General features: G+C 60.2%; 114 protein-coding genes and 2 pseudogenes (1 of these 116 only partly in view). 70 read left to right on the plus strand and 46 right to left on the minus strand.

What is annotated here, in order from left to right:
* Positions 1-374 carry the 3' portion of a tryptophan synthase subunit beta gene (gene trpB, locus J3A71_RS29085; RefSeq protein WP_016484237.1) on the plus strand. 844 nt of this gene lie to the left of the window's left edge, so 374 of the gene's 1,218 nt are visible here — the last part of the coding sequence; its start codon lies beyond the left edge, outside the window; the stop codon is at positions 372-374.
* Positions 371-1,180: a tryptophan synthase subunit alpha gene (trpA, locus tag J3A71_RS29090; protein ID WP_016484236.1), complete on the plus strand. Its 810-nt coding sequence runs from the start codon at positions 371-373 to the stop codon at positions 1,178-1,180. The genes trpB and trpA overlap by 4 nt, the downstream gene beginning before the upstream one ends.
* A gap of 111 nt (positions 1,181-1,291) precedes the next feature.
* Here the strand turns inward: trpA and J3A71_RS29095 are convergent, their stop codons facing one another.
* Complete coding sequence (locus J3A71_RS29095; protein WP_016484235.1) at positions 1,292-1,624, minus strand: DOPA 4,5-dioxygenase family protein; 333 nt, start codon at positions 1,622-1,624, stop codon at positions 1,292-1,294.
* A 52-nt stretch (positions 1,625-1,676) separates the two neighbouring features.
* Here J3A71_RS29095 and J3A71_RS29100 point away from each other — a divergent pair, with 52 nt between their 5' ends.
* A complete protein-coding gene (locus J3A71_RS29100; RefSeq protein WP_060519827.1) occupies positions 1,677-2,231 on the plus strand; it encodes an NAD(P)H-binding protein in 555 nt (184 codons plus the stop codon).
* A 31-nt stretch (positions 2,232-2,262) separates the two neighbouring features.
* On the opposite strand, the gene J3A71_RS29105 is transcribed toward J3A71_RS29100, so the two are convergent.
* Entirely contained in the window at positions 2,263-3,162 is a 900-nt protein-coding gene (locus tag J3A71_RS29105; RefSeq protein WP_023047112.1) for a LysR family transcriptional regulator, read from the minus strand.
* Positions 3,163-3,270: 108 nt separating this feature from the next.
* On the opposite strand from J3A71_RS29105, the gene betC reads away from it, so the two are divergent.
* From betC to J3A71_RS29120, 3 genes are all read left to right on the plus strand, one after another.
* Positions 3,271-4,788 carry a choline-sulfatase gene (betC, locus tag J3A71_RS29110; RefSeq protein ID WP_102667933.1) on the plus strand — a complete coding sequence of 506 codons (1,518 nt, stop codon included), beginning with the start codon at positions 3,271-3,273 and terminating at the stop codon, positions 4,786-4,788.
* A gap of 14 nt (positions 4,789-4,802) precedes the next feature.
* A complete protein-coding gene (gene choX / locus J3A71_RS29115) occupies positions 4,803-5,726 on the plus strand; it encodes a choline ABC transporter substrate-binding protein (RefSeq protein WP_060519823.1) in 924 nt (307 codons plus the stop codon).
* 126 nt (positions 5,727-5,852) lie between these two features.
* Positions 5,853-7,418, plus strand: a complete 1,566-nt coding sequence (locus J3A71_RS29120; RefSeq protein ID WP_096425426.1) for a SulP family inorganic anion transporter — start codon at positions 5,853-5,855, stop codon at positions 7,416-7,418.
* A 130-nt stretch (positions 7,419-7,548) separates the two neighbouring features.
* Here J3A71_RS29120 and aroE read toward each other — a convergent pair whose 3' ends face one another.
* Positions 7,549-8,373 (minus strand): shikimate dehydrogenase, encoded by an 825-nt coding sequence (aroE, locus tag J3A71_RS29125; protein ID WP_096425425.1) that lies wholly within the window; start codon positions 8,371-8,373, stop codon positions 7,549-7,551.
* Between the two features lie 25 nt (positions 8,374-8,398).
* A complete protein-coding gene (gene hemF, locus J3A71_RS29130) occupies positions 8,399-9,310 on the minus strand; it encodes an oxygen-dependent coproporphyrinogen oxidase (protein ID WP_016484228.1) in 912 nt (303 codons plus the stop codon).
* Between the two features lie 134 nt (positions 9,311-9,444).
* On the opposite strand from hemF, the gene J3A71_RS29135 reads away from it, so the two are divergent.
* A complete protein-coding gene (locus J3A71_RS29135; RefSeq protein WP_023047734.1) occupies positions 9,445-10,422 on the plus strand; it encodes an NADPH:quinone reductase in 978 nt (325 codons plus the stop codon).
* A 354-nt stretch (positions 10,423-10,776) separates the two neighbouring features.
* On the opposite strand, the gene J3A71_RS29140 is transcribed toward J3A71_RS29135, so the two are convergent.
* From J3A71_RS29140 to dprA, 4 genes are all read right to left on the minus strand, one after another.
* Positions 10,777-11,085, minus strand: coding sequence for a hypothetical protein (locus tag J3A71_RS29140; RefSeq protein ID WP_023047733.1), 309 nt, complete (start codon positions 11,083-11,085; stop codon positions 10,777-10,779).
* 484 nt (positions 11,086-11,569) lie between these two features.
* A complete protein-coding gene (locus J3A71_RS29145; RefSeq protein WP_096425424.1) occupies positions 11,570-12,013 on the minus strand; it encodes a hypothetical protein in 444 nt (147 codons plus the stop codon).
* Between the two features lie 317 nt (positions 12,014-12,330).
* Positions 12,331-12,888 (minus strand): L-threonylcarbamoyladenylate synthase, encoded by a 558-nt coding sequence (locus J3A71_RS29150; RefSeq protein ID WP_011953122.1) that lies wholly within the window; start codon positions 12,886-12,888, stop codon positions 12,331-12,333.
* A 42-nt stretch (positions 12,889-12,930) separates the two neighbouring features.
* Positions 12,931-14,028 carry a DNA-processing protein DprA gene (dprA, locus tag J3A71_RS29155; RefSeq protein ID WP_023047731.1) on the minus strand — a complete coding sequence of 366 codons (1,098 nt, stop codon included), beginning with the start codon at positions 14,026-14,028 and terminating at the stop codon, positions 12,931-12,933.
* A gap of 206 nt (positions 14,029-14,234) precedes the next feature.
* Here dprA and def point away from each other — a divergent pair, with 206 nt between their 5' ends.
* The 5 genes from def to J3A71_RS29180 are packed head-to-tail and all read left to right on the plus strand — an operon-like array spanning position 14,235 to position 18,758.
* Positions 14,235-14,741 carry a peptide deformylase gene (def, locus tag J3A71_RS29160; protein ID WP_012269876.1) on the plus strand — a complete coding sequence of 169 codons (507 nt, stop codon included), beginning with the start codon at positions 14,235-14,237 and terminating at the stop codon, positions 14,739-14,741.
* Positions 14,742-14,801: 60 nt separating this feature from the next.
* Positions 14,802-15,734 (plus strand): methionyl-tRNA formyltransferase, encoded by a 933-nt coding sequence (fmt, locus tag J3A71_RS29165; protein WP_060519815.1) that lies wholly within the window; start codon positions 14,802-14,804, stop codon positions 15,732-15,734.
* On the plus strand, positions 15,731-17,041 hold the full coding sequence (gene rsmB / locus J3A71_RS29170; RefSeq protein ID WP_096425423.1) for a 16S rRNA (cytosine(967)-C(5))-methyltransferase RsmB: 1,311 nt from the start codon (positions 15,731-15,733) through the stop codon (positions 17,039-17,041). The genes fmt and rsmB overlap by 4 nt, the downstream gene beginning before the upstream one ends.
* Before the next feature lie 23 nt (positions 17,042-17,064).
* On the plus strand, positions 17,065-18,438 hold the full coding sequence (gene trkA, locus J3A71_RS29175; RefSeq protein WP_016489939.1) for a Trk system potassium transporter TrkA: 1,374 nt from the start codon (positions 17,065-17,067) through the stop codon (positions 18,436-18,438).
* A gap of 11 nt (positions 18,439-18,449) precedes the next feature.
* Complete coding sequence (locus J3A71_RS29180) at positions 18,450-18,758, plus strand: tetratricopeptide repeat protein (RefSeq protein ID WP_023048056.1); 309 nt, start codon at positions 18,450-18,452, stop codon at positions 18,756-18,758.
* Positions 18,759-19,832: 1,074 nt separating this feature from the next.
* On the opposite strand, the gene J3A71_RS29185 is transcribed toward J3A71_RS29180, so the two are convergent.
* Both J3A71_RS29185 and J3A71_RS29190 read right to left on the minus strand, forming a co-directional pair.
* Positions 19,833-20,720 carry a lysophospholipid acyltransferase gene (locus tag J3A71_RS29185; RefSeq protein ID WP_096425422.1) on the minus strand — a complete coding sequence of 296 codons (888 nt, stop codon included), beginning with the start codon at positions 20,718-20,720 and terminating at the stop codon, positions 19,833-19,835.
* A 41-nt stretch (positions 20,721-20,761) separates the two neighbouring features.
* Positions 20,762-21,313 (minus strand): DNA-3-methyladenine glycosylase I, encoded by a 552-nt coding sequence (locus J3A71_RS29190; protein WP_096425421.1) that lies wholly within the window; start codon positions 21,311-21,313, stop codon positions 20,762-20,764.
* Between the two features lie 83 nt (positions 21,314-21,396).
* Between J3A71_RS29190 and glyQ the strand changes: the two genes are divergently transcribed.
* Genes glyQ through J3A71_RS29210 form a run of 4 tightly spaced genes read left to right on the plus strand, consistent with a single transcriptional unit; the run spans position 21,397 to position 25,754 of the window.
* Positions 21,397-22,344 carry a glycine--tRNA ligase subunit alpha gene (gene glyQ, locus J3A71_RS29195; protein ID WP_012269869.1) on the plus strand — a complete coding sequence of 316 codons (948 nt, stop codon included), beginning with the start codon at positions 21,397-21,399 and terminating at the stop codon, positions 22,342-22,344.
* The gene (gene glyS / locus J3A71_RS29200) at positions 22,341-24,392 is read left to right on the plus strand and encodes a glycine--tRNA ligase subunit beta (RefSeq protein ID WP_023048058.1); all 2,052 of its coding nucleotides are present in this window, start codon (positions 22,341-22,343) and stop codon (positions 24,390-24,392) included. Before glyQ ends, glyS begins: the two co-directional genes overlap by 4 nt.
* Positions 24,393-24,395: 3 nt before the next feature.
* The gene (gene gmhB, locus J3A71_RS29205) at positions 24,396-24,923 is read left to right on the plus strand and encodes a D-glycero-beta-D-manno-heptose 1,7-bisphosphate 7-phosphatase (protein WP_023048059.1); all 528 of its coding nucleotides are present in this window, start codon (positions 24,396-24,398) and stop codon (positions 24,921-24,923) included.
* A 45-nt stretch (positions 24,924-24,968) separates the two neighbouring features.
* A complete protein-coding gene (locus J3A71_RS29210; RefSeq protein WP_016489932.1) occupies positions 24,969-25,754 on the plus strand; it encodes a lysophospholipid acyltransferase family protein in 786 nt (261 codons plus the stop codon).
* A 177-nt stretch (positions 25,755-25,931) separates the two neighbouring features.
* Here the strand turns inward: J3A71_RS29210 and J3A71_RS29215 are convergent, their stop codons facing one another.
* Together J3A71_RS29215 and J3A71_RS29220 are read right to left on the minus strand one after the other, a co-directional pair.
* Positions 25,932-27,551 (minus strand): MFS transporter, encoded by a 1,620-nt coding sequence (locus J3A71_RS29215; protein ID WP_016489931.1) that lies wholly within the window; start codon positions 27,549-27,551, stop codon positions 25,932-25,934.
* Between the two features lie 97 nt (positions 27,552-27,648).
* Positions 27,649-29,295 (minus strand): GMC family oxidoreductase N-terminal domain-containing protein, encoded by a 1,647-nt coding sequence (locus J3A71_RS29220; protein ID WP_096425420.1) that lies wholly within the window; start codon positions 29,293-29,295, stop codon positions 27,649-27,651.
* Positions 29,296-29,532: 237 nt separating this feature from the next.
* On the opposite strand from J3A71_RS29220, the gene J3A71_RS29225 reads away from it, so the two are divergent.
* On the plus strand, positions 29,533-30,420 hold the full coding sequence (locus J3A71_RS29225) for a LysR family transcriptional regulator (protein WP_060519805.1): 888 nt from the start codon (positions 29,533-29,535) through the stop codon (positions 30,418-30,420).
* On the opposite strand, the gene J3A71_RS29230 is transcribed toward J3A71_RS29225, so the two are convergent.
* From J3A71_RS29230 to J3A71_RS29240, 3 genes are read right to left on the minus strand one after another with little or no spacing between them, the layout of a single operon-like run.
* Positions 30,409-31,227, minus strand: coding sequence for a sulfite exporter TauE/SafE family protein (locus J3A71_RS29230; RefSeq protein WP_016489928.1), 819 nt, complete (start codon positions 31,225-31,227; stop codon positions 30,409-30,411). The genes J3A71_RS29225 and J3A71_RS29230 overlap by 12 nt on opposite strands.
* Positions 31,224-32,492 carry an FAD/NAD(P)-binding oxidoreductase gene (locus J3A71_RS29235; protein ID WP_096425419.1) on the minus strand — a complete coding sequence of 423 codons (1,269 nt, stop codon included), beginning with the start codon at positions 32,490-32,492 and terminating at the stop codon, positions 31,224-31,226. The genes J3A71_RS29230 and J3A71_RS29235 overlap by 4 nt, the downstream gene beginning before the upstream one ends.
* A gap of 39 nt (positions 32,493-32,531) precedes the next feature.
* Positions 32,532-33,416: an MBL fold metallo-hydrolase gene (locus J3A71_RS29240; protein WP_016489926.1), complete on the minus strand. Its 885-nt coding sequence runs from the start codon at positions 33,414-33,416 to the stop codon at positions 32,532-32,534.
* A gap of 221 nt (positions 33,417-33,637) precedes the next feature.
* Here J3A71_RS29240 and J3A71_RS29245 point away from each other — a divergent pair, with 221 nt between their 5' ends.
* The gene (locus J3A71_RS29245; protein ID WP_024717852.1) at positions 33,638-34,936 is read left to right on the plus strand and encodes a sigma-54-dependent Fis family transcriptional regulator; all 1,299 of its coding nucleotides are present in this window, start codon (positions 33,638-33,640) and stop codon (positions 34,934-34,936) included.
* Positions 34,937-35,065: 129 nt separating this feature from the next.
* Positions 35,066-35,473, plus strand: a complete 408-nt coding sequence (locus J3A71_RS29250) for an RcnB family protein (RefSeq protein ID WP_016489924.1) — start codon at positions 35,066-35,068, stop codon at positions 35,471-35,473.
* Positions 35,474-35,537: 64 nt separating this feature from the next.
* Here J3A71_RS29250 and gyrB read toward each other — a convergent pair whose 3' ends face one another.
* The 4 genes from gyrB to dnaA are packed head-to-tail and all read right to left on the minus strand — an operon-like array spanning position 35,538 to position 41,770.
* Entirely contained in the window at positions 35,538-37,958 is a 2,421-nt protein-coding gene (gene gyrB, locus J3A71_RS29255; RefSeq protein WP_016489923.1) for a DNA topoisomerase (ATP-hydrolyzing) subunit B, read from the minus strand.
* A 4-nt stretch (positions 37,959-37,962) separates the two neighbouring features.
* On the minus strand, positions 37,963-39,066 hold the full coding sequence (recF, locus tag J3A71_RS29260; protein ID WP_209953597.1) for a DNA replication/repair protein RecF: 1,104 nt from the start codon (positions 39,064-39,066) through the stop codon (positions 37,963-37,965).
* Between the two features lie 15 nt (positions 39,067-39,081).
* Positions 39,082-40,185 carry a DNA polymerase III subunit beta gene (gene dnaN / locus J3A71_RS29265; RefSeq protein ID WP_016489921.1) on the minus strand — a complete coding sequence of 368 codons (1,104 nt, stop codon included), beginning with the start codon at positions 40,183-40,185 and terminating at the stop codon, positions 39,082-39,084.
* 40 nt (positions 40,186-40,225) lie between these two features.
* Positions 40,226-41,770: a chromosomal replication initiator protein DnaA gene (dnaA, locus tag J3A71_RS29270; protein ID WP_016489920.1), complete on the minus strand. Its 1,545-nt coding sequence runs from the start codon at positions 41,768-41,770 to the stop codon at positions 40,226-40,228.
* Positions 41,771-42,366: 596 nt separating this feature from the next.
* Here dnaA and rpmH point away from each other — a divergent pair.
* The 26 genes from rpmH (at position 42,367) to J3A71_RS29400 (ending at position 70,484) form a co-directional block, all read left to right on the plus strand.
* On the plus strand, positions 42,367-42,501 hold the full coding sequence (gene rpmH / locus J3A71_RS29275; protein WP_003253163.1) for a 50S ribosomal protein L34: 135 nt from the start codon (positions 42,367-42,369) through the stop codon (positions 42,499-42,501).
* Positions 42,502-42,514: 13 nt separating this feature from the next.
* Complete coding sequence (gene rnpA, locus J3A71_RS29280) at positions 42,515-42,919, plus strand: ribonuclease P protein component (protein ID WP_016489919.1); 405 nt, start codon at positions 42,515-42,517, stop codon at positions 42,917-42,919.
* Complete coding sequence (gene yidD, locus J3A71_RS29285) at positions 42,912-43,157, plus strand: membrane protein insertion efficiency factor YidD (RefSeq protein ID WP_015268406.1); 246 nt, start codon at positions 42,912-42,914, stop codon at positions 43,155-43,157. Before rnpA ends, yidD begins: the two co-directional genes overlap by 8 nt.
* A 2-nt stretch (positions 43,158-43,159) precedes the next feature.
* Complete coding sequence (gene yidC / locus J3A71_RS29290) at positions 43,160-44,842, plus strand: membrane protein insertase YidC (RefSeq protein ID WP_016502301.1); 1,683 nt, start codon at positions 43,160-43,162, stop codon at positions 44,840-44,842.
* Positions 44,843-44,930: 88 nt separating this feature from the next.
* Positions 44,931-46,301, plus strand: a complete 1,371-nt coding sequence (gene mnmE / locus J3A71_RS29295; protein ID WP_016489917.1) for a tRNA uridine-5-carboxymethylaminomethyl(34) synthesis GTPase MnmE — start codon at positions 44,931-44,933, stop codon at positions 46,299-46,301.
* A 633-nt stretch (positions 46,302-46,934) separates the two neighbouring features.
* Positions 46,935-48,827: a tRNA uridine-5-carboxymethylaminomethyl(34) synthesis enzyme MnmG gene (gene mnmG, locus J3A71_RS29300; protein ID WP_024717851.1), complete on the plus strand. Its 1,893-nt coding sequence runs from the start codon at positions 46,935-46,937 to the stop codon at positions 48,825-48,827.
* A complete protein-coding gene (gene rsmG, locus J3A71_RS29305; RefSeq protein WP_016489915.1) occupies positions 48,824-49,474 on the plus strand; it encodes a 16S rRNA (guanine(527)-N(7))-methyltransferase RsmG in 651 nt (216 codons plus the stop codon). The genes mnmG and rsmG overlap by 4 nt, the downstream gene beginning before the upstream one ends.
* 18 nt (positions 49,475-49,492) lie before the next feature.
* Positions 49,493-50,284 (plus strand): ParA family protein, encoded by a 792-nt coding sequence (locus tag J3A71_RS29310; protein ID WP_016489914.1) that lies wholly within the window; start codon positions 49,493-49,495, stop codon positions 50,282-50,284.
* Positions 50,285-50,293: 9 nt separating this feature from the next.
* Complete coding sequence (locus J3A71_RS29315; RefSeq protein ID WP_016489913.1) at positions 50,294-51,166, plus strand: ParB/RepB/Spo0J family partition protein; 873 nt, start codon at positions 50,294-50,296, stop codon at positions 51,164-51,166.
* A gap of 148 nt (positions 51,167-51,314) precedes the next feature.
* Positions 51,315-51,722 (plus strand): F0F1 ATP synthase subunit I, encoded by a 408-nt coding sequence (locus J3A71_RS29320; protein ID WP_008092225.1) that lies wholly within the window; start codon positions 51,315-51,317, stop codon positions 51,720-51,722.
* Positions 51,723-51,738: 16 nt separating this feature from the next.
* A complete protein-coding gene (atpB, locus tag J3A71_RS29325; RefSeq protein WP_016489912.1) occupies positions 51,739-52,608 on the plus strand; it encodes a F0F1 ATP synthase subunit A in 870 nt (289 codons plus the stop codon).
* Between the two features lie 144 nt (positions 52,609-52,752).
* The gene (gene atpE, locus J3A71_RS29330) at positions 52,753-53,010 is read left to right on the plus strand and encodes a F0F1 ATP synthase subunit C (RefSeq protein ID WP_003097235.1); all 258 of its coding nucleotides are present in this window, start codon (positions 52,753-52,755) and stop codon (positions 53,008-53,010) included.
* Between the two features lie 56 nt (positions 53,011-53,066).
* Positions 53,067-53,537 (plus strand): F0F1 ATP synthase subunit B, encoded by a 471-nt coding sequence (locus J3A71_RS29335; RefSeq protein WP_096426923.1) that lies wholly within the window; start codon positions 53,067-53,069, stop codon positions 53,535-53,537.
* Positions 53,538-53,549: 12 nt separating this feature from the next.
* Positions 53,550-54,086 (plus strand): F0F1 ATP synthase subunit delta, encoded by a 537-nt coding sequence (locus J3A71_RS29340; RefSeq protein ID WP_003253191.1) that lies wholly within the window; start codon positions 53,550-53,552, stop codon positions 54,084-54,086.
* A 21-nt stretch (positions 54,087-54,107) separates the two neighbouring features.
* A complete protein-coding gene (gene atpA, locus J3A71_RS29345; RefSeq protein WP_096426922.1) occupies positions 54,108-55,652 on the plus strand; it encodes a F0F1 ATP synthase subunit alpha in 1,545 nt (514 codons plus the stop codon).
* 48 nt (positions 55,653-55,700) lie between these two features.
* Positions 55,701-56,561 carry a F0F1 ATP synthase subunit gamma gene (gene atpG / locus J3A71_RS29350; RefSeq protein ID WP_016489911.1) on the plus strand — a complete coding sequence of 287 codons (861 nt, stop codon included), beginning with the start codon at positions 55,701-55,703 and terminating at the stop codon, positions 56,559-56,561.
* Positions 56,562-56,588: 27 nt separating this feature from the next.
* Entirely contained in the window at positions 56,589-57,965 is a 1,377-nt protein-coding gene (gene atpD, locus J3A71_RS29355; protein ID WP_016489910.1) for a F0F1 ATP synthase subunit beta, read from the plus strand.
* A gap of 43 nt (positions 57,966-58,008) precedes the next feature.
* Positions 58,009-58,428: a F0F1 ATP synthase subunit epsilon gene (locus J3A71_RS29360; protein WP_016489909.1), complete on the plus strand. Its 420-nt coding sequence runs from the start codon at positions 58,009-58,011 to the stop codon at positions 58,426-58,428.
* A 116-nt stretch (positions 58,429-58,544) separates the two neighbouring features.
* Positions 58,545-59,912: a bifunctional UDP-N-acetylglucosamine diphosphorylase/glucosamine-1-phosphate N-acetyltransferase GlmU gene (gene glmU, locus J3A71_RS29365; protein WP_096426921.1), complete on the plus strand. Its 1,368-nt coding sequence runs from the start codon at positions 58,545-58,547 to the stop codon at positions 59,910-59,912.
* A 187-nt stretch (positions 59,913-60,099) separates the two neighbouring features.
* Complete coding sequence (locus J3A71_RS29370) at positions 60,100-60,876, plus strand: DeoR family transcriptional regulator (RefSeq protein WP_016489907.1); 777 nt, start codon at positions 60,100-60,102, stop codon at positions 60,874-60,876.
* 3 nt (positions 60,877-60,879) lie between these two features.
* Positions 60,880-62,715 carry a glutamine--fructose-6-phosphate transaminase (isomerizing) gene (glmS, locus tag J3A71_RS29375; protein ID WP_023048578.1) on the plus strand — a complete coding sequence of 612 codons (1,836 nt, stop codon included), beginning with the start codon at positions 60,880-60,882 and terminating at the stop codon, positions 62,713-62,715.
* A gap of 145 nt (positions 62,716-62,860) precedes the next feature.
* Complete coding sequence (locus J3A71_RS29380) at positions 62,861-63,688, plus strand: heteromeric transposase endonuclease subunit TnsA (RefSeq protein WP_023102031.1); 828 nt, start codon at positions 62,861-62,863, stop codon at positions 63,686-63,688.
* Between the two features lie 13 nt (positions 63,689-63,701).
* Positions 63,702-65,762 carry a Mu transposase C-terminal domain-containing protein gene (locus J3A71_RS29385; protein WP_182337211.1) on the plus strand — a complete coding sequence of 687 codons (2,061 nt, stop codon included), beginning with the start codon at positions 63,702-63,704 and terminating at the stop codon, positions 65,760-65,762.
* Positions 65,755-67,365, plus strand: coding sequence for an ATP-binding protein (locus tag J3A71_RS29390; RefSeq protein WP_013984537.1), 1,611 nt, complete (start codon positions 65,755-65,757; stop codon positions 67,363-67,365). The genes J3A71_RS29385 and J3A71_RS29390 overlap by 8 nt, the downstream gene beginning before the upstream one ends.
* 1 nt (position 67,366) lies before the next feature.
* Positions 67,367-68,869: a TnsD family Tn7-like transposition protein gene (locus J3A71_RS29395; protein ID WP_182337210.1), complete on the plus strand. Its 1,503-nt coding sequence runs from the start codon at positions 67,367-67,369 to the stop codon at positions 68,867-68,869.
* A complete protein-coding gene (locus tag J3A71_RS29400; RefSeq protein WP_094988472.1) occupies positions 68,862-70,484 on the plus strand; it encodes a Tn7-like element transposition protein TnsE in 1,623 nt (540 codons plus the stop codon). Before J3A71_RS29395 ends, J3A71_RS29400 begins: the two co-directional genes overlap by 8 nt.
* A 366-nt stretch (positions 70,485-70,850) precedes the next feature.
* Here J3A71_RS29400 and istB read toward each other — a convergent pair whose 3' ends face one another.
* Both istB and istA read right to left on the minus strand, forming a co-directional pair.
* The gene (gene istB, locus J3A71_RS29405; protein WP_011911830.1) at positions 70,851-71,654 is read right to left on the minus strand and encodes an IS21-like element ISPst3 family helper ATPase IstB; all 804 of its coding nucleotides are present in this window, start codon (positions 71,652-71,654) and stop codon (positions 70,851-70,853) included.
* Entirely contained in the window at positions 71,647-73,146 is a 1,500-nt protein-coding gene (istA, locus tag J3A71_RS29410; RefSeq protein WP_209953662.1) for an IS21-like element ISPst3 family transposase, read from the minus strand. The genes istB and istA overlap by 8 nt, the downstream gene beginning before the upstream one ends.
* A gap of 409 nt (positions 73,147-73,555) precedes the next feature.
* Here istA and J3A71_RS29415 point away from each other — a divergent pair, with 409 nt between their 5' ends.
* Positions 73,556-75,109 carry an amidase gene (locus J3A71_RS29415; RefSeq protein ID WP_209953599.1) on the plus strand — a complete coding sequence of 518 codons (1,554 nt, stop codon included), beginning with the start codon at positions 73,556-73,558 and terminating at the stop codon, positions 75,107-75,109.
* Between the two features lie 848 nt (positions 75,110-75,957).
* Here J3A71_RS29415 and merR (J3A71_RS29420) read toward each other — a convergent pair.
* A complete protein-coding gene (gene merR / locus J3A71_RS29420) occupies positions 75,958-76,356 on the minus strand; it encodes an Hg(II)-responsive transcriptional regulator (RefSeq protein ID WP_003089120.1) in 399 nt (132 codons plus the stop codon).
* Positions 76,357-76,430: 74 nt separating this feature from the next.
* Between merR (J3A71_RS29420) and J3A71_RS29425 the strand changes: the two genes are divergently transcribed.
* Genes J3A71_RS29425 through J3A71_RS29435 form a run of 3 tightly spaced genes read left to right on the plus strand, consistent with a single transcriptional unit; the run spans position 76,431 to position 77,289 of the window.
* Positions 76,431-76,781, plus strand: coding sequence for a mercuric transporter MerT family protein (locus J3A71_RS29425; protein ID WP_003089115.1), 351 nt, complete (start codon positions 76,431-76,433; stop codon positions 76,779-76,781).
* A 12-nt stretch (positions 76,782-76,793) separates the two neighbouring features.
* A complete protein-coding gene (gene merP, locus J3A71_RS29430; RefSeq protein WP_209953601.1) occupies positions 76,794-77,069 on the plus strand; it encodes a mercury resistance system periplasmic binding protein MerP in 276 nt (91 codons plus the stop codon).
* Between the two features lie 7 nt (positions 77,070-77,076).
* On the plus strand, positions 77,077-77,289 hold the full coding sequence (locus tag J3A71_RS29435; RefSeq protein ID WP_003089113.1) for a GDCCVxC domain-containing (seleno)protein: 213 nt from the start codon (positions 77,077-77,079) through the stop codon (positions 77,287-77,289).
* Between the two features lie 12 nt (positions 77,290-77,301).
* Here the strand turns inward: J3A71_RS29435 and J3A71_RS29440 are convergent, their stop codons facing one another.
* From J3A71_RS29440 to J3A71_RS29450, 3 genes are read right to left on the minus strand one after another with little or no spacing between them, the layout of a single operon-like run.
* The gene (locus J3A71_RS29440) at positions 77,302-80,295 is read right to left on the minus strand and encodes a Tn3 family transposase (protein ID WP_003299771.1); all 2,994 of its coding nucleotides are present in this window, start codon (positions 80,293-80,295) and stop codon (positions 77,302-77,304) included.
* Positions 80,296-80,298: 3 nt separating this feature from the next.
* Positions 80,299-80,709 carry a putative toxin-antitoxin system toxin component, PIN family gene (locus J3A71_RS29445; RefSeq protein WP_003463562.1) on the minus strand — a complete coding sequence of 137 codons (411 nt, stop codon included), beginning with the start codon at positions 80,707-80,709 and terminating at the stop codon, positions 80,299-80,301.
* Positions 80,709-80,948, minus strand: a complete 240-nt coding sequence (locus J3A71_RS29450) for a ribbon-helix-helix domain-containing protein (protein WP_003089107.1) — start codon at positions 80,946-80,948, stop codon at positions 80,709-80,711. The genes J3A71_RS29445 and J3A71_RS29450 overlap by 1 nt, the downstream gene beginning before the upstream one ends.
* 97 nt (positions 80,949-81,045) lie before the next feature.
* Here J3A71_RS29450 and J3A71_RS29455 point away from each other — a divergent pair, with 97 nt between their 5' ends.
* Positions 81,046-81,660, plus strand: coding sequence for a recombinase family protein (locus J3A71_RS29455; protein WP_000904941.1), 615 nt, complete (start codon positions 81,046-81,048; stop codon positions 81,658-81,660).
* A gap of 52 nt (positions 81,661-81,712) precedes the next feature.
* On the opposite strand, the gene merE is transcribed toward J3A71_RS29455, so the two are convergent.
* The 6 genes from merE to merT are packed head-to-tail and all read right to left on the minus strand — an operon-like array spanning position 81,713 to position 84,860.
* Entirely contained in the window at positions 81,713-81,949 is a 237-nt protein-coding gene (gene merE, locus J3A71_RS29460) for a broad-spectrum mercury transporter MerE (RefSeq protein WP_001087809.1), read from the minus strand.
* Positions 81,946-82,311, minus strand: coding sequence for a mercury resistance co-regulator MerD (gene merD, locus J3A71_RS29465; protein ID WP_003465059.1), 366 nt, complete (start codon positions 82,309-82,311; stop codon positions 81,946-81,948). Before merD ends, merE begins: the two co-directional genes overlap by 4 nt.
* A 16-nt stretch (positions 82,312-82,327) precedes the next feature.
* Positions 82,328-83,974, minus strand: coding sequence for a mercury(II) reductase (gene merA, locus J3A71_RS29470; RefSeq protein ID WP_000136268.1), 1,647 nt, complete (start codon positions 83,972-83,974; stop codon positions 82,328-82,330).
* Positions 83,971-84,216, minus strand: coding sequence for a mercury resistance system transport protein MerF (gene merF, locus J3A71_RS29475; protein ID WP_000654684.1), 246 nt, complete (start codon positions 84,214-84,216; stop codon positions 83,971-83,973). Before merF ends, merA begins: the two co-directional genes overlap by 4 nt.
* 2 nt (positions 84,217-84,218) lie before the next feature.
* Positions 84,219-84,494 (minus strand): mercury resistance system periplasmic binding protein MerP, encoded by a 276-nt coding sequence (merP, locus tag J3A71_RS29480; protein WP_000735441.1) that lies wholly within the window; start codon positions 84,492-84,494, stop codon positions 84,219-84,221.
* Between the two features lie 15 nt (positions 84,495-84,509).
* Positions 84,510-84,860, minus strand: coding sequence for a mercuric ion transporter MerT (gene merT / locus J3A71_RS29485; RefSeq protein ID WP_054471485.1), 351 nt, complete (start codon positions 84,858-84,860; stop codon positions 84,510-84,512).
* Between the two features lie 71 nt (positions 84,861-84,931).
* On the opposite strand from merT, the gene merR (J3A71_RS29490) reads away from it, so the two are divergent.
* From merR (J3A71_RS29490) to J3A71_RS29560, 15 genes and pseudogenes are all read left to right on the plus strand, one after another.
* On the plus strand, positions 84,932-85,366 hold the full coding sequence (gene merR, locus J3A71_RS29490) for an Hg(II)-responsive transcriptional regulator (RefSeq protein ID WP_000429838.1): 435 nt from the start codon (positions 84,932-84,934) through the stop codon (positions 85,364-85,366).
* Between the two features lie 222 nt (positions 85,367-85,588).
* A complete protein-coding gene (locus J3A71_RS29495) occupies positions 85,589-85,879 on the plus strand; it encodes a nucleotidyltransferase (protein ID WP_001247892.1) in 291 nt (96 codons plus the stop codon).
* On the plus strand, positions 85,876-86,262 hold the full coding sequence (locus J3A71_RS29500) for a DUF86 domain-containing protein (RefSeq protein ID WP_003100872.1): 387 nt from the start codon (positions 85,876-85,878) through the stop codon (positions 86,260-86,262). The genes J3A71_RS29495 and J3A71_RS29500 overlap by 4 nt, the downstream gene beginning before the upstream one ends.
* Positions 86,263-86,498: 236 nt before the next feature.
* Complete coding sequence (locus tag J3A71_RS29505; protein WP_003465043.1) at positions 86,499-86,855, plus strand: cupin domain-containing protein; 357 nt, start codon at positions 86,499-86,501, stop codon at positions 86,853-86,855.
* A gap of 254 nt (positions 86,856-87,109) precedes the next feature.
* Positions 87,110-87,436 (plus strand): hypothetical protein, encoded by a 327-nt coding sequence (locus J3A71_RS29510; RefSeq protein WP_003100858.1) that lies wholly within the window; start codon positions 87,110-87,112, stop codon positions 87,434-87,436.
* Positions 87,433-87,933 (plus strand): hypothetical protein, encoded by a 501-nt coding sequence (locus J3A71_RS29515; RefSeq protein WP_003100856.1) that lies wholly within the window; start codon positions 87,433-87,435, stop codon positions 87,931-87,933. Before J3A71_RS29510 ends, J3A71_RS29515 begins: the two co-directional genes overlap by 4 nt.
* Entirely contained in the window at positions 87,930-88,301 is a 372-nt protein-coding gene (locus tag J3A71_RS29520) for a hypothetical protein (protein WP_003100853.1), read from the plus strand. The genes J3A71_RS29515 and J3A71_RS29520 overlap by 4 nt, the downstream gene beginning before the upstream one ends.
* Positions 88,295-88,852, plus strand: coding sequence for a recombinase family protein (locus J3A71_RS29525; RefSeq protein ID WP_003100847.1), 558 nt, complete (start codon positions 88,295-88,297; stop codon positions 88,850-88,852). The genes J3A71_RS29520 and J3A71_RS29525 overlap by 7 nt, the downstream gene beginning before the upstream one ends.
* A gap of 32 nt (positions 88,853-88,884) precedes the next feature.
* Positions 88,885-89,013, plus strand: a pseudogene (locus J3A71_RS29530) (GntR family transcriptional regulator); the annotation flags it as partial.
* 81 nt (positions 89,014-89,094) lie between these two features.
* Entirely contained in the window at positions 89,095-89,685 is a 591-nt protein-coding gene (locus J3A71_RS29535; protein ID WP_003465041.1) for a TetR/AcrR family transcriptional regulator, read from the plus strand.
* Between the two features lie 90 nt (positions 89,686-89,775).
* Complete coding sequence (locus J3A71_RS29540; protein WP_003465039.1) at positions 89,776-90,477, plus strand: cysteine hydrolase; 702 nt, start codon at positions 89,776-89,778, stop codon at positions 90,475-90,477.
* Between the two features lie 54 nt (positions 90,478-90,531).
* Entirely contained in the window at positions 90,532-90,756 is a 225-nt protein-coding gene (locus tag J3A71_RS29545; protein ID WP_003465037.1) for a DUF2798 domain-containing protein, read from the plus strand.
* Positions 90,757-91,036: 280 nt separating this feature from the next.
* The gene (locus tag J3A71_RS29550; protein ID WP_003465034.1) at positions 91,037-92,089 is read left to right on the plus strand and encodes an ABC transporter substrate-binding protein; all 1,053 of its coding nucleotides are present in this window, start codon (positions 91,037-91,039) and stop codon (positions 92,087-92,089) included.
* A gap of 325 nt (positions 92,090-92,414) precedes the next feature.
* Entirely contained in the window at positions 92,415-93,344 is a 930-nt protein-coding gene (locus J3A71_RS29555; protein ID WP_003465031.1) for an ABC transporter permease, read from the plus strand.
* Positions 93,345-94,139 (plus strand): ABC transporter permease, encoded by a 795-nt coding sequence (locus J3A71_RS29560; protein WP_003465028.1) that lies wholly within the window; start codon positions 93,345-93,347, stop codon positions 94,137-94,139.
* A 349-nt stretch (positions 94,140-94,488) separates the two neighbouring features.
* Here J3A71_RS29560 and J3A71_RS29565 read toward each other — a convergent pair whose 3' ends face one another.
* The 4 genes and pseudogenes from J3A71_RS29565 to J3A71_RS31585 form a co-directional block, all read right to left on the minus strand.
* Entirely contained in the window at positions 94,489-95,520 is a 1,032-nt protein-coding gene (locus J3A71_RS29565; RefSeq protein WP_074183340.1) for a HAMP domain-containing methyl-accepting chemotaxis protein, read from the minus strand.
* Positions 95,521-95,556: 36 nt separating this feature from the next.
* On the minus strand, positions 95,557-96,585 hold the full coding sequence (locus tag J3A71_RS29570) for an IS30 family transposase (RefSeq protein WP_003465026.1): 1,029 nt from the start codon (positions 96,583-96,585) through the stop codon (positions 95,557-95,559).
* Between the two features lie 24 nt (positions 96,586-96,609).
* Positions 96,610-97,236, minus strand: a complete 627-nt coding sequence (locus tag J3A71_RS29575) for a DNA methyltransferase (RefSeq protein WP_003465024.1) — start codon at positions 97,234-97,236, stop codon at positions 96,610-96,612.
* 414 nt (positions 97,237-97,650) lie between these two features.
* Positions 97,651-97,806: pseudogene (locus tag J3A71_RS31585) on the minus strand (OmpA family protein); the annotation flags it as partial.
* A 281-nt stretch (positions 97,807-98,087) separates the two neighbouring features.
* Here J3A71_RS31585 and tnpA point away from each other — a divergent pair.
* Positions 98,088-98,519: an IS200/IS605 family transposase gene (gene tnpA, locus J3A71_RS29580; protein WP_003460108.1), complete on the plus strand. Its 432-nt coding sequence runs from the start codon at positions 98,088-98,090 to the stop codon at positions 98,517-98,519.
* 294 nt (positions 98,520-98,813) lie between these two features.
* Here the strand turns inward: tnpA and argC are convergent, their stop codons facing one another.
* On the minus strand, positions 98,814-99,743 hold the full coding sequence (argC, locus tag J3A71_RS29585) for an N-acetyl-gamma-glutamyl-phosphate reductase (protein WP_003465021.1): 930 nt from the start codon (positions 99,741-99,743) through the stop codon (positions 98,814-98,816).
* Positions 99,744-99,857: 114 nt separating this feature from the next.
* Between argC and J3A71_RS29590 the strand changes: the two genes are divergently transcribed.
* Positions 99,858-100,742, plus strand: a complete 885-nt coding sequence (locus tag J3A71_RS29590) for a LysR family transcriptional regulator (protein ID WP_003465017.1) — start codon at positions 99,858-99,860, stop codon at positions 100,740-100,742.
* Positions 100,743-100,925: 183 nt separating this feature from the next.
* On the opposite strand, the gene J3A71_RS29595 is transcribed toward J3A71_RS29590, so the two are convergent.
* From J3A71_RS29595 to J3A71_RS29605, 4 genes are read right to left on the minus strand one after another with little or no spacing between them, the layout of a single operon-like run.
* Positions 100,926-101,138 carry a hypothetical protein gene (locus J3A71_RS29595; protein ID WP_223866296.1) on the minus strand — a complete coding sequence of 71 codons (213 nt, stop codon included), beginning with the start codon at positions 101,136-101,138 and terminating at the stop codon, positions 100,926-100,928.
* Positions 101,041-101,571, minus strand: coding sequence for a uracil-DNA glycosylase family protein (locus J3A71_RS31590; protein ID WP_077203601.1), 531 nt, complete (start codon positions 101,569-101,571; stop codon positions 101,041-101,043). The genes J3A71_RS29595 and J3A71_RS31590 overlap by 98 nt, the downstream gene beginning before the upstream one ends.
* Positions 101,572-101,599: 28 nt before the next feature.
* Entirely contained in the window at positions 101,600-102,148 is a 549-nt protein-coding gene (locus tag J3A71_RS29600) for a cytochrome P460 family protein (protein ID WP_003465000.1), read from the minus strand.
* A gap of 27 nt (positions 102,149-102,175) precedes the next feature.
* Positions 102,176-102,709 (minus strand): carboxymuconolactone decarboxylase family protein, encoded by a 534-nt coding sequence (locus tag J3A71_RS29605; RefSeq protein WP_020309197.1) that lies wholly within the window; start codon positions 102,707-102,709, stop codon positions 102,176-102,178.
* A gap of 117 nt (positions 102,710-102,826) precedes the next feature.
* On the opposite strand from J3A71_RS29605, the gene J3A71_RS29610 reads away from it, so the two are divergent.
* Positions 102,827-103,669, plus strand: coding sequence for an AraC family transcriptional regulator (locus tag J3A71_RS29610; RefSeq protein WP_003464996.1), 843 nt, complete (start codon positions 102,827-102,829; stop codon positions 103,667-103,669).
* A gap of 1,052 nt (positions 103,670-104,721) precedes the next feature.
* Positions 104,722-105,567 carry an AraC family transcriptional regulator gene (locus J3A71_RS29615; RefSeq protein WP_003464995.1) on the plus strand — a complete coding sequence of 282 codons (846 nt, stop codon included), beginning with the start codon at positions 104,722-104,724 and terminating at the stop codon, positions 105,565-105,567.
* Positions 105,568-105,596: 29 nt separating this feature from the next.
* Here the strand turns inward: J3A71_RS29615 and J3A71_RS29620 are convergent, their stop codons facing one another.
* On the minus strand, positions 105,597-106,115 hold the full coding sequence (locus J3A71_RS29620; RefSeq protein WP_003464991.1) for a DUF417 family protein: 519 nt from the start codon (positions 106,113-106,115) through the stop codon (positions 105,597-105,599).
* 730 nt (positions 106,116-106,845) lie between these two features.
* Between J3A71_RS29620 and sdhC the strand changes: the two genes are divergently transcribed.
* Positions 106,846-107,220 carry a succinate dehydrogenase, cytochrome b556 subunit gene (gene sdhC, locus J3A71_RS29625; protein WP_005005993.1) on the plus strand — a complete coding sequence of 125 codons (375 nt, stop codon included), beginning with the start codon at positions 106,846-106,848 and terminating at the stop codon, positions 107,218-107,220.
* 860 nt (positions 107,221-108,080) lie between these two features.
* Here sdhC and J3A71_RS29630 read toward each other — a convergent pair.
* The 5 genes from J3A71_RS29630 to J3A71_RS29650 all read right to left on the minus strand — a co-directional run bounded on the left by J3A71_RS29630 (position 108,081) and on the right by J3A71_RS29650 (position 110,933).
* Positions 108,081-108,347 (minus strand): hypothetical protein, encoded by a 267-nt coding sequence (locus tag J3A71_RS29630; RefSeq protein ID WP_003464988.1) that lies wholly within the window; start codon positions 108,345-108,347, stop codon positions 108,081-108,083.
* A gap of 169 nt (positions 108,348-108,516) precedes the next feature.
* Positions 108,517-108,798 (minus strand): DUF427 domain-containing protein, encoded by a 282-nt coding sequence (locus J3A71_RS29635; protein WP_003464986.1) that lies wholly within the window; start codon positions 108,796-108,798, stop codon positions 108,517-108,519.
* 67 nt (positions 108,799-108,865) lie between these two features.
* Positions 108,866-109,138 carry a glutaredoxin 3 gene (gene grxC / locus J3A71_RS29640; RefSeq protein WP_005005995.1) on the minus strand — a complete coding sequence of 91 codons (273 nt, stop codon included), beginning with the start codon at positions 109,136-109,138 and terminating at the stop codon, positions 108,866-108,868.
* Positions 109,139-109,591: 453 nt separating this feature from the next.
* Positions 109,592-110,338 (minus strand): ferredoxin reductase, encoded by a 747-nt coding sequence (locus J3A71_RS29645; RefSeq protein WP_002118292.1) that lies wholly within the window; start codon positions 110,336-110,338, stop codon positions 109,592-109,594.
* Positions 110,331-110,933, minus strand: coding sequence for a sulfite oxidase-like oxidoreductase (locus J3A71_RS29650; protein ID WP_003464980.1), 603 nt, complete (start codon positions 110,931-110,933; stop codon positions 110,331-110,333). Before J3A71_RS29650 ends, J3A71_RS29645 begins: the two co-directional genes overlap by 8 nt.
* Positions 110,934-111,271 lie beyond the last annotated feature (338 nt).

Genomic DNA, 111,271 nt, shown 5'->3' on the forward strand with positions numbered 1-111,271 from the left:
GCGTGCCGGGGGTACTGCACGGCAACCGCACCTACCTGCTGCAAGACTCGGACGGCCAGATCACTGACGCCCACTCGATTTCTGCAGGCCTGGACTATCCGGGCATCGGCCCTGAACACGCCTACCTGCACGAAGTGAAACGTGTCGAATACGTCAGCATCACCGATGACGAAGCGCTGGATGCGTTCCACGCCAGCTGCCGCCTGGAAGGCATCATTCCAGCTCTGGAAAGCTCCCACGCCTTGGCCGAAGCCATCAAGCGCGCGCCGAAGCTGCCCAAGGACCACCTGATGGTGGTGTGCCTGTCGGGCCGCGGCGACAAAGACATGCAAACCGTCATGAGCCACATGGCCGCCCAGGAGAAACAGGCATGAGCCGTCTTGAACAACGCTTCGCCGAACTTAAGGCCGAAGGCCGTTCGGCACTGGTCACCTTCGTCACCGCGGGTGACCCGGGCTACGACGCCTCGCTGCAGATCCTCAAGGGCCTGCCAGCAGCCGGCGCCGATGTGATCGAACTGGGCATGCCGTTCACCGACCCGATGGCCGACGGCGTGGCCATCCAGCTGGCCACCTTGCGCGCGCTGGAAGCTGGCCAGACCTTGGCCAAAACCCTGCAGATGGTGCGCGAGTTCCGTGTGGATAACCACACCACGCCAATCGTGCTGATGGGCTACTACAACCCGATCCACCGCTTTGGTGTGGACACGTTCGTGGCAGAAGCCAAGGAAGCGGGCGTCGATGGCCTGATCATCGTCGACCTGCCGCCAGAGCACGACGCCGAACTGGCCACCCCGGCCCAGGCTGCAGGCATCGACTTCATTCGCCTGACCACCCCGACCACCGACGATGCACGCCTGCCGCGCGTGCTGGAGCGCAGCTCCGGGTTCGTCTATTACGTGTCGGTGGCCGGTGTGACCGGTGCCGGCTCAGCGACCACCGAGCACGTGACCGAGGCCATTGCCCGCCTGCGCCGGCATACCGATCTGCCAATCAGCGTGGGTTTCGGCATTCGTACCCCGGAGCAAGCTGCGAACATCGCCCGTCTGGCGGATGGTGTAGTGGTGGGCTCGGCGCTGGTCGACAAGATTGCCCAGGCCAAAAGTGCCGATCAGGCGGTGACTGATGTATTGAGCCTGTGCTCGGCACTGGCTGAAGGCGTGCGCTCAGCTCGCAATTGATCGCGAGGGCTCCGCCCTCGTTCGCGGCACAAGGCCGCTCCTACAGGGTATTGCGATCGCCTTGTAGGAGCGGCCTTGTGCCGCGAAGAGGCCGGCACAGGCAATACACATCTACCCACCAAATATCGACAGCTTCAATGGCCGCACGGCCCCCATCCAGATCGCATGATCCCGGTGGTCCGCCAGTTCATCCCCGGTTTCGGGGTGCATGAATACCACCAAACCCTTGCGGTACAGCGCCAACCAAGGCAAAACCACCCCCACCACTTCAGGCCCGAACGCCAGCTGGCAGCTCCAGTCCGGATGCGGCCCCACCGGCTTTTGATGCATGCGCCCCATGGTCACGGGAAACAGCCGCGTCGCCTCCTCGCACAGCTCCCGCGCCTGCTCCATGGTCGCTGCGTCGTAATAAACGTGGGCGTGGTAACCCTTGATCCTCTGCACGATAACTCCTGATTGCGGTCCAACCATCACCACCTGCAAAGGAAGTGATGCAGTGAAAAACGCCGAAACCCCAGTATTCAAACTGGTCCTGTTCGGGCCTGAAAGCAGCCTGGGCAAAGCCATGATGGCCGAGCTGCTGTCGCGCCAGCACGAAGTCACCGCCGTGGTCGATGACCTCAACCGCCATACCGCACGCCCGGGCCTGCACTTCAAGATAGGCGGGCTGGACGATGCCGACCAGGCAGAGCAGGGCGCGGCAGGCGGCTCGGCGGTAATTGCCCTGTTGTCGGCGCTGGCGCCAGGTGACTTGCCGGGGCAAGCACGCCTGAGCGAGGCGCTGGTGGCGGGGCTTGAGCGTACGACTATACGCCGGCTGTTGCTGGTGGGCGATTTCGCTGTGCTGGATGAGCCGGCCAAGTACAGTGAGGTAGAGCGGGCATATGTGGACCAGGTGGTTGATGGGTTGCAGCGCAGTGCTTTGCACTGGACCTTGATCAATATGCCGCAGGCGTTGCCCGATGAGGGGTGGGCACGCGTGGCGGCGGGGATGGCGGATATGCTGGAACTGGACCTGCACCGGGGCGAGCATCTGAACTTTGTGGTCTAGATCGTCGGGGCTGCTGCGCAGCCCCAAAATCTCAAAGGCTGCGCTCATCCTCCAGCCACCCCACAAACCGCTCGATCAGCGCCCCACGCCGCTTGCGCGGCGGCAGCACCGCGTAATAACCGCGCTGCGAGCGCAAACTCCCCTGCAGCGGCCGGCACAGCAACCCTTGCTCCACCAACCCATCCACCAGGTGCCCCCAACCGATCGCCACCCCTTGCCCGGCAATCGCTGCCTGAATCAGCAACGTATAGTTATCGAACCGCAACTGCCCCGCAGGCGGTGGGCTGGCCACGCCAAACCCGCGAAAAACGCCGGCCCAGTCAAACCAGCGGCTGGCCTGCTCGCCCTTCAAATGCAGCAAGGGCAATCGTTGCAAACCCACGGCTGACAAGGGTTTGCCATCGGTCAGCCGGGGGCTGCACACCGGGAACACTTCCTCATCGAACAGCCAGCGGCTTTCACCCTGATGGAAGCGCCCATCACCAAACAGCACCGCCACATCCACGTCCGGGCGCAACATCCCCTGACTGCGTTCACCGGTCACCAGGCTCACATCCACCTGTGGATAAGCCTCGTGAAAGCGTTGCAGCCTTGGCATCAGCCAGAACGCGGCAAAGGCAAAGTCGGTGGCCACCTGCAGCACTTCGCGCTGACCGCGCCCGCTGGCTTGGGAAATGCCGTCATCCATGGCTTGCAGGCCCTGGTGTACCTGTTCAAACAACAGCTGGCCGGCCTCGGTGAGCTCGATGCCCCGATAAATACGGTCGAATAGGCGCGTGCCCAGCTGGGCTTCCAGGCGTTTCACCTGCTGGCTTACTGCCGGTTGCGTGGTGCCCAGCTCCAGCGCCGCAGCTGTAAACCCCCGCAGGCGGGCCGCGGCTTCGAACACACGCAAGGTATCCAGCGACAGCTCGGCAAGGTGCTCAAACATAAGCTCAGCTAATCCCAGTTATTGCCCGGCATGGGCTTTACCCATGTTATCCGCAGTCGCATCTTGGAAGGCAAGCAAATCGCATAACCCTCAACGATGGAAGCCACCATGACGCGCCCGAATATCCTGTTCATCATGGCCGACCAGATGGCCGCACCCTTGATGCCCATCTACGCCCCTTCGCCCGTCCAGATGCCGCACCTGAGCCGCCTGGCCGAGCAGGCGGTGGTGTTCGATTCAGCCTACTGCAACAGCCCGCTGTGCGCGCCGTCACGCTTCACCCTGGTCAGCGGCCAGCTGCCCAGCCGCATCGGCGCCTACGACAATGCCGCCGATTTCCCCGCCGATATACCGACCTATGCGCACTACCTGCGCCGTCTGGGCTACCGCACTGCGCTGTCAGGCAAGATGCACTTTTGCGGCCCGGACCAGCTGCATGGCTACGAAGAGCGCCTGACCAGCGACATCTACCCGGCCGACTATGGCTGGGCAGTGAACTGGGACGAACCGGATGTGCGCCCAAGCTGGTACCACAATATGTCCTCGGTGCTGCAGGCCGGCCCGTGCGTGCGTACCAACCAGCTGGATTTCGACGAGGAGGTGGTGTTCAAGGCACGCCAGTACCTGTACGACCATGTGCGCGAAAACGACGGTCGGCCGTTCTGCCTGACCGTTTCGATGACTCACCCGCACGATCCGTACACCATTCCCAAACGCTACTGGGACCGGTACGAGGGTGTGGATATCCCCATGCCCCGTGCAGAGTTGAGCCAGACAGAGCTCGACCCGCATTCGCAGCGCCTGCTGAAAGTCTACGACCTGTGGAACAAGCCGCTGCCTGTGGACAAGATCCGCGATGCCCGCCGCGCCTACTTCGGCGCCTGCAGTTACATTGACGACAACATCGGTCAGCTGCTGCAAACCCTGGATGAGTGCAACCTGGCCGACGATACCCTGATCGTGTTCTCAGGCGACCACGGCGACATGCTTGGCGAGCGTGGCCTCTGGTACAAGATGCACTGGTTCGAGATGTCGGCGCGGGTACCGCTGCTGATCCATGCGCCCAAGCACTTTGCGGCGGCTCGGGTCAGTGCCTCGGTATCGACCTGCGACCTGCTGCCAACCTTGGTAGAACTGGCTGGCGGCATTGTGCATAACAACCTGCACCTGGACGGCCGCTCACTGCTTGGCCACCTCCAAGGGCAGGGCGGCCACGATGAAGTGATCGGCGAATACATGGCCGAAGGCACCGTCGGCCCGCTGATGATGATCCGCCGCGGGCCTTACAAGTTCGTGTACAGCGAAGACGACCCATGTCTACTCTATGACCTGAGCCGCGACCCGCACGAGCGGGAGAGCCTCGCCGGCAGCCCGGACCACCAGGCGCTGCTGCAGGCATTTGCCGATGAAGCACGACAGCGTTGGGATATCCCCAGCCTGCGCCAGCAGGTACTCGCCAGCCAGCGGCGCCGCCGCCTGGTGGCCGAGGCGCTGGCTATCGGCACGCTGAAAAGCTGGGACCACCAACCGCTGGTGGACGCCAGCCAACAGTACATGCGCAACCACATCGATCTCGACGACCTCGAGCGCAAGGCACGTTATCCACAGCCCGCACCCCTGGATTGAAAAGAGAGGCCGCCATGCACAAGTTCTCCGCCGCCGTGTTCGCCCTGGCCCTGGGCGCCGCCACGGCCCACGCCGCCGACAGCGACGCGCAATGCAGTACCGTAAAAATGGCCGACCCCGGCTGGAGCGATATCGCCACAACCAATGCCGTGGCGCGGCTGTTACTGGAAAGCCTGGGCTACCAGGTGAAAATCGACAGCCTGGCCGTGCCGATCATCTACGGCGGCCTCAAGGACGGCCGTGTCGACGCCTTCCTCGGCAACTGGATGCCCGCGCATCAAGGCTTCCATGACAAGTTCATCGCCAACGGCGATGTGCAGCAGCTGTCGCGCAACCTGGAGGGAACCGAGTTCACCCTGGCGGTGCCCGATTACGTGTGGAATGCCGGGGTAAAGGATTTTGCCGACCTGCAGAAGCATGCCGACCAGTTCGACAAGAAGCTGTACGGGATCGGCTCCGGCGCACCGGCCAACCTGTCGCTGAAGGCAATCATCGACAAGAATGAATTCAACCTTGGCCAGTGGAAACTGGTGGAGTCCAGCGAGCAGGCGATGCTGGCCCAGGTCGACCGGGCGGCGAAGAAACAGCAGTTCATCACCTTCCTTGGCTGGACCCCGCACCCGATGAACGTGAAGCTGAAAATGCATTACCTGACCGGTGGGGAAAAGTGGTTCGGCACCAAGGGCGAAGTGTACACGCTGACCCGCAAAGGTTATCCACAAGCGTGCCCGAATGCGGCGAAGCTGCTGGGCAACCTGAAATTTACCCTGGACATGGAAAACGCCATCATGGCCGAGGTTGTGGATAACAAGATCAGCTTTGATGACGCGGCCAGGGCTTGGATTAAAACGCATCCCGAGTTGCTGGAAGGGTGGTTGGCTGGGGTGACTACCAAGGCCGATGGCAATGCCCTGGAGGCCGTGAAAGCCAAACTGTAGTTTCAGACACGACGCGCCCCCTGTGGGAGCGGGTTCACCCGCGAATGCTGCATTGCATGTACCGACGCATTCGCGGGTAAACCCGCCCCACAGGGGACAGTGGACCTTTGGAAATGTGAATATCTCATGCATCGCATCATTCACCTGCTGCCCTTCCTCACCTGGCTCCCGCGCCAATCGGGCCGCAGCCTGCGCCAGGACCTGCTGGTCGGCCTGAGCGGTGCCATCCTCGCCCTGCCACAATCCATCGCCTACGCCCTGATTGCCGGCCTGCCCGCCGAATACGGCCTGTACGCCGCCATCGTGCCGGTGCTGATCGCCTGCCTGTGGGGCTCGTCCTGGCACCTGATCTGCGGCCCCACCGCCGCCATTTCCATCGTGCTCTACGCCAGCATCAGCCCGCTGGCCGTGGCCGGCAGCGCCGATTACATCACCCTGGTACTGTTGCTGACCTTGCTCGGCGGCATCTTCCAGTTGCTGCTCGGGCTTATGCGCTTTGGCGCGCTGGTCAATTTCGTCTCCCACTCGGTAGTGCTCGGCTTCACGCTGGGGGCTGCCATCGTCATTGCCCTGGGCCAATTGCCCAACCTGCTGGGCATGGACCTGCCCAGCCAGGCCACGGCACTGAAAACCGTACAGGACCTGGCCAGCCATGCAGGGGAGGTCGACCTGCCTTCCTTTATTCTGGGCCTGGCCACTGTCGTGATCGGCGTAGCCTTCAAACTGTGGCGCCCACGCTGGCCGAGCCTGTTGATAAGCCTGATGCTGGTCAGCCTGCTGGGTTGGCTGTTGCCGGGCTACTTTGGCCATGTGCAAAGGGTGGCGGCGTTTACCGGGCAACTCCCACCCTTCAGCCCGCTGCCTTTGCTGGATCTGGAACTGATGCTGCGCCTGCTGCCCAGCGCCGTGGCGGTAGGCATGCTGGGGCTGGTCACCAGCCTGTCGATTGCCCGCTCCTTGTCGGCACGTTCAGAACAACTGATCGACCCCGACCAGGAAATCCGCGCACAGGGCCTGTCGAACATCGCCGGTGCATTTTTCTCCGGTTACCTGTCTGCCGGTTCCTTCACCCGCTCAGGCCTGAGTTATGAGGCAGGTGCCCGCTCGCCCATGGCTGGGGTGTTCTCGGCGCTGTGGGTGGCGTTGTTTGCCGTTACCGGCGCCGGCCTGATCGCGCACCTGCCGATACCCGCCATGGCTGGCAGCATTCTGCTGATCTGCTGGGGGTTGGTGGACCATCGGGCGATTCGCGCGCTGTTTCGGGTCAGCCGCTCGGAGTTTCTGGTGATGGCGCTGACGGCGGCGGCGACATTGTTGCTGGAGTTGCAGACGGCCATCTATGCAGGCGTGCTGGCTTCGCTGTTCTTTTACCTCAAGCGCACGTCACGGCCACGGGTGCAGCAAAGCCGGGAAGGGGACGCGGATGTGTTGCGGGTGGGCGGGTCGATTTTCTTTGGTGCGGCGCATTACCTGCAGGTGCGCTTGCAGCGCTGCCAGGGGCCGCATGTAGTGATCGATGCCCGGCAGGTGAATTTTATCGATTACTCGGGTGTGGATATGTTGCACCGCGAAGCGCGGCGGTTGCGGAGATTGGGCGGGAGTTTGACCCTGCACCGGGCCAGGCCGCAGGTGATCGAGGAATTGCAGAAGCTGGAAGGGGTGGAGTTGTGTCCGATCCGGTTTGAGGAGTGAGGCTGGGATCCTGGGGCTGCTGCGCAGCCCATTCGCGGCACAAGGCCGCTCCTACAGAGGATCGGCGTACGCAGTACTTTGTGGGAGCGGCCTTGTGCCGCGAATGGGCCGCAAAGCGGCCCCGGCAATTTCAGCCCCGAGCCAGTTGCCGGCGCAGCTCCGCCAACACCGGCGCCGTATCCGGTCGCACCCCACGCCAGATAAAGAACGCTTCAGCCGCCTGCTCAGCCAGCATCCCCAACCCATCGAGCACCTTGGCCGCACCCAGCCGGGTAGCCCACGCGCAAAACGGCGTCGGCTCCTTGCCATACATCATGTCGTAGCAAACCGTGCGCCCCGCCTCGACCAGGCTGTCGGCAATCGGCGGCATTTCTCCGGCCAGGCTTGCCGAAGTGGCGTTGATAATCACATCCACCGGCTCCTGCAACCAGGCAAACCCGCTGGCCACCACCGGCCCCAGCTCATCGAACTCACGCGCCAGCTGCTCGGCTTTCTCCACAGTGCGGTTGGCAACCACAAGGGACTGCGGGTTGTGCGCCAGAATAGGCTCCAGCACGCCTCGCACGGCGCCACCGGCACCGAGGATGAGAATGCGCTTGCCAGCCAGTTCGACCCCGGCATTTACCGTCAGGTCGCGCACCAGGCCAGCGCCATCGGTGTTGTCGCCTTGCAGGGTGCCATCAGCCAGCTTGCTTAGCGTGTTCACTGCACCAGCGCGCTGGGCACGCGGGGTCAGGCTGTCGCACAGGCGGTAGGCCTCTTCCTTGAATGGTACGGTGACATTGCCCCCGCAGCCTTGCTTGAAGAAGCCGCGCGCGCAATCGCTGAACTCGTCCAGCGGCGCCAGCAGGGTGGCGTATTCCAGGTCCTGGCCGGTCTGCTCGGCAAACAGGCGGTGGATCAGCGGCGACTTGCTGTGGCCGATGGGGTTACCAAAAACGACGTACTGGTCCATGACGGCTCCTTGGTTATCCACAGGCTTACTGGCCGAGCCAGTCGCGGTCTTGCAGGAAGTACTCGGTCAGGCGTGCTTCTTCGCTGCCGGGTGCGGCCTTCCAGTCGTAGCCCCAGCGCACCTGAGGCGGCAGCGACATGAGGATGGACTCGGTGCGGCCACCGGATTGCAGGCCGAACAAAGTGCCACGGTCGTAGACCAGGTTGAACTCCACGTAGCGGCCGCGGCGGTATTCCTGGAACTCGCGCTGCTGCGGGGTATAGGGCGTGTCCTTGCGGCGCTGTACGATCGGCAGGTAGGCGTTGATGTAAGCATCGCCGATGGCACGGATGAAGGCGAAGCAAGTGTCGAAGTCCCACTCGTTCAGGTCATCGAAGAACAGGCCGCCGATGCCGCGTGGCTCGCCACGGTGCTTGAGGTGGAAGTAGCGGTCGCACCAGGCCTTGTAACGCGGGTACACGTCGGCGCCGAACGGTGCGCAGGCCTGTTCGGCCACGCGGTGCCAGTGAATGCAGTCTTCTTCGTTGCCATAGTATGGGGTCAGGTCGAAGCCGCCGCCGAACCACCATACGGCCTCTTCACCTTCCTTTTCGGCGATGAAGAACCGCACATTGGCGTGGGAAGTGGGCACATGCGGGTTGTGCGGGTGGATCACCAGCGACACTCCCAGGGCCTCGAAGCCCCGGCCCGCCAGTTCAGGCCGGTGGGCGCTGGCCGAGGGGGGCAGACCGGTACCAAACACATGGGAGAAGTTGACCCCGCCTTTCTCGATCAGCTTGCCGTCGCCAATCACCCGCGTGCGGCCCCCGCCACCGGCTTCGCGCACCCAGGCATCCTCGACGAAACGGGCGCCGCCGTCTTCTGTTTCGAGGGCAGAGCAGATGCGGTCTTGCAGGTCGAGCAGGTAGGCTTTCACGGCCTCGGTGCGGCTAGTCATCGGGTCACCAGGAACGGGCAGGGAAGAATTCGCGCGTAGCATACCACCGCCAGCGCGCGCGCCGCAGTTGACGGCGATCACGCAAAGGCGTCCGATAGAAGGCCTTTTCCCGATCCCGACTACAGGAGTGCGAGATGGCCAAGCGTATCCAGTTCAGCCAGCATGGCGGCCCGGAAGTGCTGCAGTTTGTGGAATTCGAACCCACCCCGCCCGGGCCGCAGCAGGTGCGCGTGCGTAACCACGCCATCGGCCTGAACTTCATCGACACGTACTTTCGCAGCGGTCTGTATGCTCCGCCGTCCCTGCCTTCTGGCCTGGGTACTGAGGCGGCCGGCGTGGTCGAGGCTGTGGGCGAGGGTGTCACACGCCTGAAGGTGGGTGACCGCGTGGCCCATGCCGGCGGCCCGCTGGGTGCCTACAGCGAAGTACATACGCTGCCGGAGGCCAACCTGGTCAAGTTGCCCGACAACATCAGCTTCGAGCAGGCCGCAGCGGTGATGCTCAAGGGTTTGACCGTGCAGTACCTGCTGAAGCAGACCTATGAGGTGAAGGCGGGTGATGTAATCCTGTTCCACGCCGCAGCGGGTGGCGTCGGTTCGCTGGCCTGCCAGTGGGCCAAGGCCCTGGGCGCCAAGCTGATCGGCACCGTGAGTTCTGCCGAGAAGGCCGAGCGGGCCAAGGCGCTGGGGGCATGGGAAACCATCGACTACAGCCACGAAGATGTGGCCAAGCGGGTACTGGAACTGACCGACGGCAAAAAATGCCCGGTGGTGTATGACGGGGTAGGCGCCGATACCTGGCTCACCTCGCTGGACTGCCTGCAGCCACGCGGGTTGATGGTGAGCTTTGGCAATGCCTCGGGCGCGGTGAGCGGGGTGAACCTGGGGATCCTGGCGCAGAAAGGCTCGCTGTACGTCACCCGGCCGACCTTGGCGACCTATGCCAATAATGCCGAGAACACCCAGGCCATGGCCGATGACCTGTTTGCGATGATTGCAAGTGGCAAGCTGGTTGTGGATATCCAGCAGCGGTATCCATTGAGCGAGGCGGCCAAGGCGCAGGCAGAGCTGTCGGCGCGCAGGACTGTGGGGTCGACTGTTTTGTTGCCTTGAGAAAAGCGGGGAATTGCGTCAGGGCGGCCAGGCGCACGCCTTGAGAGTTTCAGCGCCTGTGACATCGAGCGCCGCCCGCGCGGCGCTTCGCGGGGCAAGCCCGCTCCCACATCTGTTTCGGGCCAATTATTCCTGTGTCAGGTGGGTTGCAGCTTTGGTGCATGGCTGCAGATCGAGGAACCGCAGTTGCGCACCCCTCGATATCAAATGGAACAAACAAAGCGGGCAGCGGTGACTTCCCAGGAGGGATTGGCCCGAAACAAATGTGGGAGCGGGCTTGCCCCGCGAAGCGCCGCGCGGGCGGCGCTCGATGTCACAGGCGCTGAAACCCTCAAGGCAGGCACCTGTCAGCCCTCACACCTTCTTTTGCGGCTGCGGTGTCGACTCGATGCCATCGAGTATCGCCTCAATCACACCCTCCGCCATTTCAATCGCATGCAGGTTCGACCAGAACATGCCACGGCCCTCTTCGCGCATGTAGTCCAGGGCTTTGTAGCCGGTTTCGTAGGCGCTGCGCAGGTACAGGGCTACGTGGACCAGAGCGTCCTCGGCGGAAATGTTCGGGTTGACGGTGAAGAGCGGGTCATGGCCGGCGTCGCAGCGGCCGAAGGGGCGGGTGGAGGTGCATGGAAGGGGTGGATCGGGGACTATTTTCTTGCTCATGGGAATTCACCTGATCAGGGCGGCCGCTCAATCCGTTACCACACGAAATGGGTGGCAGCTGCACGCGGGGTGGTAAACCGGACGAATCCCAAACCCGGCAGGCTCGAAAGCCTCCCGCGCACAGCCGCCATGGCTGCCATTCAGAATTCGCACATCCGGGTTACCACACCCGATCGCCAAGTTATTCGGCGACGGTTTAAGCCTAAGGGCAGAGGTTCCCACTGAGAAGGTGATGGCAGAGGACGCGGCTCGTAGGATATTTCCGAAGTGGCCAACTGGACAGCCATTTTGGCAAAAATCAGAAAACCCTGATCCAGTAAAAGCCAACATGAAGCGCATGCACAGCGCGCTAGAAAAAGGTCCCGGCTTGACCGTAAAGATTCGGAAGGGTAGCCTTTGTGCTTGTGGATGTACTGGTGCGCCGGTTGAGTTTCAAGTTATCCGGGCGAGTGCATCCCCACCCTTTAGGCCGCTTAAGCGGCCTTTATTTTTTGGGCTTGTTTCTATCCCCTTTAGGGATGATGGAATAGAGCTCTGCCTTGGGCTTGCGGGCCGTCAGTTCAAAAATCGCCTCATCAAGGACCTCATTGCCATAGCCATCATTGCGGCCAATCGTGCTGCGAAGGGCCGTCATGTGCGTGGCGCCTTTCCAGATCGATGTCACCGCCAATGCTGCCTCAATCTGCAGAACCATGTCATCGATGGCGTAACCATCCCGTAATACCCGGCTCCTGTAGGCATGGCTACCAATAAAGACGATGCCTGGGTCCTCCAGCAGCGGCAAATCCTGCCCTTCTTTCTGCCTATTGATCGCTTCGAACTGATCGGCGGTGAATCTACCGATTTCCACCGCTCTGACCCGATGGTTGGACGCAAGCTGCTCGAGATTCGCCCTTATCAGGTATTCGGCATTTTCGAATAGCGGCATTTGTCCCAGTGCTCCCGCCGAATGACGACGGCCTTTGCTAGCGCAAAGATCGAGCGCCGCCCATGCGACGCATGGCCATCAAGCTAGAGGGAGGGGGTTCTGCAGGGAAGGTGACGACTGACGACGCGGGCAGTAGGAATTTTCCCGAACTACGTGCCGGCCAACCATTCGAGACAAAATCAGAAAAATCTGCAGGGGTTTGCCGCCCAATCGCCGGCAAGCCAGCTCCCACACCGAGCGCACCGGCTTCAAGCCATGTGCAGTACCTGTGGGAGCTGGCTTGCCGGCGATCGAGGGCGAAGCCCTCGCCAGCGGTATCAGCCCGGGCGCACAACCTCGCCGGTTGCCAGGTTGCGAATCACACTCGGGTTCTTCCGCCCGCCCAGCGCCCCGCCAAGCACCAGGTCCAGCTGGCCGTGGAAGTACTGCTCCACCCGCAACCGGGTCTTCGCCGCCGGGCGACCGCCGGGGTTGCACGAGGTGGAAATCAGTGGCCCCACCAGTGCGCACAGTTCACGCACCACCGGGTGGTCACTGACGCGCAGCGCCACCGTGTCATGCTGCCCGGTCACCCACTCGGGCAGCAGGTCCTGGTGCGGCACCAGCCAGGTATTCGGCCCCGGCCAGGTGCTGCCCATGCGGTCGATCCAGTCTTCGGGAAAGTCCTCGAACAAAAAGTCGAACTGGCGGATGTTGTCAGCGATCAGAATCAACCCTTTATCCACAGGCCGCGATTTCAGCGCCAGCAGGCGATACACCGCGTCCTCGTTCCACGGGTCGCAGCCCAGGCCCCAGACCGCTTCCGTCGGGTAGGCGATAACTGCGCCCGCCCGGATCTCACGTGCGGCTTGTTGCACACGAAAACTGCTCACCATTGCTGCTTCTCCGCCTGAATACCTTGCTTATGCGCAGTGTACTTAGCCCGCGCGGGCAAACCAACGCCCTGCTTCATTGCTGACCCGGCCTTCCAGCTCCAGCTCGGTCAGCTGCGCCAACACTTCGGCCAGCGGCAGCTCGCTGCAGTGTGCGAGGCTTTCGCTGGTTTGAGGCGCTGCATGCAGCAGGGCAAGCAGGGGATGGTCGAACCTGTCCACAACTGCAGGCGGCAGGTTCTGCCAACCCTTCAGGCTTTCCAGGATCTGCTCCACACTTTCCACCAGCAGCGCCCCGTCACGGATCAGCTGGTGACAGCCCTTGGCCCCCGGGTGGTGAATGGAACCCGGAATGGCATACACCTCACGGCCTTGCTCGGCCGCCAGGCGCGCCGTGATGAGCGAGCCACTGGCCAAGCTGGCCTCGACCACCAGCACGCCCAGCGACAAGCCGCTGATGATGCGGTTGCGCCGTGGGAAGTTGCCGGGCAGTGGCCCGGCGTCCAGCGGATACTCGGAAACCAGCGCACTGCCGTTGTCGATCATCGCCTGCGCAAGCTCTTGATGGCGCTGTGGATAAAGTTTTTGCAGCCCCGTGCCGAGCACGGCAATCGTGCACCCACCAGCCTGCAACGCAGCCCGATGAGCGGCACCGTCGACGCCTACCGCCAGCCCGCTGGTAATGGTGAAACCTGCCTGCGCAAGGTAGCGGGAAAATGCCCGGGCTGTGTCGAGCGCCGGGGGTGTGGCACGTCTGCTGCCCACGATGGCCAACTGAGGGCGGTCGAGCAAGGCCGGGTCGCCAGCAACAAAAAGCAGCGGCGGGGCATCGTCGATTTCTGCCAGCAAGGCTGGGTAGCCAGGGCCGTCCCACATCAGCAAATGCTGGCCGGGGCGCTCTAACCAGGCCATTGCGGCCAGCGCGCCATCGCGGACCTCGGCACTGCGCCGGGCATCGATGGTGGCTTGGGGGATGCCCAACGCTCGCCAGGCCGAACCGGGAGCGCTAAGCGCGCTAGAGGCGCTGCCGAACGCATCCAGCAAGGTGCGAAAACGTCGCAATCCTGTCTCGGGCAGGCGATGCAGGCGTAATCGCGCCTCCAGTTCGGCAGGCGGGCAGAGCGACGAATGGTAACTGGGCATGGGGATCGTCCTTGATCGAAACAGGGCCATCTACGTGGCACAACCTGTGGATAACTCTGTGAGTAACACTTTGAAAACCTGTCCATTGGCTGGGGGCTATCAAGCCCATAGACACCCTAGACGAGCTTGCCAGGTGCCGAAATCCCCGTTTCCCTTTATTATGTGTGCTCAGTTTTCAACCGAACGCACAGTGACTGCCTGACCTTATGGCCATCTTGAACATTCTCGAATTCCCGGACCCGCGCCTGCGCACTATCGCCAAACCGGTGACGGAGTTCGACGACGCCCTGCGTCAGCTGATCGACGACATGTTTGAAACCATGTACGAAGCCCCTGGTATCGGCCTGGCCGCCACCCAGGTCAACGTGCACCTGCAGGTCGTGGTCATGGACCTCAGCGAAGACCGCAGCGAGCCGCGCGTCTTTATCAACCCCACGGTCGAAGAGCTGACCCACGACATGGGCCAGTACCAGGAAGGCTGCCTGTCGGTGCCTGGCTTCTATGAGAACGTCGACCGCCCGCTGCGTGTACGGGTCAAGGCCCAGGACCGCGACGGAAAGCCGTTCGAGCTGGAATGCGAAGGCCTGCTGGCGGTGTGCGTGCAGCACGAATTCGATCACCTCAACGGCAAGCTGTTCGTTGACTACCTGTCGCAGCTCAAACGCGACCGGATCAAGAAGAAGCTGGAAAAGCAGCACCGCCAGCAAGCCTGATCCCCCCCTTCCTGAAGGCTTGCTCCGGCAAGCCTTTTTCTATTTTGAAGCGAGAACTCCATGCGCATCGTCTTTGCAGGCACTCCAGAGTTTGCCGCCGAACACCTCAAGGCCCTGCTCGACAGCCCGTACGAGATCGTGGCCGTCTACACCCAGCCCGACCGCCCGGCCGGTCGTGGCCAGAAGCTGATGCCAAGTGCGGTCAAGGCACTGGCCGTCGCCCATGACATCCCGGTGTTCCAGCCGCAGACCCTGCGCAACGCCGATGCCCAGGCCGAACTGGCCGCGCTGCAGCCGGACCTGATGGTGGTGGTCGCCTACGGCCTGATCCTGCCGCAGGCAGTGCTGGATATCCCGCGCCTGGGCTGCATCAACAGCCACGCCTCCCTGCTGCCACGCTGGCGCGGTGCGGCGCCGATCCAGCGCGCCGTGGAAGCCGGCGACGCCGAGAGCGGGGTAACCGTGATGCGCATGGAAGCTGGCCTGGACACCGGCCCAATGCTGCTCAAGGTGGTCACCCCGATCAGCGCCGACGACACCGGCGGCACCTTGCATGATCGCCTGGCCGAAATGGGCCCGCCCGCAGTCGTTCAGGCCATCGCTGGCCTCGCCGACGGTTCGCTGCAAGGTGAAACGCAAGACGATGCCCTGGCCACCTACGCCCACAAGCTGAACAAGGACGAGGCGCGCATTGACTGGACCCGCCCGGCCGTCGAGCTGGAGCGCCTGATCCGCGCCTTCAACCCGTGGCCGGTGTGCCACAGCACCCTCGATGGCGAAAGCGTGAAGGTGCTGGCCGCCAACTTGTCCACAGGCAAAGGCGCCCCGGGCGAAATCCTGTCCGCCAGCAAGGACGGCCTGGTCGTTGCGTGCGGCGACCAGGCGCTGAGCCTGACCCGCCTGCAATTGCCCGGCGGCAAGGCGCTGAACTTCAGCGACCTGTTCAACAGCCGCCGCGAGAAGTTCGCCGCTGGCAAGGTGCTGGGCCAATGAACCCACGTCTCGCCGCTGCCCGTGCCCTTGCCGCTGTACTCAGTGGCAAGGCCTCGCTGAACAGCTCGCTGCCAGCACAACTGGACAAGGTCGATGAACGCGACCGTGGCCTGACCCAGGACTTGGCGTTCGGCACCGCACGCTGGCAGCCACGCCTCGACCTGCTGGCCGCGCAACTGCTGCAAAAGCCTTTCAAGGCCGCCGACGCCGATGTGCAGGCGCTGCTGCTGGTCGGCCTTTACCAGTTGTTCTACACCCGCATTCCGGCCCACGCCGCCATCGGCGAAACCGTGGGCTGTGCCGACAAGCTGAAAAAGCCGTGGGCCAAGGGCCTGCTCAATGCCGTGCTGCGCCGCGCCCAGCGCGAAGGCGAAGCACTGCTCGCCGGCATGGAGCGCGACCCAGTGGTACGCACCGCCCACCCGCGCTGGCTGCAGAAGGCACTGAAAGCCTTCTGGCCGGAGCAGTGGGAAGCCATTTGCGCCGCCAACAACGCCCACCCGCCGATGATTCTGCGGGTCAACCGCCGTCACCACAGCCGCGATGCGTACCTTGCACTGCTGGCCGACGCGGGCATTGACGCCAGCGCCTGCCAGTACAGCCGTGACGGCATCGTGCTGGCCGAGGCCTGCGACGTGCGCGGCCTGCCCGGCTTCGCCGAAGGCTGGGTGAGCGTGCAGGACGAAGCCGCGCAGCTGTCTGCCGACTTGCTCGAACTGGCCCCCGGCCAGCGCGTACTGGACGCCTGCTGCGCCCCAGGGGGCAAAACCTGCCACTTGCTGGAGGCCGAAGCCGGCCTGGCGCAGATGGTGGCCATCGACCTTGAAGCCAAGCGCCTGACCCGCGTGCGCGAGAACCTCGACCGCCTGCAACTGGACGCCGAGCTGATCGCCTGCGATGCCCGCGACACCGCCAGCTGGTGGGACGGCAAGCCGTTCCAGCGCATCCTGCTCGACGCGCCGTGTTCGGCCACCGGCGTAATCCGCCGTCACCCGGACATCAAGCTGACCCGCCAGGCCGACGACATCCCGGCCCTGGCAACACTGCAAGGCGAGCTTCTCGACGCCCTGTGGCCGACCCTGGAAGTAGGGGGCATGCTGCTGTACGCCACCTGCTCCAGCCTGCCGACCGAGAATACCGAAGTGATCGGCGCCTTCCTGGCCCGCACCCCGGGCGCCCGTGAACTGGACCTGGCCACCGAGGCCGGCCTGCGCCAGCCCCACGGCCGCCAGTTGCTGGCCCAGGAGGGCGGCCACGACGGCTTCTACTATGCCAAGCTGATCAAGATCGCCGCCTCACGCGGATAAGACCAAACGGTAGGGAGTAGCGGATGAAGATCATCATCCTCGGCGCAGGGCAGGTAGGCGGTACGCTGGCAGAGCACCTGGCCAGCGAAGCCAACGACATCACCGTGGTCGACACCGATGGCGAGCGCTTGCGCGACCTTGGTGACCGCCTGGACATCCGTACCGTGCAGGGCCGCGGTTCGCTGCCGACGGTGCTGCGCCAGGCCGGTGCCGACGACGCCGACATGCTGGTGGCAGTGACCAACAGCGACGAAACCAACATGGTCGCCTGTCAGGTGGCCTATTCGCTGTTCCACACCCCGACCAAGATCGCCCGGGTGCGTGAATCGTCCTACCTGACACGCGAAGAGCTGTTCGACAACGACCATATCCCGGTCGACGTGCTGATCAGCCCAGAGCAAGTGGTGACCAACTACATCAAGCGCCTGATCGAACACCCAGGCTCACTGCAGGTGATCGACTTCGCCGAAGGCAAGGCCCAGCTTGTGGCGGTGAAGGCTTACTACGGCGGCCCACTGGTCGGCCAGCAGTTGCGCCAGATCCGCGCGCACATGCCCAACGTCGACACCCGCGTGGCGGCGATCTTCCGCCGCGACCGGCCAATCACCCCACGTGGCGACACGGTGATCGAAGCTGACGACGAAGTGTTCTTCATCGCCGCCAAGAAGGACATCCGCGCCGTGATGGGCGAGCTGCGCCGCATCGACGAAACCAATAAACGCATTGTGATCGCCGGCGGTGGGCAGATCGGCGAACGCCTGGCCGAAGCCATCGAGAGCCGCTACCAGGTGAAGATCATCGAGATGAACCCGGCCCGCTGCCGGCACCTCTCCGATACCCTGGAAAGCACTGTGGTGCTGCAGGGCAGCGCCTCGGACAAGGACTTGATGCTCGAAGAGAACATCGCCGACGCCGACATCTTCCTGGCCCTGACCAACGATGACGAAGCCAACATCATGTCGTCGCTGCTGGCCAAGCGCCTGGGCGCGGGCAAGGTAATGACCATCATCAACAACCCGGCCTATGTCGACCTGGTGCAGGGCGGTGATATCGACATTGCCATCAGCCCGCAGCTGGCCACCATCGGCACCCTGCTTGCGCACGTGCGCCGGGGCGACATTGTCAGCGTGCACTCGCTGCGCCGTGGTGCGGCCGAGGCCATCGAGGCGGTGGCGCACGGGGATTCGAAGTCGAGCAAGGTTGTGGGCAAGGCCATCGAAGACATCGCCCTGCCACCGGGTACCACCATCGGCGCCATCATCCGCGACGAAGAGGTGATGATCGCCCACGACGACACCGTGATCGCGTCGGGTGACCATGTGATCCTGTTCGTTGTGGATAAAAAACACATTCGGGATGTGGAGAAGCTGTTCCACGTTGGCTTGAGTTTCTTCTAGGAGAAGAGGGCATGCGCGAATCGCTGGAGAAGATGCTGGCCAAGGGTGTGGATAACCCATTGCTGCGGTTCGGGCTGGGGAAGGCCTGGCTGGATGAAGGCAATGGCGCTGAAGCGGCGGTGCACCTGGCACGGTGTGTGGAGCAGGATCCCAAGTACTCCGCAGCGTGGAAGTTACTGGGCAAAGCGCATCAGTTGCAGGGTGACCTGGCGGCAGCGCGCAGGGCCTGGGAAGACGGGATCGTGGCGGCGCAGGCCCATGGGGACAAGCAGGCCGAGAAGGAGATGGCCGTATTCCTGAAGAAGCTCAACAAGGCCTGAGATTGCCGGGGCTGCTTTGCAGCCCATTCGCGGGGCAAGCCCGCTCCCACAGAGATAGCGTGGGCTGCGCTGAACATCGCGACACAAGGCCGCTCCTTCAGGTGACCGCGATCCCATGTGGGAGCAGGCCGAGAAGGAGATGGCCATGTTCCTGAAGAAGCTCAACAAGGCCTGAGATTGCCGGGGCTGCTTTGCAGCCCATTCGCGGGGCAAGCCCGCTCCCACAGAGATAGCGTGACCTTGTGGGCTGTGCTGAACATCGCGACACAGGGCCGCTCCTTCAGGTGACCGTGACCCCGTGTGAGAGCAGGTCGAGAAGGAGATGGCCGTGTTCCTGAAGAAACTCTACAAGGCCTGAGATTGCCGGGGCTGCTTTGCAGCCCATTCGCGGGGCAAGCCCGCTCCCACAGAGATAGCGTGACCTTGTGGGCTGCGCTGAACATCGCGACACAGGGCCGCTCCTTCAGGTGGCCGTGACCCCGTGTGAGAGCAGGCCGAGAAGGAGATGGCCGTGTTCCTGAAGAAGCTCAACAAGGCCTGAGATTGCCGGGGCTGCTTTGCAGCCCATTCGCGGGGCAAGCCCGCTCCCACAGAGATAGCGTGACCTTGTGGGCTGCGCTGAACATCGCGACACAGGGCCGCTCCTTCAGGTGGCCGTGACCCCGTGTGAGAGCAGGCCGAGAAGGAGATGGCCGTGTTCCTGAAGAAACTCTACAAGGCCTGAGATTGCCGGGGCTGCTTTGCAGCCCATTCGCGGGGCAAGCCCGCTCCCACAGAGATAGCGTGACCATGTGGGCTGCGCTGAACATCGCGACACAGGGCCGCTCCTTCAGGTGACCGTGACCCCGTGTGAGAGCAGGCCGAGAAGGAGATGGCCGTGTTCCTGAAGAAACTCAACAAGGCCTGAGATTGCCGGGGCTGCTTTGCAGCCCATTCGCGGGGCAAGCCCGCTCCCACAGAGATAGCGTGGGCTGCGCTGAACATCGCGACACAAGGCCGCTCGTTCAGGTGACCGCGATCCCATGTGGGAGCGGGCTTGTCCCGCGAAAGGGGCGCAAAGCGCCCCCAGAAATCTCAGTACCAGCGCGGCTCGCCAGCCGGGCGCTTCTTGAAGCGCTTCATGCTCCACATGTATTGGCTCGGGTACTCGCGCACATAGCGCTCGACCACCTTGCTCATCGCCGCCGCCGATTCGGTCACGTCGGTGCTGTACATCGCCTCTGGCGCCGCCTCGAGGAACACCTTGAAGCCCGAGCCATCCGGCAGCCGCAGGGCATGCAGGAACACCCCCACAGCCTTGCCGCCGGCCAGCATGTTCGGCACGAATTTGCTGGTCAGCGCCTGGGTACCCAGGAACGGCACGAACACCCCTGCCGATTCCGCCGGCTCGGGGTCGGCGGGGATGCCTACCTGGCCTCCACGGCGCACTTCCTTGATGATGCTGAGGATGCCTTCCTTGGTCGAAGGCGCCACGCGGTTGCCCATCTGCACACGCTGCTCGCGCAACAGGTCATCCACCGCTTTGAGCTTCGGCGGGCGATAGAAGATGATCGGTTTGCACTGGTTACAGTAAAAGTGGTTCAGCACTTCCCAGTTGCCCAGGTGGCTGGTGATCCCCACCACGCCCTTGCCCGAGGCCAGAGCCTGCTCAAGCACTTCCAGGCCGTGCACTTCCTTGACCAGGTCCAGCGAACGCTGCGGCGGCCAGATCCAGGCACAGGCACTTTCGACAAAGGATTTGCCAATATCCCGCAGCGCCTGGCCAACCAGCTGCTCACGGGCAACCGGGTCCATCTCCGGGAAACACTTGGCCAGGTTGATCCGCACCACGTTGCGCGAACCATTGGGCACTTTCCACATCAGCCAACCGATACCCGCGCCGACGCGCTGTACAGCGCCCCAGGGCAGCTTGGCAAACAGGCGCAGCACCCCGACCATCAGGGCGCCCTTGAACTTTTCCACAGGCGAATTCCTTATTTCAGCAAGGCGCGCATTGTAACCCCTCAGCGCAACAAGGCGGCGTAGCGATCGCAATCGGTGGTGTGGTCCATGACCATGCCGGTGGCCTGCATGAAGGCGTAGCAGATGGTCGGGCCGACAAAGGTGAAGCCGGCTTTCTGCAGGGCCTTGCTCATGGCCTTGGCTTCGTCGGTAACAGCCGGCACGTCGCCGCGCCCTTTGAAGTGGTTGATCTTCGGCTCGCCGCCAACGAACGACCACAGCCATTCGGCCGGGTTATCCACAGCCCGCCAGGCCTGGGCATTGCGCCGCGCAGCCTTGAGCTTGAGGCGGTTGCGGATGATACCCGCATCCTGCATCAGTTCTTCGATACGCTCGTCGCTCATGGCGGCCAGCTTTTCCGGGTCGAAGCCGTACAGCACCTCGCGATAACGCTCGCGTTTGCGCAAAACGGTTATCCACGAAAGCCCGGCCTGGAACCCTTCGAGCAAAAGCATCTCGAAGAGCAACGCCGGGTCACGCTGTGGCGTTCCCCATTCCTGGTCATGGTAGGCCTGGTACAACGGATCGTCGGTACACCAAAAGCAGCGTGGCATAAGGCTCCAATGAGTAGAGGGCGAGGCGAATCAGGTTATACTCCCGCTCTTTACATCCGCATCCCCAGATACAGGTGAATTTCGTGAGCCAGCCTACGCCAGCCGTGCGTACCTTCCAAGACCTGATCCTCGCCCTGCAGAACTACTGGGCAGCTCAAGGTTGTGTGGTGCTTCAGCCCTACGATATGGAAGTAGGCGCCGGCACTTTCCATACCGCCACGTTCCTGCGCGCCGTCGGCCCAGAAACCTGGAACGCCGCCTACGTGCAGCCTAGCCGTCGCCCTGCCGACGGGCGGTATGGCGAAAACCCAAACCGCCTGCAGCACTACTACCAGTTCCAGGTCGTGCTCAAGCCCAACCCGGCCAACTTCCAGGAGCTGTACCTCGGCTCGCTGAAAGCCATCGGCCTGGATCCGCTGGTGCACGACATCCGCTTCGTCGAAGACAACTGGGAATCGCCGACCCTCGGCGCCTGGGGTCTGGGCTGGGAAATCTGGCTCAACGGGATGGAAGTCACCCAGTTCACCTACTTCCAGCAGGTAGGCGGTATCGAGTGCTACCCGGTCACCGGTGAAATCACCTACGGCCTGGAGCGCCTGGCCATGTACATCCAGGGCGTCGACTCGGTGTACGACCTGGTGTGGGCCGACGGCCCGTTTGGCAAAGTCACCTATGGCGACGTGTTCCACCAGAACGAGGTGGAGCAGTCGACCTACAACTTCGAGCACGCCAATGTCGACAAGCTGTTCGAACTGTTCGACTTCTACGAAAGCGAAGCCAACCGCCTGATCAAGCTGGATCTGCCGTTGCCGACCTATGAAATGGTCCTGAAGGCCTCGCACACCTTCAACCTGCTGGACGCCCGCCGCGCCATCTCGGTAACCGAGCGCCAGCGTTACATCTTGCGTGTACGTACCCTGGCCCGGGACGTGGCGCAAAGCTATCTGCAAGCCCGCGCACGCCTGGGCTTCCCGATGGCCACCCCTGAATTGCGTGACGAAGTGTTGGCTAAGCTGGAGGCTGCACAATGAGTGCTCAAGATTTCCTGGTAGAACTGGGCACCGAAGAGCTGCCACCCAAGGCCCTCGCCACCCTCGGCGACGCCTTCCTGGCCGGCATCGAGAAAGGCCTGCAGGCCGCTGGCCTGAACTACACCGGCAAGCAGGTGTACGCCGCGCCGCGCCGCCTGGCCGTGCTGATCCGCCAGCTGGACGTGCAGCAGCCTGACCGCAGCATCAATATCGACGGCCCGCCCCTGCAGGCTGCTTTCAAAGACGGCGAGCCGACCCAGGCTGCTCTTGGCTTTGCCAAGAAATGCGGTGTAGATCTGTCGGAAATCGACCAGAGCGGCGCCAAGCTGCGCTTCTCCCAGCATATCCCAGGCAAGGCCACCGCCGGCTTGCTGCCAACCATCGTCGAAGATTCGCTCAACGACCTGCCGATTCCCAAGCGCATGCGCTGGGCGGCCAGCCGTGAAGAGTTCGTACGCCCGACGCAATGGCTGGTGATGCTGCTGGGCGACCAGGTGGTCGACTGCACCATCCTGTCGCAGAAAGCCGGCCGTGAATCCCGTGGCCACCGCTTCCACCACCCGGAAAACGTCGTCATCACCACCCCGGCCAACTACGTCGAAGACCTGCGCAAAGCCTACGTGCTGGCCGACTTCGCCGAGCGCCGCGAGCTGATCAGCAAGCGTACCGCCGAGCTGGCCATGCAGCAGGAAGGCACCGCCATCGTGCCGCCTGCGCTGCTGGACGAAGTGACTGCCCTGGTCGAGTGGCCAGTGCCGCTGGTGTGCTCGTTCGAGGAGCGTTTCCTTGAAGTGCCACAGGAAGCCCTGATCACCACCATGCAGGACAACCAGAAGTACTTCTGCCTGCTGGACAGCGAAGGCAAGCTGCTGCCGCGCTTCATCACCGTGGCCAACGTCGAGAGCCGCGACCCGAAGCAGATCGTGCAAGGCAACGAGAAGGTCGTGCGCCCACGCCTGACCGACGCCGAGTTCTTCTTCAAGCAGGACAAGAAGCAGCCGCTGGAAACCTTCAACGAGCGCCTGAAAAACGTGGTGTTCCAGGCTCAGCTGGGCACTGTGTACGACAAGGCCGAGCGTGTTTCCAAACTGGCTGCGTTCATCGCCCCGCTGATCGGCGGCGACGCCCAGCGCGCCGGCCGTGCCGGCCTGCTGTCCAAGTGCGACCTGGCCACCGAGATGGTCGGCGAGTTCCCCGAAATGCAGGGTGTTGCCGGTTACTACTACGCGCTCAACGACGGTGAGCCGCAGGACGTCGCCCTGGCTTTGAACGAGCAGTACATGCCGCGCGGTGCTGGCGCCGAGCTGCCGCAGACCCTCACCGGTGCTGCCGTGGCCATCGCCGACAAACTCGACACCCTGGTTGGCATCTTCGGCATCGGCATGCTGCCTACCGGGAGCAAGGACCCGTACGCCCTGCGCCGTGCTGCCTTGGGCGTGCTGCGCATTCTGATCGAGAAGCAGCTCGACCTGAACCTGACCGGTGCGGTCGAGTTCGCAGTCAAGCAGTTCGGCGCCAAGGTCAAGGCCGCTGGCCTGGCCGAACAGGTACTGGAATTCATCTTCGACCGCCTGCGTGCGCGTTACGAAGACGAAGGCATCGACGTGGCCACCTACCTGTCGGTGCGTGCCCTGCAGCCAGGCTCGGCCCTGGACTTCGACCAGCGTGTGCAAGCTGTGCAGGCCTTCCGCAAGCTGCCGGAAGCCGAAGCCCTGGCCGCGGTGAACAAGCGTGTATCGAACTTGCTGAGCAAGGCCGAAGGTGCCATCGCCGAACAGGTCGAGCCAAAGTACTTCGACAACGCCAACGAGTTCTCCCTGTACTCGGCCATCCAGCAGGCCGACCAGGCCGTGCAGCCGATGGCTGCTGCACGCCAGTACAGTGAATCGCTGGCCCGCCTGGCGGCCCTGCGTGACCCGGTCGACGCCTTCTTCGAAGCGGTGATGGTCAACGCTGAAGATGCCAAGGTACGCGCCAACCGTTATGCCCTGCTCAGCCGCCTGCGCGGCCTGTTCCTGGGCGTGGCCGACATTTCGCTGCTGGGGTAAGCCTTGAAACTGCTGATTCTCGACCGTGACGGGGTCATCAACCATGACTCCGACGCCTACATCAAGACGCTGGAAGAATGGGTGCCGATCCCTGGCTCGGTCGAGGCCATCGCGCAGTTGAGCAAAGCGGGCTGGACGGTGGCCGTGGCCACCAACCAGTCCGGCATTGCCCGTGGCTATTACACACTGGCAACCCTGGAAGCCATGCACGCACGCCTGCGCGAGCTGGTGGCGGAGCAGGGGGGCGAGGTGGGCCATATCGTGTATTGCCCGCACGGGCCGGACGATGGCTGCGATTGCCGCAAGCCAAAGCCTGGCATGCTGGTGGCGATTGCCGAGCATTACCGGGTCGCCCTGCAAGGCGTCTGGTTCGTCGGCGACAGCAAAGGTGACCTGGAGGCCGCCCTGGCCGTCGGTGCACAACCCGTGTTGGTAAAAACTGGCAAGGGCGAGCGGACCCTGGAAAAAGGTGTCCCTGAAACTACACTGATTTTCGACGATCTGGCAGCTATCGCCAGAGAACTAATTTAACAGTGCGCCTTCGGGCGCATTTTTCTCAGGCGGGCATGCCCCGCAATGGTACAAGCCACTATGTCGATCCTGCAGGCGATCAGAATCTTTCTTTTTTACCTGCTGCTGGGCACCAGTTCACTGCTGTGGTGCTCGCTGAGCTTCTTCATCGCGCCGTTCCTGTCGTTCCCCAAGCGCTACAGGTTCATCAACGTGTATTGGTGTCGCTGCGCGCTGTTCCTGGTGCGCACCATTCTCGGCATCGACTACAAGGTCACCGGCGCCGAAAACGTGCCGAAAGAGCCCTGTGTGATCCTGTCCAACCACCAAAGCACTTGGGAAACCTTCTTCCTTTCCCAGTACTTTTCGCCGCTGAGCCAAGTGCTCAAGCGCGAGCTGCTGTACGTGCCGTTTTTCGGCTGGGCCATGGCCATGCTGCGGCCGATCGCGATCAACCGCGACAACCCAAAGGAAGCGTTGCGCCAGGTGGCGAGCAAAGGCGACGAGCTGCTCAAGCAGAAGACTTGGGTGCTGATCTTCCCGGAAGGCACCCGCGTGCCCTTCGGCACCGTGGGCAAGTTCTCCCGCGGCGGTACTGCGCTGGCCGTGAATGCCGGGCTGCCGGTGCTGCCGATTGCCCACAATGCCGGCAAGTTCTGGCCGAAGACAGGTTGGGGCAAGCGTGCCGGTACCATCGAAGTGGTGATTGGCGAGCCGATGTACGCCAATGGCACCGGGCCACGTGCCATCGCCGAACTCAATGACCGCGCAGCGGCGTGGAACGAAGCGACTCAACGGGCCTTGGGTTCGCTGCCGCCAGCTGATGAAAAACCCCAACAGCAGATGGCCTGATCATCTGTGGATAACTTGTGAGCAGTTTTTCGATCAAATGCTTGAAATGATCGCTAAGTACTTGAATTAGAAGTTTATTTCCACTTATGAAATTTTTCTGAAAAGCGTGCATAAGTTTTTCCGCGGCATAAAAAAACCGGCTTTTACAGCCGGTTTTTTTATGCCGGATGAACAGGGTCAGACCTTGTCGAGATCCACATCCTTGGTTTCTTTAAGGCAGAAAATCCCCACCACCAGGCTGATCCCGGTCACCAGCACCGGGTACCACAATCCGTAGAAGATATCCCCGGTATACACCACCAGCGCGAACGATACCGTTGGCAGGAAACCGCCGAACCAGCCATTACCAATATGGTAGGGCAGGGACATTGAGGTGTAGCGGATACGGGTCGGGAACAGCTCGACCATTACCGCTGCCAGCGGGCCATAGGTCATGGTCGCGATCAGGATCATCGCCACGATCAGCACCACCACCATTACCTGGTTGACCTGCCCTGGGTCGGCCTTGGCCGGGTAGCCCGCCTGCTCCACTGCGCTGCGCATGGCCGCTTCGTCGTAGCCATTGATGGTCTTTTCACCAATATTCACTACCACATCGCTGCCGGCCACGTTCACTGAGCTATACGGCAGGCCCTGCTTCACCAGGAATGTCTTGACCTTGTCGCACGGGCTGTCAAAACGAGCCTTGCCCACCGGGTCGAACTGGAAGGTGCAATTTTGTGGGTCGGCCGTGACCACGATAGGCGCCTGCCGGCTGGCTGCGTCGATCTGAGGGTTGGCGTAATGGCTTAGCGCCTTGAACAGCGGGAAGTACAGCACCGTGGCCAACAGCAGGCCGAGCATCAGGATCGGCTTGCGGCCAATACGGTCCGACAGCCAACCGAAAAACACGAAGAACGGCGCACCGATCACCACACTGATGATCAGCAGCGTGTTGGCCTGGGCAGGGTCCATCTTCAGCATTTGGGTCATGAAGAACAACACATAGAACTGCGCCGTATAGAAGGTCACGGCTTGCCCGGCGTTGATGCTGAACAAGGCGGTCAGCACCACTTTCAGGTTCGGCCAAGAGGTGAACGACTCACGAATAGGCGACTTGCTGACCTTGCCCTGGGCCTTCATTTTCACGAAGGCCGGCGACTCGTGCATGCTCATGCGGATCCAGGTGGAAATGGCCAGCAGCACGATCGACAACAGGAACGGCAGGCGCCAGCCCCAGGTTTCGAACTGGTCGCCACTGATGTAGCGGCTGCCCAGCACCACCAGCAGCGACAACAACAGGCCAAGGGTGGCCGTAGACTGGATGAAACCGGTGTAAAAGCCCCGTTTGCCATGGGGCGCATGCTCGGCCACATAGGTGGCAGCACCGCCGTACTCCCCCCCCAGCGCCAGCCCTTGGAGCATGCGCAGGATCACCAGGATGATCGGTGCGGCAATGCCGATACTGGCATAAGTGGGCAGCAAGCCCACGGCGAAGGTGGACAAACCCATCAGCACGATGGTGACCAGGAAGGTGTACTTGCGCCCGATCATGTCGCCCAGGCGGCCGAACACCAATGCACCGAACGGCCGCACCAGAAAGCCGGCGGCGAAGGCCATGAGGGCGAAGATGAATGCGGTGGTGTCGTTCACCCCAGCAAAGAACTGCTTGCTGATGACCGCTGCCAGCGCACCATAGAGAAAAAAGTCATACCACTCGAAAACCGTCCCGAGGGATGACGCGAAAATGATCTTGCGTTCTTCACGGCGGCTGGAGCTGCTGGCCGCCGCACCCTGTTCCTGGATGTAATCCGACATCGTTGCTGTCCTCGGCCCGCAGGCCACAGTGATTATTCTTTTTGTTCCACTGTCGGCGGCTTCTGACCGCGAGCCACCGGTGTTGCACGCACCCGGGTCAGGGGGTCGGTATCGCGTCTTCGTTCATGTAGGTCTGGGTAGCAGCTCCTTTGAGGATCAGTTGCGCCGCCTTCTCGGCGATCATCAGGGTCGGTGAACAGGTATTACCGGAGGTGATCTGCGGCATGATCGAGGCATCGGCCACACGCAAACCGGGGATGCCGTGCACGCGCAACTGGTTATCCACAACGTCCAAGGCACCGCTGCCCATACGGCAGGTACCGACCGGGTGGAAGATGGTGGTGCCAATTTTGCCGGCTGCCTCAAACAGCTCTTGCTCGGTTTGCAGGGCTGGGCCTGGCAGGTATTCCTTGGGGTCGAACGCTGCAAGGGCAGGGGCCTGCACGATGCGCCGGGTGAGGCGGATGGCATCGGCGGCCACGCGCAGGTCCTGTGGCTCGCTGAGGTAGTTGGGGTCGATCAGCGGCGTGCTGTTCATGTCGGTGCTGCTGATATCGATACGCCCGCGGCTTACCGGACGCAGGTTGCACACCGATGCGGTAAAGGCCGGGAACGAATGCAGCGGCTCACCGAAGCGCTCCAGTGAAAGCGGCTGAACGTGATACTGCAGGTTGGCGGTGGCCTGGTCCGGGCTCGAGCGCACGAACGCGCCCAGCTGGCTCGGCGCCATCGCCAGTGGGCCGCTGCGGTCATAAAGGTAGCGCAGGCCCATGCCCATCTTGCCCCAGAGGCTATTGGCCATCTGGTTCAAGGTGCGGGTATTGCGGATCTGGTAGATCAGGCGCAGTTGCAGGTGGTCCTGAAGGTTGCCCCCCACGCCCGGCATATCGTGGCGTACACCAATGCCCAGGCTTTCCAGCAGCTGGCGCGGGCCGATGCCGGAGCGTTGCAGAATACCGGGTGAACCAACAGCGCCGGCGCAGAGGATGATTTCGCGACGCGACGCAAACTCGTGCCAGGCGCCTTGCCAAAATGCTTTCACGGCCCGCGCCCGGGTGTTGTTGAGCAGTAGCTGGTCAACCTGAACGCCGGTCAGCACAGTGAGGTTGGCGCGGTCCTTTATCGGCCTCAGGAAAGCTTTGGAGGCGTTCCAGCGTACGCCGCTGCGCTGGTTGACCTGAAAGTATCCACAGCCCTGGTTGTCGCCGGTGTTGAAGTCGTCGACCTTGCCGATGCCGCTTTGCTCGGCGGCATCACGGAAAGCATCGAGGATTGGCCAGCTGTAGCGCTGGCGCTCGACCCGCCATTCGCCGTCACCGCCGTGGTGCTCACTGGCGCCGGCGAAGTGGTTTTCGCTGGCCTTGAACAGCGGCAGCACGTCCTTCCAGGCCCAGCCGTCATTGCCTTGCTCGGCCCAGCGGTCATAGTCCGCCGCCTGGCCACGCATGTAGATCATGCCGTTGATTGAAGAACAGCCACCGAGCACCTTGCCGCGTGGGTAGCCCAGTGCGCGCCCCCCCAGGCCTGGCTGCGCCTCGGTCTTGAAGCACCAGTCAGTGCGCGGGTTGCCGATGCAATAGAGATAGCCGACGGGGATGTGAATCCAGGGATAGTTGTCGCGGCCACCTGCTTCCAGCAGCAAAACGCGGCAGGATGGGTCGGCGGACAAACGGTTGGCCAGAAGGCAACCGGCGGGACCGGCCCCTACGACCACGTAGTCGAAGACAGAATCGGCTGATGGCATTTGCAACTTCGCGCCCGTTTTTTATTCTTGTCCCGATCCATCTTAGTGCGTAATTTCGTGAGTGAAACACGAGATTTCGCGCAGCCGTTGTGCGTTTTAGCACAGGGGTAAGCCTATACCGGCCTCTTAGCGGTAAACCCGCTCCCACAGGTTCGACGCTGCTTCTGAAGGCGGCGCGGTCCCTGTGGGAGCGGGTTTACCCGCGAAAGGGCCGGACGAACAGCCACAAGGATCAGCATGTTCGACTGGAACGATCTGCGGTTTTTCCTCGAGTTGCAGCGCAGCGGCCGCCTGCTTACCGCCGCCAAGCGCCTCAACACAACCCACAGCACCGTGGCCCGGCATATCGAGAGCATCGAGCAAAGCCTGGGCACTGCGCTGTTTGTACAACATGCCCAGGGCTACGAGCTGACCCCCTCGGGCCAAGCCCTGCTCAAGCATGCCGAGGCCATGGAGAACGTCGCGCTGTTGGCGCAGGAAGAAATCACCCAGGCCATCACCCCGTTGGGCAAAATTCGCCTGGGGGTGACCGAAGGCATCGGCATCATGTTCTTCACCCCACGCATGAACGCGTTGTTCGAGCGCTACCCGGGCCTGGAGGTGGAACTGGTGGCGGTGCCGCGCTTTGTCAGCATCCTCAACCGCGAAGCGGAGATCAGCATTCACCTGGAACGCCCCAACGCCGACCTGCTGATAACCCGCAAGCTCACCGACTACCGCCTGGCGCTGTACGCCAGCCAGGACTACCTGGACCGGGCACCGCCGTTGCGCAACCGTGAGGACCTGGCCCGGCACAACTGGATCGGCTACGTCGACGACCTGCTGTTCAGCCAGGAACTGCTGTTTCTCAACAGTTTCTGCCGGGCACCGACCGTGGTGTTTCGCAGCACCAGCGTCATTGCCCAACAGGCTGCCGCCCGCGCCGGGCTGGGCATCGCCGTACTGCCCAACTACATGGCTCACGACGACCCGACGCTGGTGCGCGTACTGCCTGGCGAAACCATCCAGCGCAGCTACTGGATCTGCACCCGCCGCGAGCTGCACAAGTCAGTGCGCCTGCGGGTGGTGTGGGACTACCTGCTGGCGCTGTGCGCCGCAGAACAGGACGCGCTGCTAGCCCAATAGTGCCTTGCCAGCCAGCAGCAATGCCGCCGTCCAACCGGCCACCGCAAACATCTGCTGCAAACGCGGCCCGGCCAGCCTGGCCGCCAATGGCCGCGCCAGCAGCAGGCCGAGCACCGCGCCTGATGCAAACGGGGCTCCAACCTGCCAATGCATCACACCCGCCAGGCTGGCGCTGACCACACTGCCGGTGGACACCAGTGCGATCACCGCCAGCGAGGTGGACACGATGCTGGCCATGCGCAGGTTGGTATAGCGGTTCAGGGCCGGGATGATGACGAAACCACCGCCAACCCCCAGCAGACCAGACAGCAACCCAGACAAGGCACCGGTAAATGCCAGGGCACGCGCGCATGGCAGGGTCCAGCGCAAGCGACCTTGCAACGGGTTCAGCACACAGGGTTCGATATAGCGATGGGCGTCATTGGCTTCACCGCGCAGGTCTTTGGCCGCCTTGCGCCAGATACGCAGGCAGGCGTACACCAGCACCCCGGCAAACACCAACTGCAAAGGTGTATTCGGCAAGCGGTGCGCCAGCATCAGCCCGAACGGCGCCGCTGCTACGCCGATCAGTGCGATAAACAGCGCCGCCCGATAACGCACCAACCCCTGACGCAAACCCAGCACTGCGCCAACCGCCGCCGCCATGCCTACGGCCAACAGGCCGACCGGTGCAGCCTCGACCATCGACAGCCCCAGGCCGAACACCAGCAAGGGCACAGCAAGAATGCCACCGCCGGCGCCGGTCAACGCCAGCACCGCACCGATGATCGCGCCCAGGCCCGCCCCCAACAATTGATGTTCGATCACTGCCCACCCTCGACTACCAACTGCGGGCGCGCCAGCCACTCGCGGCCCTTGAGCATGCCTTGCCAGTACAGCGGCGGCAGCGCCTGCGCCTTGAGCAACCAGGCCAGACGCGTCGGCTTGCGGCCATCCAGCAACCAACTGGGAAAGCTCGGTGCCAGTTTGCCGCCATAGGTGAACTCGGCCAGGACGATCTTCCCGCGCTCTACCGTCAGCGGGCACGAGCCATAGCCATCGTACTGGGCGAGGGTGGGCAGCCGGCCCAGTGCCACCAGCACGTTGTTGGCCACTACCGGCGCCTGCTTGCGGGCCGCTGCGGCGGTCTTGGCATTGCTGGTATTGGCCACGTCACCCAGGGCATGGATGTTGGTGTACTTGCGATGGCGCAGGGTATGCGGATCGACATCGACCCAGCCGGCGTTATCGGCCAACGGGCTTTCGCGAATAAAAGCCGGCGCCACCTGTGGCGGTACCACGTGGAGCATGTCGAACGCCTCGATGCGCGTTTCACTGCTGCCATCGGGCAGCGTGCGTACGAAGGTGGCGCGCTTGTTCGGACCGTCCACAGCGACCAACCTGTGGGAAAAATTGAGGTCCACAGCGTATTTTTCGATGTACTTCATCAACGCAGGCACGTAGTCCGCCACACCGAACAACACTGCCCCGGCATTGAAGAAGCTGGCTTTAACCGCCCCCAGATGGCCGTTGCGCAGCCAATGATCGCAAGACAGGTACAGCGCCTTCTGCGGTGCGCCCGCACATTTGATCGGCATGGGCGGCTGGCTGAATACGGCACGGCCTTGCTTGAGTTTCTGCACCAGCTCCCAAGTGTAGGGCGCCAGGTCGTAACGGTAATTGGAGGTGACCCCGTTGCGGCCCAAGGTTTCACAGAGCCCCTCAATTGCCGCCCAGTCCAGTGTGAGGCCAGGGCACACTATCAGCTGTTCATAGCTGATGGCACGACCGCCCTCGAGCATGACCAACTGGCCCAGAGGGTCGAAACCCTGCACCCGCGCCTTGACCCAGCGCACACCACGCGGGATGGTCGAAGCCATGGTGCGGGCGGTGCTCGGTGCCTTGAACACACCGGCCCCGACCATGGTCCAGCCGGGTTGGTAGTAATGCACATCGGCGGGGTCGATCAAGGCAACGTCCAGCGACGGGTCACGGCTGATCAGGCTGGAAGCGGTGGCGATACCAGCGGCACCGGCACCGACGATGACCACCTTGTGGTGGTCGGTATTGGCAGGGGACAACAAGGCAGGCATGGCGGTAAATCCTGGAAATCTGATTATGGGGCAGGGCGGTTACAGCTTGTTCAGCGGGATTTTCAGATAGCTCACGCCGTTCTCTTCCGGCGCGGGGAAGTGCCCGCTGCGCATGTTCACCTGCACCGAAGGCAGGATCAGCACGGGCATGTCGAGGGTCTTGTCACGGGCTTCGCGCATGGCGACGAAACTGTCCTCGTCGACACCCTGATGAATATGAATGTTGCTGGCGCGCTGCTCGGCCACGGTGGTGACGTACTGCATGTCGCGGCCACCTGGCAGGTAGTCGTGGCACATGAACAGCTGGGTATGGTCAGGGAAAGCCAGAAGACGACGGATCGAACGGTACAGGGTACGGGCATCGGCCCCAGGGAAATCGCAGCGGGCAGTACCGTAGTCGGGCATGAACAGGGTGTCACCGACGAACACTGCAATCTCGCCCGCATCTTCAATCATGAAACTCATGCACGCGGGGGTGTGCCCAGGTGTGTGAAGTGCCCGGGCGTGCAGGTTGCCGATGCGCAAGCCTTCCTCGTCTTCGAGCAGCACGTCGAACTGGCTGCCATCACGGGCGAAGCCAGGCTCTGCATTGAACAAGGCGCCGAATACTTTCTGTACCTGGGTGATGTGAGCGCCGATCGCGGTATGGCCACCCAGCTTTTCCTTCAGGTAGGCGGCCGCTGAAAGATGGTCGGCGTGTACATGAGTTTCCAGCACCCAGCGCACGCTGGCGTTCAGCTCGGTCACGCGCTCGATCAGGCGATCCGCCGAAGCGCTGCAGGTGCGCCCGGACTTGGGGTCGTAATCCAGCACACTGTCGATCAATGCACATTGCCGGGTTTCACGGTCCATGACCAGGTAGCTGATGGTCGAGGTCGCCTCGTCGTAAAAGGCGTCCACGTGAAGGTTGTTGCCGATGATCATCACGTTCTCCAATTTATCTGCCCCGCCTTGCAAGGCGTAGGCAGTGCCAGGAGGTGTATCAAGATGCATGCCAGGCCTTTTACCGCGCTTGCGCCAATGAAACCGGCCCGGTCAAGACGACTGGCAGCGATACTGGCAAGGCAGGTGGCAGTCGACTGTCAGCCAATGGCAGTGTTTGGCAGTCCTTGTTACGCTGCGCCGTTCATCCAAACGGTGCCGTCATGCCTGAAGCCCATCCCCTCATCCTAGCTCTGGTTTCCTACCTTGAGCACGATGCCCTGCCGGCCATCGTGCTGGATACCGACTACAACATCCTGGCCGCCAATGCCGCCTATCGCCGCCAGTTCGGCCAGCATGATCAGGCGCCGCTGGGTGAAAAATGCCATAAGGTCTCGCACCACTATGCCGTACCGTGCGACCAGGCCGGCGAGCATTGCCCAATGCGCAAGGCGTGGGACAGCAAGGTGCCCGAGCGAGTGCTGCATGTGCATCACACACCACGCGGCCCCGAGCATGTGGATGTCGAGCTGCGCCCGATTCTGGATGAGCAGGGCAGGGTGGTGGCGTTTGTCGAACGCCTGACCACCATCACTCTCGCGTCAGCGCAACCTCAGGAGCAGGGCCTGGTGGGCCGCGCACCAGCCTTCAAGGCTGCCTTGGCCAGCCTGCAACGTGCAGCGCCAGCGCAGATCCCGGTGCTGCTGCAGGGTGAGTCCGGTAGCGGTAAAGAGCTGTTCGCGCGTGCAGTGCACATGGGCAGCCCCCGAGCAAACGGCCCGTTGGTGGTAGTCGACTGCACCGGGTTGACCGAGTCGTTGTTCGAAAGCGAGTTGTTCGGTTATGAGAAAGGTGCGTTCACCGGTGCCCACCAGCGCAAGATCGGCCTGGCTGAGGCGGCACATGGCGGTACCCTGTTTCTCGACGAAATCGGCGAAGTACCGCTGGCGATGCAGGTAAAACTGCTACGTCTGATCGAGTCCGGCAGCTTCCGCCCGGTGGGTAGCCTGCGCACGGTGCATTCAGATTTTCGCCTGGTATCCGCTACCCATAAGCCGCTCAAGCAGATGGTTGCGCAGGGCTCCTTCCGTGAAGACCTGTACTACCGCATCAGCGGCTTTCCGATTCGCCTGCCGGCATTGCGCGAGCGGGTAGAAGACCTGCCGCTGCTCGCGCAAAGCCTGCTGCAGCGCATGGCCACGGCCGGTAAACCCACGCCCACGCTGAGTGACGATGCCTTGCAGCAACTTGGGTTGCATCCGTTTCCGGGCAATATCCGCGAGCTGCGCAACATCCTGGAGAGGGCGCGGCTGTTCGCCGATGACGGGCTGATCCGCCCTGAACACTTGCCGGAAGATATCGGGCCGCTGGCAGCGAACACGGCAGGTGGCCGTCGCACCCACCTGGGTGAGCTGGCGCAGGCGCTGGAAGAGTTCAAGGGCTCGCGTAGCGAACTGGCCAGCCACCTTGGCATGAGTGAACGTACACTGTATCGCCGCTTGAAGGCACTCGGACTGAACTGAATAGGCGGCAGACTTTACCGGACCTTTACCTGCGCCCTGACATTAAACGTAAAAAATCGTGGTCTGATCAGTTAACCGCATCTGGCAGTCAGCACTGGCCAGACGATAACAGGCAGAGGACCGCAGCAAATGAAGAAAACCCTAACCGTGATCTGCGCCGCGCTCATGCTCAGCGCACCGTTGGCCGGCTTCGCGCAGCCGGGCCCACCCGATCGACATGATGGCGGTCCATCGCACCAAGGCAACCCGCCACATGGCCAGCCCAAGCAACAGGGCCGACATGACAATGGCCGCGGCCCTGCTTACCGTGACTCGAACTTCCGCCCACAGCCAGGTATGCCTGTACCGCACCAGCAATGGCAGCGTGGTCATGCAGTTGATCCACATTACCGGGGTGACCGTTACTGGGTGACCGACTGGAAAGCCCGCCACCTGTATGCGCCACCGCGTGACCACCGTTGGCTGTACGTGAACGGCGACTATGTGTTGATGTCGATCGCCAGTGGCAGGATCGTGAACATTCTTACCGGCTACTGATTTTTTGCGGACACTAAAAAGCCCGCATCAGCGGGCTTTTTAGTGCCTGGCGAATTACACCTGATCAGAAGTCCAGGTTCGACACAGACAGCGCGTTGCTTTCGATGAACTCACGACGCGGCTCGACTGCATCACCCATCAAGGTGTTGAAGATCTGGTCAGCAGCGATCGCATCTTCAATCGTGACTTTGAGCATACGGCGAACGGTCGGGTCCATGGTGGTTTCCCACAGCTGGTCCGGGTTCATCTCACCCAGCCCTTTGTATCGCTGGATGGTGTGACGCTTGGTGGTCTCATTCATCAGCCAGTCCAGGCCTTCCTTGAACTCGACGATTGCCTTGCGGCGTTCACCACGTTGTACATAAGCGCCTTCACCCAACAGGCTGGAAAGCTTGGCACCAATGTTGACGACGGTCCGGTAGTCATTGCTGCCGAAGAAGTCACGGTTGAACGTGATATAGCTAGCCAGGCCGTGGGAGGTGATTTCCACTTCCGGCAGCCATACATTGCGCTCTTTATCTTCACGCAGGCTGGCGTTGTATGCCAGGCCAGACTTCTGGCTAGAGTTCAGACGCCCCTGAAGCTTGGCCAGCCAGGCCTGCATCACCGCGTGGTCACCCAACTGCTCCAGAGTCACCTCAGGCAGGTAAACGAAGTGCTCGGTCAGCTCTTCCGGGTACAAACGCGACAGGCGCTTGAGGGTCTTCATGACACTACGGAACTCGTTCACCAGGCTTTCCAGTTGCACACCAGAAACCGCTGGGGCTGACTCGTCCAGGTGCAGGCTTGCGTCTTCCAGGGCCGACTGGGTCATGTATTCTTCCATGGCCTCGTCGTCCTTGATGTACTGCTCCTGTTTACCTTTTTTCACTTTGTACAGTGGCGGCTGGGCAATGTAGATGTAGCCGCGCTCGACCAGTTCCGGCAACTGACGGAAGAAGAAGGTCAGCAGCAGAGTACGGATGTGCGAACCGTCAACGTCAGCATCGGTCATGATGATGATGTTGTGATAACGCAGCTTGTCGATGTTGTACTCTTCGCGGCCGATACCGCAGCCAAGCGCAGTGATCAGGGTGCCCACTTCCTGGGACGAGATCATCTTGTCGAAGCGTGCTTTCTCGACGTTGAGGATTTTACCCTTCAGCGGCAAGATCGCCTGGGTGCGACGGTTACGACCTTGCTTGGCCGACCCCCCTGCGGAGTCACCCTCCACCAGGTACAGTTCGGAAAGGGCAGGGTCCTTCTCTTGGCAGTCCGCCAACTTTCCTGGCAGGCCAGCGATATCCAGCGCACCTTTGCGGCGAGTCATCTCACGGGCTTTACGCGCCGCTTCACGCGCACGAGCGGCGTCGATCATCTTGCCAACGACGGCCTTGGCCTCGTTCGGGTTCTCCAGCAGGAAGTCGGAGAAGTATTTGTTCATCTCTTGTTCCACGGCGGTTTTCACCTCCGAGGAGACCAGTTTGTCTTTGGTCTGCGAGCTGAACTTAGGGTCCGGTACCTTTACCGAAATGATTGCGGTCAGGCCTTCACGGGCGTCGTCACCCGTGGTCGCCACCTTGTTCTTCTTGGCCAGGCCTTCCTGTTCGATGTAGCTGTTCAGGCTACGGGTCAGCGAAGAACGGAAGCCCACCAAGTGGGTACCACCGTCGCGCTGTGGAATGTTGTTGGTGAAGCACAGCAGGTTTTCGTTGAAGCTGTCGTTCCACTGGAGAGCCACTTCAACACCCACGCCATCGTCACGCTGAACGTTGAAGTGGAATACCTGGGAGTTGACCGGCGTCTTGTTGGTGTTCAGGTACTCGACGAACGCGCGCAGGCCGCCTTCGTATTTGAAGAACTCTTCCTTACCGCTGCGCTCATCCTTCAGCAAAATACCAACGCCCGAGTTGAGGAATGACAACTCGCGGATACGTTTGGCCAGGATATCCCAGCTGAAGTGGATATTCTTGAACGTTTCAGCCGACGGCTTGAAGTGGATGTGGGTACCGGTGGTTTCGCTTTCACCGACTACCGCCATCGGCGCTTGTGGAACGCCATGAACGTAGGTCTGTTCCCAGATCTTGCCGCTACGGCGAACCGTCAGTACGAGCTTCTCGGACAGGGCGTTTACAACAGAAACACCCACGCCGTGCAGGCCGCCGGATACCTTGTAAGAGTTATCGTCGAACTTACCGCCGGCGTGCAGTACGGTCATGATGACCTCGGCTGCGGAAACGCCTTCTTCTTTGTGCACATCCACCGGAATGCCGCGACCGTTGTCGCGCACGCTGATGGATTCGTCTGGGTGGATGATGACCGTGATGTCATCGCAGTGACCGGCGAGGGCTTCGTCGATCGAGTTGTCGACCACCTCGAAGACCATGTGGTGCAGGCCGCTACCATCATCGGTGTCGCCAATGTACATGCCGGGACGCTTGCGTACGGCATCCAAACCTTTCAGCACTTTGATGCTGGAGGAGTCGTACGTTTGATTTTCGCTCATGCCTTCACTCCCGATGGTCGTGGGTCTGGGTGATACGGCCTTGTTCCACGTGGAACAAAGCAACTGGCGTTTCCGTCTGCCAGCCTTCCCTCAGTAATTCGTGATCTACACAGGTGATGAACACCTGGCAGCGTAATTCTTCTAGCAAGCGACACAGCGCGCGGCGATGCTTGTCGTCCAGCTCGGACGGCAAGTCATCCACGAGATAAATACAGTTACCGCGACGAGCCTGACTGACGAGGTGGCCTTGGGCGATGCGCAACGCGCACACCACAAGCTTTTGTTGACCACGCGACAGGATGTCGGCCGCGTTATTGGCAGCCAGGCGAAGACGCAGATCAGCACGCTGCGGACCGGCCTGGGTATGGCCCATCTGCTGATCGCGAAGGAGAGAGGATGCGAGTACTTCTTGCAGTTCCCGGTCCTTGTCCCAGCCTCGGTAGTAGCTCAGGGTCAACCCGTCCAGCTCGACCAGTTCGCTCAGGGTTCGCTCGAAGACGGGCTTCAAGGCCTTGATGTAGTTGCGACGGTATTCATCTATTTCCGCACTGGCCAGGCACAATTCCCGGTCCCAGGCGGCTTGCGAAGCTGCGTCAAGTGTACCATGACGCAACCATGAGTTCCGCTGCCGCAGCGCCTTCTGCAGCCGTTGCCAGGCTGGCAAAAAGCGAGGTTCCACGTGGAACACCCCCCAATCCAGAAACTGGCGGCGTATTTTCGGGGCACCTTCCAACAGCCGGAAACTGTCTGGGTTGATGAGCTGCAGCGGTAACAGTTCCGCCAGCTGGGCGGCGCTGCGTGCGTTCTGCCCATCGATGCGAATGGTGAATTCTCCCTGCCGCTCTCGGGAAACACCCAGGTTACTGGTGCCACCTTCAGTCAACTGCACTTCACCAAACACGGTACAGGCAGGCTGTTCGTACTGGATGACCGGATTCAGGCGGGTGCTGCGAAATGAGCGCGCCAGCCCAAGCAGGTGCACGGCCTCAAGCACGCTGGTCTTGCCGCTGCCGTTGGCGCCGTAAAGGATATTGATGCGGGGGGAGGGCGAGAGTGTCAACGGGTGCAAGTTGCGCACCGCGGTGACCATGATCCGTCGAAGGGACATTGCGCCTGCTACAGGTTACAGACGCATCGGCATGACAACGTAGGAAGAATCGTCATTGCCAGCTTCCTGCAGCAGCGCACTGCTGTTGGAGTCGGACAGGATCAGACGAACTTGCTCAGTAGTCATCACGCCCAGCACATCGAGCAGGTAGCTGACGTTAAAGCCGATTTCCAACGAGCTACCTTCGTAGTCCACGCTGATCTCTTCTTCAGCTTCTTCCTGCTCGGGGTTGTTGGCCTGGATCTTCAGTTGGCCAGCAGCCAGTTGCAGGCGAATACCGCGGTACTTTTCGTTGGAAAGAATCGCAGTACGGCTGAAGGCTTCACGCAGCGCCTGGCGGTCGCCCACCACCACCTTGTCGCCACCCTTGGGCAGCACACGCTCGTAGTCCGGGAACTTGCCATCCACCAGCTTGGAGGTGAAGGTGAATTCACCGGTAGTGGCGCGAATATGGTGTTGGCCCAAAACAATGCTGACCATGCCTTCAGGGTCGGTCAGCAGACGCGCCAACTCCAGAATACCTTTGCGTGGCACGATGACCTGATGGCGATCTTCCTGCTCGATCGGCGCGGTCATGGAGCACAGCGCCAAGCGGTGGCCGTCAGTGGAGACTGCGCGCAGGGTGTTACGTGAAACCTCCAGCAGCATGCCGTTGAGGTAATAACGCACATCCTGCTGGGCCATGGCGAAGCTGGTGCGCTCGATCAAACGGCGCAGCTTGCTCTGTTCCAGGTTGCAGGTCAGCGAGCCCGGGCCTTCTTCCACAGTCGGGAAGTCATTGGCTGGCAGGGTCGACAGGGTGAAGCGGCTGCGGCCGGCCTTGACCAACAGTTTCTGCTCGTCGACCTTGATATCGATCAGGGCGTCGTTCGGCAGGCTTTTACAAATGTCCATCAGCTTGCGCGCCGGCACAGTGATTTCGCCAGGCTCGGCCGGCTCTTCCAGTTGTACGCGGCCTACCAGCTCGACTTCCAGGTCGGTACCGGTCAACGACAGTTGCTGGCCTTGTACGACCAGCAATACGTTGGACAGGACCGGCAAGGTCTGACGGCGCTCTACGACACCGGCGACCAGTTGCAGGGGTTTCAACAGGGCTTCGCGTTGAATGGTGAAATGCATGGTCTAGTCCCTTGCCTTCAATTAGCTGCGCAGACGGCCATCAGGTCGTCAGCGTCCGCAGCAGGTTCTTGTAGTCCTCGCGGATGTCCGCGTCGGATTCCTTCAATTCGTTGATCTTGCGGCAGGCGTGCAGCACGGTCGTGTGGTCGCGACCACCGAACATGTCGCCGATTTCCGGCAGGCTGTGGTTGGTCAGCTCCTTGGACAGGGCCATGGCCACCTGACGTGGACGCGCGACAGAACGCGAACGACGCTTGGACAACAGATCAGAGATCTTGATCTTGTAGTACTCGGCAACGGTGCGCTGAATGTTATCCACACTGACCAGTTTATCTTGCAGCGCCAGCAGGTCTTTCAGCGACTCACGGATCAGCTCGATGGTGATATCGCGGCCCATGAAGTGCGAGTGGGCAATCACCCGCTTCAGCGCACCTTCCAGCTCACGCACGTTCGAGCGAATGCGCTGGGCAATGAAGAACGCCGCATCATGTGGCAGCTCGACCTTGGCCTGGTCGGCCTTCTTCATCAGGATCGCTACGCGAGTCTCCAGCTCTGGAGGCTCGACAGCCACGGTCAGCCCCCAACCAAAGCGCGATTTCAGGCGCTCTTCCAGGCCTTCGATCTCCTTGGGGTAACGGTCAGAGGTAAGGATTACCTGCTGGCCGCCCTCAAGCAGGGCGTTGAAAGTGTGGAAAAACTCTTCCTGCGAGCGCTCTTTGCGGGCAAAGAACTGAATATCGTCGATCAGCAACGCATCCACCGAACGGTAGAAGCGCTTGAATTCGTTGATGGCGTTGAGCTGCAGCGCCTTGACCATGTCTGCAACGAAGCGCTCCGAGTGCAGGTACACGACCTTGGCGTTCGGATTCTTCCTCAGCAGGTGGTTACCCACAGCATGCATAAGGTGGGTTTTACCCAAGCCAACGCCGCCATAAAGGAACAGCGGGTTATAGCCGTGCTTGGGGTTATCAGCCACCTGCCAGGCAGCCGCGCGCGCCAACTGGTTCGACTTACCTTCGACGAAGGTGTCGAAGGTGAAGGTGCGGTTCAGGTAGCTGGTGTGCTTGAGCGCACCTTCCACCTGTACGGTGCGCTGTTCGGTCCGGGCATTGGCGGCTGGCGGCGAAACGGGCTCGGCCATGGCATCGAAGCTGTCACGCGAGGACGGCTCTGCCAGTTCATTGACCAGCACAGGCTCGTTGGCCGTTACCGCAACGGGTTCGACCGCTGCCGCTACCGGCACAGGCTTTTGTACCTGGCTCTGCGAGCGGGTCTGCGCCAGCGAAGCGGCCACCGCGGCGCTGACAGGCGCGTTGGGCGCGGCGCGTGGGGCCGAGCTGCGGCGGCTGCCTATTAATAAGGAAAGGGCAGGCGCAATGCCGCTGCCGTTTTCACCCAATAGCTCGAGCAAGCGGCCCAGGTACTTTTCATTGACCCAATCGAGAACGAAACGGTTAGGCGCATAAACGCGCAACTCGTCGCCTTCGGCTTCGACCTGTAGCGGACGGATCCAGGTGTTGAATTGCTGGGCAGGCAGTTCATCGCGCAGAAGCTCCACGCACTGCTGCCAAAGTTCCACTGACACGGATATCCCCTGAGTTTGAAAGCCGGATGAGGCAAAAGCAAACCGCCATTGTACCGGTCGAGCGTTCAGTTATCCACATGTGGACACGTTAGGAACCATGACAAAACAGCCATTTATCGACCAAAAAGGCTTTGCCTCACTGTGCATAAGCTCTGTGGATAAGCGACCATGAGGGCTATGCACAACCCTGGGCTCAAATCTGTTGATAACTCCGCTGTGGATAAGCGGCATTTTAATCCACAGGTTTCGACCACGATGAAAACAAGCGCAGCACGGGATGAGAACAAGGTTTTGAAACTCTGTACAGCTCGTGATTACTGGCCTACAGGATGTTATCCACAGAAGGTTATCCACCTAAGATTTATAAGTTATTCAGAAAAGCTTTTTATATGTCTCTTCTTTTTTTTCATGTTGTCCCCGATTCGTGTGTCCGATCAACCACCCTCTGGAGGATGACCGAGCAGGCACCGTCCATCACACGCCCTATAGGGAATAGCTGGTTGGAAATTGACCTATGGGCTTGCTTTCTCTAGAATCGCCGGTCTCTTAAAAAGGGGGCCATCCCGGCCCGTCGTCGACAAACCAGGTAACACGCCATGAAACGTACTTTCCAACCAAGCACCATCAAGCGCGCCCGCACCCACGGTTTCCGTGCCCGTATGGCTACCAAGAACGGCCGTGCTGTTCTGTCGCGTCGTCGTGCCAAAGGCCGTAAGCGTCTGGCCATTTGATTTTTCGGCACAGGTGGTGAGTCAGGACTTCAGTCGGGAAAAGCGACTGCTTACACCCCGACACTTCAAAGCGGTCTTCGACTCCCCAACCGGCAAGGTTCCAGGGAAAAACCTGCTGATCCTTGCTCGCGAGAACGGTCTCGATCACCCACGTCTAGGCCTGGTGATTGGCAAGAAGAGCGTCAAGCTCGCCGTTCAACGCAACCGCCTCAAGCGCTTGATGCGCGATTCCTTTCGTCTGAACCAGCAATTGCTTGCCGGGTTGGACATCGTGATCGTCGCGCGCAAGGGATTGGGGGAGGTAGAAAACCCGGAATTGCACCAACACTTTGGCAAACTCTGGAAACGCCTGGCACGTAGCCGGCCGACCCCAGCAGTCACCGCCAATTCCGTAGGGGTAGACAGCCAAGATGCGTAAACTGGCGCTCGTTCCGATCCAGTTTTACCGTTACGCCATTAGTCCTCTGATGGCCAATCACTGTCGTTTTTTCCCCAGTTGCTCCTGTTACGCGTATGAAGCCATCGAAAACCATGGCCTCTGGCGTGGTGGGTGGCTGGCCGTTCGTCGCCTGGGGCGTTGTCATCCGTGGAATGACGGCGGTTTCGACCCCGTTCCCCCCGCTCCTTCCTCCCGAACTTCTTCGATAGCCGAGTAATCATGGATATTAAACGCACGATCCTGATCGCCGCGCTGGCAGTCGTGTCCTACGTCATGGTCCTGAAGTGGAACGATGACTACGGTCAGGCTGCCCTGCCGACTCAGAATACTGCTGCCAGCACTGTTGCTCCGGGTTTGCCTGATGGCGTGCCGGCTGGTAACAACGGCGCCAGCGCCGATGTACCAAGCGCCAACGCCGAATCGAGCCCCGCCGAACTGGCACCGGTTGCACTCAGCAAGGACCTGATCCGAGTCAAGACCGACGTCCTGGAACTGGCTATCGATCCGGTCGGTGGTGACATTGTCCAGTTGAACCTGCCGAAGTACCCGCGCCGTCAAGACCACCCGAACATTCCATTCCAGTTGTTCGACAACGGTGGTGAGCGCGTTTACCTGGCACAAAGCGGCCTGACCGGTGCCAACGGCCCGGATGCCCGCGCCAGCGGCCGTCCGCTGTATGCCGCCGAACAGAAAAGCTACCAGTTGGCCGACGGCCAGGAACAACTGGTGGTCGATCTGAAGTTCAGCGACAACGGTGTCAACTACATCAAGCGCTTCAGCTTCAAGCGCGGTGAGTACGACCTGAACGTCAGCTACCTGATCGACAACCAGAGCGACCAGGCCTGGAGCGGCAACATGTTTGCCCAGCTCAAGCGCGACGCCAGCGGCGATCCGTCCTCGAGCACTGCCACTGGCACTGCCACCTACCTGGGCGCAGCCCTGTGGACAGCTTCCGAGCCTTACAAAAAGGTCTCGATGAAGGACATCGACAAAGGTAGTTTGAAAGAAAATGTGTCCGGCGGCTGGGTTGCCTGGCTGCAGCACTACTTCGTGACCGCCTGGATTCCGGCCAAGTCGGACAACAACGTTGTCCAGACTCGCAAGGACAGCCAGGGCAACTACATCATCGGCTACACCGGCCCAGCCCTCAGCGTCCCTGCTGGTGGCAAGGTCGAAACCAGCGCCATGCTGTACGCCGGCCCGAAGATCCAGTCCAAGCTCAAAGAGTTGTCCCCAGGCCTGGAACTGACCGTCGACTACGGCTTCCTGTGGTTCATCGCCCAGCCGATCTTCTGGCTGCTGCAACATATCCACAGCCTGCTGGGTAACTGGGGCTGGTCGATCATCGTGCTGACCATGCTGATCAAAGGCCTGTTCTTCCCGCTGTCGGCTGCCAGCTACCGCTCCATGGCGCGCATGCGTGCTGTGGCGCCCAAGCTAGCTGCGCTGAAGGAACGCTTCGGTGACGATCGCCAGAAGATGTCCCAGGCGATGATGGAGCTGTACAAGAAAGAGAAGATCAACCCGCTGGGCGGCTGCCTGCCGATCCTGGTACAGATGCCGGTATTCCTGGCCCTCTACTGGGTACTGCTGGAAAGCGTGGAAATGCGCCAGGCCCCATGGATGCTGTGGATTACCGACCTGTCGATCAAGGATCCGTTCTTCATCCTGCCGATCATCATGGGCGCCACCATGTTCATCCAGCAGCGCCTGAACCCGACGCCGCCGGATCCGATGCAGGCCAAGGTGATGAAAATGATGCCGATCATCTTCACCTTCTTCTTCCTGTGGTTCCCGGCTGGTCTGGTGCTGTACTGGGTTGTGAACAACTGCCTGTCGATTTCGCAGCAGTGGTACATCACTCGCCGTATCGAAGCAGCCACCAAAAAAGCTGCTGCTTGACGGGCTAGTACGCTAGCCTGTGAATAAAAAACGCCCCCTAGTGGGGCGTTTTTGCTATCTGTCGTTTTTGTCGTAGAGGCTTTCGAGCATGAACACTGTGCGTGAAACCATCGCCGCCATCGCTACCGCCCAAGGCCGCGGTGGTGTGGGTATTGTCAGGTTGTCCGGCCCTTTGGCTGGCAAGGCCGGGCAGTTGATCACCGGTCGTACGCTGACCCCTCGCCATGCCCATTACGGCCCGTTCCGCGACGATGAAGGGCTGGTGCTTGACGAGGGGATTGCGTTGTTCTTCCCTGGGCCGAACTCGTTCACCGGCGAAGATGTGCTTGAACTGCAGGGCCACGGTGGCCCGGTGGTCCTGGACATGCTGCTGCAGCGCTGTGTACAAGTTGGCTGTCGCCTGGCCCGCCCAGGTGAATTCAGCGAACGCGCGTTCCTCAACGACAAGCTCGACCTGGCCCAGGCCGAAGCCATTGCCGACCTGATCGAGGCCAGCTCCAGTCAGGCGGCACGCAACGCCCTGCGCTCACTGCAAGGGGAATTCTCCAAGCGTGTGCACAGCCTGACCGAGGCGCTGATCGCCCTGCGCATCTACGTCGAGGCAGCAATCGACTTCCCCGAAGAGGAGATCGACTTCCTCGCCGATGGCCACGTCCTGTCGATGCTCGATGCAGTGCGCGGCGAGTTATCCACCGTGCAACGTGAGGCCGGGCAGGGTGCCTTGCTGCGTGACGGCATGACCGTGGTGATCGCCGGGCGACCGAATGCCGGCAAGTCGAGCCTGCTGAACCAGCTGGCTGGCCGCGAAGCGGCCATTGTCACCGATATCGCCGGCACCACCCGGGACATCCTGCGCGAACATATCCACATCGACGGCATGCCGCTGCACGTGGTCGATACTGCCGGGTTGCGTGACACCGACGATCATGTGGAAAAGATCGGCGTAGAACGCGCCCTGAAGGCCATTGGCGAGGCTGATCGTGTGTTGCTGGTGGTCGACTCCACTGCGCCCGAGGCCAGCGACCCGTTCGCCTTGTGGCCCGAGTTTCTCGCTCAGCGGCCGGACCCGGCCAAGGTCACGCTGATTCGCAACAAAGCCGACCTGAGTGGTGAGCGGGTAGCGCTGGAACAGTGCGAGGATGGCCATGTGACCATTACTCTCAGCGCCAAGGGCGACGACACAGGGTTGCAACTGCTACGTGACCATCTGAAGGCCTGCATGGGTTACGAACAGACCTCAGAGAGCGGTTTCAGCGCCCGCAGGCGCCATTTGGATGCTTTGCGCCAGGCCAGCGAGCACCTGGAGCATGGCCGTGCTCAGCTGACATTGGCGGGCGCAGGGGAGCTTCTGGCTGAGGATTTGCGCCAGGCACAGCATGCGCTGGGGGAAATCACAGGAGCATTCAGCTCGGATGACCTGCTGGGGCGGATTTTCTCCAGCTTCTGCATCGGCAAGTAATCCACAGCCCGGCAAGACCAAGCGCCGCTCCTTCGGGAGCGGCTTTTTTTTGCCTGAAATTCGTTGCAGGAGATGACCTCGGCCAGGCGAACGAAGCACTTGTGGGGAGCGCGCATGCCCGTGAAGAGGCCATTACAAGCCTGACCTCTGTGGATATAACCCCCCTTTAGCGGGCTTGCCCGCTCCGCCTTGACCCTCTCTGGTCGCTGGCTCGACAAAATTTTCCTGCTCAGCCTGAAATGTGTATTCAGGAGCCCTGTGGAAAACTCCCCTTCAGCTCAGTTGATAAACATGCTTTTTTTCTGAGGACAAACCCGCCTGTGGGTAAAAGGCCATTTAATCCACAGGCTAAATGACGTTATCCATAGCCCTCATGGCACTCCAGACACAGGGTTTAATTTCTCTCTACACAGCGATATTCAAGGGATAGAAAGCTTTATCCACAGATATCGTTGTGCATAAGAATAAACATAAAAACAAAGCTTTTATAAATTTCTTCTTGTTGATTTCTGTTGTCTGCCACTCATCCACAGACTGGTCAAAATTTGCTCAGACGGTTTCTTTAAAGGGGGTGAAGTCCCTATACTTGTCGGCTTACCTTCTCTATTCGCAAAAACAGGCACGAGGTGCGTGGTGGATTTCCCTTCCCGTTTTGAAGTGATCGTCATCGGCGGCGGCCATGCCGGTACCGAGGCTGCGCTTGCGTCCGCACGCATGGGTGTGAAAACCCTGCTGCTGACCCATAACGTGGAAACCCTCGGTCACATGAGCTGCAACCCCGCCATCGGCGGTATTGGCAAAAGCCATTTGGTCAAAGAGATCGATGCCCTTGGCGGCGCCATGGCAATGGCTACCGACAAGAGCGGCATCCAGTTCCGCGTTCTGAACAACCGCAAGGGCCCGGCGGTACGTGCCACCCGTGCACAGGCCGACCGCGCCATTTACAAGGCGGTCGTGCGTGAAATCCTGGAAAATCAGCCGAACCTGTGGATATTCCAGCAGTCCTGCGACGACCTGATCGTCGAGCAGGATCAGGTCAAGGGCGTGGTTACCCAGATGGGTTTGCGTTTCTTCGCAGAATCCGTAGTACTGACCACCGGCACCTTCCTGGGCGGGCTTATCCACATTGGCCTGCAAAACCATTCCGGTGGTCGCGCCGGTGATCCGCCTTCGATCGCCCTGGCCCACCGCATGCGTGAACTGCCGCTGCGCGTCGGCCGCCTGAAAACCGGGACGCCGCCACGCATCGATGGCCGCTCGGTGGACTTCTCGGTGATGACCGAACAGCCAGGTGATACGCCGATCCCGGTCATGTCGTTCATGGGCAATGCCCAGATGCACCCACGGCAGGTGAGCTGCTGGATTACCCACACCAATGCGCGTACCCACGAGATCATCGCCTCGAACCTTGACCGCTCGCCGATGTACTCGGGCGTGATCGAAGGCGTCGGCCCGCGCTATTGCCCATCGATCGAAGACAAGATCCACCGCTTCGCCGACAAGGAAAGCCATCAGGTGTTCATCGAGCCGGAAGGCCTGAACACCCATGAGCTGTACCCCAACGGTATTTCCACTTCGCTGCCGTTCGACGTGCAGCTGGAGCTGGTGCGTTCGATCCGCGGCATGGAAAATGCCCACATCGTCCGCCCGGGTTACGCAATCGAGTACGACTACTTCGACCCGCGTGACCTCAAGTACAGCCTCGAGACCAAAGTCATCGGCGGCCTGTTCTTCGCCGGGCAGATCAACGGCACCACCGGTTACGAAGAAGCCGGTGCCCAGGGCCTGCTGGCCGGGACCAACGCCGCATTGCGCGCACAGGGCCGCGACAGCTGGTGCCCGCGCCGCGACGAGGCGTACATCGGTGTGCTGGTCGACGACCTGATCACCCTGGGTACCCAGGAGCCGTACCGCATGTTCACTTCGCGCGCCGAGTACCGCCTGATCCTGCGCGAAGACAACGCCGACCTGCGTCTGACCGAGAAAGGCCGTGAACTGGGCCTGATCGACGACCAGCGCTGGGCCGCTTTCTGCGCCAAGCGTGACGGCATCGAGCGTGAGGAACAGCGCCTGAAGTCGACCTGGGTTCGGCCGAACACCGACCAAGGCCAGGCCATTGTGGATAAGTTCGGCACGCCACTCAGCCACGAGTACAGCCTGCTCAACCTGCTGGCGCGCCCGGAGATCGACTACGCGGGGCTGATCGAGGCGACCGGCGGTGAAGCGATCGATCCACAGGTCGCCGAGCAGGTCGAGATCCGCACCAAGTACGCGGGCTACATCGACCGCCAGCAGGATGAAATCGCTCGCTTGCGCGCCAGTGAAGACACCCGTCTGCCTGTGGATATCGACTATTCGACGATTTCTGGCTTGTCCAAAGAGATCCAGGGCAAGCTTGGCCAGACCCGCCCGGAAACCCTGGGCCAGGCTTCGCGCATTCCCGGCGTGACCCCGGCGGCGATTTCCCTGTTGCTGATTTACTTGAAAAAACGCGGCGCTGGCCGCGAATTGGAGCAAAGCGCTTGAGTTCCCTGGTCACCCCGCAACACGCTGAAGAGTTGTCCACAGGTGCGCGCCAGCTTGGTGTAGAGCTGAGCGCAGAGCATCACGAGAAATTGCTCGGCTACCTGGCCCTGTTGATCAAATGGAACAAAGCCTACAACCTCACTGCGGTGCGCGACCCGGACGAGATGGTGTCGCGCCATCTGCTCGACAGCCTGAGCGTCATGCCGTTTATCCACAGCGAGTGTCAAAACTGGCTGGATGTCGGCAGCGGCGGTGGCATGCCGGGTATCCCGTTGGCTATCCTGCATCCGCACAAGCGCGTGACGGTGTTGGACGCCAACGGCAAGAAGACCCGCTTCCTCACCCAGGTGAAAATGGAACTCAAACTGGACAACCTCACGGTTATCCACAGCAGGGTCGAAGCCTTTCAGCCGGCTCAGCCGTTCGACGGAATCATCTCCCGCGCCTTCAGCAGCATGGAGAACTTCACCAACTGGACCCGCCATCTGGGCGACACCGGGACGCAATGGCTTGCAATGAAGGGGCTGCATCCTGCCGATGAACTGGTAGCATTGCCCGCAGACTTCACAGTGGAAAGCGAACAGGCCCTGACCGTTCCGGGTTGCCAGGGCCAGCGCCATCTGCTGATACTGCGCCGCAAGGCATGACTGGGAACACGCGCATCAATGGCTAAGGTATTCGCAATCGCGAACCAGAAAGGTGGTGTAGGCAAGACCACCACCTGTATCAATCTCGCCGCCTCGCTGGCCGCGACCAAGCGTCGTGTCCTGCTGATCGACCTCGATCCGCAGGGCAACGCCACCATGGGCAGCGGCGTGGACAAGCACGAGCTCGAGCACTCGGTCTACGACCTGCTGATCGGGGAGTGCGACCTGGCTCAGGCCATGCATTACTCCGAGCACGGCGGGTTCCAGTTGCTGCCGGCCAACCGCGACCTGACCGCCGCCGAGGTGGTGCTGCTGGAAATGCAGGTCAAGGAAAGCCGTCTGCGTAACGCCCTGGCGCCAATCCGCGAGAACTACGACTTCATCCTCATCGACTGCCCGCCGTCGCTGTCGATGCTCACGCTAAACGCCCTGGTCGCTTCCGATGGCGTGATCATCCCCATGCAGTGCGAGTACTACGCACTGGAAGGTCTTAGCGACCTTGTGGATAACATCAAGCGCATCGCCGCCCGGTTGAATCCGGAGCTGAAGATCGAGGGCCTGTTGCGGACCATGTACGATCCTCGCCTGAGCCTGAACAATGATGTTTCGGCGCAGCTGAAAGAACACTTTGGCCCGCAGCTGTACGACACGGTCATTCCGCGCAACATTCGCCTGGCCGAGGCCCCCAGCTTTGGCATGCCGGCCCTGGCTTACGACAAGCAATCGCGCGGCGCGCTGGCTTACCTGGCCCTGGCGGGGGAACTGGTTCGCCGTCAACGCCGTCAATCACGCACTGCACAGACAACTTAAGGAATCCGTATGGCCGTCAAGAAACGGGGTCTCGGACGTGGGTTGGATGCACTGCTCAGTGGTCCTTCCGTCAGCGCGCTCGAAGAGCAGGCTGTGAAGATCGACCAGAAAGAACTGCAACACCTGCCGGTCGAGCTGATTCAGCGTGGCAAGTACCAGCCACGTCGGGACATGGATCCGCAGGCGCTGGAAGAGCTCGCGCACTCGATTCGCAGCCATGGCGTGATGCAACCGATCGTGGTCCGCCCGATTGGCGACAACCGCTATGAGATCATCGCCGGTGAGCGCCGCTGGCGCGCGACCCAGCAGGCCGGCCTGGACACGATTCCGGCCATGGTCCGCGAAGTGCCCGATGAAGCCGCCATTGCCATGGCGCTGATCGAGAACATCCAGCGCGAAGACCTCAACCCGTTGGAAGAGGCCATGGCCCTGCAGCGTCTGCAGCAGGAATTCGAACTTACCCAGCAACAGGTGGCCGATGCCGTCGGTAAGTCGCGGGTAACCGTGGCCAACCTGCTGCGCCTGATCACCTTGCCTGAGGCGATCAAGACCATGCTCGCCCACGGCGACCTGGAGATGGGGCACGCACGCGCATTGCTCGGCCTGGACGAGAATCGTCAGGAGGAGGGGGCGCGTCATGTTGTCGCACGTGGCCTCACTGTGCGCCAAACCGAGGCACTGGTTCGTCAGTGGCTCAGTGACAAGCCTGATCCGGTCGAACCGAGCAAACCTGATCCGGATATCGCACGCCTTGAACAGCGGCTCGCAGAGCGCCTGGGCTCGGCCGTTCAGATCCGTCATGGCAACAAGGGCAAGGGGCAGTTGGTTATTCGTTACAACTCGCTTGACGAGTTGCAAGGCGTGCTTGCTCACATCCGCTGAAACAATTCCTGTTGTAGCGCGCAGTCGGAAATCACTACGAAGAGTTGAATAGGGGTTAATCCACCCCTATACTCTGCGCGCATTTTGTCGGCACAAATTATGCCAAGTCATAGCTGACTTGTTGGTCGACTTCCGAGGAGCAGTTGTGATGGAAATCCGCACGCCAAACCGCCTGCCTTTCCATCGCTGGGCGGTTTTTCCGGTACTGCTGGCTCAATTCGTCGTACTGCTGCTGGCAACCCTGGTGTTGTGGCAGTGGAAAGGGGCGGTCAGTGGATATTCAGGCCTTTGCGGAGGTTTGATTGCGTGGCTGCCCAATGTGTATTTCGCCTGGAAGGCTTTTCGCTTCAGCGGAGCTCGGGCAGCACAAGCCATCGTCAAGTCGTTTTACGCTGGCGAGGCAGGCAAGATGATTTTGACGGCAGTGCTTTTTGCACTGACCTTCGCAGGAGTGAAGCCACTGGCGCCGTTAGCAGTATTCGGCGTCTTCGTGTTGACCCTTTTGGTCAGCTGGTTCGCGCCCCTGCTGATGAATAAAAGACTTTCGAGACCTTAGGGCGTTTGAGGCAACCATGGCAGCAGAAACCGCTTCGGGCTATATCCAGCACCACTTGCAGAACCTGACCTACGGTCAACTACCAGACGGCAGCTGGGGCTTTGCCCATTCGGCTGCAGAAGCCAAGGCAATGGGCTTCTGGGCGTTCCACCTGGACACCCTGGGTTGGTCCGTCGCGCTGGGTCTGATCTTCCTGTTCATTTTCCGCATGGCGGCAAAGAAGGCGACTTCCGGCCAGCCTGGCGGTCTGCAGAACTTCGTGGAAGTGATGGTCGATTTCGTCAACGGCAGCGTGAAGGACTCCTTCCACGGCCGTAGCCCGGTAATCGCACCGCTGGCGCTGACCATCTTCGTCTGGGTATTCCTGATGAACGCCGTCGACCTGGTACCGGTCGACTGGATTCCTCAGCTGGCCATCCTGATCTCCGGTGATCCGCACATTCCGTTCCGCGCCGTGTCGACCACCGACCCGAACGCGACCCTGGCCATGGCCTTCAGCGTGTTTGCCCTGATCATCTTCTACAGCATCAAGGTCAAGGGCCTGGGCGGCTTCATCGGTGAGCTGACCCTGCACCCGTTCGGCAGCAAGAACATCTTCGTGCAGATCCTGCTGATTCCGGTCAACTTCCTGCTGGAATTCGTCACCCTGATCGCCAAGCCGATCTCGCTGGCACTGCGTCTGTTCGGCAACATGTATGCCGGCGAACTGGTGTTCATCCTGATCGCTGTGATGTTCGGCTCCGGCCTGCTGTGGCTCAGCGGCCTGGGTGTGGTGCTGCAATGGGCGTGGGCTGTGTTCCACATCCTGATCATCACCCTGCAAGCTTTCATCTTCATGATGCTGACCATCGTCTACCTGTCGATGGCGCACGAAGATAACCATTAAGACCGCCTGGCGTGTCTGATAGCCTTCCCCGCCCGTTCGGGGGGAGGGCTTAAAAAGTCCGCAAGGGCATGCTGTACCAAACGATTTGTTTTACCGCTTCAAACTAAAAACCTAACCAATACGACGTAAAAGTCGGGAGGAAAGATGGAAACTGTAGTTGGTCTGACCGCTATCGCTGTTGCTCTGCTGATCGGCCTGGGTGCTCTGGGTACCGCCATTGGTTTCGGCCTGCTGGGCGGCAAATTCCTGGAAGGCGCTGCTCGTCAACCAGAAATGGTTCCGATGCTGCAGGTTAAAATGTTCATCGTTGCCGGTCTGCTCGACGCCGTAACCATGATCGGTGTTGGTATCGCTCTGTTCTTCACCTTCGCGAATCCGTTCGTTGGTCAGATCGCCGGCTAATCACTCGTCACCACGAGTTGATGGCTGTATGAATTAAGACCGAGCGAGGTGTTGGCGTGAACATTAATGCAACCCTGATTGGCCAATCCGTTGCTTTCCTGATTTTTGTACTCTTCTGCATGAAGTATGTATGGCCTCCGGTCATCACTGCCCTGCAAGAGCGCCAAAAGAAGATTGCCGACGGCTTGGACGCTGCCAACCGCGCAGCTCGCGACCTGGAGCTGGCCCAAGAGAAAGCGGGCCAGCAACTGCGTGAAGCTAAAGCCCAGGCAGCCGAAATCATTGAGCAAAGCAAGAAACGCGCTGCTCAGCTTGTCGAGGAAGCCCGTGAACAGGCCCGCGTCGAAGCTGACCGTGTGAAGGCTCAGGCTCTGGCCGAGATCGAACAGGAACTGAACAGCGCTAAAGACGCCCTGCGTACCCAAGTGGGTGCTCTGGCCGTTGGCGGTGCTGAAAAGATCCTTGGCGCCACAATCGATCAAAACGCGCATGCGGAGCTGGTTAACAAACTGGCCGCTGAAATTTAAGCGAGGGCGATCATGGCAGAACTGACCACGTTGGCCCGACCTTACGCTAAGGCTGCCTTTGAGCATGCCCAGGCCCATCAGCAACTGGCCAATTGGTCAGCCATGCTCGGCCTGGCTGCTGCGGTGTCGCAAGACGACACCATGCAGCGCCTGCTCAAGGCCCCGCGACTGACGAGCGCAGAAAAGGCCGCCACGTTCATTGACGTGTGCGGTGACAAGTTCAATGCACAGGCACAGAATTTCATTCATGTTGCCGCGGAAAACGACCGTCTCCTGCTTCTGCCGGAGATTGCCGCTCTGTTTGACCTGTACAAGGCAGAACAAGAGAAATCCGTGGACGTGGAAGTCACCAGTGCCTTCGCGTTGAACCAAGAACAGCAAGACAAACTCGCCAAGGTTCTCAGTGCACGGTTAGGCCAGGAAGTGCGCCTGCACGCGTCGGAGGATGCCAGCCTGATTGGCGGCGTCGTCATCCGCGCTGGTGACCTGGTAATCGATGGCTCTGTTCGCGGCAAAATCGCGAAACTGGCCGAAGCATTGAAATCTTGAGTTTGAAGGGGCAGCAGAGCAATGCAGCAACTCAATCCTTCCGAAATTAGTGAAATCATCAAGGGCCGCATCGACAACCTCGATGTGAGCTCCCAAGCCCGTAACGAAGGTACCGTCGTTTCGGTTTCCGACGGTATCGTGCGGATCCACGGTCTGGCCGACGTCATGTACGGCGAAATGATCGAGTTCCCGGGCGGCGTCTACGGCATGGCACTGAACCTGGAGCAAGACTCCGTAGGTGCAGTGATCCTGGGTGCCTACGACACCCTCGCCGAAGGCATGAGCGCCAAGTGCACCGGCCGCATCCTGCAAGTTCCGGTTGGTAAGGAACTGCTGGGTCGCGTCGTCGACGCACTGGGTAACCCGATCGACGGCAAAGGTCCTCTGGGCAACACCCAGACCGACGCAGTCGAGAAAGTTGCTCCAGGCGTGATCTGGCGTAAGTCGGTAGACCAGCCTGTACAGACTGGCTACAAATCCGTCGACGCCATGATCCCTGTCGGCCGTGGCCAGCGTGAGCTGATCATTGGCGACCGTCAGATCGGCAAGACCGCCATGGCCATCGACGCCATCATCAACCAGAAAGACTCCGGTATTTTCTGTGTTTATGTAGCTGTCGGCCAGAAGCGTTCCACCGTTGCCAACATCGTTCGCAAGCTGGAAGAAAACGGCGCCCTGGCCAACACCATCGTGGTTGTTGCCAGTGCTTCGGAATCCGCCGCACTGCAATTCCTGGCGCCATACGCCGGTTGCACCATGGGCGAGTTCTTCCGTGACCGCGGTGAAGACGCACTGATCGTTTACGATGACCTGTCCAAGCAGGCCGTTGCCTACCGTCAGATCTCCCTGTTGCTGCGCCGTCCACCAGGACGTGAAGCGTACCCAGGCGACGTGTTCTATCTCCACTCCCGTCTGCTGGAGCGTGCATCGCGCGTTTCGGAAGAGTACGTCGAGAAGTTCACCAACGGTGCTGTCACTGGCAAAACCGGTTCCCTGACCGCTCTGCCGATCATCGAAACCCAGGCAGGCGACGTTTCCGCGTTCGTTCCGACCAACGTGATTTCCATCACCGACGGTCAGATCTTCCTGGAATCGGCCATGTTCAACTCGGGCATCCGCCCTGCAGTGAACGCCGGTGTTTCGGTATCCCGTGTGGGTGGTGCCGCTCAGACCAAGATCATCAAGAAGCTGTCCGGTGGTATTCGTACCGCGCTGGCTCAGTACCGTGAACTGGCTGCATTCGCCCAGTTCGCGTCCGATCTGGACGAGGCGACCCGCAAGCAGCTGGAGCATGGTCAGCGCGTTACCGAGCTGATGAAGCAGAAGCAGTATGCGCCGATGTCCATTGCGGACATGGCTCTGTCGCTGTACGCCGCTGAGCGTGGCTTCCTGACTGACGTAGAAGTCTCCAAGATCGGCAGCTTCGAGCAAGCACTGATCGCCTTCTTCAACCGTGATCACGCTGAACTGATGGCGAAGATCAACGTGAAGGGTGACTTCAACGACGAAATCGACGCAGGCCTGAAAGCCGGTATCGAGAAGTTCAAGGCCACCCAGACCTGGTAAGCCGCAGCGGGGGCTCAGGCCCCCGCTTGCTAACCTGATAGGTGATACATGGCAGGCGCAAAAGAGATTCGCAGTAAGATTGCGAGCATCAAAAGCACGCAAAAAATTACCAGCGCCATGGAGAAAGTGGCGGTCAGCAAGATGCGCAAGGCACAAATGCGCATGGCTGCTAGCCGTCCTTACGCGGAGCGTATCCGCCAGGTGATCGGTCATCTGGCCAACGCCAACCCGGAATACCGCCACCCATTCATGATCGAGCGCCCTGTAAAGCGCACCGGTTATATCGTGGTGAGCAGTGACCGTGGTCTGTGCGGTGGCTTGAACACCAACCTGTTCAAGGCCCTGGTCAAGGACATGAACGCAAACCGCGAACAGGGCGTGGAAATCGACCTGTGCGTGATCGGTAGCAAGGGTGCGACTTTCTTCCGCATCTTTGGCGGTAACGTCGTAGCAGCGATCAGCCACTTGGGTGAAGAGCCATCGATCAACGATCTGATCGGCTCCGTCAAAGTGATGCTGGACGCCTACCTGGACGGCCGTATCGATCGCCTCTCCGTGGTTTCGAACAAGTTCATCAACACCATGACCCAGAAGCCAACGGTCGAGCAATTGGTACCGTTGGTGGCAACCCCGGATCAGGATCTCAAGCATCACTGGGATTACCTGTACGAACCCGACGCAAAAGAGCTGCTGGACGGCTTGATGGTGCGTTACGTGGAGTCGCAGGTGTACCAGGCGGTGGTCGAGAACAACGCTGCTGAACAAGCGGCCCGGATGATCGCGATGAAGAACGCCACAGACAACGCCGGTGATTTGATCAAAGAGCTTCAGTTGATCTACAACAAGGCGCGTCAGGCTGCGATCACCCAGGAGATCTCGGAAATCGTCGGCGGCGCTGCCGCGGTTTAACGGTTCAAATATTCAGAGGATCCAGCTATGAGTAGCGGACGTATCGTTCAAATCATCGGCGCCGTCATCGACGTGGAATTCCCACGTGACGTCGTGCCGAGTGTATACAACGCGCTGAAAGTACAAGGCGCGGAAACCACCCTCGAAGTCCAGCAGCAGCTGGGCGACGGCGTGGTTCGTACCATTGCGATGGGCTCGACCGAAGGCCTGAAGCGCGGTCTGGATGTCGTCGACACCGGTGCTGCCATTTCCGTTCCTGTTGGTAAGGCCACCCTGGGCCGTATCATGGACGTACTGGGCAACCCGATCGACGAAGCCGGCCCGATCGGCGAAGAAGAGCGTCGCGGTATCCACCAGCCAGCGCCTTCGTTCGCTGACCAGGCAGGCGGCAACGACCTGCTGGAAACCGGCATCAAGGTTATCGACCTGGTTTGCCCGTTCGCCAAGGGTGGTAAGGTTGGTCTGTTCGGTGGTGCCGGTGTCGGCAAGACCGTAAACATGATGGAACTGATCCGTAACATCGCCATGGAACACAGCGGTTACTCCGTGTTCGCTGGTGTGGGTGAGCGTACTCGTGAGGGTAACGACTTCTACCACGAGATGAAGGACTCCAACGTTCTCGACAAGGTAGCGCTGGTCTACGGTCAGATGAACGAGCCACCAGGAAACCGTCTGCGCGTAGCGCTGACCGGCCTGACCATGGCTGAGAAGTTCCGTGACGAAGGTAACGACGTTCTGCTGTTCGTCGACAACATCTATCGTTACACCCTGGCCGGTACCGAAGTATCCGCACTGCTGGGCCGTATGCCTTCGGCAGTAGGTTACCAGCCGACCCTGGCTGAAGAGATGGGCGTTCTGCAAGAGCGCATCACCTCCACCAAGGAAGGTTCGATCACCTCCGTACAGGCCGTATACGTACCTGCGGACGACTTGACCGACCCGTCGCCAGCGACCACCTTCGCCCACTTGGACGCCACCGTCGTTCTGTCCCGTGACATCGCCTCCCTGGGTATCTACCCAGCGGTCGACCCACTGGACTCGACTTCGCGCCAGCTGGACCCGAACGTGATCGGCAATGAGCACTACGACACTGCTCGTGGCGTTCAGTATGTTCTGCAGCGCTACAAAGAGCTGAAGGACATCATTGCGATCCTGGGTATGGACGAACTGTCCGAGACCGACAAGCAACTGGTAGCCCGCGCTCGTAAGATCCAGCGCTTCCTGTCGCAGCCGTTCTTCGTGGCCGAAGTCTTCACCGGTTCGCCAGGCAAGTACGTTTCCCTGAAAGACACCATCGCTGGCTTCAGCGGCATCCTCAAAGGTGACTACGACCACCTGCCAGAACAAGCGTTCTACATGGTCGGCAGCATCGACGAAGCGATCGAGAAAGCCAAGAAACTGTAATTCCTGCGCCCCGCAAGGGGCGCTATCAGGTTGAGGCAAGCAGATGGCTATGACAGTCCATTGCGATATCGTCAGCGCGGAAGGAGAAATTTTCTCCGGTCTGGTCGAGATGGTGGTTGCGCACGGTAACCTGGGTGATCTTGGTATCGCTCCAGGCCACGCGCCGCTGATCACCAATCTGAAGCCAGGTCCGATCACGCTGACCAAGCAGGGTGGCGCCCAAGAGGTGTTCTACATCTCTGGTGGCTTCCTCGAGGTTCAGCCGAACATGGTCAAGGTGCTTGCCGATACCGTGCAACGTGCTGCAGACCTGGATGAAGCGCAAGCTCAGGAAGCCCTCAAGGCTGCTGAGAACGCCCTGAATCTGAAAGGCGCGGACTTCGACTACGGTGCCGCCGCCGCACGTCTGGCCGAGGCCGCAGCCCAGCTGCGTACCGTCCAGCAAATGCGCAAAGGCAAGTAATCGGCCTCGGCTGATAACTTCTGTTGCGATTGAGTAAAAGGGTAGCCTCGGCTACCCTTTTTCTTTTTCTGATTTCCCCGGTCATTTCACTGACCACCCAGGATTGGTAGCCAGTAATGTCACTCGATATCGTTATTCTCGCCGCGGGCCAAGGCACTCGCATGCGCTCGGCGCTGCCCAAGGTGCTGCACCCGGTAGCCGGCAACTCCATGCTTGGCCATGTTATCCACAGTGCGCGCCAACTGCAGCCGCAAGGTATCCACGTGGTCATTGGCCATGGTGCGGAGCTGGTTCGCGAGCGTCTGGCCGCTGACGACTTGAACTTCGTCATGCAGGAAAAACAGTTGGGCACCGGCCATGCGGTAGCTCAGGCTCTGCCAGCCGTGACCGCCGACACCGTGCTGGTACTGTACGGCGATGTACCGTTGATCGAAGTGGAGACCTTGCAGCGTCTGTTGGCCAAGGCCAATGCTGAGCAACTGGGTCTGCTTACCGTCGCGCTCGATGACCCGACCGGCTATGGCCGCATCGTGCGTGACGAGCAGGGTAAGGTGACTGCCATCGTTGAGCACAAGGACGCCAACGACGCGCAGAAAGCGATCAAGGAAGGCAACACCGGTATTCTGGCCCTGCCAGCCGCGCGCCTGGCCGACTGGATGGGCCGCCTGTCGAACAACAACGCCCAGGGCGAGTACTACCTGACCGACGTCATCGCCATGGCAGTGGCTGACGGCCTGGTGGTGGCCACTGAACAGCCACACGACCCGATGGAAGTGCAGGGCGCCAACGATCGTCGTCAGCTGTCCGAGCTTGAGCGTCACTACCAGCTGCGTGAAGGCCGCCGCCTGATGGCCCAGGGTGTGACCCTGCGCGATCCGGCCCGCTTCGACGTACGGGGTGAAGTGACCGTTGGTCGTGATGTGCTGATCGACATCAACGTGATTCTCGAAGGCAAAGTGGTCATCGAGGACGATGTGCAGATCGGCCCTAACTGCGTCATCAAGAACACCACCCTGCGCAAAGGCGCGGTGGTCAAAGCCAACAGCCACCTTGAAGGCGCCGTGATGGGCGAGTGCAGCGATGCCGGCCCGTTCGCCCGCCTGCGCCCGGGCAGCGTGCTGGACGCCAAGGCCCATGTGGGTAACTTCGTCGAACTGAAAAACGCCCACCTGGGTGAAGGCGCCAAGGCAGGTCACCTCACCTACCTGGGCGACGCTGAAATCGGTGCACGCACCAATATCGGCGCCGGTACCATCACCTGCAACTACGATGGCGCCAACAAGTTCAAGACGGTGATGGGCGAGGACGTGTTTATCGGTTCGAACAACTCGCTGGTGGCGCCTGTGGAAATCAAGGCCGGTGCGACCACCGCAGCCGGTTCGACCATCACACAGGCCGTCGAAGCCGGCGACCTGGCTGTGGGCCGCGCGCGTCAGCGCAACATCTCGGGCTGGAAGCGGCCGGAGAAAATCAAGAAGAGCTGAGTTACCCACAGCTGTTTCGATCGAAAGCCGACTTATGTAAATAAGTCGGCTTTTTTTATTGGCCGTTCCTACAGAGGGATCGCCCCAAACCTGAAGAAACTATCCACAGGGCAGCCACTGCTTGACGAAACAAGCGTATTAGGTTTTGATTGCAACCATTATCTTTCGAAACGAAACTTAAGCGCTCATGTCGAAACGAAACACACCACAGCGGCGGCACAATATCCTGGCTTTGCTCAGCGAACAGGGTGAGGTGAGCGTGGACGCCTTGGCCAAGCGTTTCGAAACTTCGGAAGTGACCATTCGCAAAGACCTCGCTGCCCTCGAAACCAATGGCCTGTTGCTGCGGCGCTATGGCGGTGCGGTACCGGTGCCGCAAGAACTGCTCGGTGAGCCGGCCCAGCCTGTGTCTTCCTACAAGAAGGCCATTGCGCGTGCCGCCGTCGGGCGTATCCGCGAACATGCGCGCATCATCATCGACAGCGGCAGCACCACGGCAGCCATGATCCCCGAACTGGGGCGCCAGCCCGGCCTGGTGGTGATGACCAATTCGCTGAACGTGGCCCGAGCCATTTGCGACCTCGAACACGAGCCGGTGCTGCTGATGACCGGTGGCACCTGGGACCCCCATTCCGAGTCGTTCCAGGGCCAGGTGGCCGAGCAGGTATTACGCTCTTACGATTTTGATCAGCTGTTCATCGGCGCCGACGGCATCGACCTGGGCCGGGGTACCACCACCTTCAACGAGCTGCTCGGGCTTAGCCGCGTCATGGCCGAAGTCGCCCGTGAAGTGATCGTGATGGTCGAGTCGGACAAGGTGGGGCGCAAGATCCCCAACCTTGAGCTGCCCTGGGGCAGCGTGCACACCCTTATTACAGACGAACGCCTGCCCGCAGCGGCACGCGAACAAATTCAAGCTCGCGGCATCAACCTGATCTGCGCCGCGATCAGCCAGGAGAAATAAAACATGTGTGGAATCGTTGGTGCTGTCGCCGAGCGCAATATCACAGCCATCCTGATCGAGGGCCTCAAGCGTCTTGAGTACCGTGGTTACGACAGCGCCGGCCTGGCCGTTCTGACCCAGGCGGGTGAACTTGAGCGCCGTCGCCGTATCGGCAAGGTGAGCGAGTTGCAAGCTGCTGTCGCCGCTGACCCGCTGGTAGGTCAGCTGGGTATTGCCCACACCCGTTGGGCGACCCACGGTGCGCCGACCGAAGGCAACGCCCACCCGCACTTCTCGGGCGATGAAGTGGCTGTGGTGCACAACGGCATCATCGAAAACCACGAAGAGCTGCGCGAAGAGCTGAAAGGCCTGGGCTACGTCTTCAGTTCGCAGACTGACACCGAGGTCATCGTCCACCTGATCCACCACACCCTGAAGAGCATCCCGGACCTGGCCGATGCCCTGAAAGCCGCGGTGAAACGCCTGCATGGCGCCTATGGCTTGGCACTGATCAGCGCCGGGCAGCCTGACCGCCTGGTAGCTGCACGCAGCGGCAGCCCGCTGGTCATCGGCCTGGGCCTGGGCGAGAACTTCCTGGCCTCCGACCAGCTGGCGCTGCGCCAAGTCACCGACCGCTTCATGTACCTGGAGGAAGGCGATATCGCTGAAATCCGTCGTGACCAGGTCACCATCTGGGACCAGCAAGGCAACAAGGTTCAACGCGAAACCGTGCAGTACCATGAAGGTGCTGAAGCTGCCGACAAGGGCAACTATCGCCACTTCATGCTCAAGGAAATCCACGAGCAGCCAAGCGTGGTCCAGCGCACCCTGGAAGGCCGCCTGGGCAAGGACAACGTGTTGGTACAGGCCTTCGGCCCGCAGGCCGCCGAACTGTTCGCCAAAGTGCGCAACGTGCAGATCGTTGCCTGTGGTACCAGCTACCACGCCGGTATGGTTGCCCGTTACTGGCTGGAAAGCCTGGCTGGCATCCCGTGTCAGGTGGAAGTGGCCAGCGAATTCCGTTACCGCAAGGTCGTGGTGCAGCCGGATACCCTGTTCGTCTCCATCTCGCAGTCGGGCGAAACTGCTGACACCCTGGCCGCGCTGCGTAACGCCAAGGAGCTGGGCTTCCTCGGCAGCCTGGCAATCTGCAACGTGGGCATCAGCTCGCTGGTGCGTGAGTCGGACCTGACTCTGCTGACCTTGGCCGGCCCGGAAATCGGTGTGGCCTCGACCAAAGCCTTCACCACTCAGCTGGTGTCGCTGATGCTGCTGACCCTGGCCCTGGGCCAAGTGCGCGGTACTCTGGAAGAGGGCGTCGAAGCCGAGCTGGTTGAAGAGCTGCGTCGCCTGCCGACCCGCCTGGGTGAAGCCCTGGCCATGGACGCTACTGTCGAGAAAATCGCCGAGCTGTTCGCCGACAAGCACCACACCTTATTCCTCGGCCGGGGTGCACAGTACCCGGTGGCGATGGAAGGTGCGCTCAAGCTCAAGGAAATCTCCTACATCCACGCTGAAGCGTACCCGGCAGGCGAGTTGAAGCACGGCCCGTTGGCATTGGTGGATAACGACATGCCGGTGGTTACCGTTGCCCCGAACAACGAACTGCTGGAGAAGCTGAAGTCCAACCTGCAGGAAGTGCGTGCCCGTGGTGGCGAGTTGGTAGTGTTCGCCGACGAGCACGCTGGCATGACCAATGGTGAAGGCACTCACGTGATCAAGGTGCCGCACATCGCCGATGCGCTGGCGCCGATCCTGTACACCATTCCACTGCAACTGCTGTCGTACTACGTGGCCGTGCTCAAAGGCACCGACGTGGATCAGCCGCGTAACCTGGCCAAGTCGGTGACTGTTGAGTAAGAGGCTGTCATGACCGGTAAAAAGTGTGGGATGCAAATAAAGGTTCATCCGTACAAATAAAGTTTCATCCTTATAAATAAAGTTTCATCCTGAGCCTGCATCCGCTATGTTGATGTCATCGACACAGCGGGGGGCAGGCTTTCTCATGTCTGGAACATTCAAGGGGCTGACCCAGGCCCAGATCGATAGAAGGCTCAAGGACGGGCGTGGCCAAGGCCAGGGATCAGACTACAAGCCGTTCATCTACACCAGGGACGTGTCCTCGCTGGGTCGCTCCCACCGCCTGCCTGGCAGCAAGACTCGGCGTTTACACCATCTTCTATCCGATCTTGAACTGGCCATCTTCCTGACCTTGGATCGGTCTCCTCATGTCACCGATATCCGTGAACAGTTTCCGATGAGGGTCGAAGATACGGTGCGCATCGCCGAGGAGCTTGGCCTGCCCCACGGGCGTTACAAGGGCATCCCGCAGGTACTGACCAGCGACTTCTTGGTGGATTTCGAAGAGCCTCAGCGCCCGTCCCTCGCAATTCAGGCCAAGTACAGTGCCGACCTGCAGAAGCCTGAAGTCATCGAGAGGCTTGAGCTTGAAAGGCGCTACTGGCAGGAAAAAGGTATTCCCTGGGTCATCGTCACGGAGCGTGAGGTATCCAAGGTGGCATTTGCCAATATCCAATGGCTCTATCCTGCCAATGCTGAAGACGACATCGCTCAGGACGATCTCGAGCATTACCAGCAGTTGTTTCTGCTCGAGTTTCAGCGTCACCCAGATCGCAAGCTGACCGCTATTGCCCAAGGACTGGATACCTCCGGCCAGCTGGAGGCCGGTCAGGCGCTCTATTGGCTACGCCAGTTGCTGGCCCGGCACTGTTTCCTGTTCGATCTTGACACTCCTTACCGGGAGCTGAAGCCGAAAGACCTGGTTGCCAACGCTCATCAAATGCATCAGGAGCTGAGCAGTGTTTCCCGTTAATCAGGTGTTCCGGATAGGGGAACTGCGAAAGCGCCTGCTGTGGTCCGGCACCGAGCAGGCCATCTGGATTGATATCGATTCGGACACGGCGTTGCCCGAACCGATATCGGTTGCAGAGCTAGAGCGTCTGCTCATGGAGCGGGAGCTGGAGAGCATTGCCGATCCCTTCGAGGAGATAGTCCTACGGGAGGTTGAGGAAGGTTCTCTTGATCAGCAGAAGCGTGATGAAGCTTGGGCAATGCTGGCGGATTTTGTGCACGATCCCCAGCTTTTCGTGCGGCGCCCCAGAGGGCTCATTGTCAGAGGCATCATGGAGCGCCATGGTGTCACTAATCAGACGGTGTATAGGTTACTGAGGCGCTACTGGCAGCGAGGCATGTGCAGGAATGCTCTCTTGCCGGACTATGTCAACTCGGGCGCCCGTGGCAAGCGCAGAAAGCCGAACCAGGCCAAGCTGGGCAGGCCCAGAGTGGTGATGGAGGGGAAAGGGAGCAATGTCACGCCGGACATCGAGCGCATTTTTCGCCGGGTCATCGAGGAACGCTTGCTCAAGGAAAAGCATCCGTCCATTCCTGATGCCTACGCCTCCGGGCTGAACTTGCTCCGTGCTGTTCTGCCGGAGCTGCCGACCTCCGAACTGCCTACATTGGGGCAGTTCCGTTACTTCTATGGGCGCGAATATCACTTCACCGACACCTTGCCATGCAGGGTGTCCGCAGTGGATTTTGCCAAGGACTTTCGACCGCTCAGCAGTACTTCGACGACCGAGGCACTGGGGCCCGGATACCGCTACCAGATCGATGCCACCATCGCCGATATCTATCTGGTTTCAGAACATGATCGCAGCCTTATCGTCGGCAGACCTGTCGTTTACATGGTAATCGACGTGTTCAGCCGCATGGTCGTTGGTATGTACGTCGGATTCGAGGGGCCTTCCTGGGTCAGTGCCATGGTGGCATTGGCCAACACGGTCGCCGACAAGGTTGAGTATTGCCGCCAGTATGGCGTGGAGATCGATGCCAGCGACTGGCCGGTCAAAGGCTTGCCGGATGTGGTGCTGGCCGATAAGGGCGAACTGAATGGCACCAAGGTGGAAGCATTTTCCCAAGCCTTCGGCGTTCGCATCGAGAATGCACCGGCCAGGCGAGGAGATGCCAAGGGGATCGTCGAACGTTATTTCCGGACGGTGCAGGAGCGTTTCAAGCCCTATGCCAGCGGTGTGGTCGAGCACACCACCAGCCGGAAGCGGGGTGGCCACGACTACAGGCTTGATGCCAGTCTGACCTTGCCCGAGTTCACCCAGATCATCATTGCCGGCATCCTCTACCACAACAACTTTCACACCTTGAGCAAATACGACAGGACCTCTGGTATGCCGGGCGATCTGCCAGCCATCCCAGTCATGCTATGGAACTGGGGCTTGGCCAACCTGACCGGCCGGTTACGTACTGCGCCCGAGGAGCTGGTACGGATCAATCTTTTGCCCCATGAGTCGGCCACGGTTTCGGAGCTGGGAATCAGGCTGTTCGGCTGCTTCTACACCTGCCAGGAAGCAATCAGGGAGGGTTGGTTTCACCGAGGTCAGGGGCGCCGGCCGACAGGGGTAACGGTCGCATACGATCCGCGTAGCGCCGACCACATCTACCTGCGGCCATCCAATAGTCTCAAGGACTACTGGGTTTGCGATCTTGCCGACCGCAGTCGACGCTTCAGGGGGATGACCTTCTGGGATGTCTGGATGCTGTCCAAAGAGGAACGGCGTAGCGATACCAACGCGGCGGCGGAAGCTTTGGTAGAGAGAGGCAATCTTCTGAAGCAGATCGAGTCCATCGTTGCCCAGGCAGAGGATGCCAGTCCGGTCAAAACGGGTATGACCACGAAGGATCTGGGAACCCAGATCCGCGAGAACAAGCAGCAGGAAAAGCGCCAGGAACGCCAGAAAACAGCATTCAAACTGGAGAAATCACAGCAGAAAAAGCCAGCCGAGGTGATCCCACTGCGAGGCGAGAAGCAGGAAGATTATGCCTTCCCAGATCTCAGTGACCTGATATTCAAGGAGGAAGAGGATGACTGAAGAATTCCAGCGCGGAGTCATTCCCCTGGCGCGTTACCAGGAGCAGCAGCTTCCTGAGTATCAGGACAATCCGCTCATCAGCGCATTGCCTCCGATTCCTGATCTGCAGGAGGTGGTCGGTCTATTGCAGCAGCTTCCCGGTTTCGAGCCGCAGGAGGCGCTTCTGGATGGTCGGCTCAGGGCACATGCAATTGCCCGCCTGTTGCACGGCTTCTTCCAGCCGCTGAGCCATCACTTGGAGCTGGAGAGCAAGATCAGCCTGATGATCCGTCAAGGGTACATCGGTCGGAATCCGGCCAGTGGTGCCTGGTATGCGCACCTGCAGAATGGCTATCGCCGTGTCGAGGAGGAGGATCTGGATGCGGCGGTGTACCAGAGTGTCTCCTCTACGGCCAACAGCCTGTCGCTGTTCGGCTGCTCCGGTTGCGGCAAGACGCGCACGCTGGAGCGGATTCTGGGCATGTACCCCCAAGCCCTCCATCACCCTGATTACAACATCACTCAACTGGTCTATCTGAAGGTCGACTGCCCAATTGACGGTGACTTGGATGAGCTGTGCCTGAGCTTCTTCAACGAAGTAGACAAGATCCTGGGTACCTACTACAGCCGTAGCCACGGACGCAAGAAGCTGGGTACCAAACGTCTGCTGGCATCCATGTGCCAGGTAGCCAATCTGCACGCGCTCGGAGTGCTGATCATCGACGAGGTTCAGAACCTCAACGAGGCACGCTCCGGTGGTGCCGAAAAAATGCACAATTTCTTCGTGTCGCTGGTGAACACCATCGGTGTTCCGATCATTCAGGTCGGCACCCACCGGGCCAGCAAGTTCTTCCAGCGCACGTTCCGGGCTGCTCGGCGGGTCTCCGGGTTGGGCAGCATCCGCTGGGATAGGTTGCCTCGGGACGAGCATTGGAAGCGTCTGTTGAAGCGGCTCTGGAAGTATCAGTGGCTGCGAAATGCGGCGCCGCTGGATGATGAACTGGAGGCTACGATGTACGACCTCACCCAAGGGGTCATGGACATCATCATCAAGCTGTTCGCGCTGGCGCAGATCCGGGCGATAGTGACAGGTGTCGAGTGCATCAAGCCGCTGTTGCTGCGCAGGGTTTTCGAGGACGAGTTCAAACCGGTCCATCCGATGCTAGCGGCCTTGCGGAGCGGTAGGCCCGAGCTGATCGCCAAATATGACGACCTGCTGATGCCAGAGATCGAGGGACGGTTGCTGGCCCTGACTCGCTCTCTGGATAGCGTCCCCCAACCTAAACCGCCGGCCCCTCCGGCAGATGACAAGGCAAAGCGGCTGGCCGCCCTGCTCGAAGGTATGGAAATCCCGAGGGACATCGCCATTCCCATGGCCGATGAATTGTTGGCGGAGAATCCGGACATCCCGCTGGCGGCCCTGATTCACAAGGCCACGGCCTACCTCGCGCAGGACGCTCCCAAGAGGCCCGGCATTTCCAGAGTTAAGCGGACGGAGTGGGGGTGCCTATCCGAGGAGGATCTGCGCCGACGTTATGCCGATGGGCCTGAAAGCGAGGCCTATGACAGATTCAAGCAGGCTGGCTTGATCCTCGATCTGCGGCCTCTGCTGAGAGCGAGCTGAAATGTACTTCCCCAGGCTCTACCCGGACGAACTGCTTTACAGCGGTATTGCCCGGTGCCGGGTACATCTGGGGATAGGCAACCACAAGACCTTGCTGCACATGCTTTTCGGTGACAGCAAGGTTGCCGCGATTACCGATCTGCCTACACACCTGACTGCGTTGGCGAACAACACGGGCTTGGATGCGGAAGGCATGATCCTGAATCACACGCTGTTCCCGCTCTATGCCCCTTTCATTCCGCCGGAGCGACGTACCGATCTTTTTCAGGCCATGCTTGCTCCCGACCGGCCGACGATTGGTCTGTCTGGGGCCTCGACGGCCTTGGTCAAGTGGCCCGATTGGCTGCGTTACTGCCCGATCTGCTTTGAAGATATGGCTGCGCGCTACGGTGAACCCTACTGGCGGCGTAGCTGGCAGATTCAAGGGATAGATGCCTGTCCCGAGCATGGCTGTCAGCTCCTGAACTCACCTATCCCGTTCCGTCGAGCGCAGCGGCACGAGTTTCATCCAGCCTCTCCACTGTTTCTGCCCCTTGATCTTCGCGTGAGTCCCGTGGGCGAAGAGGCTATCAGGCTCGCCAAGGCTGCTATGCAGCTGCTGGCGCTCGAAGAGGTGCAATCGCCTGGCTACGGACGCTGGACCAACCTGTACCGGTACCTGGCTACAGAGTGCGGCGCCAGGCGCGGCCGTCAGGTCAGGGCTGAAGTCATCTGGGAGAAGATCCTGGCATCCCATCGCAGGGATTGGCTTGCTGCGAACGGTCTGCTGACATCCGGGGACCCTCCGCCCTGGCTGTTGGCGATGTTCAGGAAGCATCGCAAGGGATTCAGTGCGCTGCAGCATCTGATCGTCTGGACCAGTCTGCGCCCCGGCCAGCATGCTGGCGAGCTGATCAGCGAGGCGAAGACTCGCCAGGTCGACCTTGCCTCCGACCGGCCAGTGCAGCTGCTCCCCGCTGAGTTTGAACAAAAGCAGCAATACCGAGCCGTTTGGCTGCAAGCACTGGCTAATCACGGTGGCGCCAAGGCTGCCAGGCAAAACGGAGGAGAGGCATGTTACGCCTGGCTCTATCGTCATGACCGAAGCTGGCTGATGGCTGCGAATCAGGCCAGACCGCGCCGACAGGGCAACAACAGCCATGTTGACTGGCAAGCGCGGGACAGAAAGCTGGTACGCCTGCTGATCCGAATTGGCAGAGACAGCGAAGAAGACCGGAGCCTTCCGCGCAGGAGTCGCAACTGGTTCCTGCAGCAGCTACCCCATCGGGCATCAGTCGAGCATCATCTCGCTCAACTGCCCCTGTGCCGCACTTTCCTGGATCGCTATGCCGAGTCTGTCGGGGAATATCAGATCCGTCGCCTGACTGCAGCAATGCTGGAGGATGTACAGACTGGCATAACGTCCAGGCGCTGGGAGCTGGAAAAGCGTTGTGGGTTAGAAAAGAGCAAGATGGCACCTCTGACCACTGAGTTCATTCGATTGGTAGGAAGTTGGATTGAATAGGACAGTATTTCGTCAGATCCCGAACGGATCCAGGTTGCTGGCCGTTGGAAATTTTTTCAGGGCCCCGACTTCGGCGGCCGAGTGGCGCTTGGCGGCTCTCTTTGAGCGTAACGGTCAGCTGCAGCTGCAGCGGTTCGCACCGGAAATGTCGTGTGTCTTGGCCGTTGGTCGCGAGTTTCTTGGCGAAGAAGGGGCTCCTTATCGTCCCAGTGGTTTCAAGAAGACGGTGGTGCTTCCTGCAATAGATACCTGGCGGGAACGGCAGTTGGGTGAGTGCCCACGTCTGGCCAGAAGGCTTGCTGCAAATCCTGAGATATCTGGACAGCGATGCTTTGTGTTCGAGGTCGATGGTCTGACCGTCTGGTTGCCGAAATTCGAGCTGGCGCGAAAACTGTTCTTCCACGCTGCCTTCATCGTCCGTGCAGCCTTCGCACCGAATGGCTTGGACATGGTCTTCACGCTCTACAGAGAAGGCGATGTTGTTCATATCCATACGCCCCCGAAGACAGGTGCGCCAAGTCAGCTTCTCAAAATCAAGGGATACAGAGACCATTTCAGTTGGCTGCTGCTGAATCAGGATGTGAAGCGATCCTTCGAGTCAATCTGGCAAAGCCTCAATCAAAGGCAAGAGCGGGTACCGCAAGAGTCGGCGTATGCCAGGTGGCAGTTCGACTTCATGGCACCCCCTTCCCTCGTGGGTACCACCATGGATGTGCGAGGCCCCTTTGATCCGGAAAGCAACGAATTGCTGGTCTGGGAGATCGAAAAGCTCCAGGGGCTCCGGTTTAGCCATCGCGGTGATATTTTTTTCCACCATCCTGCTCTCAAGTTACCCGTCAGGGGAGATAGCACAGGCTGTGTATCCGTGCCATCGGGAGCCAAGGAGTTGGAGGTGGATACTGACGAAGAGCCGACTGCTGCCAAGGAGCAGAGGTTGATTCACCTGCCCGTTGAGGGAGTCACGTTTGATGCTCAGCTGCGCACCAAGATCGCCTACAACGGGGAGCGTGCCAACGCTCATGGCAAGAAGGTCGACGACGAGCAATGCCCGAGCAGAGAAAGCCAACTCTTCGGTGTGGCTGATCCTGTGAGCGAGGGCAGCATAGCGTCAGGAGAATTCCAACAATTGGGTGAGGGAGAGGGTGATGGGGACGAGCATGAACGGCTTGCAGATCGTTTCTCGCTGCTCCGAGAGATTCTTGAACAAATCACCCAAGAGTCTGGAGTTGCGCTGGTAGCACTGGAGGTGAGGCCTCTGCCGCCCGTTCCACGTTGCAGCTACCACATGATCGATCACGAAAAATCACGCTGCTATCTGCTGGCAAGGTTCAAACTACAAAACGGCGATCAACGCTACCTTCTAGAAATAGATACCTCAGACAACCGGAAGACCATGTCAACGCGGATCATGGGCTTCAAAGCCGGTGTTGAGGCAGGAAAATGCATAGACAGAATCTTGAGGGAGACAGTGAAAGGCTCGTTGCGCTGGCCAGGCACCATGGCGAAGTACTGTGAGCCTTTGCACTCTGTGCATCACCCGAAAGAAGGTCCGCCTGATGCCTATCAGGCCAGAGTATCTGGCTGGAAGCAGCGGATACGCGCGGCCCTGATCTGATGGCAAAATGATTCACAGGTTGGCTGCTAATGAGGTTGGGCTGAGGCCATGATCGGAGTGGGCAAGCCAAGGATGCATGCCAGGCGCGGTCGAGTTCGGTATTCTCTGTGTCTTTGGTCACGGGCAGGACGCAGCATGGCGTGCTCTGAAAGCAACCGCTTGGGCGTCAACCGTGTTGGCGCTGATGGAAAATTGACCCACCCTGCCGATTGAAATTTGACCCAGGGCGGATTGCTGATTTTGTTACCAGCAACTGTGGATAAGTCTACCAGCGCAGCTGCTGTTGCCCCCACTCCTTCGCTAGCCCAGTTCAGTTGTTTAAGACCTGCCACACGCAGCATGTAGCAGGCCGTCGTCGCCATGAAATCAGAACGGCTCATCGTCCTCCGGTTCCTGGCCGCCCTTACGCTTTCGCTCCCGTGATTTGATCTTGGCCTGGGCCGCCAAGCTACTGTGTTGCAGTCGATAGGACTCGTTACCGGTTTCGACGATGTGGCAGTGGTGGGTCAGCCGATCCAGCAGGGCGGTGGTCATCTTGGCGTCGCCGAACACGCTCGACCATTCGGCGAAGCTCAGGTTGGTGGTGATCACCACGCTGGTGTGTTCGTACAGCTTGGACAGCAGGTGAAACAGCAACGCACCGCCAGCCTGGCTGAACGGCAGATAACCCAGTTCGTCGAGGATGACCAGATCCATGCGCAGCAGTGCCTGGGCGATCCGCCCGGCTTTGCCGTCGTGTTTTTCGCGCTCCAGCAGATTGACCAGATCGACCGTGGAGTAGAAGCGCACGCGCTTACCGTGCCGGGTGATGCCGGACACGGCCAGCGCGGTGGCTAGGTGGGTTTTACCGGTGCCTGGCCCACCGATCAGCACCACGTTCTGCGCGGTGTCGGTAAAGGCCAGGCTGGCCAGCTCGCTGATCAGGCGTGCGTCGGCGCTAGAGGCGTTGAAATCGAAGCTGGCCAGATCGCGGTGCATCGGCAGCTTGGCCATGTTCATCTGGTGGCTCACCGAGCGCATGGCGCGATCTGTGTGCTCTTGTTCCAGCAGGTGTTCGAGCAGCCACTTGGACGAGGCTGTGTTCGACTCACCCTGTGCAGTTAACTCCGCCCAGGCCGTGGCCATGCCGTGCAGGCGCAGCTCCTTGAGTTCCGCCATCAAATCACGCATGACCGACCTCCTCGGCCTGGCCACGCAGGCGGTCGTAGCGCGCCGTGTTAGCGACGGGGGCTTCCTTGAGCGACAAGTGGGTTTCGACGCTGGGTGGTGGTTCGGATGCTGTCAGCCGTGCCACGACATTGAGGATGTGTTCGGCGCTCAGGCTGCCGCTCTCCAGTACCAGCTCAACGGCTACCAGCACGGCATCGAGTCCGGCGACCGGTACGGCAGCCCGGACTTGCGCCATGATCCGGTCACCGCCGGCATGACGCCCCAGACCGTGCTTAAGCTGACGCAGCGGCGCTGGCAGATCAGCAAAGGGCGCTCCGTTGCGCAGCGCACCGGGCTTGCGTTCGATCAGCGGGAGGTAGTGCTGCCAGTCATAGCTGACCTGGTCGCGATCCAGCAAGCGCGCATGGCTGGCTATCAGCGCATCATCGGCCACCACCTCGATGCGGGTCGGATACAAACGGCTGCTGACCCACTTACCCGCGTACTCACACGGCACCGAGTAGCGGTTGCGCCCGACGCTGACCAGGCAGGTGCTGGAGACCCGCGCAGGCCGCTCGACGTAACCGTCGAATGGCGCTGGCACAGGCATCAGTTCAGCGCGCTCCAACTCCAGCACTTCGGCCACACTCAGCCCGCTGTATTGAGGGTGCGTCAGCTCGTTCCAAAGCGCGCGGCAGCGCTGGCCCAGCCAGGCATTGAGTTCCTCGAAGGAGTGAAACTGGCAGTCCTGGGCGTCTAGCCAGATACGCCTGCGGCTGTCTTGCACGTTCTTTTCAACGATGCCCTTTTCCCAACCAGCGGCGACGTTGCAGAAGTCCGGATCGAACAGGTAATGCGCGCACATCACCGCAAAGCGCGCATTCACCGCCCGGCCTTTGCCCTTATTGACCTTGTCGACGGCGGTCTTCATGTTGTCGTAGATGCCCCGGCGCGGCACGCCGCCCAAGGAGCCGAACGAGCGTGTATGGGCGTCAAATAACATCTCATGGCCCTGGCTCGGATACGCCACAAGCCAGAACGCACGGCTGGCACACAGCTTCAGATGTGCCACCTGCATACGCCGGTAAATGCCGCCGACCAGCAAGCCTTCCTCGCTCCAGTCAAACTGAAACGCCTCGCCAAGAGCAAAGGTCAGCGGCACAAAGGCCTGCGACGCCTTGCCCTGTCCCCCTCGCCAGGCACGGATAAACGCGGTGAGCTGGCTGTAGCCACCGTCATAACCTTCGGCTTTGATTTGCGCCAACAGCGCCTTGGCACTGCGCCGCTGTTGCTTGGGCCGCAGCGAATCGGCTTTTAGCGCCTGCTCCAGCGTGGCGTGAAAAGGGCTGAGTTTGTTGAAGATCGCGCGGCGTTGGTAGACCGGCGGCTTGGCCTCAGGTGCTCTGACCCACTTGCGAATCGTGTTGCGCGCCAACCCGGTGCGCTTGGCTATCTCATGCAGCGACAGCTTGTCGCGGAAATACATCCGGCGGATTTTGCCCATCATTTCCATACTGATCACCCTGTGTTCTCCTGCTCAAAAATTGAGCAGAAGCAGTTGAACACCTGGGTCAGTTTTCAGTCGGCAGAACAGCCTCTACTGGGTCAGTTTTCGGTCAGCGGCAACAGGCGTGCACTCATTCCGGTCACATCACGCATCGACCTGATCAGTCGGAGTCGCTCATTTCATACGCAACATGGCTCATCGATGGCGTACGTCAAGGCCCCACGCCCGTATTCATCGCCGTAGCTCACATCGAAGTCGACATCAGGCTCGAGCCGCCACGACTGAGCGAACGCAAACTCTGCAACGCGACAGGCCCCGCTGGCACCAGACTTGCTTGCCTCATCCGATCGATCGCCGATCGCTCGGGCTCGTCGATCGGCAATTCCCCAGCGCTCCCTACCAGATAAGGACCACCATGCGACACTTCATTCCGTACACGATTCCTGCCCCGCTTTTGAGCAGTGCTGCCGCCATTGACGTGGAAGAACTGTCGATATCGGACGTCGGTGAAGCATTCACGCAGCGAACCTTCCTCCCGAGCGAACTCGCGGCAGCATGCCTGATGCGCATCAATCACTTGGAGCCGTATCTCAATGCCTTCATTTGGCTGAATCCCGACGTTCTCGATGACGCACGACGCGCGGATGCTGAGATCGTCGAGGGGAAGCAGCGAGGTCCACTGCACGGTGTCCCGCTCGTACTGAAGGACAACATGGACATCGCTGGCGTTAGAACTACGGCCGGCTACGCAGGGTTCGCCTCTGAGGACCGAGTCGTTGACTCTCAGCTGGGAGCGTTCAACGGTCTTGATCTGATGCCCGGGCATGACGCTGAGTTGGTGAGCCGGCTGAAGGCGGCAGGCGCCATCATTTTGGGCAAAAGCAACCTACCGGACTTCGGGCTTGATGGCCTGCGTGCCGATTCGAGTCATGCGGGAGATACCCTCAACCCTTACGACCGCCGTTACGCTCCGGGCGCATCGAGTTCCGGCAGTGCGGCTGCGGTCGCAACCGGCATGGGCATGGTCGGCATCGGGACCGATACAGCCGGGTCGATACTCTTCCCCGCTTCTGCGCAAAGCCTAGTGGGCCTGAAGCCGTCTTTCAATCTGGTGCCGACGGCAGGCATCTTTCCCGGTCTTGCCAATCACGACGTCGCGGGGCCTATTGCTCGTACTGTGACCGACGCGGCAATCACGCTGGATGTGATAGCGAATGAATCGACGGACGTGTCCGCGTTGAGGTGTGCCGACTCGCTTCGTCGCGGGTCGTTTAAGGGCAAGCGCATAGGCCTGTTCGAAGCCGGGATATGGGCTGGCGCCTTGCACCCTGAAGTTCAGTCGCACTACTCGAAAATGATTCGAATCATCGAGGACCTTGGCGCGGAGACGGTCCCGGTGGTCTTTGGTGATACCGATTGGAAGTCTCGCTGGTCGTCGCGCAAGAGCTTCGTAGACACGAACTGTTATCTCGCTGGGGTAGACGCCTACCTCGCTGCCCTGGGTGGAGACAACCCGAACTCACGCCTCGCTTTCAGGGCTCGAACCGGATTCGACATTGGCCTCGGGACCACTGCGCCTTTGCACGGGTTGCTGGCCAACACCGGAATCAACGTGGCAATTTCCGGTGCAGAGATGGATCGGGTGATCGAGATAGCCAAGAGCCTTCTCCGGCACTATCAAACAATCTTGAAGGACAAGCGTATCGACGCCCTTTTCATGCCTCGCTCGATAAATCCTCTGCCAGACCTCGACGGTGACACACCGAAATACTTGGGCGACCAGTCGGTCGCTACAGAAGTCAACGAACTGGGGCTTCCTGCAATCACAGTTCCCGCCGGATACCTCGACGACGGCCGACCAATCGCCGTCGACATCGTTGGGACAAGCTTAGGAAGCGATCGCGAGATTCTCTCCTTGGCCTTCGATTTCGAGCAGCACACACGATTGCGGAGGCGGCCAGCGATCTGAGTCGGACTGCCACTTCGCACGACAACAAAGACGAAATTTGCCAGGCGTTCTGAGTGCTGAGAAGCGTGCGCAAAGGAAAGTCGGCACGCCAACGCCTTGCGCCGATCCCCTGCAATGCCACGCGCCCATTTTGCGAAATCCACTTGAGTGTGCGTCGTGGGCCCGAGGGCACTTGGAACGGACACCGGGGATCCCAGCAGAGCGCGTTAAGCACCACCCCACAACCGGATCAGATACCTACCGGCTGATCATTGGCAACGTATCAGAAGCAGATACGAGGTTTTGCACATCGAGCGGGACCGCGTACCTGCCATCCCAATTTGGCTGGACCCTTTGCCACTGGGAAGCGCAAGTATTTCTATTTATGGCGGACGGAGCCCATTGCAGTTCAAAGCCGACCAAGGACGGCGCCCTACTTCGTATTGACCTCACGTTTCCGCATGAATGCTCGTATTGTCAAATCAGGTGGACGGTCTGAGATTCAGAAGGTCGAGCAGCGGCTACTTCTCTCCAGAAAAGTGGCAAGATCGAGCGCCGGAAGGGAGACAGACGCATCCGATGCACGGACCCACATCTGAACCGTTTTCAGAATCAACTTGACTTGGGCGGTTCTTTGAAAATGCATATCGACAGTTCTAATAGCACTCAGATTGTCTGTCCGGATCGCGCGTACCGGAAGCTTTCCTCGCCCGAACGCGAACCGGGGATCTCTCAGCCATCGACGTCCAGGCTGATCGCCGCACTCGAAAAGAGCATTGGGGTTTGGGGAGCAATGGAACCAAAAACCAACGTAAGCTCTGAATCCCACCGTAAAGGGGCTTTCCGATCTCCAGCTCACCCGCCAGGCATTACTCTCTGATCAGTGCCTCGATGATCGGGCAGATCGTTCCGCCGTCTCCCGCATCACATTGCTGCACCAGTTCGCCTAACAGTTGCTGCATGACGACCAAGTCGGCCATCTTCTGCTCGATCAACGCGAGCTTGCGTGCAGCCCGTGCTCGCGTTTCGGCACAGGCGCACGACTCATCCAGCGTCAGCAGTCCACCGACTTCCGAGAGCGTGAAACCCAGCGCCTGAGCCCGCTTGATGAAACGCAGTCGCTTCACCATGTCCACCGGATAGCGCCGATGGCCACCCAAGGGTTTGGCTGGTTCATCCAGCAGCCCGCGTCGCTGGTAGTAGCGGATCGTCTCGACGTTCACCCCGGCGGCGTCTGCCAGCTTGCCAATGGTCAGCTCTGTGGCCATCACTTTCTCCTTGATTCCGTACTTTGGTACGGAGTTTAGAATAGCACCTAGGCAATCAGGCTCAGGAGATGGGAATGGGGATGCAACTCACCGGGAAAGGCTCGCTGGTCGCGAGTTCGCTGACCGCCATCGGTGCGTCGGTGTGCTGTGTCGGGCCACTGGTGCTGTTGGCACTCGGTGTCGGCGGTACGTGGGTGGGCGCTCTGACCATGATGGAGCCACTACGCCCCCTCTTCATCGGGTTGACTCTACTGTTCCTGGGATTGGCATTCCGCAAGCTCTACCTGGTGCCACAGGTTTGTACGCCAGGTACACCCTGCGCCGATCCGCGCACGCTCGTGCGACAGCGACTCGTGTTCTGGATCGTCAGCGTGCTGCTGCTCGGCCTATTGGCCGTGCCGTGGCTCGCCCCGCTGTTCTACTGAAGGAGATTAACCATGCGCAAACTGCTGATCGCCGTGCTTTTCGCCTTGCCCTTCGTGGCGCTGGCGGCTCCCCCGAAAACCGTCACGCTCGACGTGCAGAACATGACGTGCGGACTCTGTCCGATCACGGTCAAGAAGTCGCTGGAGAAGGTGTCCGGCGTGAGTGACGTCCAGGTCAATTTCGACCAGAAGACGGCGATCGTCACCTACGATCCCGATAAGGCCCAGCCCGAGGCACTGACTGAGGCGACCGCGAACGCGGGATACCCCTCCACAGTGCAGAAGTGAGGTCACGATGAGCGCCATTGTCCTTGAGTCCGTGCTGACTTGCCCGCGCTGCGGCTTCGCCAAGCCGGAAACCATGCCCACGGACGCCTGCCAGTTCTATTACGAGTGCAGCAACTGCAAGGCGCTGCTGCGCCCCAACCCAGGGGATTGCTGCGTTTTCTGTTCGTTCGGCTCGGTGAAGTGCCCGCCGATCCAGCAGCAGCTTGGGTGTTGCTCATAGCGTTTAGGGGGATCACAGGTCGTCGTCTGGATTACGCAGTGGCCGCAGCTCGCCGCGCGCAACTTCTTCCGGTACCGCAAAGGAATACCGCCCGAGCATGTTGATGTGCTCGTAGATCAGCGGCGATAGCCGGGCCAAATCCTCTTCCAGCACTGGATAGCCGTGCTGCTTGAGCCGTTCCACGGCCGCCGTCATGTAGAGGGTGTTCCACAGCACGATGATGTTCACCACCAGGCCCAGAGCACCGAGCTGGTCTTCCTGGCCTTCGCGGTAGCGCTGGCGGAGCTCGCCGCGTTTGCCGTGGAACACGGCGCGGGCCAGGCTGTGCCGGCCTTCGCCTCGGTTCAACTGGGTCAGGGTGGCGCGGCGCTTGGACTCGTCGTCGATATAGGTCAACGTGTGCAGAGTCTTTTCGATCCGCCCGAATTCGGCCAGCGCCTGGGCCAGCCGGGTGGGTCTATCTCCCGTTTGCAGCGTGCGCATGATGCCAGTCGCCGGCACCCGGCCGAGTTTGAGCGAGCCGGCCAGGCGCAGCAGGTCGTCCCAGTGCTCGGCGATCAGGTCGAGTTTGACCGACTGGCGGGCCAGCCCGTTGAGCTTGCCGTAGTCCGCGTCCGGGCGCGTGCGCCAGAAGCGGGTACCGCCGACATCGGCCAGCCGCGGACTGAAGTGGTAGCCAAGTAGGCGGAAGAGCCCGAACACCACATCGCTGTAGGCCCCGGTGTCGGTCATGATTTGCGTCGGCTGCAACTCGGTCTGCTGTTCCAGCACGACCGCCAGCAACACCAGGCTGTCGCGCAGCGTGCCGGGCACGGTGATGGCGTTGAGGCCGGAGAATTGGTCGGAAATCAGGTTGTACCAGGTGACACCCCGGCCGGTGCCGAAATACTTCGGATTGGGGCCGGCATGCACGGTGCGCACCGGTACGACGAAGCGCATGCCATCGGCGGAGGCGACCTCGCCGCCACCCCAGACTTGGGCCAGTTCCAGTTGGCTTTGCGCTCCGACCAGGATGGCGTTAGCCGCTGACAGGGTGTCGTCGCGGATATAATTCTGGCTGACCCAGGACAGCCGGTCACGGCGCAGCGCCGGGTTGTCGGTGCGGATCAAGGGCTCCAGGCCGGTGTTGCAGGCCCCGCCCAACAGCACCGCGCAGAGGCTGGTGACCAGGTTGTCGGCGCGTGCATTGCGTTCGGAGACATGGGTGAAGGCCTCGGAAAAGCCAGTGCGGGCGGCGATTTCCAAGAGGATTTCCGGCAGATCGACACGCGGCATCAGGTCAGACACGGCCGCCCGCAGTTGCAGCAACGAGCAGGGCTCGTCCAGCTTGTCCAGCGCCCCGAGCGACAGTTCGGTCTTGCCCTCGGTGTTCTCGCTCAGTTGAATCGCCGGGTTGTCGGGCAGGCGCGCGGCTACTGCCAGCCAGGTTGCATCCAGCTCGACGGACAAGGCGTCCAGGGTGGTTTTGGCGTCGATGGTCAGGCCCAGTGACCGGCAGATGATCGGTCGCGCCGCCAGCCATTCGGCACCGTCGAGCAGGCCAAGGCGCGGGTCGGCATAGCGCCAACTGGGCGAGACGAAGACATCGCGGCGGCGCAGGGCCGTGCGCAGCGCATCGAGCGTGCAGAACACATAGGCACCCATGTCGAGGGAGCCATCTTCGCGGGTGATGTGCTTCTGCCAAGCCTTGGCCACGATCTCCTGCGGCGCGTCATCCTCTGGCTTCCGGCGCGGCAGGTTCAGTTGCAGCCACTCCAGACTAGCCGCCACGCCCTTGCCGGCCGGGCTGAAGCCGAAGCGGATGTGCTTGAGCAGGTCGGGCAGGAAGCGGCGCACGCTGCGGTAGCGCGCTTCCAATGCAAGAAAATAGACGTCATCTACCGGGCGGATCAGCGCGTTGACCTCTTCCAGGGCCTTTTCCAGGGTGGTCCTCGGCAGGTCGTTGAACAGCCGGGCGCGCACGTTGTCATCGCTGATCGAGCTGTCCAGCACGACCTTGCACGCGGCGGCGAGCGTCGCGGCCGACCGATCCAGGTCTTTCAGGCTGCGCATGCGGGCTTTCTTGTCGGCCTTCTCCGCGTTGCTGAACAGGTCGCGCAGCAAGGCCTCCAGGACTTCCAGTGCGTCGTCGTGCGCAGTCGCCTCCAGGCAGAGTGCGAAGGCCACCAGTGTCGCCATCCGCCGCGACGCCGGCAGCCGATTAATCGCGGTGACCTTGGCCGTGTTGGCGAAGCGGGCCAGGGCGGCGATACGGCTGGGAGGGATGTGCGCCGCCGCCGGCAAGGTGATGCCGATGCCGCGCACGTCATCGAGCCGGCGCAGTGCCCGAATCAACGCGGGGCCACTGACCATGACCGGGCCGGAGCGCAATTGATCCAGCCGGGAGCTGCGGTTGCCTTCGGCCACCGTCAGCAAGTCTTGCAGTTGCAATCGCTGTTCCTCAGTCACGCTGCGGCCCAGCGTAAACCAGAGGCGTTCTTCGACCCGACTGCGCAACTGGGCGATAAAGCGCTCTAGTTGAGACACACCAGGCAGGAGGACTTTCTGTGTGAACAGCCACGAGGTGGCTCGCTCAAACAGCACTCCCGGCCGGTCGGTGCCCGTCCAGCAGAGGGCATACAGCCAGCGGCTCAAGCGAAAGCCGATGCCCGGATCGGTGAAATGACGATAGCCAAAGCGGTTCTGAATATCGGTGGCATGTATCCAGCGGCGATGATCGCTATAGCGCTGGAGGCAGTCGGGGTCTGGAATCGCCAGTTGTCGGCAAAGCACCTGCAGGACTTCCACCGGCACGGCGGCGGGCTTGTCCGGCAGAACGCCAACGAAGCGGACGGTGGTCAGCAGAACGGCATAACCCAGACGGTTATGGTTACCCCGCAGCACCTGGATGGCTTCACGGTCTTCATCGCTCAGGTGGAAGTAACGTTCCAGCTCTTCACGGCTGGGCGAATCAACATAGCGGCCAAAACCGTCGCGTTGCTCTTGAGTCAGAAAACCGACCGGCATTGATCACAGCACCTCGACGCAGAACACGGCGGGCGTGACGATCCGCGTGCGTTCGATGTGCCCGCGTTGCAGCAGGCCGGCGCGGCGATCACCGGTTATCAGGTAGTCCGCATCGCCCGCCAAGGCCATGGCCAGCAAAAACGAGTCATCCGGATCATCGGCTTCGACCTCGATGGTCAGGCGCTCCAGTACCACAGCCCGTTGCAGGTTATTGATCATGGCGCCCACCTTGGCGGGCTGTAGGATGGCCTGAAGCTTGGGATAGCGGCTGGCTCGACGAATTTCATCGAGTTGCATCCGCGAGGTCACCACCTCGAAACGCGCCGCCCGCCAGGCACGGTAGATCGCATCGGGCGCGCCATGTGGCGAGATCAGGGCGCTGAACAGGATGTTGGTATCCAACACGACCCGCATCAGCGCTTACGTGCCCAGTCGAGCGCTTCGTCAACCGCGTTGGTCAATTCTGCCTCACTCAGATGGGCGTTAGCGGCCTTGGCCTGCTCAGCGCTCAGCTCCAGGATGTGTGCCCGTACCGCTTCTTCGATGAAGCGCGACAGGTCGCCCTTACGGCCGCCGCCCTGGCTGGCCAGAAACATCCGAAGCGACTGGTCGGTGTCGGCCGAGACGGCGACATTCCAGCGAATGGTATTCATAGCGTTCTCCGCTAATAGGTGTTTGTGTGTTTATACGCCAATCACAAAGGGCGATGCAATGGTTCGACAAAACGAACGTATATGTGACAGGTACGACATGCTGATAGGCTACATGCGGGTATCGAAGGCGGACGGCTCCCAGGCTACCGATTTGCAGCGCGACGCGCTGATTGCCGCCGGGGTCGATCCAGTACATCTTTACGAGGACCAGGCATCCGGCATGCGCGAGGATCGGCCCGGCTTGACGAGCTGCCTGAAGGCGTTGCGAACTGGCGACACACTGGTCGTGTGGAAACTGGATCGGCTCGGACGCGACCTGCGACATCTCATCAACACCGTGCACGACCTGACTGGGCGCGGCATCGGCTTGAAGGTATTAACCGGGCACGGCGCGGCCATCGACACCACGACCGCCGCCGGCAAGCTGGTCTTTGGCATCTTCGCCGCCCTGGCCGAGTTCGAGCGCGAGTTGATCGCGGAGCGCACGATTGCCGGCCTAGCCTCGGCCCGCGCGCGCGGGCGGAAAGGCGGCCGGCCGTTCAAGATGACCGCCGCCAAGCTGCGGCTGGCGATGGCGGCAATGGGTCAGCCAGAGACCAAGGTCGGCGACCTGTGCCAGGAACTTGGCGTCACGCGGCAGACCCTGTATCGGCATGTTTCACCCAAGGGTGAGCTACGTCCAGATGGCGAGAAGCTACTCAGCCGAATTTGATGCCGGCATGAGGCAACGTAGCGACAGCGTGGTTTGTCTCAATGGGAAGCGCTCATGATCGATCTTTGAAGGCCCGCAGCAGTCGTGTCACAGACAGGACGAACAAACCGGTCAGCGTGAGGGCTGCGATACCCCAGTACTCTCCGATGAACGCGCCGGCCGTCGTGCCGGCCAGCACAATGGCGAGAATCGGCAAATGGCAGGGACAGGTGAGCACGGCCAGCGCGCCCCACAGGTAGCCGGTGATCGGTTTGTGCGTCTCGGACGGCAAGCGCTCGGGGCTGTTCATGGCAGACTCTCCGCGTGCTGTGCCGGCTCGGTCGGCATGGTGGCCAACTGCACCTCCAGATCGGCCAACGCTTCGCGCCGACGCTCGACGAACTGGCGCAGAACGGCAAGCTGCGCGGCCGCTTCATCGCCGTCCGCAGCATCCAGCGCCCGGCACAGCCGCGCCAGCGCGTCCAGGCCGATGCCCGCCTCGAAGGCCGCCCGCACGAAGCACAGCCGTTGCAAGGCGGCATCATCGAACAGGCCATAGCCGCCCGGGGTGCACGCCACCGGACGCAGCAATCCGCGCAGCAGGTAGTCGCGCACGATATGCACGCTCACCCCGGCATCAAGGGCCAGCCGGGACACGGTGTAGGCGCTCATTGAAAACCTCCTTTTTTTATCCAGCGCAGCAGGAAAGCTGCTTCACGTCCTTGTTGAAGGTCTGCGCCGCAAGCTTCAACCCCTCGACCATTGTCAGGTAGGGGAACAACTGGTCGGCCAGTTCCTGCACCGTCATGCGGTTGCGGATGGCGAGCACCGCCGTCTGGATCAGTTCGCCCGCTTCCGGGGCCACCGCCTGCACGCCGATGAGCCGTCCGCTACCTTCCTCGATGACCAGCTTGATGAAGCCGCGTGTGTCGAAGTTGGCAAGCGCTCGCGGAACGTTGTCGAGTGTCAGCGTGCGACTGTCGGTCTCGATGCCATCGTGGTGCGCTTCCGCCTCGCTGTAGCCCACGGTGGCGACTTGCGGGTCGGTGAACACCACTGCCGGCATCGCGGTCAGATTGAGGGCTGCGTCGCCGCCGGTCATGTTGATCGCGGCACGGGTGCCGGCGGCCGCTGCCACGTAGACGAACTGCGGCTGGTCGGTGCAGTCGCCGGCCGCGTAGATGTTCGGGTTGCTCGTGCGCATGCCTTGGTCGATAACGATGGCCCCTTGCGCATTGACAGTGACCCCCGCCGCGTCCAGCGCGAGGCTGCGCGTATTCGGTGCCCGACCGGTGGCAACCAGCAACTTGTCAGCGCGCAATTCACCGTGTCCGGTGGTCAGCACGAATTCGCCGTTCACATGGGCGACCTGGCTGGCTTGCGTGTGCTCCAGCACCTCGATGCCCTCGGCGCGGAAAGCGGCTGTCACGGCCTCGCCGATGGCCGGGTCTTCCCGGAAGAACAAGGTGCTGCGTGCCAGGATCGTGACCTGGCTGCCGAGCCGGGCAAAGGCTTGCGCCAGTTCCAACGCCACCACCGACGAACCGATCACGGCCAGGCGTGCGGGAATGGTGTCGCTGACAAGCGCTTCGGTGGAAGTCCAGTAGGGTGACTCTTTCAGGCCCGGAATCGGCGGCACGGCCGGACTGGCACCGGTGGCGACCAGGCAGCGGTCGAACGTTACCTCGCGCTCGCCACCCTCGTTCAAACGGACGACCAGGCTCTGGTCGTCCTTGAAACGCGCTTCACCGTGCAAAACGGTGATGGCTGGATTGCCGTCCAGGATGCCTTCGTATTTGGCGTGCCGCAGTTCATCGACACGGGCCTGCTGCTGGGCCAGCAGTTTGCTGCGGTCAATCGCAGGCACAGTTGCCGCAATACCGCCGTCGAACGGACTTTCCCGGCGCAGATGGGCAATATGGGCAGCGCGGATCATGATCTTGGACGGCACACAGCCGATATTGACGCAGGTGCCGCCGATGGTGCCGCGTTCGATCAGCGTGACCGTCGCGCCTTGCTCGACGGCCTTCAGCGCCGCCGCCATCGCGGCCCCGCCGCTGCCAATGATGGCGATATGCAAACCGGCGCCCTCAAGTGCATCACGGATTTTTGGTTCATCTTTGAAATCACCAACCCGGATCGAGCCTTGATAACCCAATGCGGCGATGGCGGCCAGCAGTTGGTTGTGGCTCACGGCGGTGTCTGCCATGACTTGCGCGCGGCTTTCTGGATAGGACACCACAGCGGCATTCACGCCGGGAATCTTTTCCAAAGCATCTTTGACATGGGTGGCGCAGGATGTGCAGGTCATGCCATTCACGGTGATTTCGGTCATTTTTTTACTCCATTGAATTTCGGGGTGCAGCAGGCATCGGCTTGGCGTTTTCGTTGGATGGCGTAGATGGTCAAGCCGATGAAAATCGCCAGCGCAGGCAGCAGCACATAGTCCAGATAGCCGGTCAGCGCGGACAAGCCGACCACACCGAGCAAAATGACCAGAACAGGGGTGAAGCAACACAGCGCCACGAGGGTTGTGCCAATGATGCTGACCCGCAGCAGTGTCTTCGGGTCTTTCATGATCAGTTCTTGACTGATGATGGGTAGCCCGCATCCTCGGTAGCCTTGGTCAGTTTCTGCACGCTGGTCTTGGCATCATCGAAGGTGACCACCGCTTCGCGCGTCTCGAAGGTCACGTCAACTTTACTGACGCCATCGACCTTGGAAATCGCCTTCTTGACAGTGATCGGACAGGCCGAGCAGGTCATGCCCGGTACGGACAGCGTAACGGTCTGGGTGGCGGCCCACACGGGGGCAACAACGGCAGCGAGGGCAAGGGCGGAAAGCAGCTTTTTCATGGTGAACTCCTGTGATCAATAGAAAAATGGCACGACGTAGGGAAATCCGAGCGCGACCAAAACCAGCACGGCCACGCCCCAGAAAATGAGCTTGTAAGTAGCTCGCACTTGGGGAATCGCGCAAACCTCACCCGGTTTGCAGGCGGCTGACGGCCGGTAGATGCGCCGCCAGGCGAAGAACAACGCCACCAGCGCCACGCCGATAAAGATGGGGCGATAGGGTTCCAACACCGTCAAGTTGCCGATCCAAGCGCCGCTGAACCCCAAGGCGATCAGAGCCAGCGGCCCGAGGCAGCAAGCCGAGGCGAGGATGGCGGCCAGCCCGCCAGTGAAGAGCGCGCCGCGCCCGTTTTGAGGTTCAGACATACGTTTGTCCTTTCGAATCTGAATTGGATAGCTTAAGCTTACTTCCGTAGTTATGTACGGAGTCAAGCGATATGGAAAACAATTTGGAGAACCTGACCATTGGCGTTTTCGCCAGGACGGCCGGGGTCAATGTGGAGACCATCCGGTTCTATCAGCGCAAGGGCTTGCTCCCGGAACCGGACAAGCCTTACGGCAGCATTCGCCGCTATGGCGAGACGGATGTAACGCGGGTGCGCTTCGTGAAATCAGCCCAGCGGTTGGGCTTCAGCCTGGATGAGATCGCCGAGCTGCTGCGGCTGGAGGATGGCACCCATTGCGAGGAAGCCAGCAGCCTGGCCGAGCACAAGCTCAAGGACGTGCGCGAGAGGATGGCTGACCTGGCGCGCATGGAGGCCGTGCTGTCTGATTTGGTGTGCGCCTGCCATGCGCGGAAGGGGAACGTTTCCTGCCCGCTGATTGCGTCACTGCAAGGGAAGAAAGAACCGCGCAGTGCGGACGCGGTGTAGCCCGAGGGAACTACGCCTTAGCGTGCTTTATTTTCCGTTTTCTGAGGCGACTCCAACGTCAGAAAAGACCGTGCGGTCGACTTTTGATATTTCGTGCTGTCGCCTTCTGAAAGTGACAGGCGCGGCACGGGAATCAAGGCATTGCGATTCTCGAAAATAGTTCTTGAAATTCTATTCTTGATTGCATATCATCTCAACGAGTTTCGATAAGAAAGGATGCCCATGCGACCGTCTGTTGTGCTTGACATGAAGCGAAGCGCAGTGCGTGAAGCGGTAGGCCGCTTTCGCGCCGCGAACCCGCGCGTCTTCGGCTCGGTGCTGCATGGCACCGACCGGGATGGCAGCGACCTCGACCTGTTGGTCGATGCGCTGCCCGGTGCCACGTTGTTGGACTTGGGCGATTTGGAAGAAGAACTGAAATCGCTGCTCGGCGTTGACGTCGATCTGCTGACTCCCGGCGACCTGCCGCCGAAGTTCCGGGCCAAGGTGCTCGCGGAGGCGCAACCGATATGAGCGAGAACCGCCTGCCCGATTACCTCGACCACATTCAGCAGGCCGCAACCGATGCGCGCAGCTTCGTGGAAGGGATGGCCAAGGACGACTTCTTGGCCGACAAGCGCACCCAGCAGGCCGTCATCATGAGCCTGATCGTCATCGGCGAGGCGGCCACAAAGGTGATGGATGGCTACGTCGAGTTCACCCAGGCGCATGCCGACGTGCCGTGGCGCAGCATGCGCAATATGCGTAATCGCATGGCTCACGGCTATTTCGACATCAACCTCGATGTGGTGTGGGAGACGGTACAGGAATGGCTGCCGGCGTTGCTCCAGCAATTGCCCGCCGTGCGTCAGGATGCCGACGATGAAGACCGTAACGACAAAGGCATGGAGCCATGACCAATCAAGCCGCCGATGTTCGGCCCCTCTGGCGTGTTCGATCCCGCGACCTATGAGCCGCGCTCGGGCAAGACCTTCTGGATGGCCGCAACGGACGTGAGTTCGCTGGTGGGCAAGGAGGCAGCAGCCGACACGCTCATCGGCAACTGCACGACCGCACGACCAGCCTCCCGTTCAAATTCGAGTTAGAACTCATATCCAGCCTGTCTGGGGGCACTGTGAAAGAGGGATCTCCGATGACTGTTGAATCGAGAATATTTTCTGTAGCCGAGTATGTTCAGCCGTCCGAAGGCGAGCCTATTCGTTCCGTTGTGCTTGAAACCCGAGACTCAATTATCGTGGTTTGGCATGTCCATCCCGGGCAGGAAATTGCGGCTCACATTCATCCTCACGGCCAAGACACGTGGACTGTTTTGTCGGGAATGGCTGATTACTTTCAGGGCAATGGGATTGTTCGTGCCCTCAGGGAAGGTGAGATAGCCGTGGCAAGACCGGGCCAAGTGCACGGGGCGCGAAATACAGGTACCGAGCCATTTGTGTTCGTCTCGGTTGTGGCATCAGCCAATGCCGGTTTCGTATTGGCTGAGCGATAGAGCCCAATCTCTGGAGTTGGTCCAATGAGCGGTCGGGGAGATAGGTAACAGACATGCAGCGGACACGGCTGCTAAACCAGGTCGCAAACCTCCTTGCGTCGCAGCGTGCCGCAAGCGACGCGATCAATCGAATGGGGTCGGCATGAGACTGAACACCATCCAGTTCCCGACCGCGTAGCCGCCTGTCCTGCCGATCAGGTCTTGACCATCGACGCCTGGGATCAGTCCTGAATGTTCTTGGAGACCACTACGTTATGAGCCGCAGCCGCCGCAAAACACCCATCGTCGGGCACACGACCTGCGGCAGCGAGCGCGAGGACAAGAAGCTCTGGCATCAGCGCTGGCGCACCCGTGAGCGCACGGCGCTGACCAGCGCGTCGCCCGAAGCCCTGAGCGCCCATCTGCCCCTGCTGGAAAACCAGGCCAGCAGCGTCTGGTCGATGGGCAAGGATGGCCGCTCCTACTGGCCCGTCAAGCGCCAGGCCGCCACGGCGGATCGCATCGCCAATCACAAGGGACGCAACCCGCAAGAACGCGCCTCCCTGAAAAAGCGCCTGCTGCGCAAGTGGATGAGCAAATGAAGCTCTCCTTCCATCAGCACATTGCGCTGTTCTGGATGATCGGTGCTCCGGGCGTCTTCGCGCCCGTGATCGAGAACGCCAAGCGGCCCGATGCCGGCGCCGTCATGGCGTGGGGTGTCGCGATCGTGGCGGTGATGATCCTCTTCACCCCTTTGCTGCTGCGCTGTCCACCATTCCGGCGCTGGTATGGCCGGACGGATGCGCTGTCGGAGCGGCAGCGCCAGGCGCTTGCCGAGCGCGGCCTGCGCCGCTACTACCAGACCGCTTTCGATGACGGCTACGTGCCCCGCGTGATGCCCTACGTGTGGCGCATCATCTGGACGGTCGGCGGGTTGATGGCTGTGACCGCCGTACTGCCTACCAACACCGGACGGCCAGCCTTCGATGCCTTGGTGGTCTTCTCGACCTGGTATCCGATAGGCGTGATGCTGCTGGTTTTCGCGTCGAGGCCCCTTGGCCGGTTGATTCGCCAAAGAGCACAGGAGCGGCGGAAATGAGCACGTCAACCATCGAGGCGCTGGCCAGCGCCTGGGCAAGGATTGCCGAGGAAGCGGAATTCCCCGCTGACTACGAGGGGACTGCCACACCACAAGCGCATCGGGCTAGCGAAGCTATTCAGGAGCAGATTCGGGAGCGCATCGTCGCCACCAACGACATGCGGCTGTTCAGCCTGCTGCACCTGCTGGGTCAGGCGTCGCTGCGCATGGAGCAAGCGCTGTGGCCGGAGGATTACGAGCGGATGACGCGCGAGGTTGAGGAAGCCCTGCGGCAAGCCACCGACGCCAACGCCAGATCGTACACCCACGAAGAAGTGATGCAGGCGATGCAGGAACGCATCGACCGGGCGCGAGACAAGCCATGTTGATTGGCTATGCGCGCGTCTCGACGCAGGATCAGAACCTGGAGCTGCAACGCGAAGCCTTGAGCAAGGCCGGATGTAAAAAGGTCTTCGAGGACAAGGTGAGTGGCACGCGGGCAGACCGGCCTGGCTTGGCCAAGACGCTCGAAATGCTGCGCGAAGGCGATACTTTGGTCGTCTGGAAGCTCGACCGGCTGGGCCGGTCGGTCAAGCAACTGGTCGATCTGGTCGGCGATCTGCACAAGCACGGTGTCCAGTTCAGGAGCCTCACCGACTCCATCGACACCGGCACACCATCCGGGCGGTTCTTCTTCCACGTCATGGCGAGCCTTGCCGAAATGGAGCGCGAGCTGACCGTCGAGCGCACCCGCGCCGGGCTGGAAGTCGCCAAGCAGCTCGGCCGCAAAGGCGGCCGCAAGCCGAAGATGACCGACAGCAAGATCGAGTCGGCCAAGAAGCTGCTGGCCAGCGGGGTGCCGCCCAAGGACGTGGCCAAGAACCTCGGCGTGTCCATTCCGACGCTGTACCGCTGGGTGCCAGCCTCCACGCACGCTTAGCGTGCTTTATTTTCCGTTTTCTGAGACGACCCCATCACTGGGAAGTGCTCGACGCACTCAAGCGCCGCGATGGCGCGGCGGCACGGGCGGCCATCTGCCGTGACATTCTCGATGGCAACGAGAAGATGCTCGAGTACATCGAGATGGCGCAGGCGGACTGATTGGCAGTCAATTCGACTGTTGACGAAACATAGATGACCAGTTAGTTTATTAAAACTTTCTCATCACTGGATGTCTCTGTCATGGCTCGCCCGGTCAACCTCGAAGTCAGATCCCGTTTGCTGTCGATTGGCCGCCAGGTGGTTCACAACCGTGGCTTCAACGGCTGCGGCGTCCAGGACATCACCGCCGCTGCCGAGATTCCCAAGGGCTCTTTCTACAACTACTTCGCCAGCAAGGAAGACTTCGCGGCAGAGATCCTCGAGGAATACTGGACCTCGATCGAAACCCGCCACGGGCCGATCTTCTACGACGCCCGGGTCAAGCCGCTGGAGCGCATCGGCCAGTTCTTCCAGGCCCTGGTGCTCGAGCACGGCGAGCATGAATACAGCCTGGGTTGCCTGATTGGCAACCTGTCCCTGGAAATGTCCAATGGCAGCGAACAAACCCGCAAGCGTCTGGCCGATGTGCTGGCGCGCTGGGAAGGTTTGCTCGCGAGCTGCCTGCGTGAAGCGCAGCAGCGCCGCGAACTCTCTGAAACTCACGACGCCGAAGCGCTGGCCAGTGTCATCGTCGAAGGCTGGGAAGGTGCGGTCATGCGCGGCAAGGTCCTGCGCGACGGTGCACCTCTGCAGCGTTTCGTATCGATGGTCTTGCCTCGGCTATTGGAGTGAGTTTTTTTTCCTCATTAATAAGACGACTGGTCATTTATATAAAGCAACATTCACGTCTCATCCACGCAAGCACCCAAGAGGTAAATCGTCATGAGCCATCTGTACGCCGACCCCGCCGAACCCGCACTGCCTGCCACTGGTTTCAAGCTCGACCTGAGCAAAGCCGCCCTGGTGGTCATCGACCCACAGAACGACTTCCTCAGCCCTGCCGGCGCCAGTTGGGCGGTGTTCGGTGAGAGCATCGTCGAGAACAACACCGTCGAAAACCTGGAAAAACTGTTCAAGGCCTTCAAGGCTCACGACCTGCCCGTGGCCGTGTCGCCACACTATTACTACCCGCACGACCACGACTGGCATTTTGGCGGTCCGCTGGAAAAGGTCATGCACAGCATCTGCATGTTCGATCGCAAGGGACCGAACACCCTGGAAAACTTCGAAGGCTCCGGCGCCGATTTCCTCGAGATCTACAAGCCGTACATTCTCGACGGCGAGACCATCATCGCCTCGCCGCACAAGGTCTACGGCCCGGAAACCAACGACCTGGCGCTGCAATTGCGCAAGAAAGGCGTGTCGCAGATCATCCTCGCCGGCATGGCGGCCAACCTTTGCGTGGAATCACACCTGCGCGAACTGCTCGAACAGGGCTTTGAAATAGTCGTGGTACGCGACGCCACCGCCGGCCCGCGCCTGCCGGATGGCGACGGCTACCTGGCGGCCATCATCAATTACCGCTTCCTCGCCCACGGGCTGTGGACCACCGAAGAGACTATCGCGCAACTGCAACCGGCTTGATCGTGCCCGAGCGGCCGGGCATCGCGCCCCCCCGCTCTTTCTCGAGAACCCCCGATGAAAATCCCCGCCCGTTATGAGCATTTCGTTTTCGGCGTCGTTCAATCCGGCCTGACCTGCGCGGTCGCGGCCGCCATCGCCACCACACCCCATGCGCTCGACCTGGCCTTTGCCGGCCGCTGGTTGAACGCGTGGGCGCTGTCGTGGGTATCGATGTTGCCGGTGGTGGTGCTGGCGGCGCCGATGATTCGGCGCGTGGTGAGGCGGATGACGGTGGGCTGAATGACTTGGTTATGACTCACCCAACACACCGCCATCGCGAGCATGCTCGCTCCTACCGGGGGCTTCGGGGCTGCTCGCGACAGGCGCGCAAGCCCGCACCCGACGCACGAAATACTGTGCCCGTTCGCATTTTCGCAATAAACCACTTTTCATCCGCGCATTTGTAGCCGCTTCGTTCACGGACAAGCCGGTACATTAGACCTCCATGGTCCCGCAGAGCGACCGACAACAAAACCTACAGCTCGCCCAAGAAAATCTGCCAACCATTCGGAGTCTTTCCATGAGCACATTGCGCACTACAGCTTTCCAACTCGCGAGTCTGGCCCTGTTCATCGGTAGCGCCACCCAGGCCATGGCCGAGGACATCACGTTCGTATCCCAGGGCGGTGCTTATCAGGAAGCCCAGAGCAAGGCGATCCTGGAGCCTGCGGCGAAAAAGCTCGGTCTGACGCTCAAACAGGACAGCTCGCCCAAGGCCTACCCGATCATCAAGACCCAGGTCGAGAGCGGCAAGGTCACCTGGGACGTGGTGGACCTGCCCACTGGCGACTGCATCCGTGGCGAAGCCGAAGGGCTGTTCGAGAAGCTCGACCTTGCGCTGATTCCCAATGCCGCGCAAATACCCGACAGCCTCAAGGACGAATACAGCGTCGGCTACATCAGCTACTCCACGGTGCTGGCGTATCGCACGGACGCGTTCAAAGGCGCGGACGTACCCAAGACCTGGGCCGACTTCTGGGACACCAAAAAATACCCGGGCCAGCGCTCCCTACGTAACCTGCCACGTCCAACCCTGGAAATCGCGCTGCTGGCCGATGGCGTGCCGATGGACAAGCTCTATCCGCTGGACGTCGATCGCGCCTTCCGCAAGCTTGAGCAGATCAAGCCCGACATCGCCACCTGGTGGACGTCCGGCGGGCAGTCGGCGCAGCTGATCAGCGACGGCGAAGTGGACATGATCCAGGCCTGGAACGGCCGTATCACCGCCGTACAGGCCGCCGGCGCACCCGTGGCATTCGACTACAACCAGGGTGTGCTGGAAACCAACTCGTTGTGCGTCCTCAAAGGCTCGCCGCACAAGGTGGCCGCCATGAAATTCGTCAACGAGGCCATCGATGCCAAACTGCAAGCGGCGTTGCCGATGATCATCGACTACGGCCCGCTCAACCCCGAAGCCTTCAAGACCGGGGTAATCCCGGCCGAGCGCGAGGCCAAGCTGCCTTCCGCACCCGGCAACATCTCGCGCCAGGCCCTGCTCTCGGCGCAATGGTGGGCCTCCGAAGCCGGGGTCAAGGCCGAAGAACGCTGGTTGTCCTTCGTCCAGAAAAAATAGCCATCGGCCGTTGCTGCGCCGCAGGCCAGAGGCCTCGGCGCAGGACATGCCGTCTGCCCCCGCGATTTCGACATAAAGCGCTTGCGCACCGGTCAATTGCGTCCACTTCATTCGTTGGCATCCCGGTACATTAGGCCTGAGGGTCCCGCAGAGTGACCTGTGCAGACAACTCGCGCTCGCCTCAAGTACCTGCCCACCATTGGGAGTTCTTCACATGACATTACCCGAGCACCGCACCCTGCTGTCCGCCAGGACGACTGCCACCGCCAGCGCTACCCGTCAGTGCTGGATACCCTCCAGCACTGCGCAGTGACGAGAGGTCATCATGTCCAACGCCTATCTCGCCAAATCCATGCCCGACTCCAGCGACCAGCAGCACCAGCCGCCCATGACCAGCGAAGACGCCCTGGCCCGTGAAGAACGCAAGGAGCACACCTCCATGCTGTTGCTGCTCACCCCGGCGCTGGTCATGGTCGTGGTGCTGTTGATCATGCCGCTGTGCTGGCTGGCCTTTCAGTCGGTCCAGACCGAGGAAGGGTTTTCCCTGGCCAACTACATCCGGATTTTCCAGGAAAGCATTTACTGGGACACCTTCGCCCTGACCTTCAAGATCAGTTTCCTGGTGACGATCCTGTCGATCGTCATGGGCTTCCCCATTGCCTACGCCGCTTCGCGCCTGCAGGGTTTCTGGGCCAACCTGATTCTGATCTGCGTGATCCTGCCGTTCTGGACCAGCGTGCTGGTGCGGGCCTATGCCTGGCTGGTGCTCCTGCAACGCCGCGGACTGGTCAATCAGACGCTGATGGACCTTGGCATCATCGACCAACCCCTGACGCTGATGCACAACACCACTGGCACGGTAATCGGCACCCTGCACGTCATGCTGCCCTTTATGGTCCTGCCGCTGTATTCGGTGATGAAAAAAATCCCCCAGGACCTCATGCAAGCGTCCGAGAGCCTTGGCGCCAAACCCTTCTACACCTTCCGCCGGGTCTTCCTGCCGATGGCAGCGCCGGGGGTCATGGCCGGTTCCATCCTGGTGTTCGTCATCTGCCTAGGCTTCTTCATCACCCCGGAACTGCTCGGCGGTGGCCGCACGATCCTGGTGTCGATGCTGGTGCAACGCAACGTCGAGCTCTATCACGCCTGGGGCGCAGCCAGCGCAGTCGGCCTGGTGCTGCTGTTTGTGGTGTTCCTGATCTTCTGGGGCATCAATCGCTTCATCCCCATCGAACGCATCCTGGGAGCGCGCTAAATGAACCTGCTTGCCAACCTGCGTCACCTTCGCCTGTCCCACGTGCTGTTCACGGTGCTGGTCGCGGCGATCCTGCTGTACCTGATCATCCCGGTGCTGATCGTGGTACCCATGTCGTTCTCCGAGGCGCGCTTCCTGCAATTCCCTCCCAAGCAATGGTCCTTCCACTGGTACGAGGCGTTCTTCAACAGCGTGGAGTGGATGTCGGCGGCGCGGGTCAGTCTGATCACGGCATTTTTCACCATGGCCATCAGCCTGCCGATTGGTATGGCGGCCGCCTACGCCATCAACAACTCCAGCCTGAAGGTGGTGCGTACGCTGCAGATCATCCTGCTGCTGCCGATGATGGTGCCCATCATCCTGATCGCCGCCGGCGTGTTCTTCGTTTACGCCCGGGTCGGCCTGATCAGCACGCTGACCGGCCTGGTGCTGGCGCACATCATGCTCGCCTTGCCCTACGTGATCATCGCGCTGCTGGCCGGTCTGCGTAACTTCGACATGTCCCAGGAAATGGTGGCGCGCAGCCTGGGCATGAACCGCTTTCGCGCCTTCATGGCCGTGACCCTGCCGCAGATCAAGCCCAGTGTGGTCTCGGCGACACTGTTCGCCTTCATCACCTCGCTGGATGAAACTGTGGTGGCGCTGTTCATCTCCGGCGGCGACAACCAGACTCTGACCAAGCGCATGTTCACGGCGCTGCGCGACGAGATCGATCCGACCATTGCCGCTATCAGTTCGATCCTGATCCTGGCGTCGCTGATCCTGGTGGTGATTGCCGGTCGCAACAAACAATAACCAACAACGCACTCCCCCTCTGCAAACACACTTGCCCGCCATTGCGGGCAAGTGTGTTTTTGCGTCCTGACCACGCACGCCCATGCCGACGTGCAGCCCAGCACAGCCTGCCGTCACACGGCTTAATTCAGCATCTATCACCCGTGTCCAGGCCCATCTCGGGGGAACCGCAGAATTCGGAAAAAATCGTACGCTAAGCTAACGGTGTTCTCGTGACAGCTCTTTGACTAGGCTTTCTAAGGCCATTCTGATAGCCCTGACTTCCTGAAAAGCCATGGCTAAAATTTGTGCGGCTAAAAGGGATAACCGATGGTAAAGTAAGTTATCCCTGTCGAGATACTGAAAAGCGTTATCCTCGTTTTTCCCAAAACTGTTTTGCCAGTTCGCTCAGAGCGCTAGTTAACTGAGCGACAGATTTCGCACTTTGCAAATTATTCTGCCCGGTCTGTACATTGGTATCAGCAGCATCGCGTATATTGATAATACTGCGGTTTATGTCTTCACTTACTGCTCCCTGCTGCTCGACCGCAGTCGCTATTTGCGCGTTCATGTCGGTAATTTCGTTAACGCGTTGGCCAATTCCATCAAGAGCTGTAGCTGCTTCCTCTGCGTGAGCTACACTCGTGTGCGCTTGCCGACTACTTTGCTCCATGACTGTAACAGCGGATTGCGCTCGCTCTTGTAGAGCGCTGATCATGCTTTGAATATCCGTTGTCGATTGCTGTGTGCGAGCAGCAAGACTGCGAACCTCATCGGCGACAACAGCAAAACCACGCCCCTGCTCACCAGCACGCGCGGCCTCAATTGCTGCGTTGAGTGCCAACAAATTCGTTTGCTCGGCGATCCCTCGTATAACGTCAAGAACTTTTGATATCTCGTTACTTTGACCTTCAAGCTCATGAATAACCTGAGCGGCTTGCCTAATTTCACCTTCAGGGGCAGTGATTGACTGGCTTGTGTGGGCTACCAGACGCTGGCCAGATGCCGTCTCAGTGTCTGCTCTTCCGGCCGCATCTGCAGCATGCTGTGCATTGCTCGCAACCTCTTGAATGCTTGCCGCCATTTGGTTTACTGCCGTTGCTATTTGATCTGTCTCTGCCTGCTGCTCAACTGTAAGTACATTGCTTGACTCAATATCCTTTAGTAGGCCTCGGGTGTGTTCGCTAAGCCGATTTGATGCATCACCTATGCGACCTACTATGGCGCCTGTTTCAGCTTGCATCATTCGTAAAGCAAACTCTATTTGGCCAAACTCATCGGTGCGCCCAGTGTAGAGGGATTGACTTAATGGGTTATTGGAAATATTCCTGGCTCTTTCAACCAGTCTTCCAAGAGGAGAGAGAATAGCCAAAACACTAACAGAGCTTAAGCTTCCTGACATTAAAGTGGGCGGTTACAGGAGCTGAGTGCAACACGGTTATTGAATTGAAGCTGGAGCATCATGCCGCATAGCCATAGCTTCCTGCATCACCTCGTCCATAACCTCGATCGGACACTTGAAGTCGAAGCGCTTACGGGGGCGCATGTTCAGTTGCAGTGCGATGGCATCCAGTTCCTCCTGGCTATGCACCGACAAGTCCGTGCCTTTGGGCAGGTACTGGCGGATCAGGCCATTGATGTTTTCGTTACTGCCGCGCTGCCAAGGGCTGTGCGGGTCGCAGAAGTAAATCGCCACCCCGGTCTGCTGGGTGATTTCAGCATGCCGCGCCATTTCTCGGCCCTGGTCGTAGGTCATGCTCTTGCGCATCGCCAGCGGCATGCCATTGAGCGCTGCACTGAAGCCTTCCATCGCCGAGGTCGCCGTCGCGTCGTTCATCTTCACCAGCATCAGGTAGCCACTGGTGCGCTCCACCAGCGTACCTACAGACGAGGCGTTGGCCTTGCCCTTGATCAGGTCGCCTTCCCAATGCCCTGGCATCAGTCGGTCTTCGATCTCCGGCGGACGTACATGAATACTGACCCTCTCAGGGATCTGACCGCGCCGATCCACGCCGCCAGAGCGCGGCCTGCGCATCGTCTTGCTTTGGCGCAGGCAGATGATCAGCTCTTTACGCAGCTCGCCGACTGGCAAGGCATAGATCGCGTTATAGATCGTCTCGCGACAGACGTAGGCATCTCTGAGGCTGGGAATATTCATGCTGCGCAGCTTGCCGGCAATCTGCTCGGGAGACAAACGCTCACGCAGCATATGCGCCACCAATTCGAAGCGCTCGCTACCCGGCAACAGCTTTTGCTTCGGTCGACACACCTGACGGCGGGCCTGCATCTGCTGCTGGGCCACGCGGGCCGAGTAGCCGCCACAGGCATCTCGATTGCGGCGCAGCTCCCGGCTGATGGTCGAAGGGGATCGGTTGATCAAGCAGGCAATCCCGCGCAGGCTGAAACCTTGGGCATGACCGATTTGAATGGTGGCGCGCTCTTCAACGCTGAGTTCGGAATAAGACATAGGGACAGCACCGTACCGGAAAGGTCAGGTGTTGCACTCAGTTTTCGCCGCCGCCCCCTTATTATCACTGCGAGGTGAATAGCTTTTCTGCCAATTGATTATGCCAATGCGATTCTCTTCGCCGAAGATTTCGTCCATGAGCATGCCAAGTCTAAATAGTTCCCTATGATCAATACAGATAGCCATAACCCCGCCTGGGGTTAGCATCTCACGCATCATCCAGATTCTGGGTGTCATGAAGCGCAACCATTTGCTGTGCTTGGACCCATCATCTTTAGGAACTACATCGCCGAGATCTGGATCGTTTGGATCCTTGTCCCACTTGTCGTTATAGCGGAAGTCCTCGCCGGTGTTGTACGGCGGGTCTGTTACTACAAGATCAACTTGACCACGATATTTATAGAGCGTGACCATCGCAGAAAGGTTTTCACCGTCCCAGATCTCATTCTCTGACTGGGCGGTTTCCTCTCCAAAGGATACTTTCTTGATAATACGATGCAGCTTCGGCTTGACCTGGCGGATGATCTGCCAGGGAGCAGCCCGCCCGGTGTAACTCATAACGATGCCATTCTTGCCAGCATCGGCAAGCGCCGCATCATGCTCCTGCAGCATACGGACCAAGGCGGCCCTCGGCAGTTGTTCGTAATCCATGCTTGCCCCTTGAATTCGTGCGGCGGCACCGAAAAGCTGAAAATTCTAGTACCGCTCGTGGATGCTTCACCATCCCTAGGGTGGCGAGTGTACTTGTGAACGTATTGATTTGGCTGTTAAACCGTTGAAAAAGACGGATCAACTGAGTTCCAAACGGGCTGCGTACTGGCTGGCAGATGCGAATCCGGCGCACGCCGCTCCCTTCTGGGCTCAAGCCCGCGAAGCGGGCATAAAGAACCCGGCCGAGGCCGGGATCCTTATGGGCTTATGGGCCGGCGTATTGGTCTGCCCAGTCCAAAGCCGGTGCCACGGGAGCTTGCACCTCCTGAGGCCAGGTTTTGGAGCCCACTGCAAATCGCCCGTAACCCATTAAAAGATAGCTGGGCATCCGACGAAAAGAGCACCAAGGCACCATTACCCTTGAGCTACAGCGCCGCTACGGGGCACCAGTTTGATTTCAACGCGGCGATTTTGGGCGCGACCCTCGGCGGTGTCGTTGGGGGCAATGGGCGAGCTGGAGCCTGCACCAAAGGTTTGCAGGCGCGAAGGATCGACGCCATTGCTGCGCAAAGAGAAAAAGGGGACTGATTTATGTGCGCCAGGCAAAGCTTGGTCGCCTGGGAATGACGGCGCAAGCCGTCACGAAATGGCGTAAGAAACCCAGCGGGTATGACCCCCGCCCGGTAAAGGTTAGCCACCGACCGGAAGCGAGTCTTGCGTGGTGACCGGGTAACCGGCGCTGCGAAGCGTAGACAGCAGAAAAGGGGATTTATTTTCCATCGAAAGGTTAAAACCACCGGCTTTCAGCCGGTGAGCTTTAGCGCCACCATGCGGGGCTGGAGGGCAAGCGCATGGATTACAGATACGGCAGTCATACGGTCTACCAGATCGAGTATCACTTTGTTTGGGTGACTAAGTACCGATACAAGGTGCTCAGCGGTGAGGTTGCTGAGCGAGTGCGAGAGCTGGTGAGACAGACGTGCGAAGCATTTGAAATTCGGATTGTGAAAGGTGTGGTGAGCAAGGATCACGTGCATATTCTGGTGAGCAGTCCGCCGAATTTGGCGCCGAGTGAGATCATGAGGCGGATCAAGGGGCGTACGGCGAGCAAGCTTTTCGAGGAGTTTCCCCATCTGAAAAAGCGCTATTGGGGGCAGCATTTTTGGGCTCGCGGGTACTTTTGCGCGACGGTTGGGCAGATGACGGAAGAGATGATCAAGCAGTATCTGGAGCATCATTTTGAGCCGAGCCCGAACGATAATTTCAGGATGGAGCCTGACTGATCCGACGCGTCGTTCAGTCGACGCGTATCCGGACTTTCAGTCCGTAAGTCACTAACCCACCGACTTCAGTCGGTGGTTGTTGAGTTTCCCTACTCTAAAACGGCCGCTGTTGGCCGATTGCTGCCTGTCGTGGACGACCGTTTAACTTCAAAGCCTGACTGGATTGCAAACTGCTGACACGCGTAGATTCTGTTTTCGACTCGTTTAATGCCGTCGATGCCAGGCCATAAACAGAGAGGAAACAACCGCTCGAAAATTCGAGCCATAGACTCTAGAGCCAGTGGGTAGTCGGAGTCATGTTCCTGCAACCATCAAATCCAGATTCTGCACCGCCGCTCCAGCGGCTCCCTTCCCAAGATTGTCAAACACCGCAGCCAACAAAACCTGCCCCGTCTCATCATTTTCACACACCACCAATCGCAAACTATCAGTCCCGTTAAGCGCCTGAGGATCAAGGCACGTCAACCCTTTGGCCTCCTGCATCGACATCACCTGTACATGGTCCGCATCGACGTAGTGCTGCATAAGACACGCATGCAACCGCACCGCATCCACGCCCGGCGCCAACAAGCGAAGTTGCAACGGTATGGTCAGCACGATCCCCTGCCGAAAAGCCCCATAAGCCGGCACAAACATCGGCCGCTCCATCAGACCGCTTTGCTGCTGAATCTCCGGAATATGTTTGTGTGCCAGCCCCAGACCATAAACCTGAAACGCGGGCGCCTGTGATGCGCCCTCTCCCTCATGCTCTTGCACGCCAACGCGCCCTTTTCCGGAATAGCCCGACACAGCATGAATGTTCGTCGGATAGTCCCTGGGCAGCAACCCGGCCTCCAGCAATGGGCGCAGCAGCCCTATCGCCCCCGTGGGATAGCAACCGGGATTGCTGACCCGCCGTGCCGTGGCGATGCGTTGGGCCTGCTGCGAGTTCATCTCCGCGAAACCATAGGTCCAGTCTGGATGGGTGCGGTGCGCCGAACTCGCATCGATCACCCGAACGGCGGGGTTTTCGATGCTCGCTACAGCGTCGCGTGCGGCTTGGTCGGGCAAGCAGAGAATCGCGATGTCGCAGGCGTTGATGATTTCGGCGCGACGTTGCGGATCCTTGCGATGTTCGGGGCTGAGCGTGATAAGCCGCAGATCGGTCCGGTCGCGTAGACGTTGATGGATTTGCAACCCGGTGGTGCCTTGGTCGCCGTCGATGAATATAAGAGGACTTGCCATGGAATGCTCTCGGACATAGGAAATCAGGAGTTCCAATCTTCAGTGAGGGGCTAAGATAGGAAAAGTTGAATTTCTAAACGATGAAATTCAGCTTTTCTGAACAAGGAGTGACTCATGCGCGAAATCAGCCTGGACCGTCTGCGCACGTTGGTGGCCATTGCCGACCTGGGTTCGTTTGCCGAGGCGGCCCGTGTGCTGCACCTCGCGCCACCCACGGTCAGTTTGCATATTGCCGACCTGGAGTCGCGGGTTGGCGGAAAGCTGTTGTCGCGCACACGTGGGCGCATTCAGCCTTCGGCGATTGGAGAAACGCTGGTGGAGCGCGCGCGGCGCCTGTTGGCGGATGCGGAGCAGGCGCTTGAGGACGTGGAGCGTCAGGTGCAGGGCTTGGCCGGGCGTGTGCGGCTGGGTGCCTCCACAGGGGCCATCGCACAGTTGATGCCGCAAGCTTTGGAGACGTTGGGCCAACGCCATCCCGCTATCGATGTGCAGGTCGCGGTGCTCACGTCGCAGGAAACTTTGAAGAAGCTTGCCGAGGGCTCTTTGGAGATCGGTCTGGTCGCGCTGCCACAGACCCCGGTGAAGGAATTGCGGATCGAGCCATGGCGGCGGGACCCGGTCATGGCCTTCTTGCCGGCTCGCTGGGAATGCCCGGATGTTGTGACCCCCGGTTGGCTGGCCGCCCAGCCATTAATTCTGAATGACAAAACTACTCGGCTTTCGCGCTTGACCTCGGAGTGGTTCGCCAGTGATGGACGGCAGCCCACGCCGCGTATTCAACTGAACTACAACGATGCGATCAAAAGCCTAGTGGCGGCCGGTTATGGTGCGACGTTGTTGCCGCATGAAGCCTCCACGCCATTGCCCGATACCAGGATCGTCATGCGGCCATTACAGCCCTTATTGTGGCGTCAACTTGGTATTGCCCACCGTGGTGGGGACGTCGAGCGGCCTACGCAACATGTGCTGGATGTGTTGTGGGGGTTGAGTGCGGGCTAGGGCGATGTTGTCAGAGAAAGGACCGCTTTCGACCCGGTCATACGGTGATTGAGGTCCCAGGCGTCAGCTACCGCACCTGAAGCCGTCGTTCATCGCTCCAAAGCCGGTGCCTGTCTCCGTTCGCCCAGGCCAGGGTGTCGTAGTACTTGTGCAGCAGCTCGGTAATGGCGGCGGTGTCGTCGGTCATGGGGTTTCCTTGGGGTTGGCGGTGAGGACTGCCTGGACGCGTGCTTGCAGCGCGGGCAGCACGTCTTGTTGGAACCAGGGGTTGCGCACCAGCCAGCGATTGTTGCGCGGGCTAGGGTGAGGCAGGGGGAACGCTTGCGGCCAGTGCTCGCGCCAGGCTTCGACCACCCGGGTGAGCGGCGTCTTGCCAGTACCGAGGTGGTAGTCCATGGCGTAGCTGCCCAGCACGATGACCAGCGACAGGCGCTCGAAACGCTGCATGAAGGCTTCGCGCCAGGCGGGGGGCGCACTCCGGGCGTAGCGGCAGGTCACCGCTTTTGCCGGTGCCCGGATAACAGAAGCCCATGGGCAGAATGGCGATGCGGGTAGGGTCGTAGAAGGTGTCGCGGTCCACGCCCAGCCAGGCGCGCAGACGCGCGCCGCTGGCGTCGTCGAAGGGCACGCCTGAGGCATGGACCCGGGCCCCCGGTGCTTGGCCGGCGATGAGGATGGGCGCACTCGGGTGAAACTGGAAGACCGGCTGCACGCCGTGTGGCAGATGCGGTGCGCAGCGCGTGCAGGCGCGGACGTCGGTCAGAAAGGCGTCGAGTGTCGGCATGGCGCGCTTCCGGAAAGGGTGGCTCGCGCAGGACGGAGGTGCCATCCTGCGCGAAGCGTAACCCGGCAGCAAGTCAGTGCTGGGTCAGTGTCGGATAGCCCTGGATGAATACGCGGTCGGTCTTGGCCGCCGGCACATGGCAGCCCATGCAGTCGGCTTCGTAGCTGACGGCGACATTCTTGGCGGGGGCGTCGGCCTTGAACAGCGCCCAGCCCCAGCCGTCGCCCCACAAGGGGTTGCTGGCGAAACGGCCTTTGGCGTCCTTGACCATCACGAACCACACGGCCGCATCGGAACCCCAGACCACAGGGTTGCCAGTGGTCATGGCGCTGGTTTCGAGCTTGCGGATCTCTTTCACCAGCGTGGCGCCGTCCAAGAACTTGCCGGTCTTGCGGTAGTGCTCGGCCGAGGCCTTTTCGGTGTACACATCGTGCAAGCCGCGAGAGGCGGATTTTTCGTCCAACACCGCATATGAGCCCAGGTGGACGAAGTTTGTGCGGAAGTCTGTGGGGCGGCTGATGCCGCCCTGGCTGTCCACATAGGGCGAAAAGTCGCCGGCCGTGACGGCCAGTGGCAGGACGAGGGCGCTGGCGAGCAGAGCGCCGGTGAGTGCGATTTTCATCGTGTTCTCCTTATATGCCTATGGAGATCAGACGGCGACCACGGGGAAATCCACCGTGGTGTCGGCGATGTGGTTGGTGTAGTTGGTGAGCGTGTTCAGCGCGACGTTGGCGATCACTTCCAGTATCAGGCCGTCGTCGAGCCCCGCGCGGCGGTAGTTGGCCATGGCGTCGGCCGACACCACGCCGCGTTGCTCGACCAGCGCGCGGGCAAAGCCGGCGATTGCATCGTCAAGTGCGTTGGCCGCCTGGCCGGTGCGGGCCGCGGCGATGGCCTCTGCCGACAGTCCGGCACCTTTGCCGATCAGGGTGTGTGCGCTCAGGCAATACTGGCAGCGATTGGCTTGACCGGCAGCGAGCGCAACGATCTCGCGCTGGGAGGCATTCAGGCGGCCGGTGCCCAGCGTTTCGGACAAGCCGAGGTAGCCATTGAGCGCCGCCGGCGCGTGGGCCAGCGTGGCGAACAGGTTCGGCACCATGCCAAGCTTGGCTTTGACGGCCTTGAGTGTGGCAGCGGTAGCGGCGTCAGCGGTGTCGATGGTCAGGGGGGCGATTTGGGTCATGTCTATCTCCGTAGTGGGTGAGGTGCAAGAGCACGTGGGCATGATCGCCCTTTGTTTGGTACGATATGGCACGTAAAGTATCAAATACGTAACCTATCGTCTTATATGGAGAGTGGAATGGCGGATCGACTGGCCGGCTTGCTCCGGCACTACTCGCTTTCGGCGCGCGTTTTTCACAGCGGCGCCTTCTGTGGGCAGCATCATTACGCGGCGCCGCATGGCTATATCCATCTGGTGCGGCGCGGCCCGATTACGGCGCGTTCGCCCGTGCATGAAGATCTGCTGGTTACCGAGCCGAGCCTGCTGTTTTATCCGCGCGTGGCGTCGCATCGTTTTGTCGCCGCCCCCGGCGATACCGCTGAGCGGTTGTGTGCGGAGGTCGACCTGGGCGCTTCGACGGGCAATCCGTTGGCCATGGCCTTGCCGTCGATGCTGCTGATTCCGTTGGCGGACTTGCCCGGCCTCGGGCCGACGCTAGAGTTGCTGTTTGCCGAAGCCGAGCGCGACCAGTGCGGTCGGCAGGCCGCCATCGACCGCTTGTGCGAGTTGCTACTGATCCAGTTGCTGCGTTATCTGATGGATGGGCGGCTTGGCGCCACCGGACTGCTGGCGGGCCTGGCCGACCCGAAACTCGCGCGCGCCATAACCGCCATGCACGATGCGCCGCAGACCGCGTGGTCGCTCGAGGCGCTGGCGGCGAAGGCGGGCATGTCACGCGCGCGCTTCGCCGCCGCGTTCAAGGACGCGGTGGGCGTCACGCCGGGCGACTATCTGGCCGACTGGCGGATGAACGTCAGTTGCACCCTGCTCAAGCAGGGGCGGCCGGTGGCGGTGGTGGCCGACCGCGTCGGCTACGGCAGCCCGAACGCTCTGGCGCGCGCCTTCCGCGTGCGCATGGGCTGCGCCCCGCGCGACTGGCTGGCGCAGCAGCGCGGTGACGCGGCGCTCAGCGGTTCGTGAGTTTGAGTTCGATTCGCCGGTTCTTGGCGTAGGCGGCGCCGGTGTTGCGCTCGTCGAGCGGGTGAAATTCGCATCACGCCGGAACAACTGGCGGAACTCCAGGTGGCGATCCGTCAACGGCTGGTCAGTCTGTTCGTGCGGCGCGGCCGGCTGGACAAGGCTGAGTCAGTGGCGCAGGTAGCTGGATGACGCTGTCCCGCCCTGAGCCGACGCTCACAGGCGGGGATTTCCAGTGTCGTCATTGTCGGCTATTGGCCGGCAGCAGCCCGTCGTTGCCTGATGGATCCAACCCCTCCGCTGCTATAGTGCAGTCGGCTTCTGACGTTCAGTGCAGCCGTCTTCTGAAAACGACAGGTTGAACGCCAAAGAGGGGGCGGGAGCGCTGCAACCGGAGCAGCGTCAGAGCCTCCAGAATCGCCCACACAACGCGGAAGCTGTCAGTCAGGGGGCAAGCCTACCTTGGCACCAGAAACGCGCCCAGGAGGCCGCAGGGGGCGATTTTGGCCGCTGCAACTGTCCAACCTTGGCCGGGCCTCGCCGGGCCGAGTGGGGCGGCCTTCGACCAGGGCGGGCCGGCGACCGTCCGTCGGGCATGGAGGGGACGATAGAGAAAACGGACAAAATCGTACGCTAAGCGTGCGGCCTGTCAGGTTGAGGCCCTAGAGGTTGCAGGCGAGTCGTCAGAAAATGCTGGAATCGGCCCTATTCTGACACTGCCCAAGGTTCCGGCCTGACGCCCAGTTAGGGCATGCCTTAAATTGACGCTCCGACATGAGTTGTGTATTAGATATAACTTATTGTAGTATTTGTAACATTAATCATCTTTTTGACGAAGGAGCCCGTGTACTGTAAAATAGAAGAGTGAGCACTTGATTTGCTGGTGCTTTCAAACAACGGTGTTGTTTTTTTAACAGCCGAACTGGAAAGGGAGGCTGAGCTGCTCAGTGATCACTTTATCCGTTGGCTGATTTACGCCGGCATGTTCGCTACAGGCACTGAACGACAACGCAGATGGTATGGTCTGTGCGTTCTGACTCGTCAAGGATCGGCCAATGGATCGTTTGTCTAATTTGCTCTCGCGGTTCGGCGTGCGGGCCAATCTGTTCTATGACGGCGACCTATGCGGCTCTGCATCTTACGATGGCGCCGAGCGGCGAGGTTATATCCATCTGCTTCAGGCCGGCAGCGTGACGTTGCTTGGTCCCGATCGCAAGGATTTGCAGCTCACTCGCCCTAGCTTGATTTTTATGCCACGCCCCGCCAAGCATCAATTGTTTGCGGGTGAGTCCGATGGCGCAAAGTTGTTGTGTGCTTCCATGGAGTTTGAGGGCGGAATTGATAATCCTTTGTCGGCTTCATTACCGGACTGTTTGGTGCTCGCACTCGATGATCTGCCCATGCTGGCAGACACGTTGGAGTGGATGTTTGCCGAGGCGGCAAATGTGCATTGTGGAAGGGAAGCCGCGCTTGAGCGCTTATTTGAGCTCCTAATCATTCTGTTGCTCCGTTACCTGCTCGATCATCACCAGTTGCGCACCGGAATGATGGCTGGACTGGCCGACATGCGGCTTGCCCGATCGCTTTTACAGATGCACAACTCCCCGGAACATGCCTGGTCAATAGCAGAGCTGGCCAGTGAGTCAAATATGTCACGCGCTGCGTATGCCGTGCATTTCAAGAGTGTCATCGGACAGACGCCTGCTGATTATTTGTTGAGTTGGCGAGTTAGCCTGGCTCAGAAGCTGATGCGAGAAGGGCGCTCGATTACGCTGATTGCAGCTCAAGTCGGCTACGAAAGTCCTTCGGCGCTGTCTCGCGCATTTAGACGCAAGACGGGGTTGAGCCCTCGTGACTGGTTGAAAGATCTGGCGGGGGAAAATGATGGCAAAAAGGCCTAAGGCATTACTGCCTTAAGCCATTGAAAAAATTATGCATTAATTTTACGTTTTTCCAGTTCAACCAGCGAATGGCCTGCCACAAATATCGAAACAGCAAGCAACCCTAAGTCTTTAAGCAGAAACTGACCTGGCGCAACGGAAATCGCCGGAAACCCTAAACTAGGCTCAATGACGCCCGGAGTGGAAAACATAAAGCTAAGGGTTGTGAAGAACAGGCCTGCAGACAGAGCGCCTCCTACCACGGATAGTTTGGGCGACAGCATGCGGCCTGCGATCAGAGTGCCGATCGAAATCTCTAGTATGCCGAGCAGGCTGGAGAACATGTCGACCGAAAAAATGCTATACACCCATCCCAAAAGCGGGCTGTTGCTCACCAGTGGAACCAGGCCCTCGGCCTCGTAGTGGGTAAATTTCATGCCGCCGAACCAGAAGTAAATAATAGCGAGAGCCAAGTACGCGCCATAGATACCTAGCCCCATAGTTTTGGTTCCAAGCGTTAAGTGGGCCTGTACGCTGGACTTCGAGTTTTCAATGCCTATGGTTTTCATGTCTGAGCTTCCAGTAGTGAGTGAGAGTGTGTTGGCTGCCGAACGCCGTATGCGTTGGCGATGAGATGATTATGGCTGGCATCTCTAATCAAGAGGCATCAGAAAGTATTGATTTCAGTGCAGATCGTCTTGGGCGGTGCAATTCGCGATGAAGGGATCGCCGTGGAGAGCGATGAGTGCACTATTTCGATAAAGAAGTCGTTTTACATAGGTCGATGAAGCGCGTTGCGGCATCGCCTACTGTCATTTCTCAAATCTGACTATGGGGCTTGGGGCGAAGGGCGGCACTGACTAGGCTTAGAACAGCTACCAACTAGCCGCGCGGCCGCGATGCACAAAGAATGGTAACTGAGCCGTGAGTGCGGTGGGCGCCCGCATTTATTTCCAAACCCTACAGATACATCGATCTTCGACTTCAACCGGGCAGATAGCTGTTGCAGCAAGCCTATCAATCGACTTTGACGTGTTAAAGAGGATAGGTTTTCCAGGGTTGGGGAACAGCATGCCCTGCAGAACGACACACGTCACTTTTGTTAAATTAATAAGCTAGCTACCTATTGGGCATAACCTTGCAATTTGCTTCAATTTACGCACATGCACTTGCGACCTCAAAATGCAACGTAAGCCCCGAATATCTCCATTATTGTCGCCGCCAGCCTTAGTTACAGCTGCTATGATGAATGAGATCGAAAACTGAAATCCCCCACTAGAATTGTTGACTGGAGTCAAAATGAATAAAAAGCGGCCGGTTAATCTTGATATTCGAACCATTCAGCTTCCTCTCACGGCGCTTACATCGATTCTGCACCGGATTTCAGGAATTATGCTCTTTATTTTTCTGGGACTGATACTGTATATGCTGAGCAAATCGTTGGAGTCAGAAAAGGGTTTTAATGAAGTCAAGGAGATTTTTTCTTCACCTTTCGGCAAAGTTAGTTTCTGGTTGGTATACTCTTCATTTATTTATCATCTCGTAGCCGGAATTCGACACCTAGTTATGGATGTGGGTGTTGGTCATACTTTGAAAGGCAGCAATCGCGCCTCTACTATTGTTTTAGTAGTGTCGGGTGTTTTAATGGTTGCTGGCGCCGTATGGATTTGGTAGCTGTGGAGTCGTAATGCGTATTTACAAGGACTAAAAGCGTCCTTTAAAGCTAACTTACGAAAGTATTTATAATCGACGGTTCACGCTTAAACGGTTGAATCCTTTCGGGCTTCCGAATAGCTGTTAGCTGAAAGCTATCATGAGCTAAGTTTTCTGTGCATCATCAAATGTGTTAATGGGAGCGCCATAGTACTAGGTACAAATATGGCTCTAGGACAATGTTAGATGTTTTGGATTTTGAGGCGGATCGCTCTTATCGAAGATCGTCTAATTCGCTCTGAAGCGCAGGTTTTTTGAAACTATCACCTGGTTGGCACACTGTGCGAATCAACATCAGATATGAGAAAGCCAATCAGGTGAACACTACCCTCGAGGGCTCATCTGTCCAGTTAAAGCCTCGAGTCTTTCTGGGTGCGCAAAAGACAAGAAGGTTATATGGGAAAATTATGAGGCCTGGATACCATGCGTCATGGGCGTGCCGATGCTGTGAGTGACAGAGCGAGAAGCAAGTGAAAGTCCCTGAAGTAGGGGCGGGATGCGCCCGAGTGGCATTTTTTGTCTTAAGGTAGATCGCGTAGCTGTTCTTCAGAATAATCTTCAGAGCGTTGACGACAGCCATCGCTGTGCATTCCTCAAGAATAGAATGTGTCGGAAGGGTGGCGTCATTGGTGTTAGTCATCGCTTAGGATTTCTCAATCTGGCTTACACGGGCGCCTGTACCGATATCCCCGCGGATGGCGACGTATCGATGTTGAATTCCTCGCCAGACGAAGTGCAATGAGCTGCGGCTATAGGCTTGCGCAGCCTTAGATAGCCGGCCGTCGCAGGCGCGCCGGTTGGCCGGGATCTTCTTCTGCCCGTCAGGTGTCCGGTCGGAACTCCAGCACGAACGCTACGACCTTTTCGGCGGACATTTCGCACGGCTTCAACAATGTCCTATCTGATGTAACGCGGAAGAGGTTGAAGCTGACAATGTCAGTCCCGTCCAACTCCCTGGCGAACAGACTGTTGCGACGTCCGTCCCCAGATCGCCGGACGATCAAGCTGAAACGCCGGCCTTCATAAGTCCCTTCTCTGTATCCCTCCGCAAGCTTCGCGAAAGCGGCATCGAACTCGGAATGCTCCATGTCATCCATCCTTATTGATAGAACAGAGGCGCGGCGGGTGCGAGACCGCCAGTGCCGGGTCGCGCTAAGGTGCCGGGCAGATTCCTGCAGCCGACGAGGCCCGGGGTGGGCAGGATAATTGAGATGTCGGCGCCCGCATGGCTATCAGCGAAGTCGTCCGTCCAGTCTGCTAGGCAACGTCCACGCCTTTCCAGAAAGCGATGTAATCCCGGATACCCTCGGCATCCGGAGTGGGGGCGGGATAGGTCCAAGCGGCGTTCACGTTGAGCGCGTCACCCGCGCGAACATGAAAGAAGCGCGCGGCGCCTTTGATCGGACAGACAGATGTGTGCGGGCTCATCTCAAGCAGGCTCAGGTCGACTCCTGACGGTGGGAAGTAGTGATTTCCCTCGACGATGACTGTTTCGTCGCTTGTGGCGATAGTAGTGTCTTTCCAGATGGCTGAGACCAACGGACTCTCCTTTTGTATTCATCAACCGGCGAAGGCTCGCGGGCTGGCTGCCCCAAGCCGCACCTCCTCAGGTGGCAGGCGGGTTGCGCCCGAGAAGTTTGTCGAGCTCGCCTCTGACATCGAGCGCGAATAGCTCATCGGAGCCACCGATAAGGGTGCCATTGATGAAGATCTGCGGCACGGAGCTTCGCCCCGACGCTTCCGCCATGGCCTGCCGGTGAGCCGGATCCGCCTCAATATCGAGCTCCTTCCATCGCACGCCCTTTTCCTTGAGGAGCGCCTTCGCTCGGCGGCAGAACGGGCACCAATTCGTGGTGTACAGCAATACATCAGTTGTCATATTGCATCTCCGGCAGTTGCACGCGGATCGCTGTCATGGCGTTGATCTCCAATTCGCGGCGTTCAAAGATGGCGACTGCACCTTGGCCGACATCGGAGCAGATGCTGACGATTGGCCGCTATCCAGGCGACATGGCCCAAAGTGCTTTCACCGCCAGGCAGAGGCCGCACGCGCCTCCTGTAGCGCCGAGCCGATGCTCTAAGGTAACCGAGCCTCGATTGGGACGGAAGCGGTCCCGCTCGAATCGCCCATCATGCTGGTCGAGCATATCAGGACGACGGATAGTGCAGGAACTTTCAAATTGAGCTTGATGTCGAGCCAGGTATCGCGAGCGAAGGCGTTCTAGAGGCCGGGGGGTACGAAGACTGTGTTCGGCAAAACGGTTCACGTTGATCGCCAAAGCTTCCCAGGGCGCACGTCTACGATCGGCGCGACGTGAGATAGCTCGCGCCGCTAGCCCCCGTAGCGCTCCGTCTTGATGATGGAGGCGTCCAAGCCCGCCAGCAGCGCGCTATCGGTTGCGATGTTGACGAATCCGTTAGACCCGCAGACGAACACTTGCGTCGGCTTTCCCTGAAGCCTGGTTAGAATTTCTTGGACCATCATGCCGTCGATCCGTCGCGCAAAGTCCGATGCGCGAACCGGTTTCTCGCGCGTAATCGCGAGCGCCAGGACGAACGCCGGATCGCTGATTTCGATGCAATGAAGTTCTTCTGAGAAGAGAACGTCCTCGGCGGTTCGTGCGGACAGGAGCAACGCTGTCGGAACGGCTTGGGCCAATGCGCGGCGCTGCCGGATCATTGCCATCAACGGCACGAGGCCGGAGCCTCCCCCGATCAACAGAACCGGATCTATGGCAGGCTCAGGCCAAAGGAAATGGCCACCGAGCGGACCGCGAACTTCGATTTCGTCACCAATCGCCGCGATGTCGTGAAAAAACGGCGAAACTTCGGCATCCGGCATGCGCTCGATAGCTATCTCGACGATCGGGGTCGAAACTGCCGATGACGCGATCGAGTAGCTGCGCATTGCACTGTAGCCGTCGGGCGCGGTCAGCCGGATATCGACGTGCTGACCTGCGGTGTGCGCGAACGGCTTGCTCAACCGAAGGAAGAAGCTCTTGATACTCGGTGTTTGCTGGATGATGTCGTCGATCACGCATGATTGCCACGAACGGACTTGCGCTTCGTTTTCAGTCATGGGTGTATCGTTGTTCGCGCCACGGATCGCCGTAGATGTGATAGCCGTGCAGCTCCCAAAAGCCGGCCTCGTCACGCGTCGTGAATTGCAGCGCATTCACCCATTTGGCGGATTTCCAGAAGTAAAGGTGCGGCACTAGAAGACGCGCCGGCCCCCCATGATCGCGGGAAAGTGGCTTGCCCGCATAACTGAGGGCGACCATCGCTTTCCCGGAAAGCAGATCCGTCAGAGGGACGTTTGTCGAATAATTATCGTAGCAGTGCGCCAAGACGAAATCGGTAGGCCGATCAAGCTCTGCATCTGCAAGGATGTCTTCAATGAGTACACCCTCCCAAACGGTATCCAGTTTGGACCAAGAGGTGACGCAGTGAATATCCTTTGTCACCTGGGTCTTTGGTAGAGTGTTGAATTCGCCCCAATTCCACGTTTTGACGGGCTTCGGACCAATTTTGACTGTGAATTTCCAGTCGGAGGGCTCTACCCTCGGCGTAGGGCCGGCCGACAGAACAGGGAAATCCTCCACCAGATGCTGACCTGGCGGAATCCGATCGGACTGGTCGCCTGAACCGCGACCGGTGAAACCTCTGGTGACCATAGTGACCCCTCTTGCTCGATACGGCAGACCGAAGCCGGCCTTCATTTCAGTACTCTGCGTAAAGCATTTGCCCGCACATCCGCCGAATAAGCCAATCGACTAAAAATCAGATACAGATGCTCTATCATCGTAAAAAATCGCGTATCGAACATAGCGTCAGGCCAGCATGATTCCCAATACCCAATGGCTATAGGGTAGATAACCCCAAGGCTGCGTACGCTGATCTGCGGTATGCGGAGCGGAAGTTGCAGGTTCGCTCTCAAACGGATGGGCAGCGTGCAAAGCTCAAGGCTCACCAGCGCATGGTTGCCCAGTTCGCGCTCGCCGGCAGCTTGAGT

The sequence above is a fragment of the Pseudomonas sp. PvP089 genome, from assembly GCF_017875165.1.
Lineage (GTDB): Bacteria > Pseudomonadota > Gammaproteobacteria > Pseudomonadales > Pseudomonadaceae > Aquipseudomonas > Aquipseudomonas fortuita.

Excerpts from the sequence above, each read along its gene's own strand:
- trpA (WP_016484236.1), top strand. The coding sequence starts at position 371 with ATGAGCCGTCTTGAACAACGCTTCGCCGAACTTAAGGCCGAAGGCCGT.
- J3A71_RS29105 (WP_023047112.1), bottom strand. The coding sequence starts at position 3,162 with ATGTTTGAGCACCTTGCCGAGCTGTCGCTGGATACCTTGCGTGTGTTC.
- betC (WP_102667933.1), top strand. The coding sequence starts at position 3,271 with ATGACGCGCCCGAATATCCTGTTCATCATGGCCGACCAGATGGCCGCA.
- choX (WP_060519823.1), top strand. The coding sequence starts at position 4,803 with ATGCACAAGTTCTCCGCCGCCGTGTTCGCCCTGGCCCTGGGCGCCGCC.
- J3A71_RS29120 (WP_096425426.1), top strand. The coding sequence starts at position 5,853 with ATGCATCGCATCATTCACCTGCTGCCCTTCCTCACCTGGCTCCCGCGC.
- aroE (WP_096425425.1), bottom strand. The coding sequence starts at position 8,373 with ATGGACCAGTACGTCGTTTTTGGTAACCCCATCGGCCACAGCAAGTCG.
- hemF (WP_016484228.1), bottom strand. The coding sequence starts at position 9,310 with ATGACTAGCCGCACCGAGGCCGTGAAAGCCTACCTGCTCGACCTGCAA.
- J3A71_RS29135 (WP_023047734.1), top strand. The coding sequence starts at position 9,445 with ATGGCCAAGCGTATCCAGTTCAGCCAGCATGGCGGCCCGGAAGTGCTG.
- J3A71_RS29140 (WP_023047733.1), bottom strand. The coding sequence starts at position 11,085 with ATGAGCAAGAAAATAGTCCCCGATCCACCCCTTCCATGCACCTCCACC.
- J3A71_RS29145 (WP_096425424.1), bottom strand. The coding sequence starts at position 12,013 with ATGCCGCTATTCGAAAATGCCGAATACCTGATAAGGGCGAATCTCGAG.
- J3A71_RS29150 (WP_011953122.1), bottom strand. The coding sequence starts at position 12,888 with ATGGTGAGCAGTTTTCGTGTGCAACAAGCCGCACGTGAGATCCGGGCG.
- dprA (WP_023047731.1), bottom strand. The coding sequence starts at position 14,028 with ATGCCCAGTTACCATTCGTCGCTCTGCCCGCCTGCCGAACTGGAGGCG.
- def (WP_012269876.1), top strand. The coding sequence starts at position 14,235 with ATGGCCATCTTGAACATTCTCGAATTCCCGGACCCGCGCCTGCGCACT.
- fmt (WP_060519815.1), top strand. The coding sequence starts at position 14,802 with ATGCGCATCGTCTTTGCAGGCACTCCAGAGTTTGCCGCCGAACACCTC.
- rsmB (WP_096425423.1), top strand. The coding sequence starts at position 15,731 with ATGAACCCACGTCTCGCCGCTGCCCGTGCCCTTGCCGCTGTACTCAGT.
- trkA (WP_016489939.1), top strand. The coding sequence starts at position 17,065 with ATGAAGATCATCATCCTCGGCGCAGGGCAGGTAGGCGGTACGCTGGCA.
- J3A71_RS29180 (WP_023048056.1), top strand. The coding sequence starts at position 18,450 with ATGCGCGAATCGCTGGAGAAGATGCTGGCCAAGGGTGTGGATAACCCA.
- J3A71_RS29190 (WP_096425421.1), bottom strand. The coding sequence starts at position 21,313 with ATGCCACGCTGCTTTTGGTGTACCGACGATCCGTTGTACCAGGCCTAC.
- glyS (WP_023048058.1), top strand. The coding sequence starts at position 22,341 with ATGAGTGCTCAAGATTTCCTGGTAGAACTGGGCACCGAAGAGCTGCCA.
- J3A71_RS29210 (WP_016489932.1), top strand. The coding sequence starts at position 24,969 with ATGGTACAAGCCACTATGTCGATCCTGCAGGCGATCAGAATCTTTCTT.
- J3A71_RS29215 (WP_016489931.1), bottom strand. The coding sequence starts at position 27,551 with ATGTCGGATTACATCCAGGAACAGGGTGCGGCGGCCAGCAGCTCCAGC.
- J3A71_RS29220 (WP_096425420.1), bottom strand. The coding sequence starts at position 29,295 with ATGCCATCAGCCGATTCTGTCTTCGACTACGTGGTCGTAGGGGCCGGT.
- J3A71_RS29225 (WP_060519805.1), top strand. The coding sequence starts at position 29,533 with ATGTTCGACTGGAACGATCTGCGGTTTTTCCTCGAGTTGCAGCGCAGC.
- J3A71_RS29235 (WP_096425419.1), bottom strand. The coding sequence starts at position 32,492 with ATGCCTGCCTTGTTGTCCCCTGCCAATACCGACCACCACAAGGTGGTC.
- J3A71_RS29240 (WP_016489926.1), bottom strand. The coding sequence starts at position 33,416 with ATGATCATCGGCAACAACCTTCACGTGGACGCCTTTTACGACGAGGCG.
- J3A71_RS29245 (WP_024717852.1), top strand. The coding sequence starts at position 33,638 with ATGCCTGAAGCCCATCCCCTCATCCTAGCTCTGGTTTCCTACCTTGAG.
- J3A71_RS29250 (WP_016489924.1), top strand. The coding sequence starts at position 35,066 with ATGAAGAAAACCCTAACCGTGATCTGCGCCGCGCTCATGCTCAGCGCA.
- gyrB (WP_016489923.1), bottom strand. The coding sequence starts at position 37,958 with ATGAGCGAAAATCAAACGTACGACTCCTCCAGCATCAAAGTGCTGAAA.
- recF (WP_209953597.1), bottom strand. The coding sequence starts at position 39,066 with ATGTCCCTTCGACGGATCATGGTCACCGCGGTGCGCAACTTGCACCCG.
- dnaN (WP_016489921.1), bottom strand. The coding sequence starts at position 40,185 with ATGCATTTCACCATTCAACGCGAAGCCCTGTTGAAACCCCTGCAACTG.
- rpmH (WP_003253163.1), top strand. The coding sequence starts at position 42,367 with ATGAAACGTACTTTCCAACCAAGCACCATCAAGCGCGCCCGCACCCAC.
- yidD (WP_015268406.1), top strand. The coding sequence starts at position 42,912 with ATGCGTAAACTGGCGCTCGTTCCGATCCAGTTTTACCGTTACGCCATT.
- yidC (WP_016502301.1), top strand. The coding sequence starts at position 43,160 with ATGGATATTAAACGCACGATCCTGATCGCCGCGCTGGCAGTCGTGTCC.
- mnmE (WP_016489917.1), top strand. The coding sequence starts at position 44,931 with ATGAACACTGTGCGTGAAACCATCGCCGCCATCGCTACCGCCCAAGGC.
- J3A71_RS29310 (WP_016489914.1), top strand. The coding sequence starts at position 49,493 with ATGGCTAAGGTATTCGCAATCGCGAACCAGAAAGGTGGTGTAGGCAAG.
- J3A71_RS29315 (WP_016489913.1), top strand. The coding sequence starts at position 50,294 with ATGGCCGTCAAGAAACGGGGTCTCGGACGTGGGTTGGATGCACTGCTC.
- J3A71_RS29320 (WP_008092225.1), top strand. The coding sequence starts at position 51,315 with ATGGAAATCCGCACGCCAAACCGCCTGCCTTTCCATCGCTGGGCGGTT.
- atpB (WP_016489912.1), top strand. The coding sequence starts at position 51,739 with ATGGCAGCAGAAACCGCTTCGGGCTATATCCAGCACCACTTGCAGAAC.
- atpE (WP_003097235.1), top strand. The coding sequence starts at position 52,753 with ATGGAAACTGTAGTTGGTCTGACCGCTATCGCTGTTGCTCTGCTGATC.
- J3A71_RS29340 (WP_003253191.1), top strand. The coding sequence starts at position 53,550 with ATGGCAGAACTGACCACGTTGGCCCGACCTTACGCTAAGGCTGCCTTT.
- atpA (WP_096426922.1), top strand. The coding sequence starts at position 54,108 with ATGCAGCAACTCAATCCTTCCGAAATTAGTGAAATCATCAAGGGCCGC.
- atpG (WP_016489911.1), top strand. The coding sequence starts at position 55,701 with ATGGCAGGCGCAAAAGAGATTCGCAGTAAGATTGCGAGCATCAAAAGC.
- atpD (WP_016489910.1), top strand. The coding sequence starts at position 56,589 with ATGAGTAGCGGACGTATCGTTCAAATCATCGGCGCCGTCATCGACGTG.
- J3A71_RS29360 (WP_016489909.1), top strand. The coding sequence starts at position 58,009 with ATGGCTATGACAGTCCATTGCGATATCGTCAGCGCGGAAGGAGAAATT.
- glmU (WP_096426921.1), top strand. The coding sequence starts at position 58,545 with ATGTCACTCGATATCGTTATTCTCGCCGCGGGCCAAGGCACTCGCATG.
- J3A71_RS29370 (WP_016489907.1), top strand. The coding sequence starts at position 60,100 with ATGTCGAAACGAAACACACCACAGCGGCGGCACAATATCCTGGCTTTG.
- glmS (WP_023048578.1), top strand. The coding sequence starts at position 60,880 with ATGTGTGGAATCGTTGGTGCTGTCGCCGAGCGCAATATCACAGCCATC.
- J3A71_RS29380 (WP_023102031.1), top strand. The coding sequence starts at position 62,861 with ATGTCTGGAACATTCAAGGGGCTGACCCAGGCCCAGATCGATAGAAGG.
- J3A71_RS29390 (WP_013984537.1), top strand. The coding sequence starts at position 65,755 with ATGACTGAAGAATTCCAGCGCGGAGTCATTCCCCTGGCGCGTTACCAG.
- J3A71_RS29395 (WP_182337210.1), top strand. The coding sequence starts at position 67,367 with ATGTACTTCCCCAGGCTCTACCCGGACGAACTGCTTTACAGCGGTATT.
- istB (WP_011911830.1), bottom strand. The coding sequence starts at position 71,654 with ATGCGTGATTTGATGGCGGAACTCAAGGAGCTGCGCCTGCACGGCATG.
- istA (WP_209953662.1), bottom strand. The coding sequence starts at position 73,146 with ATGGAAATGATGGGCAAAATCCGCCGGATGTATTTCCGCGACAAGCTG.
- J3A71_RS29415 (WP_209953599.1), top strand. The coding sequence starts at position 73,556 with ATGCGACACTTCATTCCGTACACGATTCCTGCCCCGCTTTTGAGCAGT.
- merR (WP_003089120.1), bottom strand. The coding sequence starts at position 76,356 with ATGGCCACAGAGCTGACCATTGGCAAGCTGGCAGACGCCGCCGGGGTG.
- J3A71_RS29425 (WP_003089115.1), top strand. The coding sequence starts at position 76,431 with ATGGGGATGCAACTCACCGGGAAAGGCTCGCTGGTCGCGAGTTCGCTG.
- merP (WP_209953601.1), top strand. The coding sequence starts at position 76,794 with ATGCGCAAACTGCTGATCGCCGTGCTTTTCGCCTTGCCCTTCGTGGCG.
- J3A71_RS29435 (WP_003089113.1), top strand. The coding sequence starts at position 77,077 with ATGAGCGCCATTGTCCTTGAGTCCGTGCTGACTTGCCCGCGCTGCGGC.
- J3A71_RS29440 (WP_003299771.1), bottom strand. The coding sequence starts at position 80,295 with ATGCCGGTCGGTTTTCTGACTCAAGAGCAACGCGACGGTTTTGGCCGC.
- J3A71_RS29445 (WP_003463562.1), bottom strand. The coding sequence starts at position 80,709 with ATGCGGGTCGTGTTGGATACCAACATCCTGTTCAGCGCCCTGATCTCG.
- J3A71_RS29450 (WP_003089107.1), bottom strand. The coding sequence starts at position 80,948 with ATGAATACCATTCGCTGGAATGTCGCCGTCTCGGCCGACACCGACCAG.
- J3A71_RS29455 (WP_000904941.1), top strand. The coding sequence starts at position 81,046 with ATGCTGATAGGCTACATGCGGGTATCGAAGGCGGACGGCTCCCAGGCT.
- merE (WP_001087809.1), bottom strand. The coding sequence starts at position 81,949 with ATGAACAGCCCCGAGCGCTTGCCGTCCGAGACGCACAAACCGATCACC.
- merD (WP_003465059.1), bottom strand. The coding sequence starts at position 82,311 with ATGAGCGCCTACACCGTGTCCCGGCTGGCCCTTGATGCCGGGGTGAGC.
- merA (WP_000136268.1), bottom strand. The coding sequence starts at position 83,974 with ATGACCGAAATCACCGTGAATGGCATGACCTGCACATCCTGCGCCACC.
- merF (WP_000654684.1), bottom strand. The coding sequence starts at position 84,216 with ATGAAAGACCCGAAGACACTGCTGCGGGTCAGCATCATTGGCACAACC.
- merP (WP_000735441.1), bottom strand. The coding sequence starts at position 84,494 with ATGAAAAAGCTGCTTTCCGCCCTTGCCCTCGCTGCCGTTGTTGCCCCC.
- merT (WP_054471485.1), bottom strand. The coding sequence starts at position 84,860 with ATGTCTGAACCTCAAAACGGGCGCGGCGCGCTCTTCACTGGCGGGCTG.
- merR (WP_000429838.1), top strand. The coding sequence starts at position 84,932 with ATGGAAAACAATTTGGAGAACCTGACCATTGGCGTTTTCGCCAGGACG.
- J3A71_RS29495 (WP_001247892.1), top strand. The coding sequence starts at position 85,589 with ATGCGACCGTCTGTTGTGCTTGACATGAAGCGAAGCGCAGTGCGTGAA.
- J3A71_RS29500 (WP_003100872.1), top strand. The coding sequence starts at position 85,876 with ATGAGCGAGAACCGCCTGCCCGATTACCTCGACCACATTCAGCAGGCC.
- J3A71_RS29505 (WP_003465043.1), top strand. The coding sequence starts at position 86,499 with ATGACTGTTGAATCGAGAATATTTTCTGTAGCCGAGTATGTTCAGCCG.
- J3A71_RS29510 (WP_003100858.1), top strand. The coding sequence starts at position 87,110 with ATGAGCCGCAGCCGCCGCAAAACACCCATCGTCGGGCACACGACCTGC.
- J3A71_RS29515 (WP_003100856.1), top strand. The coding sequence starts at position 87,433 with ATGAAGCTCTCCTTCCATCAGCACATTGCGCTGTTCTGGATGATCGGT.
- J3A71_RS29520 (WP_003100853.1), top strand. The coding sequence starts at position 87,930 with ATGAGCACGTCAACCATCGAGGCGCTGGCCAGCGCCTGGGCAAGGATT.
- J3A71_RS29525 (WP_003100847.1), top strand. The coding sequence starts at position 88,295 with ATGTTGATTGGCTATGCGCGCGTCTCGACGCAGGATCAGAACCTGGAG.
- J3A71_RS29535 (WP_003465041.1), top strand. The coding sequence starts at position 89,095 with ATGGCTCGCCCGGTCAACCTCGAAGTCAGATCCCGTTTGCTGTCGATT.
- J3A71_RS29540 (WP_003465039.1), top strand. The coding sequence starts at position 89,776 with ATGAGCCATCTGTACGCCGACCCCGCCGAACCCGCACTGCCTGCCACT.
- J3A71_RS29545 (WP_003465037.1), top strand. The coding sequence starts at position 90,532 with ATGAAAATCCCCGCCCGTTATGAGCATTTCGTTTTCGGCGTCGTTCAA.
- J3A71_RS29550 (WP_003465034.1), top strand. The coding sequence starts at position 91,037 with ATGAGCACATTGCGCACTACAGCTTTCCAACTCGCGAGTCTGGCCCTG.
- J3A71_RS29555 (WP_003465031.1), top strand. The coding sequence starts at position 92,415 with ATGTCCAACGCCTATCTCGCCAAATCCATGCCCGACTCCAGCGACCAG.
- J3A71_RS29560 (WP_003465028.1), top strand. The coding sequence starts at position 93,345 with ATGAACCTGCTTGCCAACCTGCGTCACCTTCGCCTGTCCCACGTGCTG.
- J3A71_RS29565 (WP_074183340.1), bottom strand. The coding sequence starts at position 95,520 with ATGTCAGGAAGCTTAAGCTCTGTTAGTGTTTTGGCTATTCTCTCTCCT.
- J3A71_RS29570 (WP_003465026.1), bottom strand. The coding sequence starts at position 96,585 with ATGTCTTATTCCGAACTCAGCGTTGAAGAGCGCGCCACCATTCAAATC.
- J3A71_RS29575 (WP_003465024.1), bottom strand. The coding sequence starts at position 97,236 with ATGGATTACGAACAACTGCCGAGGGCCGCCTTGGTCCGTATGCTGCAG.
- tnpA (WP_003460108.1), top strand. The coding sequence starts at position 98,088 with ATGGATTACAGATACGGCAGTCATACGGTCTACCAGATCGAGTATCAC.
- argC (WP_003465021.1), bottom strand. The coding sequence starts at position 99,743 with ATGGCAAGTCCTCTTATATTCATCGACGGCGACCAAGGCACCACCGGG.
- J3A71_RS29590 (WP_003465017.1), top strand. The coding sequence starts at position 99,858 with ATGCGCGAAATCAGCCTGGACCGTCTGCGCACGTTGGTGGCCATTGCC.
- J3A71_RS29595 (WP_223866296.1), bottom strand. The coding sequence starts at position 101,138 with ATGGACTACCACCTCGGTACTGGCAAGACGCCGCTCACCCGGGTGGTC.
- J3A71_RS31590 (WP_077203601.1), bottom strand. The coding sequence starts at position 101,571 with ATGGCACCTCCGTCCTGCGCGAGCCACCCTTTCCGGAAGCGCGCCATG.
- J3A71_RS29600 (WP_003465000.1), bottom strand. The coding sequence starts at position 102,148 with ATGAAAATCGCACTCACCGGCGCTCTGCTCGCCAGCGCCCTCGTCCTG.
- J3A71_RS29605 (WP_020309197.1), bottom strand. The coding sequence starts at position 102,709 with ATGACCCAAATCGCCCCCCTGACCATCGACACCGCTGACGCCGCTACC.
- J3A71_RS29610 (WP_003464996.1), top strand. The coding sequence starts at position 102,827 with ATGGCGGATCGACTGGCCGGCTTGCTCCGGCACTACTCGCTTTCGGCG.
- J3A71_RS29615 (WP_003464995.1), top strand. The coding sequence starts at position 104,722 with ATGGATCGTTTGTCTAATTTGCTCTCGCGGTTCGGCGTGCGGGCCAAT.
- J3A71_RS29620 (WP_003464991.1), bottom strand. The coding sequence starts at position 106,115 with ATGAAAACCATAGGCATTGAAAACTCGAAGTCCAGCGTACAGGCCCAC.
- sdhC (WP_005005993.1), top strand. The coding sequence starts at position 106,846 with ATGAATAAAAAGCGGCCGGTTAATCTTGATATTCGAACCATTCAGCTT.
- J3A71_RS29630 (WP_003464988.1), bottom strand. The coding sequence starts at position 108,347 with ATGGAGCATTCCGAGTTCGATGCCGCTTTCGCGAAGCTTGCGGAGGGA.
- grxC (WP_005005995.1), bottom strand. The coding sequence starts at position 109,138 with ATGACAACTGATGTATTGCTGTACACCACGAATTGGTGCCCGTTCTGC.
- J3A71_RS29645 (WP_002118292.1), bottom strand. The coding sequence starts at position 110,338 with ATGACTGAAAACGAAGCGCAAGTCCGTTCGTGGCAATCATGCGTGATC.
- J3A71_RS29650 (WP_003464980.1), bottom strand. The coding sequence starts at position 110,933 with ATGGTCACCAGAGGTTTCACCGGTCGCGGTTCAGGCGACCAGTCCGAT.